Origin of the sequence: Mycobacterium sp. Aquia_213 (assembly GCF_026625985.1) — a bacterium.
Taxonomy (GTDB): domain Bacteria; phylum Actinomycetota; class Actinomycetes; order Mycobacteriales; family Mycobacteriaceae; genus Mycobacterium.
On sequence record NZ_CP113116.1, the window covers coordinates 2,397,344 to 2,512,686 of the forward strand.

The following is a 115,343-nucleotide window of genomic DNA, read 5'->3' on the forward strand; positions in this document are numbered from 1 at the left end:
GATCGCCCATGAGCTTGCCGTCCGACCCGTATGACGCGCTGCCCAAGCTGCCGTCATTCACCGTGACCTCGAACTCGATCACCGACGGTCAGCCGCTGGCCACATCGCAGGTCAGCGGAATCATGGGTGCCGGGGGAGAAGACGTGAGCCCGCAGCTGAGCTGGTCGGGATTCCCCGCCCAGACGCGCAGTTTCGCGGTCACCGTCTATGACCCCGACGCCCCGACGCTGTCCGGCTTCTGGCATTGGGCCGTGGCCAACCTGCCGGTCGACGTCACCGAGCTGCCCGAGGACGCGGGAGACGGCCGCGAGCTGCCCGGCGGCGCGCAGCAGTTGGTCAACGACGCCGGCATGCGGCGCTTCATCGGTGCCGCTCCGCCGCCCGGACACGGTCCGCATCGCTACTACGTCGCGGTGCATGCCGTCGACGTCGACAAGCTCGACCTCACCGAGGACGCGAGCCCCGCGTTTCTCGGCTTCAACCTGTTCCAGCACGCGATCGCGCGGGCCTACATCCACGGCACCTACGAACAGAAGTAGGTGAGAGCTCGCGCGTGCGTGCTGGTCCTGCCGGGTGGCAGGGTGCGCAGCGACGAGGCGTCGCGCTGGTGGCAGCTGGCCAACGTCCGGATGATGTTGGTGGCTGCCGCATTGCGGCGCCGGTTGGGTCGCGGCGTCGAGGTGCGCCGCGTTCAGTACCGCCTGCGTGGATGGAACAGTCCGCGCTTCGACGCGGTCGCCGATGCCAGCGCGGTACTTGGCGATATTCGTCGCCGGTTCGAGCCGAAAAGCATTGTGCTGGTTGGACATTCCATGGGCGGCCGGGTCGCGACACGGCTGGCAGCCGGTGGGCAGGTCGGCGCGGTGGTCGCACTGGCGCCGTACTGGCCGCGCGACGACGGCGACCTGATTGAGCCGCCGACCCGGCTATTGGTCGTGCACGGCACCGCCGATACCCGCACCGACCCGGAAAGCTCGCGCGTCCAGACGTTGCGGGCTCGGCAGCGTGGGCTGGACGCGCAGTGGGTGGGCATCGAAGGCGAGGGCCACTCCATGGTTCGGCGATATTTTGAATGGCACCGGCGCACAGTCGATTTCGTTGACGAATATCTGTCGGGTGCTGCTGAAATCACTTGAGTCACTTTGGTTTCAGCGGCCTCAAGGCAGGGTGTTCTGTCGGTGGCCCGCGATATCATTCGAACATGAGTTCGAGTGGCCGCGAGGAGATCGTCGAGGATTTCGACGCGCTGCGCAGCGCGGTGTCGCGCGTTGTGGGGCACTCCTACGACGTGTTGACCACCCCGGAACGGCTGTCGTTGTTGGAGCGGCTCGAGCAGGAGACGCGGCGGTTGCGGGTCCCGGGGCATGAGTTGATCAATCAGATCGCCGAGCAGGCCACGCCGGAAGAGTTGGGCGGCAAGGTTTCTCATGCCCTCGCCGACCGGCTGCGCATCTCTCGTGGGGAGGCCTGCCGGCGCATTGCCGAGGCCGCCGATTTGGGGCCGCGGCGCGCGATCACCGGCGAGCCGCTGCCGCCACTTCTGACTGCGTCGGCCGCGGCCCAGCGCGACGGCAAGATCGGCCCAGCCCACATCGCGGTGATCCGCCAGTTCTTCGACCGGTTGGCGCAGTCGGTGGACATTGGGACCCGGGAATGCGCCGAGAAAGATCTGGCCGAACACGCCACCCAATATCGGCCCGACCAGGTGGCCAAGCTCGCCAACCGGCTTGCCGATTGCCTCAACCCCGACGGCAATTACACGGACAACGACCGCGCCCGCCGACGCGGACTGATCCTGGGCAACCAGGGCATTGACGGCATGTCGCCGCTGCGCGGCTGGCTGACCCCGGAAGCCCGCGCCACCCTGGAGGCGGTGTTAGCGAAGCTCGCCGCACCGGGGATGTGCAACCCCGAGGACGACACGCCCGTCGTCGACGGCCCGCCCGCTGACGCACGACGCGACATCCGGTCGACGGCCCAGCGCAACCACGACGGACTCAACGCCGCGTTACGGGCACTGCTGGCCGGTGGAAAGCTGGGGCAGCACAACGGTTTACCCGCCACGATCATCGTGACGACCACGCTGAAAGATCTCCAAGCCGCGACTGGTAAGGGACTCACCGCTGGCGGCGCCCTACTGCCGATGACTGATGTGATCCGCCTGGCTCGCCACGCCCATCACTACCTGGCGATCTTCGACGAGGGCAATGCCATCGGCTTGTATCACACCAAACGATTGGCTTCGCCCGGTCAACGAATAGTGCTGTGCGCCAAGGATCGTGGTTGCACACACCCCGGCTGCGACGTGCCCGGCTATTTGTGCGAGGTCCACCACGTCGAAGACTGGGCCGACACGCACCGCACCGACATCGACCAGCTCACCTTCGCGTGCGGCACTCATCACAAACTTCTCGAGGCCGGCTGGACCACCCGAAAACGCAGAGACGGCTCGACGGAGTGGATCCCGCCGCCCCACCTCGAACGCGGTCGGTCGCGGGTGAACACCTTCCATCATCCCGAGAATCTTCTGGCAGACGACGAAGATGGTGCGGCTTAGGCCGGCGGGGTGCCGGGATTCTGCGCCGCCGACCCAACCGCCTCACTTAGCGAGGCGAAGCCCCCGTCGTGCAGCCGTCGGGCGATGCCGTCGTGAATGTGCTTGGGCCACAAGCCGCCTCCGTAGATGAAACCGGTATAGCCCTGCAGCAGTGAGGCGCCCGCGATGATGCGCTCCCACGCGTCGTCGGCGGTCTCGATGCCCCCGACGCTGATCAGCACCAGACGATCGCCGACCCGGCGGTAGAGCCGGCGCAGCACTTCGGCGGCGCGGTGTGCCACCGGCGGTCCGGAGATGCCGCCGGGGCCGAGCTCGTCGACCCCCGGCGTGCGCAGGCCGTCGCGCGACACGGTCGTGTTGGTTGCGACGATCCCGGCCAGCCCCAGCTCGACGGCCAGGTCCGCGATGTCGTCGACGTCGGAATCGGAGACGTCCGGGGCGATCTTGACCAGCACGGGCACCGACGTCTCGGCGAGGACGGCCGACAGGATGGGCCGCAGCGACTCCACCGCCTGCAGATCGCGCAGCCCCGGCGTGTTCGGCGAGCTGACATTGACCACCAGATACGACGCCAGCGGGGCGACCAGCCGGGCGCTGGCCCGGTAGTCCTCGACAGCCTCGGCGGCCGGTGTCACCTTGGTCTTGCCGATGTTCACCCCGATCGGCACGTCCGGCTGATGGCGGGCGAGACGGGCGGCCAGCGCCCCGGCCCCGTGATTGTTGAACCCCATCCGGTTCAGCAGCGCCCGATCCTCGGGCAGCCGGAACAGGCGCGGCGCCGGGTTGCCGGGCTGTGGGTGCGCGGTGACGGTCCCGACCTCCGCGTACCCGAAACCCAAGGCGCCCCAGGTACGCAGCCCCATGCCGTCCTTGTCGAAGCCGGCGGCCAGCCCCAGCGGCGCGGGGAAGCGCACCCCGAACACCGTGCTGGCCAACACCGGATCGACCGGGCCCAGCAGCCGGTGCAGCAGCCGACGCGGCACCGCGACGGCGGTCGCGGCGCGCAAGGCGGCGAAAACGATCGTGTGAATGCGTTCGGGCGGGATTACGAAAAACAGCCGGCGCAGCAGGGCGTACGGACCGCTATCCACCGTCACAGTTCCGGCTGATCGGGCCGTCGGTCACTGACACGAGACTTCTTGCGGCGCAACAACACCCGTCTGCTACCGTCGTTATACAGTCGCACCCGGGTGAGCTCCCAGCCACGGTATTCGGCCTCGATGGACAGCCGGATGGAGGCGGTGAGCCTGGTGACTTCCGGCGGCAGGCGCAGCGGCACCCACTCGTAGTCGTCCGACATGTCCGCGACCCAGCCCGCCGGCAGCCGACTCCACCGCGCCGCCGTCAACGCGTTCCCGCCGCGCGCTCGATGACCTGGACCCCTGCACCGGAGCCCGACACCACGTACAAGGTGTCCGAAGCTTCGTCAAAGGCCAGCGAGTTGGGTTGCTGCACAGTTGGGTAACGCACCTTTTCGACGGGAATTCCGGTTGATAAATCGTAACCAATAACCATATTCGATGCGGTTTGTGACACCCAGGCCAAATCGGGAGAGCCGGCCAATCCGTACGGGGCCTGCCGCACCGGGTAGGCCTGCCGCAGGATCAGCGGGTCGACCCCGTACACCAGCAGTTCGTCGCCGCGGGTGTCGGCCACCAGGACCCGGCCCACCGGATCGGCGGCCATGGTGGTTGCGCCGGCGCCGGCCCGCAGCGACTGAGCGACATGTCCGTCGGCGCCGATCGTCGTCACCGAAGTCTGACCGCGATCCAGCACCACTGTCGTATTGCCTTGTGTGACAAGCCAATCGACCCGGGCGAAGATCTTCGTCCGGTTCTCGACCGCGGGGCTCCCCGAGCCGCCGGGCGGGGCGAGGGTGTACACGGCGCCGTCGGCGCTGCCCAGCACCAGCTTGCCGTCGGCGCGGCGCGCGATCGCAGTGAAGTCCACGTTCGGCGCGGCATTCACCTGTGCGGTGTGGCCGCCGGCCAGATCCACCGCGAAGTAGCCGCCGTGGGTGGCCAGGTAGGCGGTGCCGTGACCGTCGCCGGTCACCGCGGTCGCCGGGCCCGGCAGCCCGATGACACGCGGCGCGACCTGCCCTGGACCGAACACCGCGAGGCTGGCGGGTGCTCCCGGATCGCTGCCGGGCGTCAGCACCGCCAGCTGGTGCGTGCCGTCGTCGAAGACCGTCGCCGCGGCGGGCCCGGCCAGCGGCCGCACCGTGCCGGACGGAGTCTGCGATGCCGGTGGCGACTGGGCGGGATGCGCCGCTTCGATGGTCGGCGGGGCGCTGGTGAGCGGATTCGATGAACAACCAGCGACCAACGTCAGCAAAGCTATCAGTCCAACAAAACATCGTTGAACTGCAAATGTCTCGTATCTAAGCCGTGATAGCAACAACCAACCTTGGTTCGGCGGACATTGAATACAAATTCTAAGGAACGGTTCCGCATCCAATAGGGCCATGTTGCCCACATCTGCCGTACTGGAGAGGTATGGTCGGATTATGACCGTCACCGCTGACCGGCATACCGCAGACAAGGAGTTTGCTGTCGAAGACATTTCGACAGGGATCTTTGCGAGCGGATATGGGCAAGTCGGTGACGGACGCAGTTTTTCGTTTCACATTGAGCATCGCTCGCTCGTCGTCGAAATTTACCGGCCACGCCTTTCCGGGCCCGTTCCGCAGGCCGAGGATGTGGTCGCGACCGCCGTGCGGGGCCTGGTTGACATCGACCTCACCGACGAGCGCAGTTTGACCGCGGCGGTGCGTGACTCGGTCGCGCGAGCAATCCCCGTGCCGCGCTAGTCGCCCTCGGTAGCCGCCACCCGCACCAGGTACGGTCGTCGTCGTGGCAGCGGTTTCGGCGATGTCGTGGTGGCAGGTCAGCGTGCTGTCGGTGGTGCAGGGTTTGACCGAGTTCCTGCCGGTCTCGTCGTCCGGGCACCTGGCGATCGTGTCGCGGGTCTTTTTCGCCGGGGACGCCGGCGCCTCGTTCACCGCGGTCAGCCAGTTGGGCACCGAAGCCGCCGTGCTCGTCTATTTCGCACGCGACATCTGGCGCATCCTCATTGCCTGGTTCAAAGGACTGGCCGCCAAGGCACGGCGCGATCTCGACTACTGGATGGGCTGGTACGTCATCATCGGCAGCATCCCGATCTGCGTGCTGGGCCTGTTGTTCAAGGACGAGATCCGCTCCGGGGTGCGCAACCTCTGGGTCGTTGCGACGGCGATGGTGGTCTTCTCGGCCGTCATCGCGCTGGCCGAGTACCTGGGCCGGCAGACCCGTCACGTCGAGGAGCTGAACTGGCGCGACGCACTGGCGGTCGGGGCCGCGCAATGCCTGGCGCTGATCCCGGGCGTGTCCCGATCCGGGTCGACGATCAGCGCGGGGCTGTTTCTGGGACTCGACCGCGAGCTGTCCGCCCGGTTCGGCTTCCTGCTGGCCATCCCCGCGGTGTTCGCCTCGGGGCTGTTCTCGCTCCCGGACGCCTTCCATCCGGTCACTTCGGGCATGAGCGCCACCGGCCCGCAGCTGCTGGTGTCCACCCTGATCGCGTTCGTCATCGGGCTGAGCGCGGTCGCTTGGTTCCTGCGGTTTCTGGTGCGGCACAGCATGTACTGGTTCGTGGGCTATCGAGTGGTGGCCGGCGCCGTCGTGCTGATCCTGCTGGCGACCGGAACGGTGGCCGCGACATGACCGTCATCCTGTTGCGTCACGGCCGCTCGACCTCGAACACCGCGGGCGTCCTGGCCGGCCGTTCCGAGGGCGTCGATCTCGACGACAAGGGCCGCGAGCAGGCCGTGGGGTTGATCGACCGCATCGGCGACCTGCCGATCCGCGCGGTGGTCACCTCGCCGCTGCTGCGTTGCCGGAACACGGTCGCGCCGCTGGCCGAGGCGTTGTGCCTGGAGCCGCTCGTTGAGGATCGGCTCGCCGAGGTGGACTACGGCGAGTGGACGGGCCGCAAGATCGGCGAGCTGGCCAATGAGCCGCTGTGGCGGGTGGTGCAGGCGCACGCCAGCGCGGCGGTGTTTCCCGGTGGCGAGGGGTTGGCGCAAGTGCAGTCGCGCGCGGTCGCCGCGGTGCGCGAACACGACCGGCGGCTGAGCGAGGAGCACGGCGGCGACGCGCTGTGGGTGGCTTGTACTCACGGTGATGTGATCAAGTCGTTGATCGCCGACGCGTATGGGATGCATCTGGACGGGTTCCAGCGCGTCACCGCCGACCCCGCGTCGGTGAGTGTGATCCGGTACACCACGCTGCGGCCGTTCGTGTTACACGTCAACCACACCGGTGGACGGCTGGCCGCGGCATTGCGGGCCGGACCCCCACCCAAGACTGACCCCGAAAGCGACAAACCCGAAGAGTCGCAACAACAACCGGCCGAGGCGGAGCCGTCGAGCGACGCGGTCGTCGGGGGATCCACTGACTAACTCGGTTGCAGCAACCGAATCGAATCGCCTTGCGACGGCAACAGCCGGTATTTTGGAGGTGCCATGGCTCGCGCAATCCATGTATTCCGCACACCCGACCGCTTCGTGGCCGGGACCGTCGGTCAGCCCGGAAATCGCACCTTCTACATCCAAGCGGTGGGCGACTCCCGGGTGGTGTCGGTGGTGCTGGAGAAGCAACAGGTCGCCGTGCTCGCCGAACGCATCGGTGCGCTGCTGCTCGAGGTGAACCGCCGATTCGGCACACCCGTCCCGCCGGAGCCGGCCGAGGTCGACGACCTCAACCCGCTCATCACACCGGTCGACGCTGAGTTCCGGGTCGGGACGATGGGCCTGGGCTGGGACTCGGAGGCCCAAACCGTGGTGGTCGAACTGCTGGCCGTCACCGACGCCGAGTTCGACGCCTCGGTGGTGCTCGACGACACCGACGAAGGCCCCGACGCGGTGCGGGTGTTTTTGACCCCGGAGTCGGCGCGGCAGTTCGCCACCCGATCCAATCGCGTGATCTCGGCGGGACGTCCGCCATGCCCCCTGTGCGACGAACCGCTGGACCCCGCGGGCCACATCTGCCCGCGCGCCAACGGTTATAACCGCAGTGCGCTACTGGGGTCCAACGATGAACCCGAGGAATGACGATCGAGAGGTCTTGCGGGACGGCGAGCTGACGATTCTCGGACGGATCCGCTCGGCCAGTAACGCCACCTTCCTGTGCGAGTCCACGCTCGGCGAGTCCAGCGTGCACTGCGTCTACAAGCCGGTCTCCGGTGAGCAGCCGCTCTGGGACTTCCCTGACGGGACGCTGGCCGGCCGCGAACTTGCCGCGTATCAGGTTTCGACGCAGCTGGGCTGGAACCTGGTGCCCTACACCATCATTCGCCACGGTCCGGCAGGGCCGGGCATGTTGCAGCTGTGGGTGCAGCAGCCCGGCGACGCGGTGGACAGCGATCCGCGGCCCGGGCCGGATCTGGTCGACCTGTTTCCCGCGGGCCGGCAGCAGCCGGGTTATCTGCCGGTGCTACGGGCCCACGACTACAGCGGCGACGAGGTCATCCTGATGCACGCCGACGACATTCGCTTGTGGCGGATGGCGGTTTTCGACGTGCTGATCAACAACGCCGACCGCAAGGGCGGGCACGTCCTGCGCGACCTCGAGGGCCACATCTACGGCGTCGATCACGGGGTCTGCCTGCACGTCGAGAACAAACTGCGCACGGTGCTGTGGGGATGGGCCGGCAAGCCGATCGACGATCCGACCCTGGCGTCCGTCGCCGGCCTGGCCGACGCGCTGGCCGGCGAGCTCGGCGATGCGCTGGCCGGGCAGATCACCCGGACGGAGATCGCGGCACTGGGCGCGCGGGCGCACGCGCTGCTGGACAACCCGGTGATGCCCGTCCCCAATCGGCATCGGCCCATTCCCTGGCCCGCGTTTTAGGGTCCGGTATTGCCGTCGGCGATACTGAAGCGGTGAGCCCGGCCGCCGATGAGATGACTGACGCCGAATTGGCCGCCGATCTCGCCGCCGACGCGGGGGAACTGCTGCTGAAAGTGCGCGAGGAGATCGGGTTCGGTCATCCCTGGATGCTCGGCGACGCGGGCGACAGCCTGGCCAACGAGCTGATCCTGCGGCGGCTGCGCGCCGAGCGTCCCGACGACGCGGTGCTCAGCGAGGAAGCCTATGACGATCTCAAGCGGCTCAAGCACGACCGGGTGTGGATCATCGACCCGGTGGACGGCACCCGCGAGTTCTCCACCCCGGGGCGTGACGACTGGGCGGTACACATCGCGCTGTGGCAGCGTCCCACCGATGGCCGACGCGAAATCACCGATGCGGCAGTCTCTTTGCCGGCCCGGGACAACATCGTGTATCGCAGTGACACGGTGACCGACAGCCAGGCGCGGGTCGGGATTCCACACACGTTGCGGATCGCCGTCAGTGCCACCCGGCCACCGGCCGTGCTGCATCGCATGCGGCAGTCGCTGGCGATCCAGCCGGTCGGCATCGGCTCGGCCGGCGCCAAGGCGATGGCCATCATCGACGGTGACGTCGACGCCTATCTGCACGCCGGCGGCCAATGGGAATGGGATTCGGCGGCGCCGGCGGGGGTGGTGATGGCCGCGGGTATGCACGCGTCGCGACTGGACGGCTCGCCGATGCGCTACAACCAGGAGGACCCGTACCTGCCGGACTTCGTGATGTGTCGCGCCGAAGTGGCGCCGATCCTGCTCGGCGCCATCCGCGACGCCTGGCGCTAGCGGGTCGTCAGCGGGCCGTATCGTCACCGGGCTTAAAGTCGACAGCATGCAGTCGTGGTCTCCCGCACAGGTTCCGGTGGTGCCCGGACGCGGCCCGGAGCTACGGCTGTACGACACCGCCGACCGCCAGGTCCGCCCGGTGGCGGCCGGGAGCCCTCCCGGTTCAGCCGCCACCATGTACGTCTGCGGGATCACGCCGTACGACGCCACGCATCTGGGCCACGCGGCCACCTACCTGGCGTTCGACCTGATTCACCGGCTGTGGCTGGACCTGGGGCACGACGTGCACTACGTGCAGAACGTCACCGACGTCGACGACCCGCTGTTCGAGCGGGCCGCGCGCGACGGCATCGGCTGGCGTGAGCTCGGCGATCGCGAGGTGGCGCTGTTCCGCGAGGACATGACCGCGCTGCGGGTGTTACCGCCGCGCGAGTACGTCGGAGCGACCGAAGCCATTCCCGAAGTCGTGGAGCTGGTCGAAAAGATGCTGGCGTCCGGCGCGGCGTACGTCGTCGACCCGGAAGTGGGGGAATATCCGGACGTCTACTACCGCGCGGATGCCACCCCGCAGTTCGGCTACGAGTCGGGCTACGACCGCGACACCATGCTGCGGCTGTTCGCCGAGCGCGGCGGCGACCCGGACCGCGCCGGCAAGACCGACCAACTCGACGCGCTGCTGTGGCGGGCCGAGCGACCCGGGGAGCCCAGCTGGCCGTCACCGTTCGGCCCGGGCCGGCCCGGCTGGCACGTCGAATGCGCGGCGATCGCGCTCAGCCGCATCGGCAGCGGCCTGGACATTCAGGGCGGCGGCACCGACTTGATCTTCCCGCATCACGAGTTCACCGCCGCACATGCCGAATGTGTAAGGAATGAAAGGCGATTCGCTCGCCACTACGTGCATGCCGGGATGATCGGCTGGGACGGGCACAAGATGTCGAAGAGCCGCGGCAACCTGGTATTGGTGTCGGGGCTGCGTGCGCAAGGCGCCCCGCCGTCGGCCATTCGGCTCGGTCTGCTGGCCGGGCACTACCGCGCGGACCGGTCGTGGAGCCAGCAGCTGCTCGACGAGTCGGCCGTGCGGCTGCAGCGCTGGCGCACCGCGACGACGCTGCCCGCCGGCCCGGATGCCACCGACGTCATCGCCCGGGTGCGCAAGTACCTGGCCGACGATCTCGATACGCCCAAAGCGATTGCCGCACTTGATGGTTGGACCACCGACGCACTCGAGTACGGCGGACACGACGAGGACGCGCCAAAGTTGGTGGCCTCCGCGATCGACGCGCTACTCGGCGTGGAACTGTAATCGCTGCGAAAGGTTGTTGACGGCCATGACATCGCTGCAGGGCAAAGTCGTTCTGATCACGGGAGGTGCCCGGGGAATCGGCGCCGAGGTCGCGCGCCGGTTGCACAACAGGGGCGCCAAACTCGTGCTGACGGACCTCGACAAAGCCGAGTTGGACACGCTGGCCGCCGAACTCGGTGGTGACGATCAGGTGCTGACGATGGTCGCCGACGTGCGCGATCTGCCCGCCATGCAGGCCGTCGTCGACAAGGCCGTGGAACGCTTCGGCGGTCTCGACGTCGCCGTGGCCAACGCCGGCATCGCCAGCTACGGGTCGGTGCTGCAGGTCGACCCGGAGGCTTTCCGGCGGGTGCTGGATGTCAACCTGCTCGGCGTCTTTCACACCGCGCGCGCCACGCTGCCCGCGCTGATCGACCGGCGCGGCTATCTGCTGATCGTCTCGTCCCTGGCCGCGTTCGCCGCGGCCCCGGGCATGGCGTCCTACGACATGTCGAAGGCCGGCAATGAGCATCTGGCCAACGCGCTGCGCCTGGAGGTCGGCCATCGCGGCGTCGGTGTCGGTGTGGCGCACATGTCCTGGATCGACACCGCGCTGGTCCGCGACACCAAGTCCGACCTGGCCTCGTTCGGCGACTTCCTCAAGCACCTGCCCTGGCCGTTGAGCAAGACCACCTCGGTGGACAAGTGCGCGACGGCCTTCGTCAAGGGCATCGAGGGCCGCAAGGACCGGGTCTACTGCCCGGGGTGGGTGGTCGCATTCCGCTGGCTCAAGCCGGTGCTGTCCAGCACCGTCGGTGAACTACCCGTTCGCAAGGCTTCCGCCGAACTGGTGACCCAGATGGATGCCGAGGTCGCCGCGCTCGGCCGCTCCACGAGCGCCTACAACGAGGAACTCGGCAAGGCGTAGCTCACCAGCGCGCGGCGGAGGCCGCCACTCGCTTGCGAACCAGGTACCAACCCCCGATCAGCGCCGGGATGATGACGATCAACGCTGCGACGCTCGAGGTGCCGGCCGGTTCGTCGAACGCCATCAACACCACAATGCCGACCAAGAACACCAACGTGATGTAGCCGCTGTACGGGGTGAACGGCATCCGGAAGGCGGGGCGCTCGAGGGTCCCCGCTTGTGTTTGCTTGTAGAACCGAAGCTGACACAACACGATCATGGCCCAGGACGCGATGATGCCCAGAGCGGCGTCGTGCAGCACGATTTCGAAGGCTTCACCGGGGTTGAAGGCGTTGAGTGCGATACCGCCAAGGCAGATGACGGCGGTCATGGCGATACCCCCGTAGGGCACGCCGCGTTTCGTCATGCGGCTGGCGAATTTGGGGCCGCTGCCGCTCATCGCCAGTGAGTGCATGACGCGACCGGTCGAATAGAGTCCGGCGTTCAGGCTGGACAGAGCGGCGGTGAGGACCACGATGTTCATCAGGTCACCGGCTCCGGCGAACCCGATCTTGGAGAAGAACGTGACGAACGGGCTCTCGCCGGCCTTGTAGGCGGTGTAGGGCAGCAGCAGCCCCAGCAGGGCGACCGATCCGACATAGAACACCGCGACGCGGAAGATCACCGAATTGATCGCGCGCGGCATGATCTTCTCCGGCTCGGCCGTCTCGCCGGCGGCGATACCCACCAATTCGACTCCGGCATAAGCGAATACCACTCCGGAGGCCGTCACCAGCAGTGGCACCACACCGGTCGGGAACAGCCCGCCGTGGTCGTCCCAGAGGCCGGGCCCGGTCTCATGCCCGTCGATGTGGAATCGCCCGGCCAGGAACACAATTCCGACGATCAGGAACGCGACGAGTGCGACAACCTTGATCAGCGCCGCCCAGAACTCGAACTCGCCGAACCATTCGACGGAGATCAAGTTCATCGACAACACCACCACCAGCGCGATGAGGGCAAGAACCCACTGTGGGATCGGCCCGAAGGCCCCCCAGTGATGCAAGTAGGTGGCGATCGCGGTGGTGTCGACGATCGACGTCATCGCCCAGTTCAGGAAGTACATCCAGCCGACGACGTAGGCGGCTTTCTCGCCGAAGAACTCGCGGGCGTAGGAGACAAACGAACCCGACGACGGACGGTGCAGCACCAGCTCGCCCAGCGCGCGCAGCATGAAGAACACGAAGATTCCGCAGAACGCGTACACCAGGAAAAGCCCGGGGCCGGCCTTGACGAGTCGCCCGCTGGCACCGAGGAAAAGCCCGGTGCCGATCGCTCCGCCGATCGCGATCATCTGAAGTTGTCGGGGCTTGAGCCCCTTGTGGTAGCCGGCCTCTTCGTTCAGAGGCCCCGAAGAGTGCGCATCGGGTTCAGGCGTGTCGGGCAGCGCGGTCATGGGGGTCCAATCGTCGTCGTTAGCCCAACCCGCGGGTCTCCCCGAAGTGCCAAGAACCGGGGTTTGTCAATCCGGTTGGTTTGTCAGCGATCTTTTCGTAGTCGGCCGAGGAGGGCAACAGGAGAAGCCGCTCGATTACCGCCCGAATCCCGGGCGGCGGCGGCGCAGGTAGCGCTCGAACTCGGCGGCCAGCGCGTCGCCGTCGATCTTGCCCAGGGCTTCGTTCACATCGACCTCGGCGTCGCCGCGTTGCTCCAGTGACTGCACGTATTCGGCGAGGTCCTCGTCTTCGGTGGCCATCTCAGTGACCGCCAGCTCCCACTCCTCGGCCTGGGCGGGCAAATCGGCCAGCGGAACCTCGATATCGAGCACGTCCTCGACGCGGCGCAGCAGTGCCACCGTCGCTTTCGGGTTCGGCGGGTGCGACACATAGTGCGGGACCGCGGCCCAGAACGTCACGGCCGGGATCCCGGCCGCCACGCAGGCGTCCTGGAATACCCCGGCGATCCCGGTCGGCCCCTCGTAGCGGGTCTCCTGCAGGCCGAAACGTTCGGCCGACTCGGGGGAGTAGGCCGCGCCGGAGACCGGTACGGGCCGTGTGTGGGGTGTGTCGGCCAGCAGCGCGCCGAGGATCACGACCGTGTCGACGTTGAGCTTGTCGGCGATGGCCAGCAGCTCGGCACAGAACGTGCGCCAGCGCATGTTGGGCTCCACCCCGTGCATCAATACGATGTCGCGGTCGCTGCCGGGTGGCCGGCAGTGGGTGATCCGCATCGCCGGCCACACCAGTTCGCGGGTCACCCCGTCGACCTGACGGATGACCGGGCGATTCACCTGGTAGTCGTAGTACGCCTCGTCGTCGATCTCCACGATCGGGTGGGCTTCCCAGATCGCGTCGAGGTGCTCCAGCGCATCGCTGGCCGCGTCGCCGGCGTCGTTCCAGCCCTCGAACGCCGCCACAACAATTGTGTTGTGGAGGTCGGGGAGCGCGAAGGCTTCCGGGCCACGATCCGGCGGGGTCACAGAATCAGCCTAAGGCCTGCCCGCTCGGCGGCGACTCCAGCCGCGCGGCGGGAAGCACAACCGGCCGGTACACCAGGGCATTTGCATAGCACGACTATGCTTGTGAGGTGATTGCCGCGAGCCAACACGACAAGCGGGCTGTGGTCGATCGCAGCGATGAGCTGGGCGTCCAGACGTCGATTGAACGGTGACGACGTAGACTTTTCTGGGTCGAGAGGCGTTGCAACGGTTCCGGGTTCCGCCGGTATCCGCCACGCTCGGCAGAGTCAAGGACGCCTTCCGTTACGGAAGGAATGTGTGTGAACGCCTTTGAGCCGAACATCCGCCCCGACTGCACCGACGAACTGACCGGTGCGCTGGGCCAGCGGATCATGGTGATCGACGGCGCGATGGGCACGGCGATACAGCGGGACCGGCCGGACGAGGCCGGCTACCGCGGCGATCGGTTCACGGAGTGGCCGACCGCTCTGCAGGGCAACAACGATCTGCTCACCCTGACGCAGCCGCAGATCATCGAGGGGATCCACCGCGAGTACCTCGAGGCGGGCGCCGACATCCTGGAGACCAACACGTTCAACGCGAACGCGATCTCGCTCTCCGACTACGACATGGCCGAGCTGGCCTACGAGCTGAACTACGCCGGCGCTGCCCTGGCGCGGGCGGCCGCCGATGAGTTCAGCACCCCGGAGAAGCCCCGCTACGTCGCCGGTGCCATCGGGCCGACGACACGGACCGCGTCGATCTCGCCGGACGTCAACGACCCCGGAGCCCGCAACGTCTCCTACGACCAACTGGTTGCCGCCTACCTCGAAGCCGCGAACGGCCTGGTCGATGGTGGTGCCGACCTCCTCATCGTCGAGACGATCTTCGATTCGCTGAATTCCAAGGCGGCGGTGTTCGCCCTCGAGACGCTGTTCGAGGACCGCGGACGCCGCTGGCCGGTGATCATCTCGGGCACCATCACCGATGCCTCCGGGCGGACGTTGTCCGGTCAGGTCACCGAGGCATTCTGGAACGCGATCAGACATGCGAAGCCGATCGCGGTGGGCCTCAACTGCGCCCTGGGCGCGCCGGAGATGAGGCCCTACATCGCCGAGATGGCCCGGATCGCCGACACCTTCGTCTCCTGCTACCCAAATGCCGGTCTGCCCAACGCCTTTGGCGAGTACGACGAGTCCCCGGAGCGTCAGGCCGGCTACATCGCCGAGTTCGCCCAGGCCGGCCTGGTGAACCTGGTCGGTGGTTGCTGCGGAACGGCGCCGCCGCACATCGCCGAGATCGCCAAGGTCGTCGAGGGCAAACCGCCGCGCGAGCTGCCGGAGATCGGGGTGGCCACCCGGCTCTCGGGCCTGGAACCGCTCAACATCACCGACGACTCCCTGTTCGTGAACATCGGTGAGCGCACCAACATCACCGGCTCCGCCCGGTTCCGCAACCTGATCAAGGCCGAGGACTACGACACCGCGCTGTCGGTCGCCCTGCAGCAGGTCGAGGTCGGCGCGCAGGTCATCGACATCAACATGGACGAGGGCATGATCGACGGCGTCGCCGCGATGGACCGGTTCACCAAGCTGATCGCGGCCGAGCCGGACATCAGCCGCGTCCCGGTGATGATCGACTCCTCCAAGTGGGAGGTCATCGAGGCGGGCCTGAAGAACGTGCAGGGCAAGCCGATCGTCAACTCGATCTCCATGAAGGAGGGCGAGGAGAAGTTCATCCGCGAGGCCCGGTTGTGCCGCAAGTACGGCGCCGCCGTCGTCGTGATGGCCTTCGACGAGCAGGGTCAGGCCGACAACCTGGAGCGCCGTAAGGAGATCTGCGGGCGTGCCTACCGGATCCTGACCGAAGAGGTCGGCTTCCCGGCCGAGGACATCATCTTCGACCCGAACTGCTTCGCGCTGGCGACCGGTATCGAAGAGCACGCGACGTACGGGATCGACTTCATCGAGGCCTGCGCCTGGATCAAGGAGAACCTTCCCGGGGTGCACATCTCCGGCGGCATCTCCAACGTGTCGTTCTCGTTCCGGGGCAACAACCCCGTCCGCGAGGCGATCCACGCCGTGTTCCTGTACCACGCCATCAAGGCCGGCCTGGACATGGGCATCGTCAACGCCGGTGCGCTGGTGCCCTACGACTCGATCGACCCCGAGCTGCGGGACCGCATCGAGGACGTCGTCCTGAACCGTCGCGAGGATGCGGCCGAAAGGCTGCTGGAGATCGCCGAACGGTTCAACAGCTCGGAAAAGGCCGACGACCCGGTGGCCGCCGAGTGGCGATCTCTCCCGGTTCGCGAGCGGATCACGCACGCCCTGGTCAAGGGCATCGACGCCCACGTCGATGCCGACACCGAGGAACTGCGGGCCGAGATCGAGGGCGCCGGTGGTCGCCCGATCGAGGTGATCGAGGGCCCGCTGATGGACGGGATGAACGTCGTCGGTGACCTCTTCGGCGCGGGCAAGATGTTCCTGCCTCAGGTGGTGAAGTCGGCCCGGGTGATGAAGAAGGCCGTCGCGTACCTGCTGCCGTTCATCGAGGCGGAAAAAGAGCAGAACGGCACCGCCGCCAGCAAGGACACCAACGGCACGATCATCATGGCGACGGTGAAGGGCGACGTCCACGACATCGGCAAGAACATCGTCGGAGTTGTGTTGCAGTGCAACAACTATGAAGTGATCGACCTCGGTGTGATGGTGCCCGCCCAGAAGATCCTGGACGCGGCCAAGGAGCACGACGCCGACATCATCGGCTTGTCCGGACTGATCACCCCGTCCTTGGACGAGATGGTCAACTTCGCCGTCGAGATGGAGCGCGAGGGGCTTCAGATCCCGTTGCTGATCGGTGGCGCGACCACCTCACGCGCCCACACCGCGGTCAAGGTGTCGCCGCGTCGCAGCGGTCCGGTGGTTTGGGTCAAGGACGCTTCCCGCTCGGTGCCGGTCGCTGCTGCGCTGCTCGACGACAAGCAGCGTCCCGCCCTGCTGGAGGCGACCGAGAAGGATTACGCATCGCTGCGCGAACGGCACGCCCAGAAGAACGAGCGGCCGATGCTGACGCTGGAGAAGGCCCGCGCCAACCGGACGCCGATCGAGTGGGACGGTTACACACCGCCGGTACCCGCGCAGGGCATCGGCGTGCGGGCGTTCGAGGAGTACGACCTCGCCGAGCTGCGCGAATACATCGACTGGCAGCCGTTCTTCAACGCCTGGGAGATGAAGGGTCGGTTCCCCGACATCCTCAACAACCCGGTCTCGGGCGAAACCGCCCGCAAGCTGTACGACGACGCCCAGGAGATGCTCGACACCCTGATCAAGGAGAAGTGGCTCACGGCCAACGGCGTGATCGGCTTCTTCCCGGCGAACGCGGTCGGCGACGACATCGAGGTCTACACCGACGAGACCCGCACCGAGGTGAGGACCCGGCTGCACAACCTGCGCCAGCAGGGCGAGCACCGCGACGGCATCCCGAACCGTTCGTTGGGCGACTTCGTCGCGCCCAAGGACACCGGTCTGGCCGACTACATCGGCGCTTTCGCCGTCACCGCGGGGCTGGGCGGCGGTGAGAAGATCGCCGAGTTCAAGAAGGCCAACGACGACTACAACGCGATCCTGCTGGAATCGCTCGCCGACCGGCTGGCGGAGGCGTTCGCCGAGCGGATGCACCAACGGGTCCGCAAGGAGTTCTGGGGATTTCAGCCCGACGAGCAGCTGGACAACGAGGCGCTCATCGCGGAGAAGTACCGGGGAATCCGCCCGGCCCCCGGCTACCCGGCCTGCCCGGAGCACACCGAGAAGGCGACGATCTGGGAGTTGATGGACGTCAAGGAGCGCACCGGTATCGAGCTGACCGAGTCGATGGCGATGTGGCCCGGTGCTGCCGTCAGTGGCTGGTACTTCTCGCATCCGCAGTCGCAGTACTTCGTGGTCGGCCGGATAGCACAGGACCAGGTCGCCGATTACGCGAAGCGCAAGGGCTGGACCCTCAAAGAAGCCGAGCGCTGGCTCGGCCCCAACCTCGGCTACAACCCGGAGGACTGAGCCCTACCATGTTCATGCTGGTGCGAGAGTTGAACCGCGTCGTCGATATCGCCGTGGAAGCCGTCAACGTCACGGTCCTGCATGTCCGACGCATCGTGGCGGCGCCGGCAGGCCAACTAAGGCGACTCGTTCAGCTCAGCACTGCCGACAGGTAGCCGGAGGAGCCACCGAACGAGGCCAGCTCGTCCTGCGGAAGTTGAAAACCGTTGGCGGAGAAGGCCTGCTCGGTCGTTCGGATGTCGACCCGCCAACCACGCTCGCTGAGGTAGTCGCCGGCGCTATTGCGATCACCGGTGTAGAACAACTCGGCCAGGTTGATCTTGGAGCCGATCCGCCGCGACCTCTCGGTCAGCTTTTCCGCCCAATCCGCGGGGATATTGCTGAAATCCATGTGCTCGCAGGCGATCCGGCTGCCCGGTGCCGACAGCGCGGCGACGTTGTCGAACAAGCGGTCCTGCGCCTCCGGCGGCAGATAGACGAGCAGGCCCTCCGCGCTCCACGCGGTCGGCTGTGCCGGATCGAGTCCGGCGTCGACGAGCGCCGCGGGCCAGTCGTCGCGCAGGTCGATCGCGACCGTGCGACGTTGCGCAGGCAGCTTTGCGCCCAGGTCGGCCAGCGTGCGGGTCTTGAAGTCGATCACGCCGGGTTGGTCGATTTCGTAGACCACGGTGTCCGCCGGCCACGGCAGTCGGTAGGCCCGGGTGTCCAGACCGGACGCCAGAATCACGGCCTGCCGCACACCGGCATCGGTGGCGTGGGCGAAGAAGTCGTCGAAGTACCGGGTGCGCACGGTGATCTGGTTGAGTACGGCCTGCCGGTTCATCACGGGATCGTCGGTGTCGCCGAGCTTTCCGTCGATCAGCTTGATGAATGTCTCACTGCCCACCGCGCGCACCAGGGGATCGGCCCACGGGTCGTTCAGCGGCGCATCCGGACCCTGCGAAGCCATCGCGCGCTGAGTCGCGACCGCGGTGGCGGTCGCGCCCACGCTGGACGCCAAATCCCAGGTGTCATTCTCGGTGCGCGCCATGCCGGTTCCCTTCCGCGTACGTCTGTGCGTTAGTTAGATGACTTAACCACCGCTACTGTACGCGGGGACCGGCGGGGCCGCCGACTAGATGCGCAGCACCGGGCCGAGCGCGGAAAGCGGAATGTGCGCCTGCACGGTGCCGCCGTCCATGTACCACTGCGGCAGGCCCGGTGAGAAGTTGATCGGCTCGTCGTGGCCGACGGGATAGTCCGGCATGTAGAGGATCAATTCGTCGGGTGTCAGCGCCCACGCCTTGTACGCGCCGGAGTAGACCTTGTCGGGAGTCCAGCGGTCGATGATGAACGGGTAGGTCCCCGGATCGTGCGGCGGCGGCGCCTGGTTGAGTGCTGTTTCGATGAACGGGTGCGCCAGCGGCGGGATGGCGGTCAGCGGGTTCGACGTCGTCACATCCGAGAGCTGCAGCCGTCTGCCGGTGGCCATGTCGAACGTGAAGGTCCGGTAGGCGTTGTTGGGCTTGGGTCCGTCGGCGTGGTAGTCCTCGTGGAACACCGCGCTGAGCAGGTTGCCGTGCTGGAAGATCTGGTAGTTCTCCTCGCCATAGCTGTCGGCGGCCATGTGCGCGTTGGCGTTGCGCCAGTTGTTGACCAGGGTGTGCAGGTAGTCGCGCACCACGCCGCTGGTGATGGGGTTGTCGATGAGTTCGCCGGGCACCGCGACCTTGATGTCGCGGACGGCGTTGCGTTCCGACGTCACCGTGGTGTGGCAGTACTGGCCGTCCCAGTCGCCGCCGAGCTCGCCGCAGAACGACGGCGCCGAGGCCCGCGCGATGGCCGCGTGCGGAATCGCCGTCGCGGCGAGCAAGAGAAGTGTTGCGCTCAGTCTCTTCAGCATGGCGTGACTCGTCGGCTCAGAGGAGCTGGACTTTGCTTGCCCGCCAGCGGCCGTCGACTTTTTCCATCGTCATCTTGATCCGGCTGCGGTCGATGCGTGGATCTGGCGACTGCGAATTGGCCACGGTCTGGTCGATAAAGACAAGCACCACAACCTTATTCGCGGATTCGGACTGAATCGCCGAGTCCACCACCACCCCGTGTGCGCTGGCCTTGTTGTCGATCAGCAGCTGCCGGAGCTGCACGCTGGACTGGGTGTACATGTCTTTGAACTCGCCGGTCGCACCGTCGAGCACCTGGCGGAAGTTCTCGTCGACCTTGGTGGAATCGATGCTCGTCAGCACCTGCGCGTAGGCAATCGCGGCCTGTTGAGCCTGCTGGCCCGCCTCTCTCACCTCGTGCTCTTGCCATAACTTCCAGCCGAGGAAGCCGTTAACCGCAAGCGAAGCAACCAGTAACAGCGGCAGCGCGCCGCGGCGCAGATAGCGCCCCCAGGGCCGCTCGCGCAGCGGGGTCTTGTCGCCCTTCTCCTTCTTGGCCCCACGCCCGAACGGAATATCCTCGTCGTCCGAATCGGTCGCTTGGGTGTCCTCGACGTCAACGTCGTCGTCTTCGGCGTCGGTGCCCTCGACGTCTTCGGGTTCGGCTTCTGCGCCTGGTACTTCGGGCATTTCGGCCTCGGCAACTCTCTCGGATGTGGCGGTCACAATCAACTCCTCTGTCAGAGTTTAGGTTGGTCCTAGTGCGGCGGTTCGATCGGCAGCGGGGGTCCGCCATAGGGCGTGGGAATCGTGAAGCGGCCCTTCGGTGTTGGATCGGTTCTGCGACCCAGGTCCGCTCCCAGCGGCGGGCCGGCCGTGTCGTCGCCGCCCGGGCGCGGCGCGTTCTTGGCCCCGCGGATCGACACGGCGGGGTCGGTGTCGCGGCAATAGGTGTACATGAACGGCTCGTAGTAGTCCGCGGCCGACGGCGGATGCGCGGGCGTCCCGTAGTCGCACACGTAGCGGGGGTAGAGGTCGGCGATCGCCCAGACTCCGTGGTCGTGAAAGGCGCTGGACACCGCATCGAGCACCGAGCCCCGGTAGTCGGGGAACAGCGCGTTGAGCGCCGGCACCCGCTGGTAGAGCAACTGCGACATGGTGGCCATGCTGCCCAGCAACTGCACCATCGTGTCGGAGTTGTCGGAGAACAAATTGTCGACCGCCGACAGGGTGCGCGGCGTCTGTGCCGTCAGCCTCCGGTAGCCGGCTTGCATTCGAGCGACCCCGGTCAGCGTGCGGTTGAGTTCGGTTGCGGTGGCGGCCAATCCGGCGTTCTTATCGCTCGCCAGGGTGAGCACCACCCGGCTGGCCTTGATGATGCTGGTCGTTTGGGGCAGCACCGAATCGAGCGTCGACAGCAGGAAGGTGCCGCCGTCGACGATGGCGGCCAGTTTCGCCGGGCCCTGGATGCTCAGGCTCAGTTCTTTCTTGATCAGCTCGACTTTGCGCGGGTCGACCTGGGCCAGCAGTCCGTCGGCGTCACCGAGCAACCGCGCCAGACTCACCGGAACGCTTGCGTGGGCCAACGTGATCAGGCTGCCGTCGTGGAGATACGGCCCGGCATCGGATTCGGCTTGGAAGTCGATGTACTGCTCGCCGGCCGGTGATAACGCCGACACGTGCACGACGCTGTTGGCCGGGACCCGCACCTTCGACGTGATGCTGGCGATGGCGTTGACCCCGGTGTCGGTGATCTGCAATGACTCGACGCGGCCAATCCGCACACCGCGCAGTGCGACATCCTGATTGGGCAGCAGGCCACCGGATTCCGGCAACTGCACGGTGACCCGGTAGGACGACGCCAGCGGTGCTACCCGCAATGCCCCAATCAGCAGGTAAGCGGTTCCGACCACCAGGGTGAGCACCAATCCGGCCACCGACAGCCAGACCTGTTGGCGGTGTGCGGCCCGCACCACGCGGACCACGACGTTGGCGACTTCGGCGATCACGGCGGCGGTCCCGGTGGCGGCGGCCCGGGCGCCGGCGGGGGAGGACCGGGGGCGATGTCGATTTGGCCAGGGATATTCGGGTCTGGCATGACAGGAACCTGCGGTGAGTTCGGACCCCGGCCGACCACGCGTTCTTGCAGACGCCACAGGGTGTACTTCAGGGTGCCGACGAGCAGGTTCATGTTGTAGTGGTGTGGTCCGTGCAGCCCGATGTCGCCGGGATAGCCGATGTCGGGCAGCGATCCGAGGATCAGTTTGTCGACGCCTACGTGCACCGAGATCGCGCTTCCCGAGGTCGATTTGACCATCGGGGGGATCATCCGGTTGATTGCGTAAAAGCTGGTATCCGGGCTGACCGCAACGTCGTTGGCGGCCCCGGCGATCGTGTTCAGGTCGCGGATGATGCTGCGGCCGCTGGTGTCGGTGCCGCCGATCGACGGGAACCTGGACAGCAACCGTGAGGTGTCGCCCACCTGCACGGCCAGGTTGGACAGCTCGGCGGTGTTGTCGGCCAGGGCCGCGGTGGCGGGTCTGGCCGCGGTCATCAGGTCGGTGATGGCCCCGTCTTTGGCATCGAGTTGCTCTGCCAGACGCGACAACTGGGTCAACGCGCTCGAGATCTGGTCGGACCTGGTGTCGAGCGTGCCGACCAGTTGGTTGGACTTGCGGATCAGCTCTCCGAACGCCTGGCCCTGGTCGCCGGTGGCCTTACCGAAACCGTTGATGATGTTGGTGAAGTTACGTACGGCTCCGCCGTTCACCAGAATCGCGGCCGAGCTGAGCACCGATTCGACCGTCGCTGCGGCCGCCGTCGAATCCAGCCCGATGGTGTCGCCGCCCCGCAGCACCGGATCGTCGGCGGGGTCATCGGCCGGCGGCTTCAGTGCCACGAACACGTCGCCCAGTGGTGTGGCGGTGCGTAATTCGGCGGTGCTGCCCCGCGGTAGCCGCACGTCGTTTCTGATCCGCAGCGTGGTGATCGCGGTGTAGTTGTACGCAACCATCGCTTCGACCTGCCCGACGTCGGCGCCGGCGAGTTTCACCTTGGCGTTCATCGGAAGGTTGAGCGCGTTGGAGAACACGGCGGTCAGGGTGTATCCGCCGGAACCCAGTCCGGGAGCCGGAAGTGGAAGGCTGGCAAGGCCATTCGTGCCGCAGCCCGAGGTGATCAACACCGCGGCCGCGATGGCGAGGCCGCGCCGCCCGGCTGTCATTTCTGCCCCATCGCGGCCATGCCGTCCAGCACATAGGTCAGCCCGAAATCCGGTCCGAAGTCCTGGATTGTCCCCGTGCTGCAGCCGAGCTGCCGAAGGCCCATCAGGTTGCAGATCTCTTTGGTGTACTGGCTGTCGAAGACCAATCGGTCGGTCAGGAAACGGGCGCGCACGGCGCCGTTCGCCCGGTCGATCATGTTGTACGCGTTGTCGGCCAGCATCGGCGCCACATCGAGGAGTTCGGCGAGGCCTCGCCGCTGGTCGGTCACCGTCTGCAATGTGGAGTTGCCGTTGAGCAGCGCCCGCTTGATCGTGTCGCGGTTGGTGTCGAGCAGGTCGCCGGCCCGCTGGATCAGCTGTTCGAATCTCTTTCCGGTAGTGCCGCTTCCGATGTCCTCGTCGGCCATGATCTGGCTGACTTGGTGGATGGTGGACGCGAATTCGCGTAGTTTGCCGTCATTGGCGGCCACCGCGTCGAACAGCGTGCTGATGTTCTTGACGATCGTGGTGATCTGCTCGCGGGTCTGGGCGCCGCCGTCGCTGGACAGGCGCAGCGCCGTGGACAGTTGGTCGAGCGCCGATTTGATCTGCCCGCCGTTGCCCTCGACCACCTTGGTCCCGTTGTTCAGCACGTCGGCGACGGGCCCGCCGCCATGGCCGTCGCCCCCGAGCGACTTGGTGACCTTGTCGAGAACGCTGAGCACACGGCTGAATTCGACGGGGGTCTTGGTCCGGGTCAAGCCGATCGTGTCGTGGTTCTGCAGCACCGGGCCGCCACGGTAGGGCGGCGTGAGCTCGATCTGCCGGTCGGTGAGGATCGAGGTCGACACCGTGACGGCTTGGGCGGTGGCGGGGACCTTGACGTGGCGATCGACGGTGAATTCGACTTCGACGTAACCACCCTTGGCATTGATCTTGGTGATCTTTCCCACCGGCATTCCCAATACCGCGACCACATTGCCCTCGTAAAGTCCTGAGGCGCTGTCGAATTGGGCCGTCACCGTGATGGCGTCCGCGTCAGGCGTCAGGTACCACCAGCCGATTCCGACGGCCGTGGCGAGCACCGCCAGGGTGGCGCAGATGGCGACCGCCCTGGACCGCAGCTTCGATGCCGTCACTTGCAGTCCTTGAAGTATTGGATCATGCCGAACTGCTTTGCGCGGCCGCTGATTGCGCACATCCACGAGTCGACGAGCGGGACGTTGTTGGCGTTGAAATTCACCGCATTGCCCTCGCCGGTGAGGTTGGCCGCCTCACGGAAGAAGATCGGACTGATCTGCAGCATGTTGGCCAGCAGGTCGTCGTGTTGCGCCATCATGCCGGTGAAGTCGCGCATGTCCGCGATCAGCGAGTCAAGACCTGACCGGTCGTTGACCACGATCTGGCTCATGGTGTCGACGAGGCTGGTCAGCGACTGCATCATCGCGTGGAAAACGGCTCGCCGCGCGACGAATTGGCCCAGCAGGTCCTGCCCCTGGTTGACGAGATTGCCGATGCCGGCTTGCTGGCGCCGCAAGGTGTTTGTCACCCGTTCGGTGCTTCCCAGCAGCTGGCCCAGTTGGTCGCGGCGCACCGCGATGATGGACGACAGCGATCCGATGTTCTTCATGGCCTGCGGCACCACCGCGGGCAGGCCCTCGAGCTGCTTGCCCAACACCGCAAGCGACTGGGCGAACCGGTCGGAATCGACCTGCTCGAACGTCGTGGTGGCGTCCTGCAATGCGGCTTGTAAGTCGTAGGGAACGTCGGTGTGGGCCAGATCAAAGGTATTGTGCGGCAGCGTGTTCGAGCCATTGGGCTGCACCGAGAGATAACGCGAGCCCAGGATGGTGGTGACCTTGATCGTGGCCCGGGAATCCTTGCCCAGCACGATGTTGTCGCGAATCTTCAGACCCGCCTCGACGTGGTCGCCGTCGAGTTTCATGCTGGTCACTTCGCCGACCGGGATGCCCGCGACGACGATCGGGTTGCCGGCCCGCAGCGAGGCGGCCTGCAGGAACTCCGCAGTGTAGTGCCGGTAGCCGGCGCCGAGCGCGTGCACCGCCAGCATGGCCCCGATGACTACCGCGACCACCGCGACGGCGATAAACCCAAGCCACGTCTTGTTGTAGCTCTCCAGCGGACGCTTCTTGTTCTCAGCCACCGGCAGTGCTCCTGCATCTCGGTGTGTGCCACATCTTGTTGCCGGGGGTGGCGGCGGCGACGATGATCGGCACGACGTCATTGAGGCCGGGGAAGAATCCCATGAAGTTGACGTCGCACACGTAGGCGTTACCGTAGGCGCCCTGGTTACCCACTCGGACAAGCCCTTTCAGTAGCAGCGGGATGTTGTCGCCGAAGAACGCCACCTGCGGCTCGACATCCATCAGGTGTCTGGCCGCACCGGGTTTGCGATCGATGAATTCGCGCAGCGCCGGATACACGTCGGTGGCCGAGGCCGAGAGCCGGCCCATCACCCGGGACAGCGAACCCGCCGAGGACACCAGCTCCGGACGCCGCCGGTCGAGCTGGCCAACCACCTCGCGCGTTTGGGTGATCACTCCGTCGAGATTGTCGTTCTGCCGAGCAAGGTTACCGACCACCTTGTTGAGGTTGGTGATCACGTCACCCAGGGCTTGATCTCGCCCGGCGAAAGTCTCTGTGAGGGTTGATGTTTGGCTGATCAGCGTGGTCAGCGACGCGGTGTCGCCCTGCAGCGACGCGATGATGCCCTTGGTGAGGTTGTCGGCATCCTGCGGGTTTAGCAGGCTGAACAGCGGTTCGTAGCCGTTGAGCAGCGCGGTGACATCAAAGGATGGTTCGGTGCGTTCCAGCGGCAGCACACTGCCCGGCGGGAGCAGGCTCTGACTGCCCTCCGGTCCCAAAGACAGCCCGAGGTAACGCTGTCCGACGATGTTTTGGTAAGTCACGGAGGCGACGGTGTTGCCGTACAGGTGCTGATCGGTTTGCACCACGAACGCGACTTTCGCGAGTTTCCCGTCGAGCTCGACGCTTTCCACCCGGCCCACCCGCACCCCGGCCATCCGGACGTCGTCGCCTTCGCGCAGCCCGTAGACATCGGTGAACAATGCCGAATACTTGGCCGTGTCGCCGGCAACGTCACGTCGCAGGCTCACGTACACCAGCCAGGTGAGCGTCAACGCGACGACCATGAACAGCGTGAGGCCGATCAGCGGTGCCCGGAATTTCATCTCGGCCCTCCGGGTGCGGGTTTCAGCGAGACCGTGGACCCGCGAGCCACCGGTCCCAGCAGTAGCTCGGTGGCCGGCGTGGCGGTCTGGCCGGTGATCACGCTCAGCATGTTGCGCTCGTACTGGCTGCCGACGGGGCCCACGTTGCCCCCGAAGGACGATTGCGGTATCCACGGCGCCTTCGGCGCCACCGGCGCGACCCACGGTGCGTTCGGCGACGGCGTCGCGGGCGCCCCGGGCGATGGGTTATCGGGGTTGGCGCTGCCCGGTACCGGCGGCGACGGTGGAAGCCAGGATGGCAGTGGGGGATTGGGATCGGTCAGGTTGGGGCTCGGATTGATCAACGGCGGTCCGACCGCGACGAGGTTTCCGTCCGGGCCGATGATCGTGCCCGGCGGCGGCGCGAGATCCTTGGGCGGCTGATAGTTCTGCGGCAGCAGCACCTCCGGCATATCGGGGCGCACCGGCACCAGCGGTGCGGTAAAGCAACTGGGCCCCTTCAGCTCTCCGTAATGCGGGCAGTCGGCGCGGGTGTAGGTAGACGAGGGGGTAAACGTCAACATCGCGCGCATATTGCCGACATCACGGCCCGGTACCCAGACCTCCTCCATGAACCTGTTGGCCAGGTTGTCCAACTTGGTGACCGCGGGCACGAAATTGCTCGACCGCATCGCCAACACGCCCAGCACCGGCGTGAAATCGGCGGTGATCCGAATGAGCTGGTCGATGTGGTTACCGAACGATTCGCGTGTGGTCCCGACCGTGTTCTCGGCGCCGGAGAGCAGCGCGGCCAACTGCCCGCGCGTCTCGGCAAAAGTCTGCAAAGGTTCGACGGCCTGGTGCAAGGCGTCGACAAGATCGGGTGCCGTCTGTGCGAGTCCATGCGCCGCGTCGACGAGTGCGGAGACGGTCGACGGCCCGGTGTCGGTGCTGACAATCGAATTGAGTTGGTCGAGAAGGCGATTCAATTGCGCCCCGGCATTCAGCAGGGGGACGCGGCGGTGGTCGGTGGCGGCACCCAGCGCGGCCAGGATCCCGATGGACCTGTCGTCGCGGCCGCGCCCGGTGGCGGCCAGCAGGTCGCGCAACTTGCTGACGGTGGTCTGAAACAGGACGGTCGGAAGCCGGGTGTCTTCGGGGATGTGCGCGCCCGGGTGGATCGCGGCGCCCGGGCCCTCCTGATTTGGGGAGCCCACCAGCTGCACCGACGACACCGCGAAGACGTTGCTGGGAACCACGCGAGCGGTGACCGCGGCCGGAATCGACTTGGCGAATGCAGGTTTGAGATCGATGTGGACGTAGTTGGGTTTTCCGTTGGACGCGGGAACCACATCGTCGACCATCCCGACGAGCACGCCGTGATACTTGACGTCCGACTTCTGCGGCAGCCCGTCGCCGACGTTGACCAGATCGGCGACCACCCGGACGTAGTCGTTGAGCCGGCCGGTGGACTTGAGCAACATCGCGACGGTAAGCAGGGCCGCGACCACCACCACCGCCGCACCGGTGGCAAGTAACTGACGGTCCGAGGGCCCGCGGCCGTCCGGCTCAAGAGAATTCGGCATCAACCACCGAACCTTGCGCCCGCGTCGACCCCCCACAACGCCATGGTGAGCAACATGTTCACGATGATCACGACGGTGATGCTGGCCCGCATGCCATGCCCGGCGGCCACGCCGACACCCTCGGGCCCGCCAGTCGCGTAATACCCGTAGTAGCACTGAATCGTGGACGCGATCCACACGAAGATGATGGCCTTGATCAACGAGTAGACGATGTCCTGGCCGGCCAGCATCAGCGTGAAGTAATGCAGGTAGGAGCCCGTCGAGCCGCCGCTGCTGATCCCCACCACAAGCTGCGTGGTCAGGTAGCCGATCGCCAGGCACGCCACATACAGCGGGACGATGGCCGCCACCGAGGCGATCAGCCGAGTCGTCACCAGATACGGAATCGGGCGAATCGCGATCGATTCCAACGCGTCGATTTCCTCGGCGATCCGCATCGACCCGAGCTGAGCGGTGAAGCGGCAGCCGGCTTGCATGGCGAAAGCCAGCGACGCCATCAGCGGTGCCAGCTCGCGCGTGTTGACCAACGAGGAGACGAACCCGGTGGCCGGCCCGAGACCCAGCAGGTCCAGGAAGTTGTAGCCCTCGATGCCGACCAGCGCGCCCACGGTCATCCCGAGCACGAGGGCCACGCCGGCGGTTCCGCCACCAACCACGATCGAGCCGTTGCCCCAGGTGATGTTGGACAGCAGTCGCAGGAATTCGCCGCGGTACTGTCGCAACGCGAGTGGCACGGCGACCAGCGCCCGGATGAAAAAGACCAACAGATGGCCGAGCCGAATGATCGGAACCGTGCCCCTGCGATACAGCCGGATAACCGGGACGGTGATCGGCGCAAAGGGCCGATAGGCAGAAACCGTCATGTCACAGGCCCGTCCTGGGCACCAGCATGATGTAAAGCTGGCTGATCGCGACGTTGACGATCATCAGCAGCAGGATCGCCTCGACGACGGCCGCGTTGACCGAGTTCGCGACGCCGGTCGGGCCACCGACGGTGGACAGGCCCTTCTGCGCCGACACGACGGCCACGATGGCGCCGAAGATGACCGCCTTCACCAACGCCAAGATCATGTCGTCTGGCGTCGCGAACGAAGCGAAGGTCGAGACGAAACTGCCCGGGGCCCCGTTCTGAAAGTACACGTTGAACATGTAGCTCGCGAAGAATCCGACGAAGCACACGACACCGGTGAGCGCGACGCCGATCATGATCGCCGCGGCGAACCGCGGCACCACCAGCCGACGGATCACCGAGACGCCCATCACCTCCATCGCGTCGGTTTCTTCGCGCATGGTCCGCGAACCCAGATCTGCGGTGATCGCCGACCCGACGGCCGAGGCCATCAGCACGGCGGCGACCAGCGATGCGCCCTGCCGGATGACCGCCAGTCCGCTGGCCGCGCCGGCCAGCGAGGTGGCGCCCACCTGCCCGGCGAGCAGGGCGAACTGAATGGACAACGTGACGCTGATCGGCAATGACACCAGAATCGTCGGCAAGACGGCGGTGCCGGCCATAAACGCGCCCTGGCGAACAAATTCCTGCCATTGAAATCGGCCGGTCACCAGGTCGAAAAAGAAGTATTGAATGGTGCGCACACCAAGGACGAACTGTTCGCCCACTGTTGTCAGCGAGGCAAGCGGATGACGTTTGACGTATCCGGCAGACCAGTCCTGGATGGCGGTAAGGCCGTCTTGTTGTGCCGTCATTCAAGCGCAGCCGGAAGTCCGTCTAGCAAACCTAAGCTATCGGTCATCGCGCACCAGCTATCGCCACCATTGGCGCTCCCCCCACCAACAAATGCACGAGTGCAGAACGCGGGGAGTCGGGTGCCGTGCAGCGCATTGTCATAACGGTAATGTCACCAGGCTCCGTGAACTGCGGTTCTCGGTGTGTGCTGTATCACAGTAGCCCACTTGATAGGCGCTTTCAATAGTGTAGAGTCACTCACCTGAGATCGTCACTGGACGGTACCGACGCGTTGGAATGTCAGCTCGACGAAGGTAATGGCATGCCCTCAGCAAACACCGGATCACTACGGGATCGGCGCCGCGCGGAGTTACTCTCTCAGATCCAGAACACTGCATATCAGCTTTTCGCCGAACGCGGATTCGATACGGTGACGACGGAGGACATTGCCGCGGCTGCCGGAATTTCCATCAGTACCTATTTCCGGCACGCACCCACCAAAGAAGGCCTGCTGGCTGATCCCGTCCGCGAGGCGATCGGTGAGATCGTGGGTTCGTACAACGCGCGACCCCAGGACGAATCGGCCGTCGAAGCATTGCTTCACGTGTTTGTCACGCGCGCCCGAGACGCCGACGAACTCGACAATCTCGATACCTGGCGCCACGCGATCGCCACCGCGCCGCACCTGTTGAGCAAAACGGTGCTGGTCAGCGAAACCGACCACGATATGTTCATCGAGCAGGTCGCCGCCCGGATGGGTGTTGATGCGACCGCGGACCTTCGCCCGGCGCTGTTGGTTGATACAAGTTTGGCCACAGTCAAATTCGTCCTCGATCGCTGGCTGACCTCGGATATGTTCGCGGGCCAGCCATTTCACCTTCAGCTGGAGGCCGCGCTGCGCACCACGCTGGCTGGATTCGACTAACGGTTCTCGGCGCCGCGAAACAGGCTGTGGGGCTTGCGGATCGCCCGTGCGAGTGGTCACCAGCGGAAACCGAGGTGACTTTGCTCGTTGCCTCGTGAAACAATCGCTGGCCGTGAAGACATTCGAGGATCTGTTCGCCGAACTCGGCGATCGTGCCCGCACCCGACCGGCCGGCAGCGCCACGGTCGCCGCGCTCGACGGCGGGATTCATGGGCTGGGCAAGAAGATCCTGGAGGAGGCCGGCGAGGTGTGGCTGGCCGCCGAGCACGAATCCGACGACGCATTGGCCGAGGAGATCAGTCAGTTGCTGTACTGGGCGCAGGTGCTGATGATCGCGCGCGGACTGTCCCTCGACGACGTCTATCGGAAGCTGTGAGCATGTTGCGGGTTGCGGTACCGAACAAGGGCACGCTGAGCGAGCCGGCCAGCGAGATCCTTTCGGAGGCGGGCTATCGGCGGCGCACCGATTCCAAAGACCTCACCGTCATCGACCGCGTCAACCACGTCGAGTTCTTCTTCCTGCGGCCCAAAGACATTGCCATCTATGTCGGTTCGGGACAGCTCGATTTCGGCATCACCGGGCGAGACCTGGTGCTCGACTCGGATGCGCCGGTGCGCGAATGCCTGGCGCTGGGTTTCGGGTCATCCAGCTTCCGTTATGCGGGACCGGCCGGGCTGGACTGGACGACGGCCGATCTGGCCGGTAAGCGAATCGCCACTGCATACCCGAATCTGGTGCGAAAAGACCTGGCGAACAAGGGAATTGAAGCAACCGTCATCAGGCTCGACGGCGCCGTGGAGATTTCGGTTCAACTCGGGGTGGCCGACGCGATTGCCGACGTGGTGGGATCCGGCCGCACCCTGAGCCTGCACGACCTGGTGGCCTTCGGTGAGCCGCTCTGTGATTCGGAGGCGGTGCTGATCGAGCGCGCCGGCTCCGACGGCGACGGCGCAGCGCGAGCGGCGCGCGATCAGCTGGTTGCCCGGATTCAGGGTGTGGTGTTCGGGCAGCAGTATTTGATGCTCGACTACGACTGCCCGCGCTCGGTACTCGACAAGGCCACGTTGATCACGCCGGGGCTGGAGTCGCCGACCATCGCCCCGCTGGCCGACCCGGACTGGGTGGCCATCCGGGCGCTGGTCCCGCGTCGGGGCGTCAACGAGATCATGGACGAGCTCGCGGCCATCGGCGCCAAAGCGATTCTGGCTTCCGATATCAGGTTCTGCCGATTCTGACTGATCCTGCCCGCCCGGCCCCGGCTGTGTTAGCGTCCGGCTAGGGGGAGGGGGCCCGCTGGGCCGCCCCCTCTTACCGTTGCCGCGCTGTTCGTTCCCAGGAGGGGTCGCCGTGACACATGTCCTTGTTCTGTTGCTGGCTTTGCTGATTGGCGTCGTCGCCGGGTTGCGCTCCCTGACGGCTCCCGCCGTGGTCGCGTGGGCGGCCTATCTCGGTTGGATCGACTTGCACGGCACCTGGGCCTCCTGGATGGCGAACATCATCACCGTCGTCGTATTCAGCGTTCTCGCCGTCGGCGAATTGGTCAACGACAAGCTGCCCAAGACGCCACCCCGCACGGCGCCACCGGTGTTCGCTGCCCGGCTCGTCATGGGCGGGCTGGCGGGCGCGGCACTTGGCGCCTGGCCGCACTGGACCTTTTCCGCGCTCGGGGCCGGTGTCATCGGCGCGGTGCTCGGCACCCTCGGTGGCTATCAGGCCCGCAAGCGGCTGGTGGCGGTCAGCGGCGGGCGGGACCTGCCGATCGCGCTGCTCGAGGATGCGGTCGCGGTCTTGGGCGGGTTCGCCATCGCTGCGCTGACGGGGCACGAGCTGGCCGAGTACCTCGTCTCGGCCGTTAAGTGACCGCGCATTTCGATGCGATCATCGTCGGTGCCGGCCAGGCCGGCCCTCCGCTTGCCGGGCGGCTGACCGCCGCCGGCCAGCGCGTCGCGATCGTCGAGCGCAAGCTGATCGGCGGCACCTGTGTCAACAATGGGTGTATTCCGAGCAAGACGCTGGTCGCCAGTGCGCACGTCGCCCAGCTGGCTCGTCGCAGCGCCGAATTCGGTGTCGCGACCGGATGGATCAGCGTGGACATGGCGAAAGTCAAGGCCCGCAAAGACGGCATCGTGCTGGCCGACCGTAAGGGCGTCGAGGACTGGCTGGACGGCATGGACGGCTGCACCGTCTTTCGCGGCCACGCCCGTTTCACCGATCCGCACACCCTGAGTGTCGACGGCGAGGAGCTGCACGCCGACCGGATCTTCCTCAATGTCGGTGGCCGCGCGGTGGCCCCCGACATCCCGGGCCTGGACGAGGTCGACTACCTCACCAACGTGTCCGTCTTCGAACTCGACACGCTGCCAACACGTTTCGTCATCATCGGCGGCAGCTACATCGCGCTGGAGTTCGCCCAGATGTACCGGCGCTTCGGGTCAGCGGTCACCGTCGTGGAGCGGGGTCCGCGGCTGGCCTCCCGCGAAGACGAGGACGTCTCGGCCACCATCAAGGAGATCCTGGAGGCCGAAGGCATCGACATCGTCCTCAATGCCGACGACGTGCGGGTCAGCAAGAGCGACAACGGATTCGAACTCACGCCTCGCGCCGGTGCCGACCCGATACCCGGAAGTCATCTGCTGGTGGCGGTGGGGCGCCGGCCCAACACCGACGACCTCGGCCTGGACGCCGCCGGTGTGCAGACCGACGCGCGCGGCTACATCGTCGTCGACGATGCACTCAAGACCAACGTCGATCACATTTGGGCGATGGGCGATTGCAACGGCAAGGGCGCATTCACCCACACCTCGTACAACGATTTCGAGATCGTGGCCGCCAACCTGCTCGACGACGATCCGCGCCGGGTCAGCGACCGCATCACCACCTATGCGCTCTACATCGATCCGCCGCTGGGGCGCGCCGGGATGACCGTCAGCGAGGTCCGAGCGTCGGGCCGCAAGGCGCTGCTCGGGAGGCGGCCGATGACCAGGGTCGGCCGAGCCGTGGAAAAGGGTGAGACGCAAGGCTTTATGCAGGTCGTCGTCGATGCCGAAACCGGTCAGATCCTCGGAGCGGCCATCCTTGGGGTCGGCGGCGACGAGGCGATTCACGCCATCCTGGACGTCATGTCGGCCAAGGCGCCGTACACCACGCTGTCGCGCACGATGCACATCCATCCCACCGTCAGCGAGCTGATTCCCACCATGCTGCAGGAGATGTCACCGCTCGACTAGCGGGCCGCGATTATGCCGCCGGTTCGGTTGGATGTGAAATAGCTTGCGCCCGCACGTTATCCGGCCAGCCGGGATAGGGCGGCGGGGTGCCGCCGAAAACCGGACAGTACTCGTGGTGCGGACACCAATCGCACAACCGTGACTTGCTCGGACGGAAATCGCCTGTCGCACCAGCGGATTGGATGGCGCGCCAGATCGCCATCAGGGTCTTCTCGAAGCGCAGCAGCTCGTCGAGCTCGGGTGAGTAGTCCAGCACCTGGCCGTCGGCGAGGTAGATGAGGCGCAGCCGGGTGGGCGGCACACCGCGGGTACGCAGCAGCGCCACCGCATAGAACTTCATCTGGAACATCGCCTTGAATTCGGCCAGCGCTCGCGCCTCCGGTGGCGCCTTGCCGGTCTTGTAGTCGACCACCCGCAGCTCGCCGGTGGCGGCGACGTCGATCCGGTCGATGAACCCGCGCAGCAGTGTGCCGTCGGCAAGCTCCACCTCCACCCGCTGTTCGCAACACTGCGGATCGAACCGGGTCGGGTCTTCCAGCCGGTAATAACCGAACAGCAGCGCGCGGGCTTCCTCCAGTACCTGGGTCCGCTGGGCGGAGTCCAGCTCGGCGAACCGGTCGGGCTCGGCGGCCATCACCTGCTCCCAGGCGGGCTCCACCAGCGAAACCGCGGTCTCAAGGCCACGTGCTGCCGCGGGCAGGCCGTAGAGCTGCTCGAGTGCGGCGTGCACCACCGAGCCGCGGATCTGTGCCGTCGACGGCGGCTCGGGCAGCCGGTCGATCGCCCGGAACCGGTACAGCAACGGGCACTGCTTGAAATCCGCCGCTCGCGACGGCGACAGTGCCGGTCTCGAAGCCGGTCTCGAAGCCGCCCCCGCCTGGTCTTGCGGCTGGTCGGTCATATTCGCAGCCTAGGACGCACTGCCGACAACCCCGAGCATCGCCAACGGCGAGTCGGCTGGCACGCTGAACGGCGTGTCCAACACCGGTCCATTCGTCGTCGGCGAGCGCGTCCAGCTCACCGACGCCAAGGGCCGGCACTACACGATGGAGCTCACGGAAGGCGCCGAGTTCCACACCCATCGCGGCGCGATTCCGCACGACACGATCATCGGGCTGCAACAGGGCAGCGTGGTCAAATCCAGCAACGGCACCCCATACCTGGTGCTGCGCCCCCTGCTGGTCGACTACATCATGTCGATGCCGCGGGGGCCGCAGGTCATCTATCCCAAGGACGCCGCTCAGATCGTCCACGAGGGCGACATTTTCCCGGGTGCCCGCGTGCTCGAGGCCGGAGCCGGATCCGGTGCGCTGACCTGTTCGCTGTTGCGCGCGGTGGGGCCCGACGGGCAAGTGGTCTCCTACGAAGTGCGCGCGGATCACGCCGAACATGCGCGGCGCAACGTGGACGTCTTTTTCGGTCGGGCGCCCGCCAACTGGGAGCTGATCATCGGCGACGTCGTCGATTCCGGGCTGCCCGACGACTCGTTCGACCGGGCCGTGCTGGACATGCTCTCGCCGTGGGAGGTGCTGGACGCCGTGTCGCGGCTCGTCGTCGCCGGCGGGGTACTGGTGATCTACGTCGCCACGGTCACCCAACTGTCGAAGGTGGTGGAGGCGCTGCGGGCTCAGGAGTGCTGGACCGAGCCGCGCGCCTGGGAGACGATGCAGCGCGGTTGGCATGCTGTCGGCCTGGCGGTCCGGCCCCAGCACACGATGCGCGGGCACACCGCGTTCCTGGTGGCATCCCGACGGCTGGCGCCGGGAACAGTGGCCCCGATGCCGTTGGGCCGCAAGCGTCCGGGCCGGGACGGCTAGCCCTAGTCCTCGCTGTCCTCGCTGCGCATCAGTGAGCGTCGCACCGACAGCAGCTCGAACTCGGGATGCGCGGCGACCAGACGTTCGGCAGCGTCCAGGACTTCGACCGCGTGGGCACGGTCACCGGACACGACGGCCACCCCGATGCCCGCTCGCCGATGCAGATCCTGCGAACCCGTCTCGGCGGCCGACACGCCGAACTTGCGGCGCAGTTCGGCGACAACGGGACGGATCACCGAGCGTTTTTCCTTGAGCGATCGCACGTCGCCCAGCAATACGTCGAATTCGAGCCAGGCGATCCACATCAGGGCGACGGAGGCGGGGCAGGCGGAGGCGGGGCCGGCGGCTGGACGGGTTCCGGCGGCGGAGGCAGGGGAAGTGTCAGGCTGAGTGGGGGAGGCGTCGGGGTCGGCGAGTTGCCCAGTGCCAACAGCATTTCCGCGGTCCGGCGGGAAAGCTGCCAGCCGCCCTGAAAGGGCGCGAACTCCATCGGAAAGGCGAACGCGCCGCTGCTTCCCTTGGCGGTGTTGACGCTGACGAGGGACACCACGTTGGCCGGATTCTTGTCCGACCACGCGATGTTGTTGGCCACGAAACTCATCGGCAGGTAGCCGTTGTCGCGCAGCGCGTTGATGAACTTGTCCAGCGTGGCCGCGCTCTCCGGCGTTGCGCCTTCGACGAGGGTGACCTTGTTGATGCCCGGAACGTTCGGGTCGACAAGCCGGTTCAGCACTTCGACGAGAGCCTCGGGCACCGGCAGGGGAGCGGTCGGGGGAGCCGTGACGATCAACGGACTGGACGTCGGCGCGGTCACCGCCGAACGAGTCGACGGCAGCACCTTGGGCTCGCTGTGCGTGCACGCCGCGAGCCCCACAGCCGCCACGGCGGTGGCGGTGCTCAGTGCTACGGACAGGTGTCGCTGCATCCCTCGAACCGGCCGGGCTATTCGGCCACGCCTGATTCTTGGAGGGTGGCGGTTGCTGCGATCGGGCCAACTGGTGCAATGGAAGTCACAGTTGGAAACATTGCGTTGATGACCGCGACCACGGCAAGGCCTGTGGTGAGGGGTTTTGCGGTCAAGGGGTGTCCTTCCGGTGGTCCCAAATCGACGCCGAGGTTACCAGCGGGAGTAAAGACGCGACTTTTGATGGCTTTTGAGTTCACGCATGAACGGCCAATCGCCGGTAGCGTTATAAGGATCCACCGCATCAATTCGGGGCGGGAAAGGAGCGCAACATGGGTGAATCAGAGCGTTCTGAAGCATTCGGGGTCGATGACGAAACCGGTATGTCCAGCAGCGATGCCGCCGAGCTTGAACAGTTACGTCGCGAAGCAGCGGCACTGCGCGAGCAACTCGAGCAAGCCGCCGGGTCGGCAGGCAGCACGCGCTCCGCGCGCGATGTGCATCAGCTCGAAGCCCGCATCGACTCGCTCGCCGCGCGCAATTCCAAATTAATGGAAACTCTTAAAGAGGCGCGGCAGCAGTTACTTGCGTTGCGCGAAGAGGTCGATCGTCTCGGGCAGCCGCCCAGCGGCTACGGCGTCTTGCTCTCGTCCCACGAGGACGAAACGGTGGACGTGTTCACCTCGGGTCGCAAGATGCGATTGACCTGCTCGCCCAACATCGACGTGGCGTCCTTGCGCAAGGGCCAGACGGTCCGGCTCAACGAAGCCCTGACCGTCGTCGAGGCCGGCACGTACGAATCCGTCGGCGAGATCTCGACTTTGCGCGAGGTGCTCAACGACGGCCACCGCGCATTGGTCGTGGGCCACGCCGACGAGGAACGGATCGTGTGGCTGGCCGACCCACTGGTGGCCGAGGACTTGCCCGACGGCGTTCCCGACGCACTCAACGATGACACCAGGCCGCGCAAGTTGCGGCCTGGCGATTCTCTACTGGTCGACACCAAGGCCGGCTACGCCTTCGAGCGCATCCCGAAGGCCGAGGTCGAGGACCTGGTGCTCGAAGAGGTGCCCGACGTCAGCTACCAGGACATCGGTGGTCTGACCCGCCAGATCGAGCAGATCCGCGACGCCGTGGAGCTGCCGTTCCTGCACAAGGACCTGTACCGGGAGTACGCGCTGCGTCCGCCCAAGGGTGTGTTGCTGTATGGCCCGCCCGGTTGCGGTAAGACGCTGATCGCCAAGGCGGTCGCCAACTCGCTGGCCAAGAAGATGGCGGAGGTGCGCGGCGACGACGCCCGCGAGGCCAAGTCGTACTTCTTGAACATCAAGGGCCCCGAGCTGCTGAACAAGTTCGTCGGTGAGACCGAGCGCCACATCCGGCTGATCTTCCAGCGCGCCCGCGAGAAGGCGTCCGAGGGAACACCGGTGATCGTCTTCTTCGACGAGATGGATTCGATCTTCCGCACCCGCGGTACCGGCGTCTCCTCCGACGTCGAGACCACGGTGGTCCCGCAGCTGCTGTCCGAGATCGACGGCGTCGAAGGGCTGGAGAACGTCATCGTGATCGGCGCCTCCAACCGTGAGGACATGATCGACCCCGCGATCCTGCGGCCGGGACGTCTCGACGTGAAGATCAAGATCGAGAGGCCCGATGCCGAAGCGGCACAAGACATCTTCTCGAAGTACCTGGTCGAGACGCTGCCGGTGCACGCCGACGACATCGCCGAGTTCGACGGCGACCGTGGCGCGTGCATCGCGGCGATGATCGAAAAGGTCGTCGAGCGGATGTACGCCGAGATCGACGACAACCGGTTCCTGGAGGTCACCTACGCCAACGGTGACAAAGAAGTCATGTACTTCAAGGACTTCAACTCCGGGGCGATGATCCAGAACGTCGTCGACCGCGCGAAGAAGAACGCGATCAAGGCGGTGCTGGAGACCGGCCAATCGGGCCTGCGGATCCAGCATCTGCTCGACTCGATCGTCGACGAGTTCGCCGAGAACGAGGACCTGCCCAACACCACCAACCCCGACGACTGGGCGCGGATCTCGGGCAAGAAGGGCGAGCGGATCGTGTACATCCGCACCCTGGTCACCGGCAAGTCGTCGAGCGCGTCGCGCGCCATCGACACCGAATCGAACCTCGGCCAGTACCTCTAGGGACTCAATCCCTAAGCGGTTCAGTCGAATTCGAACGAGTAGCTGTTCGTCAGGTCATCCTGCGTCACGCGGGCGGGGCGAGTCGTGGTGTCCACCCGCAGCGTCTCGGTGAGCACGCGCGGCACATAACTCCACCCCTCGGGCAGCGTCAGCCGGTCGGCCAGCCCGGCCAGCTCGGCCCGCGACAGGTTGGGGTCGGCGACCTGGCTCCAGGTCTGCATGACCCAGCGCTTGCCGTCGGGATCGATCAGCTCGTAGATCTGTTCGCCGGCGTTGAAGACGAAGACCGTATTGCGGGTCACTTCGTTGACGGTGTACGGCGCGGGGTTCATCGACGACAGCTGCACGGTGGCCTGCTTGATCATCTCTATCCCGCCGAACGTCATCCGCTGCTGCGGACCGTCGGCCTGCTTCTCGATGGCGTTCATCAGCCAGTAACGCGGGCCGTTCAGCAAGGCCGCTGCGGCGCCGTGTTCTTGCGCGATCGCCTGGGGGTCGAGCTTGGACCACAACTCGGCCGGACAGTCGTTGAGTCCGAAGCTGTTGTAGACGGTGGCTTGTGGGCCGGATTCCCCGACCTCGACGAGAAGTACTTCGCCGTAACGCTTCCCGGACAGGTCGGACACCAGGCTGAAGTTAATCGGGGACCCTGGCGGCGTCAACAACGTCCGCGCTGTCGGACTCGTCGGCGACGTTGCCGAGGTAACGGTTGCGCGCCGCGAGCGCGGTGTGCAGGTCGTCGATCAGGGGGTCGAGGAACATCCCCCGGTACTCGTCGTCGTCGACCGCTCGCGCGCTGATGTACATGAACGTCAGCGCGCCCAGGAAAAGGCACATGTGGATCAGCGAGTCCGGCGCCGGAAAGGTCATGCCCAACACCGTCGTGGTCATGTCCTGATGGTGTGTCCACTCCTTGAGCAGCGGTGGCGTGAGAATGATGACGCCCAGAATCAGGTACATGGTGGCGCCGACGCCGGCCACCACCAGAATCTCGATCAGTTGCGAGGTCGCGAGCAAGAAGACGGCATTGAGGCGCTCCGACGGCTTGAGAGGTGAGCCCGCCGCGGGGCCGTGCATGGTGGCGAAGGGGGTGTTGACGAGGCTCTGGCTGCCTTCGGGCAGCGACGCCGTCGACCTCAGCAGCGGGCGCACCCGCTCGACGGTCTTGGACACCACGAACGCCGCCGCGATGCCCATCAGAAAAACGATGGCCAGCGTCAGCCGCTCCCCGTTGATGTTCGCGGCCATCAGCCAGACGTAGGTGTTGAAGAACACCAACGCGGTCAGCAGCACGATCGGCAGGGCCCGGATTGCCAGCGTGCCGACCGTCGAGAGGTGCTCGAACGTCATCCGCACCGCCCAGGCCAGCACCGACCCGACGCCGCAGCCGGTCAGCAACAGCACCACGACCAGGATGACGGCGTCGCGGGTCAATTGGATCGGGCCGGATTCGAAGATCCCGCACCCGACCGCGACGGCCAGCGCCGCGGTCGCGACGGCCGCGCGGGTGCGCCCGCTCGAGATCCGCGACACCAGCCAGCCGAGCAGGGCGGCCAGCGGGAGCGCGACTGCCAGCAGCGCGAGGATCGCCCACTGGCGGGTGGTCGGTGTCCCGTTGATGAAGACCTCGTTGCCGTCGCTGATCAGATAGACGCCCAGCAGGCAAACTTCGACCGCCGCCCACGCGGCCAGCATCGGAGCGCACCGCGGCCAGAGTCGTCGCCAACGGCCCCGCCGGGTCAGCACCGACGGTAGGCCGCGCTCCAGGAACCATCGTTCGGCCGCTGCCTTCTGGCCGTCCGGTGTGCGGCGCTGAGTTAAACCCACACCGGGTCACCCTAGTGGCGCAGCAACCGGTGCGCTGGTCGTTTTCGCGCAGGTCAGAATTTGTCCGGTGGCGCGCTCGGCAATCCCTTCGAATTGTCTTTGGGCCTTGGGTATTTCAACAATCCGCGGCCCGTCGTCGGCGGCGGTCGCCTTGCCCCGGCGTGGGACGCATCGTCGGGGGCCTACCCTTGACGCATGCAACGGATTATCGGGACGGAGGTCGAGTACGGCATTTCGTCGCCGTCCGACCCGACCGCCAACCCGATTCTTACTTCGACTCAGGCGGTGTTGGCCTACGCGGCCGCCGCCGGCATTCAACGCGCGAAGCGCACCCGCTGGGACTACGAGGTGGAGTCGCCGCTGCGCGACGCCCGCGGTTTCGACCTGAGCCGCTCGGCCGGGCCGCCGCCGGTGGTCGACGCCGACGAGGTCGGCGCGGCAAACATGATCCTGACCAACGGGGCGCGGCTCTACGTCGACCATGCGCACCCCGAATACTCCGCGCCCGAGTGCACCGACCCGCTGGACGCGGTGATCTGGGACAAGGCCGGTGAGCGGGTGATGGAGGCCGCCGCGCGCCACGTCGCCAGCGTGCCCGGGGCCGCCAAGCTGCAGCTCTACAAGAACAACGTCGACGGCAAGGGCGCCTCGTACGGATCGCACGAGAACTACCTGATGGCGCGGCAGACGCCGTTTTCGGCCATCATCGCCGGTCTGACGCCGTTTTTGGTGTCCCGGCAGGTCGTCACCGGCTCCGGTCGCGTCGGTATCGGCCCCTCCGGTGACGAGCCCGGATTCCAGCTCTCCCAGCGCTCCGACTACATCGAGGTCGAGGTCGGGCTGGAGACCACGCTGAAGCGCGGCATCATCAACACCCGCGACGAACCGCACGCCGACGCCGACCGGTATCGCCGGCTGCACGTGATCATCGGCGACGCGAACCTCGCCGAGACGTCGACCTACCTGAAGCTGGGCACCACGGCGCTGGTTTTGGACCTGATCGAAGACGGCCCCCAACACGGGATCGACCTGAGCGACCTGGCGCTGGCCCGGCCGGTGCACGCCGTGCATGCGATCAGCCGCGATCCGTCGCTGCGCGTCGCGGTGGCCATGGCGGATGGCCGGGAGCTGACCGCCCTTGCGCTGCAACGGCTTTACCTCGACCGGGTGGCCAAGCTGGTCGACGGTCGCGACCCGGACCCGCGGGCGCTCGACGTCGTGGAAACCTGGGCGCACGTGCTCGACCTGCTCGAGCGCGACCCCATGGAATGCGCTGAGCTGCTGGACTGGCCGGCCAAGCTGCGGCTGCTCGAGGGTTTCCGGCAGCGGGAGAACCTGAGCTGGTCGGCGCCCCGGCTGCACCTCGTCGACCTGCAATATTCCGATGTCCGGCTGGACAAGGGCCTGTACAACCGGCTGGTCGCGCGCGGCTCGATGAAACGTCTGGTCAGCGAACACCAGGTGATCGAGGCGGTGGACAACCCGCCGACCGACACGCGCGCCTATTTCCGCGGCGAATGCCTGCGTAGGTTCGGGGCCGATATCGCCGCCGCCAGTTGGGACTCGGTGATTTTCGATCTTGGTGGTGATTCGCTGGTGCGCATCCCGACGCTGGAGCCGCTGCGGGGCAGCAAGGCGCACGTAGGAGCGCTGCTGGACTCCGTGAACAGCGCCGTCGAACTCGTGGAACAACTGACGAGCTGAGCCTGGTTAACCGAAGAACGTCGGGTAGGACCGGTAGGGTAGAGATACCAGCGGGCATGCTTACGCGGCTAGTAAGCGAGCCCAGACGAAGCAGGAGGCGGCGATGGCGCAGGAGCAAACAAAACGCGGCGGTGGCGGCGGCGACGACGATGACGTCGTTGGCACCACGGCCGCGGGCCAGGAGCGTCGCGAGAAACTCACCGAGGAAACCGACGATCTGCTCGACGAGATTGACGACGTCCTAGAGGAAAACGCGGAGGACTTCGTCCGCGCGTATGTCCAAAAGGGCGGACAGTGACCTGGCCTTTTCCCGACCGCCTGCCCACTACCTCGGCTCTACCCGGATTCTCTTCGGTAAATACGTCCTCATTCGCTGACTTGTTGCGCCGTCAGGCGCCGGAATTGCTTCCGGCGGTCCTGGGTGGCGGCGGTGGCCACTCCGGTGGTGATGCCGGGAATCTGCCGCACGGCACCACGATCGTGGCCCTGAAATACCCAGGCGGTGTCCTGATCGCCGGTGACCGGCGTTCGACCCAGGGCAACATGATCGCCGGGCGGGACGTCAAGAAGGTGTACATCACCGACGACTACACCGCGACCGGCATCGCCGGCACGGCCGCGATCGCCGTCGAATTCGCCCGCCTCTATGCCGTGGAACTGGAGCACTACGAGAAGCTGGAAGGCGTTCCGCTCACGTTCGCCGGCAAGGTCAACCGGCTCGCGATCATGGTGCGCGGCAACCTGGCCGCCGCGATGCAGGGGCTGGTGGCCCTGCCGCTGCTGGCGGGTTACGACATCCACGCGGCCGACTCGGAAAGCGCCGGACGCATAGTCTCGTTCGACGCCGCGGGCGGCTGGAACATCGAAGAAGAGGGTTACCAGTCGGTGGGTTCGGGGTCGATCTTCGCCAAGTCCTCGATCAAGAAACTGTATGCCCAAGTCACCGATGTCGATTCGGCGCTGCGGGTAGCCGTGGAGTCGCTGTACGACGCCGCCGACGACGATTCCGCCACCGGTGGCCCGGATCTGGTTCGCGGTATCTTCCCGACGGCGGTCGCCATCGGCCCCGAAGGGGCGGCCGATGTGCCCGAGCGGCGCATCGCCGAATTGGCCCGCGAGGTCATCCAAAGTCGCTCGCGCGCGGACACTTTCGGCCCGGATGGCGGTGAGAAGTGAGCTTCCCGTATTTCATCTCGCCTGAGCAGGCGATGCGTGAGCGCAGCGAGCTCGCGCGCAAGGGCATCGCTCGGGGCCGCAGCGTGGTGGCACTGGCCTACGCCGGCGGCGTGCTGTTTGTTGCGGAGAACCCGTCGCGGTCCTTGCAGAAGATCAGCGAACTGTATGACCGCGTGGGCTTTGCGGCCGCGGGCAAGTTCAACGAGTTCGACAATCTGCGGCGCGGCGGGATCCAGTTCGCCGACACCCGCGGCTACGCCTACGACCGCCGTGACGTCACCGGCCGGCAGCTGGCCAACGTCTACGCGCAGACCCTTGGCACCATCTTCACCGAGCAGGCCAAGCCGTACGAGGTGGAGTTGTGCGTCGCCGAGGTCGCACACTACGGCGAAACCAAAGCGCCTGAGATGTACCGGATCACTTACGACGGTTCCATCAATGACGAGCCGCATTTCGTGGTGATGGGCGGCACCACCGAGCCGATCGCAACCGCGCTCAAGGACTCGTACGCCGAAAACGCGGACCTGCGCGACGCTTTGGGGATCGCGGTCGACGCGCTGCGGGCCGGGAGTACCAACGGCGGCGACGAGCCCAGCCTGGAGGTGGCCAGCCTCGAGGTCGCCATCCTAGATGCCAGCCGGCCGCGCCGGGCGTTCCGCCGGATCGGCCGGTCCACCCTGGAAAACCTCCTGCAGGAAGCGGATCCGAAGGGTTCGAAATCGGATTCGGAGCCGTCGGATTCCGACGGCGAATCTTCGGATTAGACCCGCGGGCGCGGCTTGCTGACCGTCGCCCTGACACAACAAGTACCCTCGATGTTGTGCAGCGACGAATCATGGGCATCGAGACCGAGTTCGGTGTCACCTGCACGTTCCACGGCCATCGCCGCCTGTCCCCGGACGAGGTAGCCCGCTACCTGTTCCGCCGGGTGGTGTCGTGGGGCCGCAGCTCCAATGTCTTCTTGCGTAACGGCGCTCGCCTGTACCTCGACGTCGGCAGCCATCCCGAGTACGCCACCGCCGAGTGCGACAGCCTGGTGCAGCTGGTCACCCACGACCGGGCCGGGGAATGGGTGCTGGAAGACCTGCTGGTAGACGCCGAGCAGCGACTTGCCGACGAGGGCATCGGCGGCGACATCTACCTGTTCAAAAACAACACCGACTCGGCGGGCAACTCCTACGGCTGCCACGAGAATTACCTGATCGTGCGGGCCGGTGAGTTCTCCCGGATCTCCGATGTGCTGCTGCCCTTCCTCGTCACCCGGCAGCTGATCTGCGGGGCCGGGAAGGTGCTGCAAACCCCCAAGGCCGCGACGTTCTGCCTATCGCAGCGTGCCGAGCACATCTGGGAAGGCGTTTCGTCGGCCACCACCCGTAGCCGGCCGATCATCAACACCCGCGACGAGCCGCACGCCGACGCCGAGAAGTACCGGCGGCTGCACGTCATCGTCGGCGACTCGAACATGTGCGAGACCACCACGATGCTCAAGGTGGGCACCGCCGCGCTTGTGCTGGAGATGATCGAATCGGGCGTGCCGTTCCGCGACTTCTCGCTGGACAACCCGATCCGCGCCATCCGCGAGGTCAGCCACGACGTCACCGGCCGCCGCCCGGTGCGCCTGGCCGGTGGGCGTCAGGCCAGCGCGCTGGACATCCAGCGCGAGTACTACACCCGCGCTGTCGAGCACCTGCAGACCCGCGAGCCCAACGCGCAGATCGAGCAGGTCGTCGACCTGTGGGGCCGGCAACTGGACGCCGTCGAAAGCCAGGACTTCGCCAAGGTCGACACCGAGATCGACTGGGTGATCAAGCGCAAGTTGTTCCAGCGCTACCAGGACCGCTACAACATGGAGCTGTCCGACCCGAAGATCGCCCAGCTGGACTTGGCGTACCACGACATCAAGCGTGGTCGCGGCGTCTTCGACCTGCTGCAGCGCAAGGGCCTGGCGACGCGGGTCACCACCGACGAGGACATCGCCGAGGCCGTCGACAACCCGCCGCAGACCACCCGCGCCAGGCTGCGCGGCGAGTTCATCAGCGCCGCTCAGGCGGCGGGCCGCGACTTCACCGTCGACTGGGTCCACCTCAAACTCAACGATCAGGCGCAGCGCACCGTGCTGTGCAAGGACCCATTCCGGGCGGTCGACGAGCGAGTCAAACGCCTGATCGCGAGTATGTAGGCCAGATCAGTTTCGGGCGCTCTCCTGCGCTTTGACCGCGACCAGCTGGTTGTTGATTGCGGTGGACGCCCCGGCACGGTCTTTGTGGTTCTGCTCGTAGCGCAGTAGGGCGGCCAATGCGCCGGAGTCGGTGAGTCCTTGGACCTCGGACTCCACCTCGTCCACGGTGAGGTCGTCGTAGTTGGCGATGGGCAACTCGTCTTCGCTGAGGCCGCCGGCGAATACGCGGGTTCGATGCAGCGCGGACGCGATGCTGCTTGCTCCCCGTCGGGTGGCGATCTGCTCTGCTTGCTGAAGTCCGGCGTCGCGGCCGGTGGTCAAGGAATCCACGGCGGCGTCGGTGACGGTGGCGACGCGCGAGCGGGTGCGGGCAACGGCCTCGGCGGCTGCGTTGATCCGCGCGGCAGTCCAGCGGCTCGGGTAATTGGCGGCCCTGGTGATTCGACCCACCGCCGTCTGAACCGGCGTGGGGCGCACGGCAGTGACCTTTCCAGCGGCTTCTTGGGCAAGCACCGAGTTGATCCACTCGATGGTTTCGTGATGCGCAGCCTGCAGTCGTCGCGCAAGCAATTGGGTATCGACATCCTCGGTCGCATGGGCGAGCACCTCGAGATAGGTTGCGCGGTCAAGCAGTTGATGTTCCAGGGCGAGATCGCCGAATAGTGCCGCCGCTATTGGCTGCCCTTGTTCGAATACGGCCTTGGCCAGCGCGGCAGCCCGGCCCAGCGCTGGGGTGACCACGTCGGGAACACCGCCGAGTTCACGCAGCGCCGCCGCGATCAATCCCGCGCGTTCTTGCGCGTTCGCCGCGTTCGTCGTGAATTGTTGGCGCACTGTGTCGTTGCGGGCCTGTGCCAACCGGGTTTGCGCGATCTGAATCTCGGTGTTGGTCAGTTGATGCAGTATGCGAAGTTGGCCGACGAGCTTCGCGGTGTTGGTGTCAGTCATGCTTTCTCCTGAAGAGTTCGGGCGTGGTAGCGCGAAACATATTGTCGCGCTTAAATTTCGAAAAATTCATGGCGAGCGAAGTGATGTGGCCCGCCGAGTTGATCAACGGCGGGCCACACCAAGAACGCTTACTTGAATATGTCCTTGACGTTCTCGCCGGCCTTCTTCACGCTGGACTTGGCCTGGTCCTTCTTGCCTTCGCCTTCTGTGTCCTTGTCGCCGGTGATCTTGCCGGCCTGCTCCTTGGCTTTACCCGCAACGTCCTCAGCGGCATTCTTGATCTTGTCGGTCATTCCCATGGGTGTTTCCCTTCTGTGGTGATCGGCCGCGAAAGCGGACGACCGTCAAACGACCCCGAGGGTCGCCCTGGACTGGCTACCCGGATCAGCCCAGGCGGCAGATACTGTGTTATTCCCTTGTGCTGCAAGCATTACCCAGGCGTCCGATCGATCTGATTGGACGCGCACCGCGGCGTCGTAATCGCGAAAGCCCTTGGCAGTAATGTCGTTTCGAGATGGGATTTAAGAACGGGTCGGTTCAGCAGCGCAGCATAGCTGCGCCCAGTCACGTCGGAGGCACGGTAACGGGGCCACCGGAATCGACTGGCTTGTTAGAAGTCCGGCCTGAACAGATGCTTGCGGCTCATACTTAACCGCTCCGGACTGGGAAGTACCAACTAGCGCAACGCTACGCGCTGCTGGGCCATTTGGCCACTCCGGCAATTGGATACGGCTTCGCCGGTTCGGGCGTGGAAAACCGGGTACCCTTCGACTCAGTCGACACGCCGACCAGCCCGCACGCTTCACCGGCAGCTGCGACGGCAAACTCGAGAGCCCGGGTGTATCGCCACTAGGTGGTCAGAGAATGGTGGACCGATGATCCCGGGAACGAAATCTCAGGTCAGTTGCGCTGACTCGGCCGATGCGTGTCCGGATCACCGTGACAATCCGTGAGCAACTGCTGGCCGCGGTCGGTGGCGAGCGGCGGCTAGAAGCAGGAGACCGGTTGTGCCACGCCTGCGTGAACCTCCTCGAGGTCGATGCCGCGGCAATCTCGCTGGTCTTCGATGGTGCCAACGCCGCAACGCTGGGGTCGAGCGGGTCGCTGGCGCGGGCTTATGACGAGCTGCAGTTCACTCTGGGTGAGGGGCCGTGCTTGGAATCGGTAGCCCTTCGGGCTCCTGTCCTGGTAGTCGACCTGGCCGACCCGGACGAAGTGCGGTGGCCGGCGTATGGGGCCGCGATGCTGGGCTACCAGATCCGAGGCGTGTACGCGATGCCGGTTCTGGTTGCGGGCGAATATGTCGGAGCACTGGATCTGTTTCGCGCCCACCCGGATCCGTTGGGCGCCGAGCAACTGGCCGGTGCGGTGGCGGCCGCCGAGTTGGCAGCCATCCCGGTACTCGATCTGATGAATGCAGACCTGCAGGCCGCAATGTCCGATCCGAGCAGCGACGCATGGGTCGAACTGAACACGCTGTCGCGCGCGGAGGTCAGCCAGGCCACCGGCATGCTGATGGCGCAGCTCGAGATCGACGCAACAGAGGCCCTGGTCCGGCTGCGGGCACACGCGTACGCGACAGACCGCAGCGCCGTCGACGTCGCCCGCGACATTCTGGACCGACGGCTGACGCTGGAGGAGGATTGATGTCGTCATCGTCTGAAGTGTCAGGGCCCGTCGGGACGTCATGCGGGAGCATCCGAGAAGGAGCCGAAGATGACCGACGCTAGCCGGGAGACTCGAGTTCTGGACGCTGTCGTGACGCTCGTCGACAGCCTGCTGGACGACTTTGATGTGGTCGAGCTGTTGACCGAACTCACCGAACGTTGCGCGGAGCTACTCGATGTTGCCGCCGCCGGGTTCCTGCTGGCTGATCCGTTGCAGAGCCTGCATCTGTTGGCGGCGACTTCGGAGAAGGCGCGCGATTTGGAGCTCTTCCAACTGCAGGCCGACGAAGGACCCTGTCTGGACTGTTATGCGAGCGGGCAACCGATTTCGGTGGCGGATCTGGCCGCACAAACGGCGCGCTGGCCGCGGTTCGTTCCGGCGGCTGTCGAGGCCGGCTTCGCCTCGGTGCATGCGGTGCCGATGCGCGCGGCCGGCATCGTTTTGGGCGCCTTGGGCTTGTTCGGCACACGTCCGGGCGAACTTAGTGCAGCGGACCTGCTGGTCGGGCAAAGCCTGGCACACATCGCGTGTGTGGCGATCGTGCAGGAACACGCCCCAACTTCGTCCGTGGTGGAGCCACGACTACGCAACGCGATAACGGCTCGCATCGTGATCGAGCAGGCTAAGGGATTTGTCCGCGAAAGACTCGACGTATCAGTGGAAGACGCGTTCACATTGCTACGTCGCTACGCGCGCGCAAACGACGATCATCTGACGGACGTCGCTCGTCGGCTGATTGCTGAGCCCGAGTCTCGTCCGGCAATGCTCGCCGCCATGGCGACGATGAATTCCTCACTGCCGTAGATACTTTCAGGAGAAATTGTGGCGGGCGCGGGCCCGCCGCACAGATAGCTCGACCAGTCGCTCGGCGACCAGATGCAGCTTGACGTTCTCCTCCTGGCTGATCTTGATCAGCCGATCGAAGGCTTCCTCCTCGCTGGCCCCGGATCGGCCGCGAATGATTCCGACGGCCTGGTCGATGACCGACCGGCTACCCAGCGCCCGCTGCAACTGCTCGGCCCGCTGCTGGGCCGCCATCAGCAATCGCGCGTTGTGGACCGTCACAGCCGCCGGCCCCGCGAACTTTGTGCCTATGGCCACCGCGTGTTCGGCGAATGCGTCGAGGGTGTAGGCGTAGGCGTTGATGACGCCGATCACCCGCTCGCGGAGTAGCAGCGGCAGCGATAACGCCGAATTCACGCCCAGGCGCACCACCGCGCTGCCCAGGCGCGGCCAACGTGGGTCATCACTCATGGACCCACTGACGCAAGGACGTGCGGTGTGCATCGAACTAACGCACGGGCCCTCCCCGTGACGCTCGTACTGAAGTGTGTCGACCTTGCGGACGAACTCGGCGGTCACGGCCCACGACTGGGCACGCAGTGGCACCGCAGACGGGTGGGCCACCGTCACACCGGCGCCGTCAGCGCCAGGGATTGCATGGGCCGCGAATTCGGCTATCTGGGTGAGCGACTCGTCCAGCGTCGACGCGTCGACGACGATCGCGGCCAATCCGCTCAGCCCCGCCTGCAAATCCTCTTCGTCGGCGCTATATTGCTCTTGCGTGAGCTCAGCCTCGGGCGGGGGCATCCGACCCGGCTGGCTGTCGTACTCGGCCAACACCGCCCTCCTTCCTCAGCTGCGCGAGCGAGCTCCTCGATAACGCCGACAGAGTTTCCTGCGCCCGAGTTAATGAAACTCCACCGCACCCCTAAGCTGCTATGGGTGGCGACCTCGAAAGTCGAACGACTGGTAAATCTCGTCATCGCCCTGCTGTCCACTCGCGGCTACATCACCGCCGAAAAGATCCGGTCCAGCGTGGCGGGTTATTCGGAAAGCCCCAGCCTCGAGGCGTTTTCCCGGATGTTCGAGCGCGACAAGAATGAACTGCGCGACCTCGGCATCCCGCTCGAGGTCGGCCGGGTGTCGGCGCTGGACCCCAGCGAGGGTTACCGCATCAACCGGGATGCGTACTCGCTGCCGCCGGTCGAGCTGACCGCGGACGAGGCGGCCGCGGTCGCCGTTGCCACCCAGCTCTGGGAGTCACCCGAACTGATCACCGCGACCCAGGGCGCGCTGCTAAAGCTGCGCGCCGCCGGCGTCGACGTCGACCCCGACGCTCCGGTGGCTATCGCCTCCCCGGAAGGTGTGCCGGGTCTGCGCGGGTCGGAGGAAATTCTCGGAATCCTGTTGTCCGCCATCGATTCCCGACAGGCCGTGCAGTTTCCGCACCGGCCATCGCGCGCCGAGCCGTACACGATGCGCACCGTCGAGCCGTGGGGCGTGGTCACCGAGAAGGGCCGCTGGTATCTCGTCGGCCACGATCGTGATCGCGACGCCACTCGCACTTTCCGGCTCTCCCGCATCGGCGCCGAGGTCGAGCCGATCGGCCCGGCCGACGCCGTCACCGTCCCCGACGGTGTCGACCTGCGCAAGATCGTCGCGCAGACGGTGGCCGAGACACCGACCGGCGGGCAGGCACTGGTGTGGGTCGCCGACGGTCGGGCCACCGCGCTGCGTCGTGCCGGACGGTCCACCGGCGCCCGGCAACTGGGTGGCCGCGACGGCGAGGCGATCGAGCTCGAGATCAGCTCCACGGACCGGCTGGCCCGCGAGATCGCCGGATACGGGGCTGACGCGGTCGTGCTCGAGCCGCAGCCGCTGCGTGACGACGTGTTGGCCCGGTTGCGCGCCCAAGCTGAGGTTCCGGCATGACACCGGTATCCACCCGCCTGGTCCGGCTGCTCAACATGGTGCCGTATTTCCAGGCCAATCCGCGGATCACCCGCGCCGAAGCCGCCGCGAAGCTGGGGGTGTCGGAAAAGCAGCTGGAAGAGGACCTCAACCAGCTGTGGATGTGCGGCCTGCCCGGTTACTTCCCCGGTGATCTGATCGACTTCGAGTTCTCCGGCGACACCATTGAGGTGACGTTCTCGGCGGGCATTGATCGCCCGCTGAAGCTCACGTCGCCCGAGGCCACCGGCCTGCTGGTCGCACTGCGGGCGCTCGCCGACATTCCGGGCGTCGTCGATCCGGAGGCGGCGCGCAGCGCGATCGCCAAGATCGCCGCCGCGGCCGGGGCCGTCGGGCAGGACGCGACGAGTGCGGTGACCGCAATCGACGAGCCGGCGCCCATCGAGAACCGGGCCGCGGCCGCCGTGCGCACGGCCGTGCAGTACAAACACGCGCTGGCCATCGACTACTACTCGGCCTCGCACGACACCCTGACCAGCCGGATCGTCGATCCCATCCGGGTGTTGCTGATCGGCGGGCACAGCTATCTGGAGGCGTGGTCGCGCGAAGCCGAGGGCGTGCGGCTGTTCCGATTCGACCGGATCGTCGAGGCCACCGAGCTGGGCGAGCCGGCCGCCCCACCCCAGCCGGCGCTGCAGGCGCCGCCCGACACGTCGCTGTTCGACGGCGATCCGTCCCTGCCGTCGGCCAAGCTGCGGGTGTCGCCGTCGGCGTCGTGGATGTTCGAGTACTACCCGATGCGCGAGGTACGCGAGTTGCCCGACGGATCCTGCGAGGCGGTCATGACCTACGCCTCCGAGGGCTGGATGACCCGCCTGGTGCTGGGCTTCGGCCCGGACGTGCGGGTGGTTGAACCGCAATCACTTGCGCAGCGGGTACGGGATGCCGCGGCGGCGGCCTTGGAGTCTTACCAGGCAGTGACGTCCTGACCCCTCGGCGCGGGCACACCGGCAGAGGGCTGCGCTGCGGTAGCATCGGGTGGACGTCTGGAGGTAATAAAAGTGGGCAGTCTCAGTCCCTGGCACTGGGCGATCCTCGCGGTCGTCGTGATCCTGCTGTTCGGTGCCAAGAAGCTCCCGGATGCAGCGCGCTCGCTGGGCAAGTCAATGCGCATCTTCAAGTCCGAGCTGAAGGAAATGCAGTCGGAAAACAAGCCCGACGCGCCTTCCATCGAAACCCCTGCGGCGGCTCCCCAGCCCGTGCAGTCGCAACGGGTCGACCCGTCGGCGGCTTCCGAGCAGGGCCACACCGAAGCGCGCCCCGCCTAGCGGGACATCGGCCGCGGTGCCTGAGCGCCATTGACCGAGCGTCGTGAAAGCATTCAAGACTCCAGCGCGCACTGCTGCGTTCCTGAAGCATCTCAACCCGCGCAATAGGCGCAGTCGGACCAATCCCGACGCGACGATGTCGCTGGTCGACCACCTGACCGAGCTGCGCACCCGGCTGCTGATTTCGTTGGCCGCGATCATGGTCACCACGATTTTCGGGTTTATCTGGTATTCGCATCCGCTGTTCGGGGTGGAGAGCCTGGGCGAATGGTTGCGCCATCCCTATTGCTCGCTGCCGCAGTCGGCGCGCGCGGACATCAGCGCCGACGGGCAGTGCCGACTGCTGGCGACCGCGCCGTTCGACCAATTCATGCTGCGGCTCAAGGTCGGCATGACGGCGGGGATCGTGATGGCCTGCCCGGTGTGGTTCTACGAGCTGTGGGCGTTCATCACACCCGGGCTGTATCAAAAGGAACGCCGCTTCGCGATCGGGTTTGTGATCCCCGCCGCGCTGCTGTTCGTCGGCGGTGCGGTGCTGGCCTACTTCGTGCTGTCTCAGGCGCTGGGCTTCCTGCTGACCGTCGGCAGCGACGTGCAGGTGACGGCGCTGTCCGGCGACCGCTATTTCGGCTTCCTGATCAATTTGCTGCTGGTGTTCGGATTCAGCTTCGAATTCCCGCTGCTGATCGTCATGCTCAACATGGTCGGGGTGCTGCCCTACGAAAAGCTCAAGGCGTGGCGGCGCGGCCTGATCTTCGGGATGTTCGTGTTCGCGGCGGTGTTCACGCCCGGCTCCGACCCGTTTTCGATGACCGCGCTGGGGGTCGCGCTGTCCGTGTTGCAGGAGCTGGCCATTCAGATCACCCGCATCCACGACAAGCGAAAAGCCAAGCGCGAAGCCCAAACCGCGATCCCCGACGACGAAGCGTCGGTCATCGAGCCGGCCCAGCCGATATCCGAGCCGGCGCCCGAACCGTCGTTCATCGCCGGGCAACATGACGACGTCACGTAAATGACAGCAGCACCGAACGGTGGCGTGACCGAACTGACCGAGCTGCCTCGGTTCGCCGCGGAACTGCCGTTTGCGCTCGACGATTTCCAGAAACGGGCCTGTGCGGCGCTCGAACGGGGCCACGGCGTATTGGTTTGCGCGCCAACGGGTGCCGGCAAAACGGTGGTCGGCGAATTCGCCGTGCACCTGGCGCTGGCCGCCGGCGGCAAGTGCTTCTACACCACCCCGCTCAAGGCGCTGAGCAACCAGAAACACACCGACCTGACCGCGCGCTATGGCCGCGACCGGATCGGGCTGTTGACCGGCGACGTGTCCCTCAATGCCGATGCGCCCGTGGTGGTGATGACCACCGAAGTGCTGCGCAACATGCTCTACGCCGATTCGTCTGCGCTGCAAGGACTTTCCCATGTGGTGATGGACGAGGTGCATTTCCTTGCCGACCGGATGCGGGGTCCGGTGTGGGAGGAGGTGATCCTGCATCTGCCCGACGAGGTGCGACTGGTCAGCCTGTCGGCGACGGTGAGCAACGCCGAGGAGTTCGGTGGCTGGATCCAGACCGTGCGTGGGGACACGACCGTCGTGGTCGACGAGCACCGGCCGGTGCCGCTGTGGCAACACGTTCTGGTCGGCCGGCGCCTGCTCGACCTCTTCGACTACGAGAACGAGAAACCGGCCGCCGATCGTCACCCGAAGGTGAATCCCGAACTGCTGCGCCATATTGCGCACCGCCGCGAGGCGGACCGGATGGGGGACTGGCGTGGTCCTCGCCGGCAGTCGGGACGGGGCAGGCCGGAGCGGCCGCGTTTTTACCGGCCGCCCGCGCGGCCCGACGTCATCGCGACGCTGGACGCCGAAGGGCTTTTGCCGGCGATCACGTTCGTGTTCTCCCGCGCCGGCTGCGACGCCGCGGTGCAGCAGTGTCTGCGCTCGCCACTGCGGCTCACCAGCGAGGAGGACCGCGCCCAGATCGCCGAGGTGATCGACCACCGGTGCGGAGACCTCGCGGAAGGCGACCTCGCGGTGCTCGGCTATTACGAGTGGCGGGAGGGGCTGCTGCGCGGTCTGGCCGCCCACCATGCCGGGATGTTGCCGGCCTTCCGGCACACGGTCGAGGAACTGTTCACCGCCGGCCTGGTCAAGGCGGTGTTCGCCACCGAAACCCTGGCGCTGGGCATCAATATGCCGGCCCGCACGGTGGTGCTCGAACGGCTGGTGAAGTTCAACGGCGAGGCGCATGTGCCGTTGACGCCGGGGGAGTACACGCAGCTGACGGGGCGGGCCGGCCGGCGCGGCATCGACGTCGAGGGCCACGCGGTGGTGCTTTGGCACCCCGCCGAGGAGACCTCCGAACCCTCCGCGGTAGCCGGGCTGGCGTCCACCCGGACCTTCCCGCTGAAGAGCTCGTTCGCGCCGTCGTACAACATGACGATCAACCTGGTCCAGCACATGGGCCCGGAACAGGCGCATCAGCTGCTGGAGCAGTCGTTCGCGCAGTACCAGGCCGATCGCTCCGTCGTCGGATTGGTGAAAGGCATCGACCGCGGCAAGCGGTTGCAAGACGAGATCGCCGCCGAGCTCGGCGGAAGCGACGCCCCGATCCTGGAATACGCCCGGATGCGCGCGCGGATCACCGAGATGGAACGCGCGCAGTCCCGGGCGTCGCGCCTGCATCGGCGACAGGCGGCCAACGAGGCACTGTCCGGGCTGCGCCGCGGCGACATCATCACCATCACCAACGGCCGGCACAGCGGCCTGGCGGTGGTGCTGGAATCGGCACGCGTCGGCGACGACCCCCGGCCGCTGGTGCTCACCGAACACCGTTGGGCGGGGCGGATTTCGTCGGCCGACTACTCGGGTGCGTCGGCGCCGTTGGGCTCGATGTCGTTGCCCAAGCGGGTCGAACACCGCCAGCCCCGGGTGCGGCGCGATCTGGCTTCGGCGCTACGGTCGGCCGCCACTCCGCTGGACGTTCCGTCGCGCCGTCGCGCCGCGGATCCCGACGGCGGCTTCCACGACCCGGAGCTGGCGTCGTTGCGCGACGAGCTGCGCCGCCACCCGGCGCACAACAGCCCCGGCGTCGAAGCGCAGGTCCGCGATGCCGAGCGTTTCCTGCGCATCGAACGCGACAACGCGCAGCTGGAAAAGAAGGTGGCCGCCGCCACCAACTCGCTGGCTCGCACGTTCGACCGGATCGTCGGGCTGCTCACCGAGCGCGAGTTCATTCAAGGCTCCGCGGGTGATCCGCGCGTCACCGACGACGGCCGGCTGTTGGCCCGGATCTACAGCGAGAGCGACTTGCTGGTCGCCGAATGCCTGCGCACCGGCGCGTGGGCGGAGTTGAAGCCGGCGGAGCTGGCCGCCGTCGTCTCGTCTGTGCTCTATGAAACCCGCGGCAGTGACGGCCCCAGCGCTCCCTTCGCCGCCGAGGCGCCCACGCCGCGATTACGGCAGGCTCTGCAGCAGACGGCGAAGTTGTCGTTCGCGCTGCGGGCTGACGAGCAAACTCACCGCATCGCGCCGAGCCGCGAACCCGACGATGGATTCGTCACCGTCATCTACCGGTGGGCGCGGACCGGCGACCTGGCCGGCTCGCTGGCGGCGGTCGACGCGACCGGCAGCGGTTCGCCGTTGTTGGCAGGGGATTTCGTACGGTGGTGTCGCCAGGTGCTCGATCTGTTGGACCAGGTTCGCAATTCGGCGCCGGACGCTGAGGTGCGGGCGACGGCAAAGCGCGCGATCAACGATGTTCGGCGCGGCGTCGTCGCAGTTGATGCCGGGTAGGCTGGCTCCGGGCTACCGTTTACAGGGCCAGGACACAAGGTGATTGAGGAGAAATGATGAGCGGACCACAGGGATCGGACCCGGGCCAGCAGTGGCAACCGCCCGGCGAGGGTGGCGATCGCTCCCAGGAACCGACTCAGGTGGGTCAGGTGGGCACGCCCTGGCAACAGCAGCAACCGCCGACCCAGGAGGGGACCTGGCAGGCGCCGGCGTACACGCCGCCCGCCGAGTACCCGCAGTACCAGCAGCCGACTGAGCACGCCTACCAGCAGCCGTACCCCCAGCAACCGCAGCCGGGATACGGGCAACCCGAGCAGCAGCAGTACGGCCAGTACGGTCAGCCGGGCCAATATGGCCAGCCCGGCCAGTACGCCCAGCCGGGTCAGTACGGTCAGCAGCCCGGCCAGTATGGCCAGCCGGGCCAGTACGGCCAGCCCGGGCAATACGGTCAGCCCGGCCAGTACCCGCAGCAGTACCCCGGTCAACCGCAGAAGAAGCGCTCGATGGGGCTGATCGCCGGCGTGGGCGGGGCGATCGCCTTTCTGCTGATCGCGGTCGTGCTGGTGCTCGGTTTCTGGGAACCCGGCTTTTTCGTCACCACCAAGCTGGACGTCAACAAGGCGCAGACCGGCGTGCAGCAGGTCCTGACCGACGAAACCAACGGGTACGGCGCCAAGAACGTCAAGGACGTCAAGTGCAACAACGGCGCCGACCCGACGGTGACGAAGGGCGCGACGTTCGACTGCGCGGTGAGCATCGACGGCGCTCAGAAGAAGGTGACCGTGACCTTCCAGGACGACAAGGGCACCTACGAGGTCGGCCGGCCGCAGTAGCGCGTCACTGCGGCAACGAGTCGAGCGCTTTCTGCAGGCGGGCAATCGAGGACCCCACGCCGAATTCCGTCGCCAGGGCCGCGGTGCGCTGCGGGTCGGCGGCCACCAGCGGTAGCTCGTCGGTCTGCGTCGACAACGCGATCGGTGCGTCGGTGGCCACTCGCACCACCTGACCTGCGGCTTCGATGTAGTCGGTCGCGCCCAGCAGTTTGGCCCGCACGCCCTTGGCGATGTTGGACTTCGGGTCGTGGGCGGCGGCCAGGATCTGATCCAGCGAGCCGTGCTGAGCCAGCAGGGTGGCGGCCGTCTTCTCGCCGACGCCCGGGACGCCCGGCAGGCCGTCGGACGGGTCGCCGCGCAACAGCGCGAGTTCGGCGTAGGCCGGCCCGGCCCTGTCGATTGGCACTCCGTATTGCTCGGCGACTTCGGGCGGGCCGAACAGGGTGGCCTTGGCCAGGCCGCGGCCCAGGTAGAGCACCCGGACCGGGACCGGATCGTCGGCCACCACCTGCAACAGGTCGCGGTCCCCGCTGACCACGACGACCGGGTCGTGGCGTTCCTTGGCGGCCAGCGTGCCCAGCACGTCGTCGGCCTCGAAACCCTCGGAGCCGGCCGTTGAAATCCCGAACGCGTCCAGGAGCGCCATGATCATGTCGACCTGGGGCGACAGCTCGTCGGGCACCTCCTCGATGTCGGGTGTGCCTTCGGGTTCGGGTTCGGCCACCCGATGCGCCTTGTACGACGGAATCAGGTCCACCCGGAATTGCGGGCGCCAATCCAGGTCGAGGCAGACCGCCAGCCGATGGGGCCGCTGCTGGGTGATGACTGTGGCCATCGAATCGATGAAGCCGCGGACGGCGTTGACCGGCCGGCCGTCGGGGGCGGTGATCGACGACGGCACCCCGAAGAACGAGCGGAACCACATGCTGGCGCCGTCGAGCAGCAACACAGGTGCAGGCATGCGGCTATCCTGCCAGCGCGGTTAGCCTGGCTGCCATGGACTCTCACCGATTCGACGCCGAGGTGTATGCCCGTCGCCTGGCCGCGGCCGCCGCGGCGACCGCCGACGCCGGACTCGACGGCCTGGTGATCACCCCGGGATATGACCTGCGCTACCTCAGCGGCTCGCGCGCCCAGACGTTCGAGCGGCTGACCGCGCTGGTGGTACCGGCTTCTGGTGATGCGACCATCGTGGTGCCGCGGCTGGAGCTGGCTTCGTTGAAGGGGTCGGCCATTTCGGAACTGGGCTTGGCGGTGCGCGATTGGGTCGACGGCGACGACCCCTACCAGTTGGTTCTCGGGGCGTTGGGCGGTGGCCCTTCGGCGACGGCTGTCACCGATTCGATGCCGGCGCTGCATCTGTTGCCGTTGGCCGGGGTGCTCGGCGTGTCACCGGTGCTGGCCACCGACATCCTGCGCACGCTGCGGATGGTCAAGGAGGAGTGTGAGATCGACGCGCTGCGCAAGGCCGGTTCGGCCATCGACCGGGTACACGCGCGGGTGCCGGAGTTTTTGATCCCGGGCCGTACCGAGGCCGATGTTGCCGCCGACATCGCCGAAGCCATTGTCGGCGAAGGGCATTCGGACGTGTCGTTCATCATCGTCGGCTCCGGCCCGCACGGCGCCGATCCGCACCACAGTTATTCGGACCGCGAACTGCAGGCCGGTGACATCGTCGTCGTAGACATCGGGGGAGCCTACGAGCCCGGTTATCATTCCGACTCGACGCGCACCTACAGCATCGGCGAGCCTGATGCCGAAGTCGCACAACAGTATTCGCTGCTGCAGAGGGCCCAGCGGGCGGCTTATGAGGCGGTTCGTCCGGGGGTGACTGCCGAGCAGGTCGATGCCGCTGCTCGCGGGGTGCTGGCCGAGGCCGGACTCGCGGAGTTTTTCGTGCACCGCACCGGTCACGGCATCGGGCTCTCGGTGCACGAGGAGCCCTATATCGTCAGCGGCAATGACCTGCCTTTGACTGCGGGGATGGCTTTTTCGATCGAACCGGGCATCTACTTTCCGGGCCGCTGGGGGGCCCGCATCGAAGACATCGTCGTCGTGACCGAAGACGGCGCGCTGCCGGTCAACAACCGGCCGCACGAGCTCGTCGTGGTGCCGGTGTCTTAGCTGGAGTGGCTGGGTCGCACGGCCCGCAGGTCCCCGGAGTTGTGCGCCTCCATGTCGGTGAAGCTCGCGGCGGCTTTGTAGGCTTTGCCGCCGACATCGGTCAGCGTTTCCCCGTGGGCCTGAAGGCTTTTCACGTGCTTACCGTGGGCCACGCTCACCGCTTCGTGAAACTCCTCTGCCGCGGAAAAGTCGCCGAACATGCCCGACATGAGCGGCCCTCGCGACAGGCGATCAGCCGCGTCCTGGGCGTGCCCGCCGGCGCGGTGGGACTGACTTCCACCCGAGTGCAGTAATCCCGTGTCGACGTACATGGCGGCCCCTTCCGTCAGTGCTGAGCTTGCCCAATTGTCTTGCTGCAGGCCTGGAACCAGGCCAGGTGATAGTTGGCATCGGACTTGTTGCCCACCACAAGCGCTTCGATGGCGGCCAGCAGCTGCCAGTTGCCGACGTCGTGGAAATCGACGTTTTCGGGGTAGCTATCCAGCACGCGGGTGCTGACCTCGCGCAGATGCGCCTGCAGGAGTTCAACCTCTTTGTCCAGCACGCCGGTGCCGCTGGTAGCGGCTTTGGCCAGGGTGTGGGCCAGTCGCGGCAGGCCGTCGCGCCACTGGGTTGCTTGGTTGAGTTCCCAACCGAGTTCGTTGATGTCGGGCAGGCGTCGAGGGCGTGTCGATGTGGGGACCGGCTCGTCTTCCTCGGCAATGTGGTGGATCGGGGTGTAGCCGGCGGCGAGAGTTACTTCGCCGAGCAGGGTTTCGATGGCGCCGCGCCGGCGTTCGGGAGATAGCAGCGTGACCGCGGCCGGGAGCTCGATGCCCGGCGGGATCCAGCCGCTGGCGAGATCGGTTGTGAGGACTGTGGTTTCGTCGGGGCGATCGCCGGCTGCCCAGGCCAGCCGGGGTTGCTGACGGGCGACCGCGGCGACCAGTCGTTCCAGCCGGGCCCGCTCGGCGGCGTTGGCGGATGCGGCGCCGGCGACTGCGCCGGTGGCGGTCGCCGCGACGGCCTCGGTGCCCAGACTCGACGGCGACGAAGGAGTTGCGGGAGGGGGAGTTTGGCGGACCATTGTTGGCCCGGCGGGGCTACTTTGGCCGGCTGAGGGGTGGACCGGCGCGGAGCTTGCCATCGCCGACGGCGGTGGGCTCGATGGGATAACAGGCGCTGAGGCCGCGGGGATCGTCGGCCTTATGTCGGAGGCGTACGCAGGCAGTGGGCCCGCGGGTGCGGCCGGGGCAGCTGGTGCCGATGGTCCCGCGACGACCTGCGGTGCCGGGGTTGCGTCGGGGGCTGCTGCATGTGCGATCGGCGCGGGGGAGTCGTATGTCGGCGCGTTGACCGGGACACTTCCCATGCCAGCGGTTGGCGTCGTCGGCGTGCCCTGCGGTTCCGGGGGTTGAGGTGGCGGCATTGCGCCGGCGGTCGCCGAAAGTGGTGTTCCTGCTTGCATTCCCTTGTCGAAACTGTGCATCAAGTCGGACGGGGTCACCGGTTGGACCGGGCTTGCAGGCGCCGCTGGTGCACCGGTTAGGGGTGTTGGGCCGGCTGCGTGAAGGCTCGGGCTCGGCCCGCTCATCATTGGCGATCCCGGTACGGAAGCGCCGCCCGGGGCTGATGCAGACGGCATAGGGCCCGCGGACGGTGCAGGTGCTACGGGTCCTGGCGATGAAGCCGGGAGGGGGGACCCTTTCAGGCCTCGTGTAAGTCCGGTCGGATTGCTTGAGGAGACGGGAACAACCTGTCCTTCGGGGGGTTTCAGACCTGGCGTGAGATTCGTTGGACCGCGGGCAACGGCGGGGGAAATCTGCCCTGAGGGGGACGGGGTCGATTTCAGACCTTCCGTGAGGTCAGTGGGATTACGGGAGACGATAGGTGCAATCTGCGTTCCAGGACCGGGAGGTGATTCTCCTTGAGGGCCCTCGATGCCAGGGGTGGGGCCAGTCGGGGACCCATGGCCTTGGAGTACGCCTCTCACCTGCTCCTCGAGGTCCTTTTGGTCATCGGGTGCTCTGAACATCCGACCGACGTCAAGGCCGTGGTTTTGGGCGAACTGGCGGGCTGACTGGCCAGATCCTTCGGCATCGAGGATTTGTTGCATCGCGTCAAAGACGTTCCCGGAGTATTTCGCTGCAGCGATGTTGGCAAGCGCCCGATACTGCTGTACTGCGGCGACGATCTGGGGCACTTTGGCTTCCACAGGCTCTTTGGAGTCTTCTATCTCTTTGATTCGCTGATTGCCTTCTGCGGCAATATTGGTCAGGTCGTGCTGGAGGCTGACCATACTGTCGTAGGCGCTGCCGTAGGCGTTCTCCTTGGCGCCGTTCTTTTGAGCAACCTGTCGCGCTTGATCTTCGCCCTGACGGTAAGCATTGCGAAGATCGTCGGCTGTATGCCCCCGCTGGTCGGCGAGGGGACCGGATTGGGCATGACGCAGCGTATCCGCAAAATTCGAAAACCCTGTCTTGATACTTCCCCGATTGGTTCTGCCATGTGAAAGTGCCATCAGATCTTGGTCATCTACCCATTGATCACCAACGATGGGAATTGAGTATTTTCCGGGAGGGAAAATCACTTGCAAAGTCTTTCAACTGTCAACGTAGCCTCATCGGCGGCGCGCACCGTCGGCTCCATTTCTGAATCAGGAGCGCTATTCAGATAGTCAATCGTGAGTTCTGGAAAAAGATCTGTTAGTTTCCGGATGGCCGTTGCGAGCTCGCTTGGTGTTGCCGGTTGGGCGGAAAGCACCGTCCGAAGATGTGTACTTCCTGCGAGAAGCGCTTGTCGACCAGTCAGCGCGTAAACCTGTTGCGCCGTGGGGTCGCTACCCATATCTCGGCCCGTGCTTACCTTGATCGCGCTGTGTACTTTCTCGTAGGCCGCGCACACCTTGGCCTTCGCATCGGCGGTTTGTTGGGCTGTGTAGGTCGGAGGCGATGGAGGTTTGGGTTGCACAGGTCGGAACCAGCCGACGATTGCAATTGCGAGCGTCACCAAGAGAGCGACTATCAGAAATGCGAACATCGGCCACTGTCGCGTGCGTGGCGCTGGCAACGATGGTGGCCAAGATGGCGGGGGCGGCGGCATTGGTGGAGGCGGAGTGAAGTGCGACACGGCCTGATCCTATCGCTCGTCGACGATTGCCAAAGCAATTTGCATACCAGCGCCGTTGCAACGGGAGTACGTTATCCGACCGTATCGCAAGGGATCTGGTGCTGAACTAATCGCACGCGCCGTTCCTCTACCGGCTTGAGTCTGGATCATCGTCATCGCGCTTTTGGTCGGGCAAGATAATGCGTCGACTCGTAACTGGTTTTCCTTCAACACGTTTGACGACCTCGGGAGTCGGCGGCGGAGTTGTGATGCGACCTTGGACGGGAGCACCGTTCTTAACCGAAGGCGCGACAATGCGTTTGGTGTCGGGCTTCTCGTCTTTCCCGCCGCCACCCGCTCCGTGCATGGCGCCCGGCGGCATCATCGGCATCGCGCCCATCCCACCCCTTGGGGCGGAAGTCGGTGCCGACGCACTGGGCGGCGGGACCGAGCCGGTACGCGATGACGCAGGCTCGGTGCCGGCGGACGGAGCGGGAAGCGGATTGAGACTCCCCGTCGGCGTGGTGGCGCCAAGCCCGCCGCCGCCCAAACCGCCACCGCCTGCACCGGCGCCGCTCGTGGAACCCGTCAATTCACCGGGAATTGCCGCGCCGGCTGCAGCCGCTTCTCCGCTGTGCTGCATCGCGCCCATGCCGGCTTGCATCATCTGCTGCCCGATCTGTGCAGCCTGCTGCGGAAGTTGGCTCAACGGCTGCAGCAAACCTTGCATGGCACCTGAGATACCGCCCGCGACGCCAGAGATCATCTGCGGAATCTGCTGCGCCATCTCGGCGGGGCTGCCGACCTTCGCGGCCGACTCTGCTTCATTTGCAGGGAACTTGGCCATGGCGTCACCGATTTTCGCGTCGCGTTCGGCATATCCGGTTTGAGCGTCGCCCATGTCGCGGGGATCGCCGCCATTAGCTGCAAGACCTAGCGCTCTCAGCAGCTGGCTCAAGGGGACCTGACCCGTGGCCAGTTGATCGGGCGTGATCCCCGGTGGCAGCGGACCGCCACTCAACTTGGCCAGGTGCTCGAGAATTATGCGAATTTCATCGTCACCACTCATCGCATCCTCCCGAGCGCCGTCCAGTGGAACTAGGCGCTGCCTTGGTTGGATTGGGGCGCAACGGTGCCCGCGCAGCACGGCTGGACCGCTTCAGTAGCGAACCCGTGCCGGTCAACATGTTCAACCATCCCCAGTTTCAAACTTTCCCATGTCGTCACGATCGCGAAACCGAATCCGTTGCCCGAATGCCGCAGATCCGTCAACTTAACGTGCCCCCATGCCCTGATGGCGAGGCTAATCATGGCATCGTTGCCGGTCAATTCACTGTTACAAGCAACTGCCCGAAACTGGTAGGTAGTACCCACACGCATGGGGGTGTTGACGAACGAGTTGTGGCCAACGCCCGGCCACGGCTAGCGTCGTCCCGCAATCCTTGGGTGAAGTGCGGCGCCCGAACGCACGGGCGACAATCCCGCGCATGCCCATCCTCGCGGTAGACCCGGATGCGCTGTTCGCTGCGGGCAGCGCTGCCGTCGCTACCGGCGATGGTTTGGCAGCCGCAATGGCGGTATTGACGGCTGGTTTCGGAGCCAACACGGGTCTGGATGTCGCCGGTGAGGTATTCGGGCTGTCGTATCAAGGGACAGCGGAGTCGTTGTTAAATGCCGCCGCGGCAGCAATCAATGCGTGCCGGCGCAACGGAGTGATGATCCAAGTCGACGCGTCAAACTGGTCGAAGGCGGAAGCCGCCTCGCGGCTGGGTGGTGGTGCCAGTGTGTTGCAGGCGCCAGCGGAACCGGCGAAGGTCGGCGCGCCAGGGCCGCCGGGAACATTGGGGCCAGGAGAGCCCCCTCCGCTGCTTTGGGCGGTGGTGCAGTCCTTCGTCGACGATGTGTGGCCCGACGGCGATGTGGCGGCGATTCATGCCGCGGCCGGGTGTTGGCGCGCGTTCAGCTCGGCGGTCAGCGGAATGCAAGGAGCGCTCAATGGATCGAGGACGCTGGTCGGTACGCAGCAGATCCCCGAGGGCGAAAAAATTGATCACGTTTTGTCGCAAATCGGCGTCGCGATGGACAAGTTGGGGGCGGGGTGCGTGGCGATGGCCTTCACCCTCGACGATTTCGCCAACCAAGTCGCCAAAGCCCAAAACGATATCCGAAATCTGTTGCACCGCTTGGAGTCGCTGACTGACATCTGGCATGACGTGGTCTCGGTACTCGATGGCGACGCGTTCGAAGAAATCAAAAAGATCGCGCGGGACGTCAACGCCGTATTGCATGACTTGGGCCGGGAAGCAAGGGCTTTCGAGCAGGGGATCAAGCTGCTGATGCAGATGGCCGACGGCCTTGTCGTCGACATGGAAAAGCACATGCGCGGCCAGTTCACCCACTTTCTAGGTGACGCGGTAGGAAACCAGGTCGCCACTGTTTTCGACACTTTCGTGAACGCAAATGAGGGAGTTGTCAAAGGAGCCGCCCAAGCGGCCCTAGGCCTGGGCGATTTAGCAGCGCCGTGGTTGCTCCTCGATCCCAAGGGAGCGGAGACCACGTGGAAGGACATGGTGCAGAGCCAGTTCAAAGCAGGCACGCTCAACCTCATTCTGCATCCACAGGAAGGCGGGGCGGCTAACTTCCAGATGTGGAAATCCCTTCTGCACCTGGATGATTGGAGTACCGCTCGCCCGGGGTTGGGATTCGGGGAGAACCTCTTCGATGGCGCCACGCTTTTTCTTCCTGGAGTCGGAGAGGCCGGTGCGGGGGCGAAAGCAGGATCTGCGGCTGCGCGTGGCGCCGAAGATGCCGCAGAAGGCGCAGGCGCGGCGGGGCGGGTCGGCGAGGTCGGGGAGTTTGCGTCGACGACCGGTGCGCTAGGCGACATTGGCAAGGCCAGCACCAACCTGACGAGAGACCTCGACAACCTCAAACTCGATCTGCCCAAGACAGATCTTCCGGCCGGCGGCCGTCCGGTCAGCGCGCCACCGGTCGAGGCTCCACAGGCGCCGCCACCGCGGCCCGTGGAACCCGCGCCGCCGGGCACGCCAGCACCTCATTCGCCAACGGCGCCGGGCGGATCGGCCCCGGGTCGCCCAGAGTCGCCAGTCGGTCCGCACGAACCAGCGTCAGCACTTGCGGGCGGCCCACGAGAGCCCGCATCGGTGTCGGCCGCACCCACCGAGCACTTACCGCCACGCAATCCGCAGCTCGAAGAACCCAATCCGTCTCGCGTCCCGCTGGCGGCCGATGGTGCTCCGCTTGAAACATCGCCAGCCGCCGCGCCATCAGCGCAGCAGACACCGGCGCTCCCATCTGCGGCACCCAACGGATCGCCGTCACATTTGACGCCTTCCAGTGCGCCATCCGCCGAGCTACCTGCGCCAGGTCGCGGCGGATGGCGCGGGCTCGGCGAGGACGGCTCCTCAGGCGGCCCGCACGTTGCGCCACCAGGCGAAGGAACCCCTCACGGACGTGGCGACGGCCGCAGCGACGCACCAGCATCCCCGCACGACGGAGAGCGGAACGACGGGAAATCGGACGATGGGCGGCTACACGACGGCGAGTCAAACGATGAGGTCGAAGGCGAGGCGCATCAAAGCGAAGGGGATCCGTACGCGCTTCCGCCTCCTGAGCTTGTCTCTCCGCCCCCAAACGGCGCCTTTTTCTGGTCCGGACGAACCTCTGAGGGACTCGGTATTGGGCCTGTATCTGCAGGGGGTAACGGCGCCGCGGATCTGTACGCGGGCTCGCATGAGGGGACCACCTTGGAAGGGCTATTGGAGCGAAATGGTGTAGTGCCGCCCAGGTGGAGCTTTGACGACCCGGCTGCACAAGATTGGTGGTCGCGAGTTTCTGGAATGTTCGCCGAGAACGTCGTAGGCCAGGTTCACGCCGTTATCGGATCGAATCTTCGTACCGGTAGCGTCTGGGAAACAGTCGAACTACCAAGGCTTATGGATAACCCGAATGTGACTAGAATTGTGATCATTGACCCTGAGAACGGTTCTGTGACGATTATCTTCGAGCGCTGAGGAGCTGAACCTTGAACCCAGACACCCTTAACTCCGCGATCGTCGTCGCTGTGAAAGACACCGCTGTTCCAGGGGTAGACAAAACTAAGCTGCTCCGAGTGTTTGGATCAGCCGAGGCAGAAATACTGGGTGTGCAGATTTCCGATCTCATTCGCGAGGCTGTCAGTATGCCCATCGAATGGGGCAACATGACGTTGGAAGAAGGGGTTAACGATATCTTAAGGCGATTTCACGAGCGGCATCCGGCGCTATCGGCGGAAGCGCTTCACGAGATAGGGCGATGCGTTGGGTGGAATCTTCGGTAATCACGACATGATCGAATATTAGATCTGGAGCGATCGGTCGGCGTACGAAGAGGGGAGCATCACGTGAGTAAGAAAATTGGTGGGAAGACTTTTACCACACCCGAAGAACTGGGCCGCAAGCCGCCGACAGAGGATGAGTTAGCGCGCGCCCGCGAGATCTTCGCTGAATTCCGGCGACAAAGAGATGCCGTCCCGCCAGAAGATCGAGTGACCGAGTTGTCACCCAAGTTCTGGGACGAGACTTCAGGCACAGAGTTTGAGCGCCGCGACCCCGAATCGCCTTAGCTATTCGCCGCGGTCGAGCAGATCTGACGACCCGAGCACCCGCTCCACCTGAACTTCGATGACCACGCGCCGGGGATTGGGCCGGGGAGTGCGGTAACGCTGCGCATACCGCAGCTCCGCATCGCGCACGGCATCGGCATCGTTGTTGACCTTGGCGCGGCCCTCAAGCGAAAGCCAGCGCGCGCCGTCGACCTGGCTGAGCACGGCCATCCCCGCCCGATCGGCGTTGACGGCCTTCTGCGAGCCCCCAGTCGTGATCACCCGCGCGATGTGAGTCACGGGGTCGAAGGTGAAACCGACGGCCACCACATGCGGCGAGCTGTCCGCGCGGAGCGTGGTCAGCATCGCCAGATGACGTTCGGACAGAAAGGCCAAAGCGTCGTTGGTGAGCCGTGTCGTGGTGTTCGCCATCACCGCTCACGCTAGCGCAGGTCATAATCGCAGCCGTGGACGACACGGGCGCAGGTCCAGTTCTAATTCTGGGCGGCCGCAGCGAGATCGGCATTGAGCTCGCGCGACGGCTGGCTCAAGGGTCGACGGTGGTGCTGGCCGCACGCCGAGCCGATCAGCTCGACGAGCAGGTCGCCGCGGTCAAAGCAGCCGGCGCGACAGCAGTGCACACCAGGGAGTTCGACGCCGACGACCTGGCCTCGCATGGCCCGTTGATCGCAGAAGTCATCGCCGAGCACGGACCCATCGGCACCGCGGTGCTGGCCTTCGGAATCCTCGGCGATCAGGCTCGCGCCGAGGCCGACGCCGCCCATGCCGTCGCCGTTGTGCACACCGACTACGTCGCTCAGGTCAACATGCTGACCCTGATCGCGAAAGCCATGCGCGCGGCCGACCGTGGATCCCTGGTGGTGTTCTCGTCGATCGCCGGCGCACGCGTGCGTCGGGCCAACTACGTCTACGGCTCGGCGAAGGCCGGCCTGGACGGCTTCGCCAGCGGCCTGGCCGACGCGCTGCACGGCACCGGGGTGCACTTGCTCATCTCGCGGCCCGGATTCGTGATCGGGCGTATGACAGAGGGCATGACGCCGGCGCCGCTGTCCAGCACTCCCGAGCAGGTCGCCGCCGCGACCGCGCGGGCGTTGGCCAAAGGTCGGCGCACGGTGTGGATCCCATGGGCGTTGGGGCCCGCGGCGGCCGTGATGCGGATGCTGCCGCAATTCATCTGGCGCAGGATGCCGCGATGATCGTCGTGGTCGGCATCGGCGCCGACGGCATGCCAGGACTATCGAACGCGGCCCGCATCCAATTGCAAACGGCCACGGTCATTTACGGTGCCGAAAGGCAACTCGGATTGCTCGACGACACGGTGACCGCCGAGCGCAGGGAGTGGCCGTCGCCGATGCTGCCCGCCCTGCAAACACTTCCCATCGACGACGACATTCACATCGTCGCCAGCGGCGATCCCCTCATGCACGGCATCGGCGGCACCCTGATCCGCCTCTACGGCGCCGAAAAAGTGACAGTGCTCCCACACGTGTCGGCGGTGACGCTGGCCTGCGCCCGGATGGGGTGGAACGTCCAGGACACCGAGGTGATCAGCCTGGTCGCCGCACCGCCGAGCACCGCGGTGCGCCGCGGCGGCCAGGCGATCGTGCTGTCGCAAAGCGGCTCCACGCCCAATGTCGTGGCCGAGCTGCTCACCGTGCACGGCCGTGGCGATTCCGCGTTCAGCGTGCTCGAACAACTCGGCGGCCCAGCCGAATGCCGCCGCGACAGCACCGCACGCCAGTGGGCCGACACACCAACCGGCGTCGACGACCTCAACGTGATCGCCATTCGCTACCTGCCCGACGAGCGCATCGCACCCCTGCCCGACGATGCGTTCGCCCACGACGGCCAGATCACCAAACACGGCGTCCGGGCGGTCACCCTGGCGGCACTAGCGCCGCGGCCCGGCGAGCGGTTGTGGGACGTCGGCGCCGGCTCGGGCAGCATCGCCGTCGAATGGTGTCGCAGCTGGCGGGGCTGCAGCGCCGTGGCTTTCGAGCACGACGAGCAGCGTCGCATCAATATCGAATTCAATGCCGCGGCCTTCGGCGTCGCCGTCGACGTGCGCGGCGAAGCACCCGACCAGTTCGACGGCGCCCCAGCGCCTGACGCCATCTTCATCGGCGGCGGCCTGACCCGTCCCGATCTGCTCGACTCCTGCCTTGAACAGCTGCCAAAGGGAGGGCGCCTGGTCGCCAACGCCGTCACCATTGAATCCGAATCGCTTCTGATACAGGCATATTCACGCCTCGGCGGCGAATTGCGACGTTTTCAGCTTTACCAGGGCAGCCCGCTGGGAGCCTTCACCGGCTGGCGTCCGCAATACCCGGTCACCCAGTGGACGGTGACGAAGTGACGGTGTACTTCATCGGCGCCGGCCCCGGCGCCGCCGACCTGATCACGGTCCGCGGCCAACGACTGCTGCAGCGATGCAAAACATGCCTGTACGCGGGTTCGATCATGCCCGACGACCTGCTGGCCCTCTGCCCGCCCGGCGCGAAAGTCGTTGACACCGGCCCGTTGACGCTCGAGCAGATCGTCGCCGAACTCGCCGACGCCGACGCCGCCGGCCACGATGTCGCCCGGCTGCATTCCGGTGATCCGTCGTTGTATAGCGCGCTGGCCGAGCAATGCCGCCGACTCGACGCGCTGCGCATCGGCTACGAAATCGTGCCTGGCGTACCGGCTTTCGCCGCGGCAGCGGCGGCCTTGAAGAGAGAGCTCACCGTCCCGGGAGTGGCGCAGACGGTCACCCTGACCCGGGTATCGACGCTGTCGACAGCGATGCCGGCGGGTGAAGACCTACAAACCCTTGCGCAATCCGGCGGCACCCTGGTGCTGCACCTCGCCGCCGCTCAGATCGACACCATCGTTGCGCAACTGCTCACCAGTGGGTGCCGGACCGAAACACCCGCAGCAGTAGTGGCTTTCGCCAGCTGGCCGCAGCAGACAGTGCTGCGCGGCACGCTCGAAACCATCGCCGGCCAAATGCGCGAGACCGGCATCACCAAGACCGCCGTCATCATCGTCGGCGATGTGCTGGCCGCCGAGGGCTTCACCGACAGCTACCTGTACTCGACCGCGCGCCGCGCCAAAGGCCAACACTGATGCGGGTGCTGCTGCTCGGCGGCACCGGCGAGGGGCGCGCGCTCGCCAAAGCCCTGCACCCCGGCGTCGACGTGATCAGCTCGCTGGCCGGCCGGGTGCCGGATCCGGTGCTTCCCGTCGGTCCGGTGCGCGTCGGCGGATTCGGCGGCGTGGCGGGCTTGCAAAAATGGCTACAAGAAGAAAACATCGACGCCGTCGTCGACGCGACCCACCCGTTTGCGGCCACCATGACCGCCCACGCCGCAGAGGCATGTGAGCGGGCCACAATCCCGCACCTGGTGCTGGCCCGCCCGGCCTGGGATCCAGGCACGGCAGAAGTCGTCGAATCGGACAAAGAAGCCGCGAAAGCCATTGCGCAAAACCAATATTCGCGGATATTTCTCACCACCGGCCGCTCCGGAACAAAAGCGTTCCAAGGCAGCGATGCGTGGTTTTTGATTCGTGCGGTCACCGAACCGGACGTCGACTCGTTGCCGCGCCACCGCCAGCTGCTGTTGTCGCGCGGGCCGTATCGCTACGACGACGAAATCGCCATCATGCGCGATCACCGGATTGACGCCCTGGTGTCCAAGAACAGCGGCGGCGACATGACCCGGGCAAAGCTGGATGCGGCTGCGGCGCTGGACATTCCGGTGGTGATGGTGGACCGCCCACCACTGCCAGATGGAATCAACGCGGTGGGAACCGTCCGGGAGGCCGCGGATTGGGTTGCCGGACTGGGCTAACCGGTCCGGTCGTCGCGTTCCGCGTCGGCCAGCAGGGCATCGCGGGCACGGGCGACGCGGGACCGGATGGTGCCCACGGGGCAGCCACACACGGCGGCGGCGTCGGCGTAGGGCAGCCCGAGCAGCTGGGTCAGCAACAGGGCTTCGCGCTGTTCGCGGGTGAGGTTGGCGATCATCGTCGTCACCTCGACCAGGTCCTCGAAACCGCGCGCGTGCCGGTCGCCGTTGTGCACCTGCTCGGGGTTGGCACCCGCGGCGGAGCGCGGCCGCGACTGGACGTGGCGAATGTGATCGGCGACCACGCGGCGCGCGATCGAGAGCAGCCAGGTGCGGGCGCTGGAGCGCCCGGAGAACCGCTCGATCGCGCCGATCGCCCGCAGGAAGGTTTCCTGAGTCAGATCGTCGGCGCTGCCCGCGTCGGATAGGTAAGTGACGAATCGCCACACGTCTTGCTGAGTGGCTTTGATGAACGCCTCGAGTGCTCGCTCGTTCCCGCGTGCGGCGGCCAAGGCCAGGTCGGTAACGGCCTGGTCGTCGCTGGACGCGGTCATGGCCAACCACCTTAGTTGCGCGGGTTCGGTCAGTCTACGACGGACTGTCGTAGAGTTCGCGCTGGGGTCTGAAGACCGGTTGATCGGCCGCAGGTGGCCGCGCCGCCGACCGACGAAACTGGCGGGCAGCTCGCCATCGAAAGCGTCGAAATCGGATTCGCGTGGTCGGCGCCCGCCCGTCCGCTCGCGCGCCACCAGCACCGCGAACGCCAGGCCCAGCAGCACGGGCACGTGGCTGGCAACGCGCGTCGCGGTGACCTGTCCGTCGAGCGCGTCGGCGGCCACGTAACCGATCAGCCCAAGCGAATAGGCACCGGCAATCGCGGCGACCCCGGTCGCCATCACGGGCCAGATACCGGCGGCAACCATCGCCGCGCCCAGCGCGAGCGACCACGCGGTGGATTCGTGCAGCAAATGTTCGCCGGACATCGCCCCGTGCATGTGGTGCGACACCATGCCGAAGTTGACTCCGCCGATTTGGGCAGCCGCGATCGCCACCTGGAATACACCCACAGCGATAAGTCCCCATCGCGCGTAACGCGCTCGCACCGCCCGCATCCAGCCGTGACGCGCTTCGGGGTCCTCGTCGATACTCGCCATGATTCGGGCGACCAGGTCCGGTCCGTCTCCGGGCTCGATCGAGGCGAGCCGTCGAGTCTGCGTGGCCGCGCCGATCAGCCAGGTGCGGCACCCGCGACACGTCTCCAGGTGGGCGTCGACCTGCTGCGCGAGCACTTCGGGACGCTCGCCGTCCAATCGGGCGGAAAGCGCCTCACGCGCAACGTCACACCGCATCCCTGCATCGTTGCGCATGCGTGCGCCGGGCGCAAAGAAGAAACCGGGTGGAACTAAAACGCGTCGGGCAACGACCACTGAAGACAAGCATCGCCAGCCCCCATCGCCATCAGGCCCACCGAAGAGGTACTCGTGCCGCCGCTCGCCCTGGAAGGCCCGCTTCAATGACCGCCCCGATCTGGCTCGCGTTTCCACCCGAGGTGCACTCCACCCTGCTGAGCAGTGGGCCCGGACCTGGGCCGTTGTTGGCGGCTGCTGGTGCGTGGTCGGCGCTGAGCACCGAATACGCCGACGCCGCCGACGAACTCACCGGGCTGCTGGGTGCGGTGCAGGCCGGCGAGTGGCAGGGCCCGAGCGCTGAGCAGTACGTCGCTGCCCACGCCCCGTATTTGACCTGGCTGCTCGCCAGCTCCGCGGACAGCACGGCTGCGGCCGCGTTGCACGAGACAGCCGCCGGCGCCTACACGGCCGCGCTGGCCGCCATGCCCACGCTGGGCGAGCTGGCGGCGAATCACGCCATCCACGGCGCCCTGGTCGCCACCAACTTCTTCGGCCTCAACACGATCCCGATCGCGGTGAACGAGGCCGACTACGCGCGGATGTGGGTGCAGGCCGCGACGACGATGAGCGCCTATGAGGCCGTCAGCGAATCCGCACTCGCCGCGGTTCCGCCGTCGACGCCCGCGCCGCAGATCATGATGGCGGCCGCGGATACGTCGACCACCCAGCAGCAAGCCACCACCGCGGCGCAGCAGTATCCGTCCTGGATGGATCAGCTCGAGGCGTGGCTCCGGCAGTACACGACCAGTTTCGCGTGGCCCGTGTCCAAGGACCTCAACCCCGGCGGCTGGCCCTTCCCGCCGGTGCCTTGGGTCAACAGCCTCGCCTCATTTTTCACGCAGCTGGGACTGTCGCCCACTCTCGCAAGTGCCATGGGCTGGGCCATCTTTCACACCCTGATGATCTTCTGGCCGTTCATCCAGGTCGCGGTTCAGCTGGCCGTCGTCGCCATCCCGGCGATGATGGTTATTGCCGCTGCGGGAGCCGCCGGTGCGGCGGCGGGCGCGGCGGCGATCGCGGTGAGCACCGCGGTTCCCCTGGCGATTCAGCCGCAGCTGCCCGCGATGGCACCCACGCCGATGCCCACCGCGCCGGCCCCGGCGGGATTCGGCAATGTGCCGAGCACCTCAAGCGCCAGCGCACCCGCGCCCGCCCCCGCTTCTGCGACGGCCGCCCCCTCGCCCGGAGCCCCACCGGCCGGTGCCCCACCCGGAGTTAGCTTCGGTCCGACCAGCACTACCGGACTCGGGGCGGGCCTGTCCGACGCGCTCTGGGCCGTCGGCCTGTCGGGCTTGTCGGGGAGCAGTAGTGCGAAGAATCGCTCACGCCGCAAGTCCGAGGAGCCCGCGTCGGACGACGCCGACGCGCCGGGTGCGGCCGCGGCGGCATCCGCCAAGGAGAAGTTGAAGGCCCGGCGGCGTCGGGCGCAAGACGCCAAGGACAAGGCCTACCGCTACGAATACATGGACCTGGAGGACGCGCCTGCCGGGCCGGACGACGAGCCCGTCACCTCGGTAGGGGAGTCCGGCGCGGGGCCGCTCGGATTTGCCGGGGCCGCAGTCAAATCCGGTGCCGGCCACGCCGCGGGGCTCACGACGCTGGGCGGCGACGGGCTGAACGACGGACCGTCGGTGCCGATGCTGCCGAGCAGCTGGGGCCACGACGGCAAGTGACCGGCTTCAGGTCGGATAACGCCGGGGCGTGAACACCTTGTCGCCGGAATCGCCTGTGTACCACTGGGTTTGAGACGATCCGACGATCAGCAGGCAGCGCATGTCGACGTCGGCGGCATCCAGGTCGGCCAACCGCACCACCCGGACGCTTTCGTCGGGCCCGGATACGTTGCGCCCGATCACAACCGGCGTTCCCGGTTCGCGCTGGGTCAGCAAGACGTCGCGCATGGCGCCGACCTGCCAGGTCCGGCTCTTGGACGCCGGGTTGTAGATGGCCAGCACCAAATCGGCGGCGGCCGCGGCGGCCAGGCGCGTCTCGATCACGTCCCACGGCTTGAGCCGGTCCGACAACGAAATCACCGCGTAGTCGTGCCCCAGCGGCGCACCGACCCGGCTGGCGACGGCCTGCGCGGCGGTCATCGCCGGGATCACGCGGACCTCTACTCCGGGCCATTGTTTGGCCTCTTCCAGGACGGCGGTGGCCATCGCGAACACTCCCGGATCGCCCGACGACACCACTGCCACGGCACGGCCCTGTTCGGCCAGCGCGCAGGCCAGGCGGGCCCGCGCCGGTTCGTCGGTGTTGTCGCTGGGATGGCGCTGCTGACCGTCGCGCACCGGGACGCGATCCAGGTAGTTGCCGTAGCCGATCAGGTCGGTCGCGGCGGCCAGCTCGCGTCGGCTTTGCGGTGTCATCCAGTCGTTGTCGCCGGGACCCAGTCCCACGACCGCGACGGCCCCGACCGGCGACCGTTCGAACCGCCGCCCGCCCGGCAGCATGGCCAATGAGAAGTACGGCACGCTGGCCTCGTCGACGTCCGCGGCCGGCGAAATACGTTGCGCGGCGGTGCTGGCCCGCTCCACATAGAACGCCTCGTCCAGCCGTCCGGACGCCGAAAGTGCTTCCCGGACAGCGTGATACGAGCGGCCGAGCTTGAGCACCACCGCAGCGTCCGCGTCGGCGAGCCGCCGGGTCAGCTCGGCGACCGGCAGGGTGCCCGGCAGTATCGACAGCACCTCGTCGCCGGCCACCAGCGGCGTAGCGACGGCGGCCGAGGCGGCGCTCACCGACGTCACCCCCGGCACGATGACGGCGTCGAACCGCTGGGTCAGCCGGGTGTGCAAATGCATATAGGAGCTGTAGAACAGCGGATCGCCCTCGGCCAGCAGCGCCACATTGCGTCCGGCGGCGAGGTGCGCGGCGATGCGCTGGGTGGCTTCGACATAGAAGTCCTCGATCGCACCGGCATAGCCGCCGGGATGATCGGTCGTCTCGGTGGTCACCGGATAGACGAGGTGCTCCTCGATCTGGCCCGGCCGGAGATACGGTTCGGCGATGCCGCGGGCGATACTGCGGCCGTGCCGGGCGCTGTGGTAAGCGACCACGTCGGCCTCGCCGATCACCCGGGCGGCCTTGACCGTGACCAACTCCGGGTCGCCGGGTCCCAGCCCAACGCCCCAGAGTGTGCCGCGACTTGTCATTCGGCGTCGCTCGCGATCGCGTTGACGGCTGCGGCGGCCATCGCGCTGCCACCGCGACGACCTCGCACCACCAGATACGACATTCCGCGCGGGTTGTCGATCAGCTCCTGCTTGGACTGGGCCGAGCCGACGAATCCCACCGGCCCGCCCAGCACCGCCACCGGCGCCGCGGCTCCCTCGTCGACGAGTTCGAGCAGCCGGAACAGGGCAGTGGGCGCATTGCCGATCGCCAGCACCGCGCCGTCGAGTCGGTCAGCCCACAGTTCCACGCCCGCCGCCGAGCGGGTGATGTGCCCTCGCTTGGCCAGCTCGGGTGCGCGGGGGTCGGCCACCAACGACACGACCTCGTTGCCGGCAGGCAGCCGTGCCTTGGTGATCCCGGCGGCCACCATCGACGAATCGCACAGCACGGGGGCGCCATCTCGCAGCGCGGTCCTGGTCCGCGCCACCACGGAGGCCGTGAAGGCGACATGCTCGGCGACGTCAACCTGCCCGCAGGTGTGGATCAACCGGACCACGACCTGCGCTATGTCGGCGGGAAAACGTGCCAGGTCGGCCTCGGCGCGGATAGTCGCGAACGACTGGCGATAGATCTCCGCCGCATCGCGGATGTAGTCGAGCACGTGCTCACCCTAGCTACGCAGCAGCCGGTATCCGTCCCCGGTGGCGACCAGCACCTGGCCGGTCGGCGGGCTGCCGCACGCGCGCTCGCAGCCGACGAAGTGCCGATGCACCGCGGAATCAGTCCCGACGAGGTGCGCCGCGTCCGCCCGCACGTCGGCGGCCGAGCGTGCGCAGCCGGGGCTTCCGGTGCAGGCGCTGACGTCCAGCCAGGGGGAGTGCTCGTCGAACACCAAGCCCAGCGGCGCCAGCACCCGCAGCGCGGCGTCGGCGACACCTTCGTCCAGGTCGCAGACCAGCACCGAGCGCCACGGCGTGATCACCATCGGGGCCTCGATCACCGCTAGATACTCCGCGACCTGCGCGGGCAGCACACCCAGTGGTACCGCGGCACCCAACGCAACCCGGCCTTCCTGACCGGGCCAGCCCTGGACTATCCAGCCCACCGGCGGCTTGGTGACGGGCGCAAAGGGGGCGGCGCTGAGCTCGGCGCCGGGCAGCAGATCGTCGATGTCATCCAATTCATGGATTCGCCAAGCATTTTCGCGTATCTCGGTGAACCGGACGGCGACCCCGACCAGTGTCGCGACCACATCGTCGGCGGCCATTCGCAGACCGGTGTCGCGTCCCATCAGCAACAGTGCGTAACCGTCTTCGCAAACGTGCACCCCGACGTCGGCGCCCAGTCCGGACACGTCGGCGCGGCCGTCGTCGATGCTGAACCAGAACCGGCCGCCCAGGTCCACCAGCTTGGGCTCGGCGCAGATCGCCGTATCCAGCGCGCTCACCCAGGCTCGCACGTCCGCGCGTCCGCCGGCGCGCCCGGACAGCGGTGAGGCGACGATGTTGCGCACGCGTTCGTGTGTCGCAGACGGCAACAACCCGGCGTCGGCGATGCCCTGGGCGACCGCCGCCACATCGGTGATCGCGCGCAACTGCACATTGCCGCGGACGGTCAGCTCCAAGGTGCCCGAGCCGAAGCCACTTGCCAGGCCGGCCAGCGCCGCCAGTTGCGGGGCGGTGATCATCCCGCCAGGCAGGCGCACGCGGACCAGCGCGCCGTCGGCGGCCTGATGCACCTGCAGCGCACCAGGGCAGGCGTCGGTGTCGCGATTTCGGGCCACGTCTCCACGGTAAGGCAGAGCGTAGGGGTGAAAACACCAATTGTCTGGCCCGTTCTCGACCCCACAGCCGGGCGCCGCGTCACTACCGTCGGCCTCATACGGGGGAAGTTGGTGATGATCATGACGCAGCAGCGTCGGGTGAAAGTCGCGGTAATCGGCGCCGGGGTGTCGGGCCTGTGCATGGCGGCCAAGCTGCAGGACGCCGGAATCGAGTCGTTCACCGTCTTCGAGAAGGCCGACGAGGTCGGAGGTACCTGGCGCGACAACACGTATCCGGGTCTTACCTGTGACGTTCCGTCGCGGTTTTACTCCTACTCGTTTGCGCCCAACCCGAATTGGTCGCGGTTGCTGTCGCCGGGGCCGGAACTACAGGCCTACTTCCGGCGGGTTGCCGACGAACGTGGCATCCGGCGCCACATCCGTTTCGGCTGCGACGTCACCCGCGCCGAATACGAGGACGGGACATGGCATCTCACCACAACGTTCGGCGAAGAGACGTTTGACGTGGTCGTCGCGGCGACCGGCATATTGCGCATACCTAACTATCCCGACATTCCGGGTCGCGAGACGTTCGCCGGGGTGGCATTCCACTCGTCACGCTGGGATCACTCGGTTACTCTGCCGGACAAGCGAATCGGCGTGATCGGGAACGGCTCGAGCGGTGTGCAGATCATGGCGGAGCTGGGCGACGGCAAGGTGCGCCACTTGACGCTGTTCCAGCGCACCGCGCAGTGGGTCTTGCCGCTACCCAACGCGCGGTACTCGCGGCTGACCCGGCAGCTACTGACCCGCGTGCCGGCGTTCAATGTGCTGGGGCACTGGTTTTGGGGCAACTTCTCGCGGCGTGTGTTGGGCCGCGCTCCGATCCGTCCGGGATTGCGTCGCAGTCTGGTCCAGGCCAGCTGTCGATGGAACCTGCGCTCGGTGCGCGACCCGGAACTGCGGGCCAAACTCACCCCGTCGTACCAGCCGATGTGCAAGCGGCTGGCGATGTCGGGGCGCTTCTACCGGTCGGTGCAGCACCCCACCGTCGACGTGGTCACCGATCGGATCGACCACATCGAGCCCCGAGGCATCGTGACCGTGGACGGCACCCTGCACGAACTCGATCTGCTGGTCTACGCCACCGGGTTTGACGCCCGCGCCTATGTGCGTCCGCTGCAGCTGATCGGGGAGGGCGGGATCACCCTGGACGAGGCATGGGCCGACGGGCCGGTCGCGTATCGGTCGGTCGCGGTGCCGCGGTTTCCCAACCTCTTCATGCTGATCGGTCCGCATTCGCCGATCGGCCACCAGTCTTATATGGCCATCGCTGAGGACCAAGCCGACTACGCGATCTGGTGGATCAAACAGCTGCGCACCGGTTTGGTGCATTCCGCCGCGCCGACGGAAGTTGCGACCAAGGAATACAACGAGCGCCTGAAAGCCGCTATACCGCAGACTATTTGGGCTTCAGGGTGCAACAGTTGGTACGTGGGCAAGGATGGCCTGCCCGAGGTGTTCCCCTGGACACCGGAGACCCATACCCAACTCCTGCGTCGACCCGAGCTTGCCGACTTCGACGTGCGCACCAGCTGATTTCAGAACGGCGGCGGTTGATTTCGTTCGGCGACATGAGCTGCGTTGAGCGCACGTTCGGCGTTGATGCGGTAGATGCGATCTTGTTCCCGCGTATGTCGTCGTCTGGGCATCATCACGCCATGAGTGGCGCGCGGATGATCAACCCTTGGCGCCGTGGGTAATTCACCGGTCGACGTGCACAGCGTGGGGAAGAGTAGTCGGCTACCGGCCCGGGTGGTGTAGGTGTGGCCACTGGGCGACGTCCAGACAACGGTGCCGTCGGGCCGCTGCTCGTCGCGCCAGGCTGTCCAGAAAGTCTTGAGCAGATGATGTTTTCGGCACAGACACTTGAGATTTGACGGATGGGTGGGGCCGAACGGATACGGGATCGTATGGTCGATGTCGCAGATCTCGGCGGGGCGATCGCAGTTGGGGAATCGGCAAGTCAGGTCGCGGCATCGCACAAACGCGTCTAGCGCCGCCGAAGGGCGATAGCCCGGCTCCGCCGGCTTGTCATTGCCGGGATGACGCACCGGCCGCACCTTCGCACCGTTCCGAATCAAGTCAGCGAGCCGTGGCGAGGGAACCGTTCCGCCGCCCGTGATCAACGCCGAAGGCCGGTTGTCGCCTTCGGTCGCCGCCTGTGACGGCATTTCGCCCGACATATGCACGTCGGGCTCATCCCCGAGTGCCGACGCCTCGGCGACGACGTGGACGACGACACCCGCCGCCCGCTCGTCGCGCTGCACACCCGCCCCGCATTCGGCGTTATCGCAGCCGCAGGCGAGCCGCTGGCCTCCCGCGGCCAGGACACCCAACGCGTCCGCACGGCGCTGCGCAAGCGTCCGTGGGTCGTCGTCGCAGACCTCGTGCGCCATCTGCAGCAGCCGCCGGTCCAAAGCGGCCGCGTCGCTGGAGTACAGCCGGCCCCAGAACGCGGCGGTTCCCGACTCGTCATTGGCCAGGTCGATCACCACATCGCGGCTCCGCGCGGCGGCGCGAATGCGCCGCAACGCCCCGGGGTCATGGCGGTCGACTATCGCATCGATGGCTTGTGCCGTCTTGTCGATCGACAGCGGCCCATATCGGACCGCATCTTTGGCCAGCGCTGCATCGACAAGCTGCAGCGTGTCCGCGTCTTTGATCAGATCCGTGTGCCACACGATGGCAGCGGCCAGCCGCGCGCTGATCGCACCGTCGGCGAAGACTGCCGACACCCGAGGAAGGCGATCGCGCAGCGCGATGGCCAAATACATCTGACCAGAAGCCATGCCATGGCTAATTCCTTGTGCAGCAGAGATTTCGGCGGCCATCGCATCCCAGTTATCGCACGACCAATCGACATGGTCGACGGGGCCCGCCGCGCGGCGGCGCACCAGTTCGGCGATAGCGGCGAGTCGGCGCGACGAAGCGGCGGCTTCGGCACGCGCCCACCCCGCGATGGCCGCGACCAAAGTCTCGTCGTCGGCGCGCACCAGCGCGTCTGCACCTTGCAATTCATCGAACATACTTTCGAATATTAGCTGCGGGCACCGACAAGTCCGGTCGCCACGGCGACACCGTCGTGGCGCTCAAAATCCGGCATCGAACATGCGCGCTCCGGTGCGGTTTGTGGCAAAGTTTGCTGAGGGGGACAACTCGGCCACGGAGAGCTGTGATGTTCGGCATAGCGAATCGTTTAGCACCCGTCGTCCCGGCCGCCCTCGCGTTGGCCGTTGTCGCGACCACGCTGTCGCCGGCAGTAAGTAGAGCAGCCCAATGTGGCGAAGGGACCCGGTACGACGCGCCGTCCAACACCTGCGTCGTCGCCGCGCAGGCTGCACCGCAAGCTCTGCCGCCCCCGCAGGCTCCGCCGCCTCCGCCGCCTCCGCCGCCTCCGCCGCACGTCTGGGTCAGCATCTGCGCGCCCATCCGATTCATCAGCATCTGCACCGGGACCTGAACGGGCGCTGTGCCCCCGGTGGTCGCCTTGCGGTACGAATGACGGGTGGCTGAGCCGACGATCGTCCTGCTGTCGACGTCCGATACCGACCTGATCAGCGCTCGTTCCAGCGGGAAAAACTATCGGTGGGCCAACCCCGCGCGACTGTCCGACGATGAGCTGCCCGATCTCTTAGCCGACGCGGAGATCGTGGTGGTCCGGATCCTCGGCGGCTACCGCGCCTGGCAAAGCGGCATCGACACCGTGATCGCCAGCGGGATTCCGACGATTCTGGTCAGCGGCGAGCAGGCCGCCGACGCCGAGTTGACCGGACTGTCCACGTTGGCCGCCGGCATCGCGGTGCAGGCGCACATCTACCTGGCGCACGGCGGCGTGGAAAACCTGCGCCAGTTGCACGCTTTCCTGTCCGACACCGTGCTGATGACCGGCGTCGGCTTCACCGAGCCGGTGGTTACCCCGACCTGGGGTGAGCTGGAGCGGCCGCAATCGCGGCCCACCGATGGTCCGACGATCGCGGTGCTGTACTACCGCGCGCAGCATCTGGCCGGCAACACCTCCTACATCGAATCGCTGTGCGCGGCGATCGAAGATGCCGGTGGGCGACCGCTGCCCGTCTATTGCGCGTCGCTGCGCACCGCCGAACCCGAACTACTGCAACGGCTCGGCGATGCCGACGCCATGGTGGTCACGGTGCTGGCCGCCGGGGGACTGAAGCCCGCGACCGTGTCGGCCGGCGGCGATGACGACAGCTGGAACGTCGAACACCTTGCCGCCCTGGATGTTCCGATCTTGCAGGGCCTGTGCCTGACAAGCTCACGCGATCAGTGGAATGAGAATGACGACGGCCTGTCCCCGCTGGATGTCGCCAGTCAGGTGGCGGTGCCCGAGTTCGACGGGCGCATCATCACCGTCCCGTTCTCGTTCAAAGAGATCGACGACGACGGGCTGATCTCGTATGTGGCCGACCCGGAACGGTGCGCACGGGTCGCGGGCCTGGCCATCCGGCACGCGCAGCTGCGGTATGTCGCCCCTGCCGACAAGCGCGTGGCCCTGGTGTTCTCGGCGTATCCCACCAAGCACGCCCGCATCGGCAACGCGGTCGGACTGGATACCCCGGCCAGCGCGGTAGCCCTGGTGCGGGCCATGCGTGACCGCGGTTATCGGGTCGGCGATCTGCCCGGGATCGATGCCAACGATGGCGATGCACTGATCCACGCGCTGATCGAACGCGGCGGGCAGGACCCCGACTGGCTCACCCAGGAGCAACTGGCGGGCAACCCGATCAGGGTTTCTGCCAAGGACTACCGGGACTGGTTCGCCACGCTGCCCGAAGAATTCCGCGAGGTGGTCGAGACCCATTGGGGGCCGGCGCCTGGCGAACTGTTCGTCGATCGCGCTAATGACCCCGACGGCGAGATCGTGGTCGCCGCAATGCAATCCGAGAACCTGGTGCTGCTGGTGCAGCCGCCCCGCGGCTTCGGCGAGAACCCCGTTGCCATCTACCACGATCCGGACCTGCCGCCCAGCCACCACTACCTGGCCGCCTACCACTGGCTGGACGCTAGATTCGGATCGCACGCCGTGGTGCACCTGGGCAAGCACGGCAACCTGGAGTGGCTGCCGGGCAAGACGCTGGGCATGTCGGCGGCCTGCGGATCCGACGCGGCGCTGGGCAACCTGCCGCTGATCTACCCGTTCCTGGTCAACGACCCCGGCGAGGGCACTCAGGCCAAGCGACGGGCCCACGCGGTGCTCGTCGACCATCTGATCCCGCCGATGGCCCGCGCCGAAAGCTACGGCGACATCGCACGTTTGGAGCAGCTGCTCGACGAGCACGCCAACGTTGCCGCCCTTGATCCCGGCAAGCTGCCCGCCATCCGTCAGCAGATCTGGACGCTGATCCGGGCCGCCAAGATGGACCATGACCTCGGCCTGACCGAGCAGCCCGAAGAAGACACGTTCGACGACATGATCCTGCACGTCGACGGCTGGCTGTGCGAGATCAAGGATGTCCAGATCCGTGACGGCCTGCATATTCTTGGGCAAAAGCCCACGGGCGAAGCGGAACTCGACCTGGTGCTGGCCATCCTGCGGGCCCGCCAGCTGTTCGCGGGCGAGCATGCACTGCCGGGTTTGCGACAAGCACTCGGTCTCGCCGAAGACGGCACCGACGACCGGACCACCGTCGATCAAACCGAGGCGGTGGCACGCGGCCTGGTCGCGGCGCTGCAAGCCAGCGGCTGGGATCCCGAGGCCGTCGATGGGATTACCGACAATGCCGAGGTGGCCGCGGTGCTGCGGTTCGCGGCCACGGAGGTGGTGCCCCGGCTGGCCGGTACCGACGCCGAAATCGACCAGGTGCTGCGGGCGTTGGACGGCCGATTCATTCCGGCCGGCCCGTCCGGGTCGCCGCTGCGCGGCCTGGTCAACGTGCTGCCCACCGGCCGCAACTTCTACTCCGTCGATCCCAAGGCGATACCGTCCCGGCTGGCCTGGGAAGCCGGTGTCGCGCTTGCCGATTCACTGCTGGCTCGATATCACGGCGACCATGGGGAGTGGCCGCAATCGGTCGGGCTGTCGGTGTGGGGCACCTCGGCGATGCGCACCGCCGGCGACGACATCGCCGAAGTCCTTGCGCTGCTGGGTGTTCGGCCCGTGTGGGACGACGCGTCGCGCCGCGTGGTCGGCTTGACGCCGATCCCGCTGGCCGAGCTGGGGCGCCCGCGCATCGACGTGACCGTGCGGATCTCGGGATTCTTCCGCGACGCGTTCCCACATGTCGTCACGATGCTCGACGATGCGGTGCGCCTGGTCGCCGAACTCGACGAGCCCGCCGACGGCAACTTCGTCCGCGCGCACGCGCAGGCCGACCTGGCCCAGCATGGCGACCAAAGGCGGTCCACTACAAGGATTTTCGGGTCGAAACCGGGAACCTACGGCGCCGGGCTGCTGCAGCTGATCGACAGCCGGAACTGGCGCGACGACGCCGACCTCGCGCAGGTGTACACCGCCTGGGGTGGGTTCGCTTACGGACGCGACCTCGACGGCCGCGAGGCGGTCGACGATATGAACCGCCAGTACCGGCGAATTGCGGTGGCCGCCAAGAACACTGACACCCGCGAGCATGACATCGCCGACTCCGACGACTACTTCCAATACCACGGTGGCATGGTCGCGACGGTGCGAGCGCTGACCGGTAAGGCGCCGGCCGCCTATATCGGCGACAACACCCGGCCCGACGCGATCCGCACCCGCACCCTGTCCGAGGAGACCGCGCGGGTGTTTCGGGCCCGGGTGGTCAATCCCCGCTGGATGGCCGCGATGCGCCGGCACGGCTACAAGGGCGCGTTCGAGATGGCGGCCACCGTCGACTACCTCTTCGGCTACGACGCCACCGCAGGCGTGATGGCCGACTGGATGTATGAACAGCTCACCGAGCGCTACGTGCTGGATCCGGAGAACCGCAAGTTCATGACGGAATCCAACCCTTGGGCATTGCACGGCATGGCCGAACGCCTGCTGGAGGCGGCCGGGCGCGGCATGTGGGCCGAGCCGCAACCGGAAACCCTTGACGGTCTGCGCCAGGCGCTACTGGAATCCGAGGGCGACCTCGAAGGCTGACCTAGCTCGTCGACCAGTTCGTTGGCCGTTGCGGCGGCGAGATCGACGCGATTACGGTTCGCCGGGTCCGATTGGACGAGCTGTGCCGCGTCGCGCAGCCGACTGCTGAGAATGTCAACGTTCCCGAGTAGGTTGAGACCGTGACGCCCACCTTCGCCGACCTCGCCAAGGCGCAATACATCCTGCTGACCACCTTCACCAAGGACGGGCGACCCAAGCCGACCCCGATCTGGACCGCCGTAGACGGCGACCGGCTGCTGGTGATCACCCAGGAAACCTCGTGGAAGGTCAAGCGGATTCGCAATACGCCCCGCGTGACGATGGCGACCTGCACGATGCGCGGTCGCCCGACGAGCGAGGCGGTCGAAGGCACCGCGGCCCTGCTCGACAAGTCGAACACGGGCACCGTCTACGACGCGATCGGCAAGCGTTACGGCATCGTTGGCAGGGTCTTCAACTTCTTCAGCAAGCTGCGCGGCGGCATGGAAAACAACATCGGCCTCGAACTCCGAGTGGCCCAAGGCTAAAGCCCTCCATGGGTACGGTGCTGATCCCGATCCCGGACCGCGACTTCGACCCGACCGAGGTCGCCGTCAGCTGGCGGGTCTTGACCGACAACGGTCACCGGGTGATCTTTGCGACCGAAAGCGGCACGGCCGCGGTGGCCGACGACATCATGGTCACCGGTCGGGGTTTGGATATCTGGTCCGCGCTACCGGTTTTGGGTTCCTTACCGCTCGTCGGGCTGGTGCTGCGCGCCGACACGAACGGCCGCGACGCGTACGCCGCCATGGTGCGATCGCCGGAGTACCGCCATCCCGGCCGCTGGAGAAATGCCACGCTGGACGGCGTCGATGCGGTGCTGCTACCGGGCGGTCACCGCGCCCGTGGAATGCGCAGCTACGTCGACAGCGGCATCCTGCAGCGCCTGGTGATCGAAGCCTTCGGCCGAGAACTGATCGTGGCCGCGATTTGTCACGGTGTGCTGCTGGCCGCGCGCAGTGTCGATCCCGGCACGGGTCGCTCGGTGCTCTACGGACGCAAGACCACCGCGCTCACCTGGGCGATGGAGGGGCTGGCCTGGCGGCTGACCCGGATCACCCGATTCTGGGATCCGGACTACTACCGGACCTACCCCGAGCAGCCCGGTCAACCCGGTGGCTACATGTCCGTGCAGTCGGAAGTCACTCGCGCGCTTGAAGATCCGACGGATTTCCGCGACGTCGAGCGTGGCACGCCGCACTGGCGGCGGAAGTCCTCCGGGATGGCGCGGGACACCGCGACCGACTCGCGACCCGCATTCGTCGTCGACGACGGCAACTACATCTCGGCGCGCTGGCCCGGTGACACGCATACCTTCGCTGGTGTCGTGTCGGACAAGTTGAAAACGTAGCGCTACCGCAGGTGCTCACCGAAGAACGAGAACACCCGGCTCCACGCGTCTTCGGTCGCGTCGTCGTCGTAGCCGAAGCCCGCGATCCTCAACAGTGGTTGGGCGGGAAGGGTATTCGCGAAGCTGTGCCCGACGCCGGGATAGACCTTGACGTCGTTGGTGATGTGTTTGGCGGCAATCACTTCGCGCAACTTCTCGGGCGCGCCCTTGCCCAACGGGTCACGCGCGCCGAAGCTTGCCACGATCGGGCACGCCCCCTCCAGCGTGTCGTTCAGGTGACGCGGCAGGGGAGCGCCGTAGAACGGCGCCGAAGCACCAAAACCCCTGGGCGACATGACGAGTGCAAATTGACCGCCCATACAGAAGCCGGCGATTCCCACCTGTCCGGAGCAGTCCGGCCGGGCTTGCAAGTAGTCGCGGGCAGCAAGAATGTCGTCAAGCGCGCGGCCACGCTGTGTCATCAGTTCACGCATGACCCGGGTGATGCAGCGGACGCGCCCGCCCCGTGCGTACATATTCGGAGTCACCGTCACAAAGCCCGCCTGGGCGATTCGGTCGTTGGTCGACTCCTTGTCCCGGCCATAGCCGAAGGCGTCATGGATCACCACCACCCCCGGCCAGGGGCCATTTCCGGGTGGAATGCTCAGCAGCGCATCGATCGGTCCGTCAGGGGTATCGATCTCAATCGTGGTCATATCGTCATCTAACTGCAGCCGCGTCACCGATCACTAGGGGAACTCGAGTGCGACCCGCGGACGTTGGGATCACATGGTGAGCCGGTTGTTACTCCTCTATGCCGTCGTTGAGCTGGCGGCGATCTTCGCGCTGGTCTGGGCCGTCGGGTGGGGCTGGACCCTGCTGAGTCTGCTGGTCACGTTCGTTCTCGGCTGGGGGCTGCTGGCCCCGATCGCGGGGTCGCAGCTGATTCGCGACATCGGGCAGATGCGCTCCGGTCTAAAGGAACCACGCACCACCCTGGGCGACGGCGCGCTGGTGACCGTGGCGACGGCGCTGGTCCTCGTTCCCGGATTGGTCACCACGGTTTTGGGGACGTTGCTGCTGCTTCCGCCGGTGCGTGCGGTCGCCGGGCCCGGATTGACCGGGCTAGCGCTGCGGGGTCTGCAGCGACGCGCACCGCTGGTCAGCTACGCGTCGACCTTCACCGAGACCTTCACCGGTTTCCGTCCCGACTCCGCGGGCGACGGCCGCGACTACATCGACGGCGAGGTCATCGACGTACACGACTTCGAGTCGACCGCGTTGCCGAAGGACCGGCCCGCCGACGAACACTGGGGCGGCCCCCGATACGCCGCCGGCCCGAACTGATTGCCTCGGGCGCTGCTGCCCGTATTTTTGCGATGTGACCGCGCTTCCGACCACCCTGCTGCTGAACGGGCGGGTGCACAGCCCTACCCATCCCGATGCGACCGCGATGGCGGTGCGCGGCGACGTCGTTGCGTGGCTGGGCAGCGATGACGTCGGTCGCAGGCAGTTTCCCGACGCCGAGGTGGTGGACCTCGAGGGCGGCTTCGTGGCTCCGGCATTCGTGGACAGCCATATTCATGTGACCGCGACCGGCCTCACGCTGAGCGGGCTGGACTTGCGGGGGGCCACCTCGCGCGCGCGGTGCGTGCAGCTGGTCGCCGAGTATGCCGCCGCGCACCCCGGCGAGGCGATATGGGGACATGGCTGGGACGAGTCGTCGTGGCCCGACAACAGCCCGCCGTCCACCGCCGATCTGGACGCGGTGCTCGGCGACCGACCGGCCTACCTGGCGCGTGTCGACGTCCATTCCGCGCTGGCCTCGACGGGGCTCCGCAGGCTGGTGCCGGACCTCGCGGCAGCGCGCGGTTTCGCCGCTGACGGGCCGCTGGCCGGCGCCGCGCACCACCTGGTCCGCCGCGTCGCCCGTGGCCTGCTGACGGCCGCGCAGGTGGAAGATGCCAGGTCCGCCGCGCTGGGCGCCGCGGCGGCGTCCGGCATCGTCGCCGTACACGAATGCGCGGGACCCGAGATCGGTGGCCTGGACGACTGGCTGCAACTGCGCGCCTTCGATCACGGTGTCGAAGTGATCGGCTATTGGGGTGAAGCGGTGACCACCGCCGGGCAGGTCCGCGCGCTGATGGAGCAGACCGGTGCCCGCGGGCTGGCCGGTGACCTGTTCGTCGACGGGGCCCTGGGGTCGCACACCGCCTGGCTGCACCAGCCCTACACCGACGCCCCGGAGCGGGTCGGCACCTGTTACCTCGACGCCGACGTCATCGAAGCGCATGTCCGGGCATGCACCGAGGCGCAGGTGACGGCCGGTTTCCACGTCATCGGCGACGCCGCGGTCTCGGCGGCGGTCGACGCCTTTGAACGAGTCGTGGCCGACCTCGGCGTGGTTGCCGTCGCCCGCTGCGGGCACCGGCTGGAGCACCTCGAGATGGTGACCGCCCACCAAGCCGCCAAACTGGGCGCGTGGGGCGTTATTGCCAGCGTGCAGCCCAATTTTGATGCGCTCTGGGGAGGTCGCGACGGCATGTATGCGGATCGTCTCGGCCCGGAACGAGGCAGCGGGCTCAATCCACTTGCGCTGTTAGCATCCCAAGGCGTGCCACTCGCGCTAGGTTCCGACGCCCCCGTGACGGGACTCGACCCCTGGGGAAGCGTGCGCGCGGCGGTCCATCACCACACCGCGGGCAGTGGCGTCTCGGCCCGGGCAGCGTTCGCCGGCGCCACGCGCGGCGGTTGGCGCGCGTGCGGTGTCCGGGACGAGAACATGGGCGCCCTGGTGCCCGGTGCTCCCGCCTCCTACGCCGTGTGGGACGCCGGCGAACTCGACGTCCACGCCCCGGACGACAGCGTCCAGCGGTGGTCCACCGACCCGCGGTCGCGCGTTCCCGCGTTGCCCCGGCTAGACCCGGCCGATGACCTGCCGCGATGCCGGCAAACCGTCCACCGGGGTGCTGTCATCCATGGCTGACGAAAGGCCCGGTTGGGACGACCCACGCGAGGTCGAGCCGGATGGTCCGGGCCTGGCGGGTCGAATGGCCGCCGCAACGGGCCATGGAATAACACGGCTGGGCAAGGGGGCGATCGCGCGACTCCCCGGCATCGGGGCCGCGCTGCTACCCCGGCTCACGCGGCTGGTGGCCACCGTCGGGGGCGGAGCGCTGCTCTGCGCCAGCTTCCCGTCGGTGAACTGGTGGTGGGCCGCCGTCGTTGCTGCCGCGCTGCTGGCGTGGGTGCTCAAACACCCCGCCACCACGCTCGTGGGTGGATTCGGCTACGGATTTCTGTTCGGGCTCGCGTTCTATGTGCCCCTGCTGCCGTGGATCAGCTTGCTGGTGGGCGCCGTGCCGTGGCTGGCGTTGGCCACGATGTGTGCGCTGTTCCCCGGCCTCTTCGGCTTGTTCGCGGTCGTGGTGCGTCGACTGCCCGGCTGGCCACTTTGGTTCGCATTGCTGTGGACGGCCCAGGAGTGGCTGAAGTCGATCTTCCCGTTCGGCGGCTTTCCGTGGGGCTCGGTGGCCTATGGCCAGGCCGACGGCCCGCTACTGCCGTTGGTCCAGCTCGGCGGGGTGGCGTTGCTGTCCATGGGCGTCGTCCTGCTGGGCTTCAGCGTGACCGCGATCGCGTTGGAAATCGCCAACTGGTGGCGAACCGGCCGGGCACGTGGTGGCGCCTCGGCCGAGGCCGCGGGCGAGGAAGGCGAGCAAGCCGCGGATGCCGCACCACCGCCGCCCGCCGTGGTGCTTCCCGGTGTTTGCTTCTGTCTGGTGTTGTTCGCCGCGGTCATCGTCTGGCCGCAGGTGCGGCACTCCGGTGCCGGATCGGGTGGCGAGCCGACGGTCACCGTAGCGGCCGTGCAGGGCAACGTGCCGCGGCTCGGCCTCGGCTTCAACGAGCAACGTCGAGCCGTACTGGACAACCACGTCGACGAGACGCTGCGGCTGGCCGAGGACGTCCGGGCCGGGGCCGCCCCGCAACCGCAGTTCGTCATCTGGCCCGAGGATTCCTCCGACATCGATCCCTTCGTCAACCCCGACGCCGCCCAACGGATCGCGGCCGCAGCCCATTCGATCAACGCGCCGATCCTGATCGGTTCGGTGCTCGCGGTGCCGGGCCACGACGAAGGACCCGGACCCGTCCAGTACACCAACACCGCCATCGTCTGGAATCCGGTGACCGGCCCCGCTGACCGCCACGACAAAGAGATCGTGCAGCCGTTCGGCGAATACCTGCCGATGCGGTGGCTTTTCGAGCATCTGTCGAGCCAGGCCGGCCTGGCCGGCAATTTCATCCCCGGAAAAGGCAGCGATGTGGTGCAGATCGCCGGCGTGCCCGTCGGCGTGGCCACCTGCTGGGAGGTGATTTTCGACCGGGTGCCGCGCAAGGCGGTGCTCAACGGCGCCCAGCTGCTGGCGGTGCCCGCCAACAACGCCACCTTCAACAAGCGCATGAGTGAGCAACAGCTGGCATTCGCCAAGGTCCGGGCCGTCGAGCACGACCGCTACGTCGTGGTGGCCGGCACCACCGGGATCAGTGCGGTGATCGCGCCCGACGGCGCCGAGCTGGTCCGCACCGACTTCTTCCAGCCCGCTTACCTGGACATCCAGGTGCGCCTCAAGACGAAGCTGACGCCGGCAACACAATGGGCCCCGATTGTGCAGTGGGTCCTAGTTGCGGCGGCCGGAGCGGTCATTCTGGCCGGAATACGGCACAATAGGAGCTTCCCGCGTTCGATTCGCCTCAGGTCCAGGCCTCCGGCTGAATCGGCAGACGACGGGGCAGCCCCGGACGAACCCCGGTCCGACGAGGAAGCCCCGACGACCGCGCACGACGCCCCGCCGGACACAGACGGCGACTACACTCCGCTCCACCAGAAGGGCGGCCGACCACCGCGTTATCTCGGGCGACACAGAGGAGATAAATGACCACCGGCGAGCAGGCGACCCGGGTCCCGGGCAATCGTCCCAGCCAGCGTGTCCTGGTTATCATCCCGACCTTCAACGAGCGGGAGAACCTACCGCTGATCCATCGGCGGCTGACGGATGCCTGCCCCGATGTGCACGTGCTGATCGTCGACGACGGCAGCCCCGACGGGACCGGCGAGCTCGCCGACGAGCTGGCCGCGGCCGACGGCGGCCGCACCCACGTCATGCACCGCACGGCCAAGGATGGCCTAGGCGCCGCCTACCTCGCGGGTTTCGGCTGGGGTTTGAGTCGGGAGTACGCGGTGCTCGTCGAGATGGACGCCGACGGCAGCCACGCGCCCGAGCAGCTGCGCCGGCTGCTGGATGCCGTCGACTCCGGAGCCGACCTGGCCATCGGTTCGCGCTATGTCGACGGGGGAGCGGTGCGAAATTGGCCGAAGCGGCGCTGGGCCCTGTCCTGGACCGCCAACACCTACGCGCGGCTGGCGCTCGACATCGACATCCATGACATCACCGCCGGCTACCGGGCCTACCGCCGCGAGGTGCTCGAGGCGATCGATCTCGACGGTGTGGACTCCAAGGGCTACTGCTTCCAGATCGATCTGACCCGGCGCAGCCTGGACAACGGATTCATCGTCGTGGAGGTGCCGATCACCTTCACCGAACGCGAACTCGGCGTCTCCAAAATGAGCGGATCCAACATTCGCGAAGCGCTGGTGAAGGTCGCGAAATGGGGCATTGAGAGTCGCAGGAACGGCGCTCGCGCCGCCCGCGCTGAAGACCGCAGCTAGTCGATCGGGTGCGACGCCCCGGTCAGCCGCGTCGCTTCGACCGGATCAGATCGAGGCGCTCCTTGAGCAGCTCTTCGAGTTCTTCGACGGTGCGGCGCTCCAGCAGCATGTCCCAGTGCGTGCGCGGCGGCTTGACCTTCTTCGGCTCGGGCAGATCACCCTCGATCAGGGTGCCTTCCATGCCGTTGCGGCACAGCCAGGTGCCGGGAATGTCGGCGTCGTCGGCGAACGGAACCTCGAATTCCTCGCCGTTCTCGGTGCGGTACTTCGCGAGCTGACGCGGAGCCAGGTCGTGGTTGCGGTCCGTCTCGTAGCTCACGGCTCCGAGGCGACTGCCCCTCAGTACACGATCAGCCATGGCTGCTACTCCTTTTAATTCCTCTGAGCTCTAATAGCTCCGGTGCCGCGATTCTATTCGCATAGCAAACGTTAGGACGTTCTGCGTAGTTCCCGAGCCGACACGCGGCGTACGCGACTCGACCGTCAATGATACCGGGATCACGGAGTGCGGCCGACTAAAGTCGGCATGCGTGAGCCGCCGTTCCCACCCACAACCATGCCGCTGGTGCGGTCGAGACGTGACGGAAGTCGGGATGGGTCGCCGCCGTCAATACTGTCGCCAGTCTTGCCGGCAGCGGGCCTACGAGCAGCGGGCTTCGATCAACCGGGGTGAGGTGATGGCCCTTCCCGTCGATGCCGTGGTGCTGTCGGCGGACGACGCATCCGACCTGTCAGATCGCGTCTACCAGGTCCGATGCGCCGCGGAGGATGTCGCCACAGCGTTGGACGAGGGCGCCGCGGCGACCGAACTGCGCGAGCTGTGCAAGGTGCTGATTCGTGCGGCCCAGGCCGCCGACGGCTGGCGTCGAGCAGTCGTCTGACCGCGCTGACCACGACTGATGGTTAGCCGGGTACAGTCGCGCCATGGACTGGGTGCCAGGCGTATGGCGCGGTCAGCGGGACCGCAGCCCAACCGGCAGCGCACAATTCCCCTTGGACACGGCGTTCCGCACGTCGAATCCGATCCTCCTTTAGCGACCGGGAGTATCGGACGTTTTGAAATCCCGTCGGAGTTGGCCATACTCACCAGCGACATTCTTGGGTCGGAATGCAGCGCGACGTCGCGCCGCGCAGCAACTGCCGTGACTCGGCATCCGGTGGTTGGCAATCCCATGTTTGGGAACGGCCAAATGGTAGGCAAGGGGTACTGAGGTGGATCAACTCCAGCATGCGACCGAGGCGCTGCGGAAAGCGCTGGTCCAGGTTGAACGCCTGAAGCGCACCAACCGTGCGCTGCTGGAGCGCTCCAGCGAGCCGATCGCGATCGTCGGCATGTCCTGCCGCTTCCCGGGCGGGGTGGATACGCCCGAGAGCCTGTGGCAAATGGTGGCCGACGGTCGCGACGTGATCTCGGACTTTCCGGCCGATCGGGGCTGGGAGTTGGCCGGCCTGTTTGACCCCGATCCCGACGCGCGTCACAAGACCTACGCCCGCACCGGCGGCTTCGTCGACGACGTCGCGGACTTCGACCCCGCGTTCTTCGGCATCGCACCCACCGAGGCGCTCGCGATGGATCCCCAGCATCGGATGCTGCTGGAGCTGTCGTGGGAGGCACTGGAGCGCGGTGGAATCGATCCCAGCGGGCTGCGCGGCAGCGCCACCGGAGTGTTCGCGGGACTTATCGTCCAGGGCTACGGCATGCTCGCCGAGGAGATCGAGGGCTACCGGCTGACCGGCATGACCTCCAGCGTCGCCTCCGGGCGGGTGTCGTACGTGCTGGGCTTGGAGGGCCCGGCGGTATCGGTGGACACCGCGTGCTCGTCGTCCTTGGTGGCGCTACACATGGCGGTCCAGTCGCTGCGGTCCGGCGAATGCGACCTCGCCCTGGCCGGTGGCGCCACCGTCAACGCGACGCCGACCGTCTTCATCGAGTTCAGCCGCCACCGCGGGCTGGCGCCCGACGGCCGGTGCAAGGCCTACGCCGGGGCGGCCGACGGAGTCGGCTGGTCCGAGGGCGGCGCCATGCTGGTCGTGGAGCGGTTGTCGGATGCGCGTCGGCTGGGCCATCCGGTGCTGGCGGTGGTGCGCGGCTCGGCGGTCAATCAGGACGGTGCTTCCAACGGGCTGACCGCGCCCAACGGTCCGTCGCAGCAGCGGGTGGTGCGCGCGGCGTTGGCCAATGCCGGGTTGTCGGCCGCCGAGGTCGATGTCGTCGAGGGCCACGGCACGGGCACCACCTTGGGCGATCCCATTGAGGCGCAAGCGTTGTTGGCGACCTACGGCCAGGATCGCAGTGAGCCGCTGTGGCTGGGCTCGATCAAGTCGAACATGGGTCACACCCAGGCCGCCGCCGGGGTGGCCGGTGTGATCAAGATGGTGCAGGCGATGCACCACGAAATGCTGCCCGCGACTTTGCACGTGGATCAGCCCAGCCCGCATGTGGATTGGTCGGCGGGCGCGGTGTCGTTGTTGAGCGAGGCGCGGCCCTGGCCGGTGGCCGAACATGCACGCCGCGCGGGGATCTCGTCGTTCGGGATCAGCGGCACCAATGCCCACGTGATCGTCGAATCGGCCCCGGCACAAGAGCCGCGGGAGCCTGTCCCGACGCCCGTCGTAGTGCCGTGGGTGCTGTCGGCAAAGTCATTGCGGGCCTTGTCATCTCAGGCGGCTCGGTTGGCTGCGCACGTAGCAGCCGATGACGATCTCGACGTCGCCGACGTGGCGTGGTCGTTGGCGGGCCGGGCGACCTTCGAGCACCGGGCCGTGGTCGTCAGCGGTGACCGCGACCAGCTGTTGGCCGGACTCCAGCAGTTGGCCGGCGACGACCCGGCAGGCACGATCATCCGCGGCGCCGCACAGCCCGCGGGCAAGCACGTCTTCGTCTTTCCCGGCCAAGGCTCCCAATGGGTGGGCATGGGTATCGAATTGCTCGATACCGCACCGGTATTCGCTCAGCACATCGGCGCATGCGCGCAGGTATTCTCCGAATTCGTCGACTGGTCGTTGATCGACGTCCTGCGTGGCGGGCCCGACGCTCCGGGCATGGACCGCGTCGACGTCGTGCAGCCGGTGCTCTTCGCGGTGATGGTGTCGCTGGCCGAGCTGTGGAAGTCGGTGGGAGTCAATCCGGATGCGGTGATCGGCCACTCGCAGGGCGAGATCGCCGCGGCGTACGTCGCCGGTGCGCTGTCGTTGCGAGATGCCGCGCAAGTGGTGACGCTGCGCAGCAAACTGCTGCGCTCGCTGGCCCACTCCGGCGGCATGGTTTCCATCGCGTGCAGCACCGAGCGAGCGCGGGAATTGCTGGCGCCCTACGGCAATCGGATCAGCATCGCCGCCGTCAATGGCCCGTCCGCGGTCGTGGTGTCGGGTGAGGTCGCCGCACTGGACGAACTCATCGGTTTCTGCGCGGACCTGGATCTGCGGACCCGCCGCATCGATGTGGACTATGCCTCGCATTCGGTTGAGGTCGAGGCGATTCGTGACGAGCTGACCACAGTGCTGGCCGGCATCGAGCCGCGTTCTGCGCGGGTCGCCTTCTTTTCCACCGTCTCCGGAAGTCGTTTGGATACAGCCGGTTTGGATGCCGCTTACTGGTATCGCAACATCCGGCAGACGGTGCAGTTCGACCAGGCGGTGCGTACCGCCTGCGAGCACGGGTACCGGACCTTCATCGAATCCAGCCCGCATCCCGCGTTGATCGCCGGCATCGAAGACACCTTCAACGACAGCAGCGCCGCCGGCGACACCGAGGCCATCGTCATTCCCACCCTGGGCCGCGACGACGGTGGGCTCCAGCGGTTCCTGACGTCGGCGGCCGCAGCCTTCACGGCGGGTGTGACCGTGAATTGGCGCGGGGTATTGGGCGGCGCGGGCTTTGTCGAGCTCCCGACGTATGCCTTTGACCGACGCAGGTTTTGGCTGTCCGGCGAGGGCATCGGGGCGGACGTCGCAAGCTTGGGACTGGGAACCAGTGAGCATGCGCTGCTCAGCGCGGTCGTCGAGCTGCCTGCCTCGGGCGGGGTGGTGCTGACGGGCCGCTTGTCGCCCAGCTCGCAGGGTTGGCTGGCCGATCACGCCGTGTCCGGCACGGTGGTGTTCCCGGGTGCGGGGTTTGTGGAGTTGGCCATCCGCGCCGGCGACGAAGTCGGCTGTTCGACGGTCGACGAGCTGACGCTGCAGGCGCCGCTGATGCTGCCGGTCGCCGATTCCGGATTCGGCTCGGTAGCAGTGCAAGTCGTGGTGGGCGCGGCAGAAGAATCGGGTCAGCGCAGTGTGGCGATTTTCTCGCGCGTGGACGCCGACTCCGGGTGGGTGTGCCACGCCGAGGGGGCATTGAGCTCCGCTGCCGTCGAGCCGAGTGCCGATCTGTCGGTATGGCCACCGGCGGGTGCGGTCGCGGTGAACGCGGCCGACGGCTATGAGCAGCTGGCCGCCCGCGGGTACGGCTACGGCCCGGCGTTCCGGGGATTGACCGCCACCTGGGTCCGCGGCGATGAGGTGTTCGCCGAGGTGCGGCTGCCGGACGCGGCCGGTGGGGTCAGCGGGTTCGGGGTGCACCCGGCATTGCTCGATGCGGCAATGCATTCCATGGTCATGGCGCAGGCGGCTGACAACCAGGCCACCGACGTGGTGTTGCCCTTCGCCTGGCAGCGTATTTCGTTGCATGCCGCGGGCGCGTCCGCGGTGCGTGCGCGCATCGCACCGGCGGGTCCTGCTGCGGTGTCGATCGAGCTAGCCGACGGGCTGGGGTTGCCGGTGCTCTCGGTGGGCACCATGGTGGCCCGCCCGGTCAACGAGCAGCAACTGCGCGCCGCGCTCTCCAGCTCGGGCCCCGACCGGCTGTTCGAGGTGGTGTGGTCACCTGTGTCGGCGACCGCCGCTAGCAGTCCGGTTTTGCCCCACCAGCTGCTTGAATCCGTTGCAGGCGAAGATGATCCGGTGTCGGCTACCTACCAGCGCACCCACCAGGTGCTGGCGGCGGTGCAGTCGTGGTTGACCGAACACGACTCGGGTGTCCTGGTCGTGGCCACCCGCGGCGCGATGGGGCTGCCGGGGGAGAACGTCACCGATTTGGCGGGCGCCGCGGTATGGGGACTGGTGCGTTCGGCGCAGACCGAGCATCCCGGCCGGATCGTGCTGGTGGATTCCGATGCGCCCCTAGACGACGACACGACGGCCGCCGTCCTCGCGGCCGGTGAGCCTCAGGTATTGCTGCGCGGCGCGACGCTTTACGGCGCACGGGTAACCGGCAGCCGCGCGGTCGACGGCATCTTGGTGCCGCCCGCCGACGGACCCTGGCGGCTGGGCATCAGTAGCGCGGGCACCTTCGAAAACCTGCGCCTGGAGCCGGTTCCCAACGCTGGAGCCCCGCTGGAGCCGGGCCAGGTTCGGGTCGCGCTGCGCGCCATCGCCACCAATTTCCGAGACGTCATGATCACGCTGGGCATGTTCACCCACGATGCGCTGCTCGGCGGTGAGGGCGCGGGCGTGGTGGTCGAAGTCGGGCCTGGCGTCACCGAATTCGCGGTCGGCGATTCGGTCTACGGATTCTTCCCCGACGGCAGCGGCACGGTGGTGCCCGGCGATGTACGGCTGCTGCTTCCGAAGCCCGCCGACTGGTCCTACCCCGAAGCCGCCGCCATCTCGGCGGTTTTCACCACCGCGTACATGGCGTTCATCCATCTGGCCGACGTCAAGCCGGGTCAGCGGGTGTTGGTGCATGCCGCCGCCGGTGGCGTGGGTATGGCTGCCGTGCAGCTGGCCCGGCACTTGGGCCTCGAAGTGTTCGGGACCGCCAGCCGTGGCAAGTGGGACACGTTGCGGGCCATGGGCTTTGACGACGACCACATCGGTGACTCGCGCACCCTGGAATTCGAAGAGAAGTTCCGCGCGGTCACCGGCGGGCGCGGCATGGACGTGGTGTTGGACTCGCTGGCCGGTGAATTCGTCGATGCCTCGTTGCGCCTGGTCGCCCCGGGCGGCGTGTTCTTGGAGATGGGTAAGACCGACATCCGCGACCCCGGCGTCGTCGCCCGGGAATACCCGGGCGTCCGCTACCGCGCCTTCGACCTGTTCGAACCGGGCCGTCCCCGCATGCACCAGTGGATGCTCGAGCTCGCCGAACTGTTCGAGACCGGTGCGCTGCGGCCGCTGCCGGTGACGACTTTCGATGTGCGACGCGCCCGTACGGCGTTGCGGTACCTGAGTCAGGCCCGCCACGTCGGCAAGGTCGTGATGACTCTGCCCGCCGCTTGGGCGGCGGGGACCGTGTTGGTCACCGGCGGGACCGGGATGGCGGGTTCGACGCTGGCGCGCCACCTGGTGACGCACCACGGCGTGCGGCACCTGGTGCTGTTGAGTCGCCGCGGCCCGGAAGCGGCCGGATCTGCCGAACTGGTCGCCGAATTGGAGGCGGCCGGGGCCCGGGTGCAGGTGGCGGCATGCGATGCGGCCGACCGGCCCGCCTTGGCCGCGGTGCTCGCCGAGATTCCGGCGCAGCACCCGCTCTCGGGAGTGATTCACGCCGCGGGTGTGCTCGACGACGCCGTGGTCACCTCGCTGACGCCCGAGCGGGTGGATCCGGTGTTGCGGGCCAAGGTGGACGCGGCCTGGAACCTGCACGAGCTCACCCGCGATCTGGATGTGTCTGCGTTCGTGATGTTTTCGTCGATGGCCGGCCTGGTGGGTTCGTCGGGTCAAGCCAACTACGCGGCGGGCAACACGTTCCTCGACGGGTTGGCCGCACATCGGCGGGCCCTACGGCTGCCGGCGATCTCGCTGGGGTGGGGCCTGTGGGACCAAGCCAGTGCGATGACCGGCGGCCTCGACGCCGCCGACCTCGCCCGACTGAGCCGCGATGGAATCTTGGCGTTGTCGTCGGACGAGGCGATGGAATTGTTCGACACCGCTTTGATTGTCGACGAACCGTTCATCGCGCCCGCTCGCATCGACCTGGCTGCGCTGCGCGCGCATGCCACCGCGGTGCCGCCGATGTTCGCTGACCTGCTCAATGCGCCGGCCCGGCGTCAGGTCGACGACTCACTGGCCGCCGCGAAATCGAAATCGGCTCTGGCGCATCGTCTGCACGGGCTTGCCGAGCCCGAACAGCACGCCGTGCTGCTGGATCTGGTCCGTTCGCATATCGCGACGGTGTTGGGCAACACGGCCGTCGAGGCGATCGACCCGGACAAGGCGTTCCAGGACCTCGGCTTCGACTCGCTGACCGCGGTCGAAATGCGCAACCGGCTGAAAACCGCTACCGGACTGGCGCTTTCTCCCACGCTGATCTTCGATTACCCGACGCCGAACGGACTGGCCGGCTACATCCGTAAGGAGCTCGCCGGGGTTCCGCAGGAAATCACGCATGCGCCGGTTGCCGCGGTCACCGGCGATGACCCGATCGTGATCGTCGGCATGTCGTGCCGCTATCCGGGCGGGGTGACGTCTCCCGAGGACTTGTGGGAGATGCTGACCGAGGGCCGGGACGTGCTCACCGAATTCCCGAGCGACCGCGGCTGGGACCTGTCCGGCGTGTACAACCCGGACCCGGATGTTCCGGGCACCTGCTACACCCGCACCGGCGGGTTCGTGGACGGCGTCGCGGACTTCGATCCCGCCTTCTTCGGCATCGCGCCCAGCGAGGCGCTTGCGATGGATCCGCAGCAGCGAATGTTCCTCGAACTGTCCTGGGAAGCCTTGGAGCGGGCCGGGATTGAACCCGGCGCGTTGCGCGGAAGTGCCACCGGCATGTTCGCCGGGGTGTACACCCAGGGGTACGGCATCGGCGCCGCACCCACCGCAGAGGGTTTCCGGCTGACCGGTCAGTCCTCGAGCGTGGCGTCGGGCCGGGTGTCGTATGTGCTGGGGCTGGAGGGCCCCGCGGTGTCGGTGGACACCGCGTGCTCGTCGTCCTTGGTCGCGCTGCATATGGCTGCGCAGTCGCTGCGTTCGGGCGAGTGCGATCTCGCCCTCGCCGGCGGCGTCACCGTCAACGCCACGCCCGACATCTTCGTGGAGTTCAGCCGGATGCGCGGCTTGTCGGTGGATGGCCGGTGCAAGGCGTACGCGGGAGCCGCCGACGGCACCGGATTCTCCGAAGGCGGCGGCATGCTCGTCGTCGAGCGACTGTCGGATGCGCGTCGGCTGGGCCATCCGGTGCTGGCGATCGTCCGCGGTTCGGCGATCAATCAGGACGGTGCCTCCAACGGGTTGACCGCTCCCAACGGACCGTCGCAGCAGCGAGTGGTCCGCGCGGCATTGGCCAGCGCCGGGTTGTCCGCGGCCGAGGTCGACGTGGTGGAAGGCCATGGCACGGGAACCAACTTGGGCGATCCCATTGAGGCCCAGGCATTGTTGGCGACCTACGGGCAACACCGCGCCGAGCCGCTGCTGCTGGGATCGATCAAGTCGAACATGGGTCACACCCAGGCCGCCGCGGGCGTGGCCGGTGTGATCAAGATGGTGCTCGCGATGCGTCACGAGCTGCTGCCGGCGACCTTGCACGTGGATCAGCCCAGCCCGCACGTGGATTGGTCGGCGGGCGCGGTGTCGTTGCTGACCGAGGCGCGGCAGTGGCCGGCGGATCACCCACGCCGCGCGGGCGTGTCATCGTTCGGCATCAGCGGCACCAACGCGCACGTCATCATCGAGGCTGCTCCCGCGGGCGTCGACCAGGTCGTCGATCGGCCCGCCGTGCCGGTGCTCCCGTGGGTGGTGTCGGCAAAGTCCTTGTCGGCGTTGGGTTTACACGCGTCTCGGCTGGCCGCACACCTGCGCTCCCACGGTGAACTCGAAGCCGCCGATGTGGCATGGTCCCTGGCGGGCCGGTCGAACTTCGAGCACCGGGCGGTCGTCGCCGGCGCCGGTCGCGACCAGTTGCTCGCCGGCCTCGACGAACTGGCCGGCGGTGAGGTCGGTTCGGTCATCCAGGGCAGCGCGGCCCCAGGCGGCAAGACCGTCTTCGTCTTCCCCGGGCAGGGCTCCCAGACTCTGGGCATGGGAATGGGTTTGCACGCCGGGTACCCGGTGTTCGCCGAGGCGTTCAACAGCGTGGTGGCCGAACTGGACCGGCACCTACTGCGGCCCTTGCGCGACGTCATCTGGGGCCAGGACGAAGGCCTGTTGAACACCACCGAATTCGCCCAACCGGCGTTGTTCGCGGTGGAAGTCGCGCTGTTCCGGCTGCTCGAATCCTGGGGTGTGCGTCCCGACTTCGTGCTGGGTCACTCGATCGGCGAGTTGGCGGCCGCGCACGTCGCCGGTGTCTTGTCCCTGGAGAACGCCGCCGTACTGGTGGCCGCCCGGGGCCGCTTCATGCAGGCACTGCCGGCCGGCGGGGCGATGATAGCTGTGCAGGCCACCGAATCCGAGGTGCGCCCGCTGCTGGTTCCCGAGGTCGGTATCGCGGCCGTCAACGGGCCGGGTTCCGTGGTGATTTCGGGCGACGAAGACAAGGTGACCGCGATCGCCGAGCGGCTCCGTGCCGACGGCCGCCGCGTGCACCGACTGGCCGTCTCGCACGCCTTCCACTCTCCGTTGATGGATCCGATGGTCGACGAATTCGGCACCGTCGCGGCCGGACTCGCGATCGGCAAGCCCACCATCCCGATCGTGTCGAACGTGACCGGGCAACTGGCCGGAGACGACTTCGCCACGGTGACCTACTGGAAGCGGCACGTGCGCGAGGCGGTGCGATTCGCCGACAGTGTGCGCGTCGCACACACAGCCGGCGCAACCCGTTTCGTCGAGGTCGGACCCAGCAGCGGCCTGACGGCATCGATCGAAGAATCGCTGCCCGATGCACCGATCTTCACGATGTCCGTGCTGCGCAAGGACCGTCCGGAGCCGGAAACCCTGACCAGTGCGATCGCACAGGGGTACGTCGCCGGGATGGACGTGGACTGGCGCGCCGCAATCGGCCAGGCCAATTTCGTCGAGCTACCCACCTATACCTTTGAGCGACGGCGGTTTTGGCTGGCCGGCGACGGCGCCCCGGCCGACGCGGCCGGTCTGGGCCTGGCGGCCGGCGAACACCCGTTGCTGGGCGCGGTGGTCGAGCTGCCGGCGTCGGGCGGGGTGGTGCTGACGGGCCGGTTATCGTCGAGCGTGCAGACCTGGTTGAACGATCACGCCGTCGGTGGCGTCGTGCTGTTCCCCGGAGCCGGATTCGTCGAGCTGGCGATCCGCGCCGGCGACGAAGTGGGCTGCGGAGTCGTCGACGAACTGAATCTTGCGGCGCCCCTGGTGTTGCCGGCCGGCGGGTCGGTCGCGGTCCAAGTGGTGGTCGGCGGCCCCGATGACGCGGGAACCCGTGCGGTGTCGGTCTTCTCCCGCGCCGAGGCGGGCTCGGGCTGGTCGTTGCACGCCGAGGGCATGCTGCGCGTGGGTTCGGCCGAGCCGAGCGCGGACCTGTCGGCGTGGCCACCGGTCGGTGCGGTTGCGGTCGACATCGGCGACGGCTATGAGCGGCTGGCCGAGCGCGGATACGGATACGGGCCCGCGTTCCGCGGCTTGACCTCGATGTGGCGCCGCGGCGACGAAGTGTTCGCCGAGGTGACACTGCCCACGGATGCCGGAGTGTCGGTGGCCGGGTTCGGGGTCCACCCGGTGATGCTCGACGCCGCATTGCACGCGGTGATCCTGGCCTCTGAGGGCGACGAACTTGCCGAAGGCTCGATGATGGTGCCGTTCTCCTGGCAGCAGGTGTCCCTGCACGCCGCGGGTGCGGCGGCGGTGCGGGCGCGGATCGTGCCGGTGGGAGATCACGCGGTTTCGATCGAACTCGCGGATGGCCTTGGACTGCCGGTGCTTTCGGTGGCGTCCATGGTGGCCAGGCCCGTGACCGATCAGCAATTGCTGGCCGCGGTCTCCAACTCGGGCCCGGATCGGCTCTTCGAAGTCGTCTGGTCCGTGCAGCCGTCGTCCTCGGTGCAACCCATCTCGGTGTCCGCCTGGGGCGCAACGGAATTGGAGGCCGCCGAAGGCCAGCGCTCGGCGGTGGTGTTCGAGTCGGTGCCGGTCGCCGACGACATCCTGGCCGGGGTGTACGCGGCCACCCGCGCGGTGCTGCCGGTGCTGCAGACGTGGCTGGCCCGCGAGGGGGCAGGGACGCTGGTGGTGGCGACCCGGGGCGCGATGACGTTGCCGGGGGAGGACATCACCGATCTGGCGGGCGCCGCGGTGTGGGGCCTGGTGCGTTCGGCGCAGACCGAGCATCCTGGCCGGATCGTGCTCGTCGATACCGACGGACCGCTCGACGACGAGGCGGTGGCCGCGGTTCTGGCCGCCGGTGAGCCGCAGGTGTTGTTGCGTGGCGCAAAGCTTTACATCGCCCGCGTGCACGGCAGTCGCGCCGTCGGAAGTCTCTTGGTGCCCCCGGGCGATGGCCCGTGGCGGCTGGGCATGAGCAGTCGCGGCACATTCGAGAACCTGCGACTGGAGCGGATCCCCGACGCCGACGCGCCGCTGGGGCCCGGGCAGGTTCGGGTAGCGCTGTCGGCCATTGCGGCCAACTTCCGCGACGTGATGATCGCGCTCGGCCTCTACCCCGACCCGGACGCGGTCATGGGCATCGAGGCGTCCGGCGTCGTGGTCGAAACTGCTTCGCCGGATGACCGTTTCGCGATCGGCGACCGGGTGATGGGCCTGTTCCCCGATGGAACCGGGACCATTGCCGTCACCGATCAGCGACTGCTGGCCAGGGTGCCGGCCGGATGGTCGCACACCGCCGCCGCGACCACCACAGTGGTTTTCGCCACCGCCTACTACGCGCTGACCGATCTGGCCGCGGCCAAGCCCGGCCAGCGGGTGTTGGTGCACGCGGCCGCCGGCGGCGTCGGAATGGCCGCCGTTCAGCTGGCCCGGCATCTGGGTCTGGAGGTTTTCGCGACCGCCAGCCGCGGTAAATGGGAAGCGTTGCGGGCCATGGGCTTTGACGACGACCACATCTCCGACTCGCGCAGCCTGGAGTTCGAGGACAAGTTCCGGGCGGTCACCGGCGGGCGCGGCATGGACGTGGTGCTGGATTCGCTGGCCGGCGACTTCGTCGACGCTTCGCTGCGGCTGGTCGCCCCCGGCGGGATCTTCCTGGAGATGGGCAAGACCGATATCCGCGAGCCCGGCGAGATCGCCCAGGAACACCCGAGTGTGCGGTACCGGGCCTTTGATCTCTTCGAGGCGGGACCCGAGCGCATTCAGCAGCTGCTGGACGAGCTGGCCGCGCTGTTCGGCGAGGAAGTGCTACGTCCGTTGCCGGTCACCAGGTTTGACGTGCGACGCGCCCCGGCGGCGTTGCGGTATTTGAGTCAGGCCCGACATGTCGGCAAGGTCGTGATGACGCTGCCGTTCGGGCCCGGTAGTGGGCTGGGTGCGGGAACCGTGCTGATCACCGGTGGGACCGGGATGGCCGGCTCGGCCTTGGCCCGCCACGTGGTGTCTCGGCATGGTGCGCGCAACGTGGTGTTGGTGAGCCGGCGGGGACTGGATGCCCCCGGGGCCGCGGAGCTGCTGACCGAGCTCAGCGCGACCGGTGCCCAGGTGCAAGTGGTGGCCTGTGATGTCGCCGATCGCGAGGCGTTGGCCAAGGTGATCGCCGATATCCCGGTGCAGCGACCACTGTCCGGCGTGATTCACGCGGCCGGCATGCTCGATGACGCCGTCATCGCCTCGTTGACCCCGGAGCGGGTGGATGCGGTGTTGCGGGCGAAGGTCGATGGGGCCTGGAACCTGCACGAGTTGACCCGTGACCTGGATGTCTCTGCATTCGTTCTGTTTTCGTCGATGGCCGGGCTGGCGGGAGCGTCGGGCCAGGCCAACTACGCGGCCGCCAACTCGTTCCTGGACGGGTTGGCCCTGCACCGGCGCGCGCGCGGGTTGCCGGCGATGTCGCTCGGCTGGGGCCTGTGGGATCAGACCAGTGCCATGACCGGGGCGCTGGGCGCCGCCGATCGTGCCCGGTTCGGCCGGGACGGCATTGTCGCGATGTCTTCCGACCAGGCACTGGAATTGATGGACACCGCCCTGATTGTCGACGAGCCGTTCCTGATGCCTGCCCACATCGACCTTGCGGCGCTGCGGGTGAAGTTCGACGGGGGAACACTGCCGCCCATGTTCGTCGATCTGATCAACGCGCCGACCCGGCGCCAGGTCGATGATTCGCTGGCCGCGGCCAAGTCGAAATCGGCTCTGCTGCAACGCCTCGAGGGTCTGCCCGAGGACGAGCAGTATGCCGTGCTGCTGGATCTGGTGCGCTCCAACATCGCCACGGTGCTGGGCAACTCCAGCCCCGAGTCCATCGATCCGGACCGAGCGTTCCAGGAGCTCGGCTTCGACTCGCTGACCGCCGTTGAGATGCGCAACCGGTTGAAGTCCGCTACCGGCCTGGCACTTTCGCCGACGCTGATCTTCGATTACCCGAACTGCGCCGCGCTGGCCAGCTACATGCACTCCGAGCTCATCGGGACATCGGAGGAAAGCACTCCGGCCGCCGCGCCCGGGGAAGCCGACATTCAGCGGGTGGTGGGGTCGATTCCGGTGAAGCGACTCCGGCAGGCGGGTGTGCTGGAGTTGTTGCTCGCCCTGGCAACCGAAGACGGCACCGCGCAGGGGGCGCCCGCGGGCGTGAGCACCGAAAAGGACATCGCAGAAATGGACCTCGAGGCCCTGGTCAATGCGGCATTGATGGACGACGACGAATAGCCATGAAAATCGGTAGTCAGTGAGAATCGCGGTCACCGGGGCCAGTGGTGTGCTCGGCCGCGGTCTCACCGCCCGATTGCTCAGCCAGGGTCACCAGGTTGTAGGAATTGCCCGGCACCGGCCGGAAAGCTGGTCGAGTGCAGCCGATTTCATCGAGGCAGACATCCGGGACGCGGGCGCGGTCACCCGCGGCGTCGCCGGCGCGGACGTCGTCGCGCATTTCGCGTGGGCACGCTGCCCCGGACCTGACGAACGTATCGGCCATGAGGTCAATGTCGGCGGCACGCTCAACGTTCTGCAGGCAATGGCCGAGACCGGTTCCAGGCGTATCGTTTTCGCATCGTCGGCACATGTTTATGGCTGTGCCGACGCGCCGAAAGCCGAACGGGAGCCGATGGTTCCGGTGCTGGCCGACGGCGTGCACCAGGCGCGGGTCGAGGACCTGCTCGGCGAATCGGATGCCGAATGGGTCGCGATCCGCTCCGCGCTGATTGTCGGCCGCAACGTCGACAATTGGGTGCGCGGGCTGCTGGCGTCGCCGGCGTTCCCCGAGGGGTCCAACGATCGCCGCATGCAAGTCGTCCACCTCGACGATGCGCTTCGGTTATTCGCCCGCGCCGTCCTGGACACCGGCATCGCCAATGGCCCAATCAATCTCGCCGCCCCGGGTGAGCAGACGTTCCGTCAGATCGCCGCCGTACTGAGGCGCCCGATCATCCGGCTCGGCGGCCCGTTGCGGTCCTTGGGACGACACGGCGAACTGGAGCTGGTGCGAAGCGCCCCGCTGATGGATACCGCACGATTGCGCGAGCAGTGGGGATTCCAGCCGGCATGGAACTGCGACGAATGCATCGACGACTTCGCGCTGGCGGTACGTGGCCGCCTCACGCTGGGCAAACGGGTTGTGTCGCTGCCGTGGCGGTTGGCCAATGTTGCGGACCTGCCTGCCGTCGATGCGGCAGCCGATGACGGTGCGGTCCCCAAATTAGCTGGCCCACAGGGGGATAACGGCGAGTTCGATACCCCGATCGACCCGCGTTTCCCCACCTTTCTGGCCACCAATTTGTCCGAGGCGCTGCCGGGCCCGTTTTCGCCCGCCTCGGCATCGGTGACCGTGCGCGGATTGCGTGCGGGCGGTGCCATCATTGCCGAGCGGCTGCGGCCGGGCGGAATGGTCCAGCGCGAAATCGCCATGCGCACCGTCGCGGTGTTCGCCCACCGGCTGTACGGGGCGATCACGTCGGCGCACTTCATGGCCGAAACCGTGCCGTTCGCCAAGCCGTCGATGATCGTCAGCAATAGCGGGTTCTTCGGCCCCAGCATGGCCTCGCTGCCGATCTTCGGTGAGCGGCGTCCTGACGAAATCGGCTGGGCTCGAAAGCAACTGCGAAATACCCGCAATATCGGGGTGTTCGGCGTCAATCTGGTGGGCCTGAGCTCCGGTGCGTCGCGCGATACCCACGACTTCATCGCCGATGTCGATCGACTGGAACGGCTGGCCGACGATGTCACCCACCTCGACGATCGCCGGCTGCTGAGCCTGATCGTGTTGGCGCGCGACCACGTTGTGCACGGATGGGTGCTGGCCTCGGCGTCGTTCATGCTGTGCGCCGCGTTCAATGTGTTGTTGCGCGGCTTGTGCGGTCGCGACACCTCCCCGTCCGCAGGCCCCGAACTCGTCAGTGCGCGATCGGTCGAGGCCATGCAACGCCTGGTGGTCGCGGCACAGCGTGATCCGAACGTGGCTCGACTGCTGGCCGAACCGGGGGAGCGGCTGGACAAGCTGGCCGTTGACGCCCCGGAATTCCACGCCGCGGTGTTCGAGGAGCTGGAGCTGATCGGCCATCGTGGTCCGGCAGAGCTCGAGATGCTGTCGACGAGTTACGCCGACGACCCGGAGTTGCTGGTCCGGATGGTAGCCAGGGCAATGAGTGCACCACCGACGCCACCGCCGCAGCACCCGCGGATTCCGTTGCGGGCCAGGCCGGTAGCGCTGCTGGCGGCAAGCCAACTCCGCGACCGGGAAGCGCGTCGCGACAAAGTGGTGCGGGCCAACTGGGTGCTGCGTGCTCTGCTGCGCGAGTACGGGCGCCGGAAGGTGGAGGCCGGGATCTTCCACACCGCCGACGATGTGTTCTACCTGCTGGTTGACGAACTCGACGCGCTGCCCGCCGACGTCGCGAGCGTGGTGGCCCACCGCCGGGCCGAACACCGCCGGCTGGCGACCGTCGCTCCGCCGACGGTATTCAGCGGGAACTGGGAGCCGTCCATCACGTCGACGCCGGCCCTTGTCAGCGGAGACACCCTGCGCGGTGTCGGCGTGTGCGGGGGACGGGTGCGCGGCCGGGTGCGGATCGTGCGGCCCGAGACGATCGACGACCTGCAACCCGGCGAAATCCTCGTCGCGGAGGTCACCGACGTCGGCTACACCGCAGCATTCTGCTACGCCGCGGCCGTGGTGACCGAACTCGGCGGCCCGATGTCACACGCCGCGGTGGTGGCTCGCGAATTCGGCTTCCCCTGTGTGGTCGACGTCCACGGCGCAACCAAGTCGTTGCCGCCGGGCGCACTCATCGAGGTCGACGGCACGTCGGGCGAAATTCATCTGCTTTAACCAGCCTTGGCATTCATTAGGCCGCGGGGAAGCGTCAGCGGCAAGTCGTTGTAAGTTGCGATGCCTGGCGGTGCCGCGACTACTGCTGCAATCGCATTGACAGCGCTTGCCGACGCTCCCGGTGGTCCACTGAACAACTCGATGGGGGGACTGCTCGCCGTACCTTGACGTCACGGTCGGGTCTCCCTTGTGAGAATGCGCACCGGCAGCCGGGGCAGGGTGCTGGTCGGGGAGGGCCAGATGATTTCGGGCCGGTACCCCGGCGCGAGTTCGAAATGGGGTATGCGCTTCAGCCATTCGGTCACGACGACGTTCATTTCCATTCGCGCCAGGTGGGAGCCGACGCAGCGGTGCGGACCGCCACCGAAGCCCCAGTGCTTGTGCACCTTGCCGTCCAGTACCAAGTCGTCACCGGAGATCGCATCGCTGCCGTCCCGGTTGATCGCGCCCAGGCACAGCCGCACCCGAGAACCCGCCGGCAAGGTGACGCCGGCGATGGTGACGTCCTCGGTCGTCACCCGGGGGACGACCGGGGCCGAGGATTCCAATCGGACCATCTCCTCGACGAAAACACCGATCGTATCCGGGTTTTCGCAAAGGCGGGCGCGCACGCCGGGACGCCGGGCCAGCTCCAGCATGGCCGCCCCGATGGCCGACGTGACGGTGTCCAGACCCGCAAGCACGAAGAAGAAAGCCATGCCGAGGGCCTCGTCGTCGGTCAGTGCGTCCTCGCCCACCAGCACCTGAGAGAGGACATCGTCGCCCGGATGCCGGCGATGCTCGGCGACGGCCTCGGTGAGGTAGGCAAACAGCTCCAGAGCTGGTGTCAGATCAGGGGATTCGCCAGCCGCATTCGGGATGCTCAATTCGATGATGGCGTCTTTCCACCGGATCAGCCGCTCGCGATCCCGCAGCGGCAAGCCGAACAACGTCAGAAATACCTGCGACGGATAGGGAGTCGCCAGCTCGGACATCACCTCGCACTCGTCGCGCTGCGCGATCGAGTCGACGATGTCGATCGCTTGGGCCTGGATCGACGGCAGGATCGCGGCGAGCGCATGCGGACTGAAGAACGGCTGCAGAATCCGACGAAACCGGGTGTGCTCCGGGGGATCAAAGGCCGCCGGCACCAGCGGCAACGGACTCCCGACCACCTCGAATGCTTTCTTGGAGGAAAACACATTCGGATTGCGCAGTGCGGCAAGCACATCCGCGCGTCGGGTCAGTGCGTACCAGCCGTCACTCAGCACCACCGGGCCGGCGTCCCGCAATGCGGCCCAGCCTGCGCCCCGGTCGAGCGACATCGGCAGATCGGTCAAATCGACTACCGGGATACCCTCGGTCATGCCTCGTTCCTTTCGATGCTCACGGCAGGTTGGTAGACAGGAAAGTCAGCGGTAAGCCGACCACCGACAGATCGACTTCCTCGAGATAGTTACCGTCGCCGGAGAAGCCTTGCCGGAAGCGGGTGGTCGAGCCGTACCGTTGGGCAATGCTCTCGGCTTCCGACGCTCCGGGAACCTGGACCACTACCGTGTAAACACCGTCACCATGTCTCGCCAGGAATTCGCGCACCGAAGTCGCCACCGTCGCAGTGGATTCCGTGTTCGGACTGATCAGCTCGATGCCCCGATTCCAGTCCAGCAGTACCCGAAGCCCGAGTTCGTCCAAGGCGATGTCCTCGAAGCTAAAGCCCAGCTCCCGGAACAGGTCTCCCACGGTGTCGTGCCGTTCACGCGCGACCGCGAAGACGACGTGATGCAACCGCGATGAGTCGCTCATCGTCGCGGGCCGAACTCTATTGGCAGACTTGTCGGTCCGCTCATGCCAAGCATCGGTTTCCACGGGGCAGGTCCGACGCGGCGGGCGTCGGGCATGCGCCGCGCCAAGATCTTCAGCCCTTCGGCCAGCTCGAGTCTGGCCAGGTTCGCGCCGAGGCAGTAGTGCACGCCACCGCCGAAGGTCAACACCGCCGGCGCACCCTCGCGGGTGATGTCGAAGCGATCGGGATCCTGGTAGATTGCGGGATCGCGGTTTGCCGCAAAGGAATTCACAAAGATATACGTGCCACTCGGGAAGCTGAATCCGCCCAACTCGACGTCCTCGGTCACGGTGCGGACGGTGTTGCACACGGCGGGCGAGTGGCGCATGCTTTCCTCGACCGCCGACATGGCCAGTTCCGGGTGATCGCGTAGCAACGCCCATTGCTCCGGGTGGTCGAGCAACACCTGCGTGGATGCGGCCAGCTGATTGCGGGTGGTATCCGTTCCCGCGAGCAGCAAACCGGCCACCGTCAACCGCAGTTCGTCGGCGTTGAGCCGGTCGCCGTCGTCCTCGGCCCTAATGAGATTGGAGAGCAGGTCGTCGGTCAAATGGTGGCGTCGGTCGGCGACCATCTCATCGACGTAGGCGTCCATTTCGGCCCAGCCGCGAAGGACGGCCGGCATTTCGTCGACGAGATTGACCGAGAAGTTGACCATCTTGAAGATCTCTTCGGCCCATCGGTCGAAATGCGTCCAATCCGCGCGCGGGGCACCGAGAAGGGCGCAGATGACGGGAATGGGATAGTGCCGGGCGATATCGGTGACGATGTCACAGCGGCCCGCGGCGGCAACGTCGTCGATCAGCTCGTTGATCACTTCGCCGATCGTTTCGTCCAGGCCCGCGATGGCCCGCGGCGTGAATGCCCGTGATACCAGGCTTCGCAGCCGATGGTGTTCGGCGCCTTCCGCGCAGATGATGCTCCCGACGACCCTGTCCCAGAGCGGCCCCGACGTCACGCCTTGTGCGCTCAGGTGAAGACCCGGCGGGATGATGAATCGGGTGTCGCGCAGAATATTTCGGGCGAGATCGTAAGAGAGCACTTCGGGACCGAACGGCCCGATGGCGATCGGCGCCCGTTGCTGTGCCGCCCGAATCCGGTCGCAGACCGCGTGCGGCGATTCGGTGACGTCATACTCGAGCGCCGGAAGTCCTGCCTCGAAGATGCTGGGCGCACCGGTGGTGGCGGTCATGTGCACGTCCTTTCAGTTGCGCGCCAGCACTCCGCGCGGAAGCAGCAGGGGCAGGTCGTTGTAGGTGGCGATGCCGGGCGGCGCGGCGACGACAGCCGGTATCGCGGTGATGGCCGGCATGGCGGTGATGGTCAAGCCGAGCATGATGTAGTCGTCGATCGATTCGCCGTGAAAGTCCGGCGGGGGCTCGAAACTCAGCGTGCTCTTGATCGTTGGGCGGCCCTGGACCGTGACGGTGTAACCGAAACTCGTCGACCAGGCCGGGTCCAGGGATTGGCCTTTGGTCCACACGCCGCGAACCTCGACCACCTCACGCCCGGCGAAAATTCCCTTCCACCGGACGTCGATGCCCGCGACGCAGCCCTGCTTGATGGTCCAGTCACCGGGCAACAGCAGATCCTCTGTGGTGTGCGCATATTCGGATTCGCACCGGATGTCGTCGAGTTGGACTCCGAGAGCATCGGCGATCACGAGGACCGCCTCGCGGAAGATGCCCGATCCCTTCTCGGTGATCGTGTGCAGGTCGGGCTGGTCGATCGGATAGCCGAAACCCATCGGTATCTCCGTCGCCGGGGAGTTGTAGATGGTGGTGTCGAAGGATTCGACGATGGAGATTCGGTCCACCCGATCGGAGATGCCGGCCGTGACGATCGCGAAGAGCTGGATGAAACCCGGGTTGATGCCGCTACCGAAGATGGTCGAACCGCCGCGCGCACACGCTTCGGTGATCCGTTCCCGGTCAGGGCCCAGTTGGTGCCCGGTGATGAACTCCGATGTGGTCACGATGTTGATCCCCGCTCCGAGAATGCGGGTCACTTCATCGACATCGGCGAACATCGGGTTGTAGACAGCACAATCGGGCTTCAGGTTCAGCAGCGCCTCGACGTCGTCGGTTGCCCGCACCCCCATGGGTTCGATGCCGCACAGCTCACCGACGTCACGGCCGACCTTGTCCGGAGACCACGCGTAGCAGCCGACGAGCTCCAACAACGAATTCTCGGTGATCGCGTGCACCGACTTCTTGCCGACATTGCCTGTCGTCCACTGAACGACGCGGTACGTCAAGGGTGCGACCCGGCCTGCTGTTGAGCGGCCTGGCGAGCCAGCCGATCGTTGTGGATCCTGACGAGTTCGCGGAATCCGAGCCGGTGGTACTTGGGTATCGGCTGAATACCCCACACGTCCTGAGCGGTGGCCTTACCCTCGGCGCCCTCGGGCGGTCCGAACGGCGGGTAGGGGTACTTGCACTCCAGACTGTCGTTGGAGTAGCGAATCTTCAGCAGCTCGCTGCAGATCTCGGTCAGGCTCAGCGTCGGGTAGCCGTAGTACACCGCCATGAACGGCAATGTGAAGGCGCCTTCGATCACGAGTGCCACCAGGCAGACCAAGACGGCCCGCTTGATCCATTTGTGCATGCGTGCGTAGTAGGGCGTGGTGCCCGGCTCGAGATTCTCGGAATCTTTGGTCGGTTCTTTTTCGTCGGTAGCTGACTCTGCGGTCATGACAATGCTCCTTAAACCTGTTCAGTCGGAGAAGATTTCGCGGTTGACCGTGTGCAGGTACGGAATCGCGAGGAATGGAGTGATGTAGAAGATGTCATAGAGCCACCAGCCGATGACCGGAAACACGACGCCCGCGTAGCGCACGTCGGCGAACATCGTCATGTTGAACACGTAGGCGGACCAGATCACCACGCCCATCCAGCAGGTGACGACCATCCACTGATGGCCCCACCGCTTCATCTGCAGGAATCCGATCGCCGCGGCCACCCGCATCGAGAACACCGTGAGGATAAGCCCTGCCACATAAGCCTTTTCGCCCGGACCCGCGGCCCCACCGATCCAGAGCTCGTTGTAATGCCAGAAGTAGCCGGCGTCGAACATGTTGCCCCAGCCGACCATCAACACCCGGTTGATCAACGTGTGGTTGGCAACCAGGTCCAGGGCCCAGCCCAGGCTGTTGAGCATGCCGTCGATCAGGGTCAGATAGCCGATCAGGGTCACGATCATCGGCCGAACCGACAGGCCGGCGCGCAGGGCCTGGCGCTGCAGCCACACGCCGCGCATGAAGATGGGAAACCCGATCAGGCCCGGAGCCCACATGCCCATCAAGGCGGCGCCGACGATCATCCACTTGTCGGCACGACGCTGAGCCAGCCGGGATTCGTCGTGGTGATCCTCCAGGCTGACCGAGCTGCCCGTCGGAGCAGCGACGGATCCGTTGTCCGAAAGACGATTGCGCAGCGGCAGATTCACAGGTCCCACCACCCGCGCGCAAAGGACATGTACAGCTGGACTCCGAACATCACCAGGAGGTAGCCGTATATGACGATTTGGAAGACGATCAGCGCCCTCTTGCGCTTCTGCTCCTGCTGGTTCATGGCGAGTTATTCCTTTCTCGGGGCTTCACGGGCCGTGCTAAGGCGAGGTGTTCGAAGTGGCCAGCCTGGCTGCCGCAACTTCGCGGAGCCCGTCATTGATGGCGCCATCGCTGCTCAGCGGGGCCAGGATGCAGGCTTGGGCGGCTTCCAATTCGCCTGCGCCCGCGGCGATCAACTGCGCCGCGGTCACCAACACCCGGGTGGACGGCGGCTCGAAGTGAAACGCCTCGTCCGCGGTGCGGATAGCGAGAGCGCACTGCACCAGCCGCATGGCCGTCGCCATTTCTACGCCGGCCTCGGCGACGATCACCTCCGCCTCGCGGTCGGCGGGCAGATAATTCATGCCCAGCGTGACGAATCGCTGCCGGAAAGAGGGTTTGAGTTCCTTGAGCGAGCTGCGGTATGCGGGGTTGTAGGAGCACACCAGCATGAATGTCTCTGGCGCCCTGACTACTTCGTCGGCCCGGTCGAGATACAGGGCGCGCCGGTGATCGGTCAGCGAATGAAGGATCGCCAACGAGTCGTGGCGGGCCTCCACGACCTCGTCCAGGTAGCAGATCGCGCCGGCTTTCACCGCTCGGGTGAGCGGCCCGTCGGTCCACACGACGTCACCACCGGTCACCATGAATCGGCCGACGAGATCCGAGCTGGTGAGGTCGTCGTGGCAGCTGATGGTGACCACTGGCCGTCGCAACAGCACGCCCATGTGCTCAACGAACCTGGTCTTGCCGCACCCCGTCGGACCGGTGAGCATCACCGGCAAGCGCCGCTGAAATGCCAATTCGAAAAGCTGAATCTCGTTGCCGTTCGCGAAATACGTGTCGGTGCTCATCGGTTCTCCTCTCGTGGGGCGCTGGCTGGGATCATGCGGCGACCAGCTCACGATGCACGTGGGCCAGCACCCGAGGGAGTTCCTCGATTCGTCGAATGCGCTGGGACCGGCGAGGTCCGAAGACTTCCGGGAGGGGGTCGACCCGCGTAGGTCCGACGCCGACGTAGTACATCGACACGCCCGCGTCGTTCGCCTCCTCGACGGCGTGCGCGGCATCCGCCCAGGCGTAGCGGCCCTCGTAACCTTCATCGGAGATCAGCCCGTCACCGATGACGATCAGCAGCCGCCGCTCGGACGGCTGCGCGAGGAGCCGGCTGGTCAGATGGCGAAGTGGGGCACCCAGCCGCGTGTACCCGCCGGTCTGAAGCCCGAGCGCACTCGGCCGCACAAAGCGACGGTCTTCGAAGTCCTTGAGGCAGCGGACTTCGACTCGGTGACGGGTGTTTCCGGTGAACACGAAGATGCCATGGCGCTCGCGGGCGCGGTTCATCGCGCGCGAAAGTGCATCGGCACAATCCAATTCCAGCCGGAAGATGCGGCCGCCGTGCACTCCCAGCGAGGAACTCCCGTCCAGCAGCAGGGCGGTGGTGACGTCTCGGCTGCCGGGCAGCAGGTCACGGAAAATACGTGGTTGGCGCGCCTGGCCGGTCACGGTATCGATGTAGTGCCGGACGTATTGTTCGACATCGAGATCGGAGCCGTCTTCGAGGCGATTCTTCATCGCGCGATGAGTGTGTTCTTCAAACCATTTCCGAAGGTCGGCGGGGATGGAGCCGGGTTGGCGAGCGTGGCCGGTGTGTGCACGCTCCAGAACCGCGACGTGGTCTCGCAGGAAACTCTTTGTCCACGAGTTCCATTCGGGATACGGAATTCCGGGCCGGTGATCCGGTGTGATGTCGAGGTCGTTGTCCTGCGGGCGGCTCGGCGGCGGCAGGTTCGGATTGCGGACGCCGCCGTCGCCGCCGACGGCGACCGAGTACGGCCGCGGAAGACGCTTTTGCGTTGTGGTCCAGGGCATCCGGCCGAAGCTGCGTCGCAATTTGTCGGTCAACCCCTGCGGCACGGTGTAGGCCAGCGGCAAGTCGCCCAGCAGCGCAGGAACGGTCAACGCCTGCCCCGTGGCCGCCAACGCAAGTGCGCGGTTGAGCATCTCCTGGGCAGCCATGTCACCGTCTTCGGCATGCATCTGCGGTAGTGCGCGGCGCATCTCGGGCAGCAGCCCCGGCCAACGCGACGCCATCCAGCCCAGGGCGACATTGGCTTCGACGAGGGTGAGTGCGCACAGTTCGCGGGTGGACAGCTCGTTCAGCCGATACTCGGTAATGCGCTCTTTGGATGGCGAACATTGCAGGGCCACGCCGCATGTCAGTGTCCTGCGGGTCCAATCGGGCAGTGCGGGGTAGGGGACGTGAACGAAGGTAAGCGCCGCATTGAGCCCAAACCCGCGCCGGCTACCCGTAACGAGCCGGGCGCCTTCGCGGCGTTGCTCACTGAGCGCGACCGCCGTCACGGCGCAACTTTTCTCCAGCGCCATGGTGTGGGCATCGGGGCTGTCAGTCATCGGCGCAACCCCACGAATTTCGGGCCCGCGGGCGCGCTCAGAACGTGCCGATGTTGGAGAAGAGCCAGTACCAGAACCAGATGATCAGGCCGGTGCCGCCCCACGCGGCGACGTAGCGCAGGATCTCCCAGACATAACCCATGATTTAACCTCCTCGGTGATGCATTCCGACCCGACTGATGCGTGAATTCGACTGGCGGTGAAGACATCCGGTTTGCAGCCCCCGGAAGGTGCACGGTGATGGCGGTCATCAGAGGCTTTCAGTCGGAGAAGAGCTCGCGGTTGACGGTGTGCAGATAGGGGATCGCCAAGAAGGGCGTGATGTAGAAGATGTCGTAGAGCCACCAGCCGACCACCGGCAA

Annotated in this window: 98 protein-coding genes and 2 pseudogenes (1 of these 100 cut by a window edge); 52 read left to right on the top strand and 48 right to left on the bottom strand. The window is 66.7% G+C overall.

Annotated elements, in window-relative coordinates; all coding sequences use genetic code 11:
- The first annotated feature begins 8 nt into the window (after nt 1-8).
- The 3 genes from LMQ14_RS11250 (at nt 9) to LMQ14_RS11260 (ending at nt 2,557) form a co-directional block, all read left to right on the top strand.
- Nucleotides 9-539, top strand: coding sequence for a YbhB/YbcL family Raf kinase inhibitor-like protein (locus LMQ14_RS11250; RefSeq protein WP_267734803.1), 531 nt, complete (start codon nt 9-11; stop codon nt 537-539).
- On the top strand, nt 540-1,136 hold the full coding sequence (locus LMQ14_RS11255) for an alpha/beta hydrolase family protein (RefSeq protein ID WP_267734804.1): 597 nt from the start codon (nt 540-542) through the stop codon (nt 1,134-1,136).
- 65 nt (nt 1,137-1,201) lie between these two features.
- Nucleotides 1,202-2,557 (top strand): HNH endonuclease signature motif containing protein, encoded by a 1,356-nt coding sequence (locus tag LMQ14_RS11260; RefSeq protein ID WP_267734805.1) that lies wholly within the window; start codon nt 1,202-1,204, stop codon nt 2,555-2,557.
- On the opposite strand, the gene LMQ14_RS11265 is transcribed toward LMQ14_RS11260, so the two are convergent.
- The 3 genes from LMQ14_RS11265 to LMQ14_RS11275 are packed head-to-tail and all read right to left on the bottom strand — an operon-like array spanning nt 2,554 to nt 4,957.
- A complete protein-coding gene (locus tag LMQ14_RS11265) occupies nt 2,554-3,648 on the bottom strand; it encodes a quinone-dependent dihydroorotate dehydrogenase (RefSeq protein WP_267734806.1) in 1,095 nt (364 codons plus the stop codon). The two genes, LMQ14_RS11260 and LMQ14_RS11265, sit on opposite strands and share 4 nt — an antisense overlap.
- A gap of 2 nt (nt 3,649-3,650) precedes the next feature.
- Nucleotides 3,651-3,905: a DUF5703 family protein gene (locus tag LMQ14_RS11270; RefSeq protein ID WP_267734807.1), complete on the bottom strand. Its 255-nt coding sequence runs from the start codon at nt 3,903-3,905 to the stop codon at nt 3,651-3,653.
- Entirely contained in the window at nt 3,902-4,957 is a 1,056-nt protein-coding gene (locus tag LMQ14_RS11275) for a YncE family protein (RefSeq protein ID WP_267734808.1), read from the bottom strand. Before LMQ14_RS11275 ends, LMQ14_RS11270 begins: the two co-directional genes overlap by 4 nt.
- Before the next feature lie 109 nt (nt 4,958-5,066).
- Here LMQ14_RS11275 and LMQ14_RS11280 point away from each other — a divergent pair, with 109 nt between their 5' ends.
- The 8 genes from LMQ14_RS11280 to LMQ14_RS11315 all read left to right on the top strand — a co-directional run bounded on the left by LMQ14_RS11280 (nt 5,067) and on the right by LMQ14_RS11315 (nt 11,479).
- Entirely contained in the window at nt 5,067-5,369 is a 303-nt protein-coding gene (locus LMQ14_RS11280; RefSeq protein WP_267734809.1) for a hypothetical protein, read from the top strand.
- A gap of 61 nt (nt 5,370-5,430) precedes the next feature.
- Complete coding sequence (locus LMQ14_RS11285) at nt 5,431-6,261, top strand: undecaprenyl-diphosphate phosphatase (RefSeq protein WP_267735454.1); 831 nt, start codon at nt 5,431-5,433, stop codon at nt 6,259-6,261.
- Nucleotides 6,258-6,998 carry a histidine phosphatase family protein gene (locus tag LMQ14_RS11290; RefSeq protein ID WP_267734810.1) on the top strand — a complete coding sequence of 247 codons (741 nt, stop codon included), beginning with the start codon at nt 6,258-6,260 and terminating at the stop codon, nt 6,996-6,998. The genes LMQ14_RS11285 and LMQ14_RS11290 overlap by 4 nt, the downstream gene beginning before the upstream one ends.
- Before the next feature lie 63 nt (nt 6,999-7,061).
- Nucleotides 7,062-7,649: a DUF3090 domain-containing protein gene (locus LMQ14_RS11295; protein WP_267734811.1), complete on the top strand. Its 588-nt coding sequence runs from the start codon at nt 7,062-7,064 to the stop codon at nt 7,647-7,649.
- Nucleotides 7,633-8,448 (top strand): SCO1664 family protein, encoded by an 816-nt coding sequence (locus tag LMQ14_RS11300; protein WP_267734812.1) that lies wholly within the window; start codon nt 7,633-7,635, stop codon nt 8,446-8,448. The genes LMQ14_RS11295 and LMQ14_RS11300 overlap by 17 nt, the downstream gene beginning before the upstream one ends.
- Nucleotides 8,449-8,501: 53 nt before the next feature.
- Nucleotides 8,502-9,269: a 3'(2'),5'-bisphosphate nucleotidase CysQ gene (locus LMQ14_RS11305; RefSeq protein ID WP_267735455.1), complete on the top strand. Its 768-nt coding sequence runs from the start codon at nt 8,502-8,504 to the stop codon at nt 9,267-9,269.
- A 46-nt stretch (nt 9,270-9,315) separates the two neighbouring features.
- Nucleotides 9,316-10,572, top strand: coding sequence for a cysteine--1-D-myo-inosityl 2-amino-2-deoxy-alpha-D-glucopyranoside ligase (mshC, locus tag LMQ14_RS11310; RefSeq protein ID WP_267734813.1), 1,257 nt, complete (start codon nt 9,316-9,318; stop codon nt 10,570-10,572).
- A gap of 25 nt (nt 10,573-10,597) precedes the next feature.
- Nucleotides 10,598-11,479 (top strand): SDR family oxidoreductase, encoded by an 882-nt coding sequence (locus LMQ14_RS11315; RefSeq protein ID WP_267734814.1) that lies wholly within the window; start codon nt 10,598-10,600, stop codon nt 11,477-11,479.
- A 1-nt stretch (nt 11,480) separates the two neighbouring features.
- Here LMQ14_RS11315 and LMQ14_RS11320 read toward each other — a convergent pair whose 3' ends face one another.
- On the bottom strand, nt 11,481-12,914 hold the full coding sequence (locus tag LMQ14_RS11320; protein WP_267734815.1) for an amino acid permease: 1,434 nt from the start codon (nt 12,912-12,914) through the stop codon (nt 11,481-11,483).
- Nucleotides 12,915-13,049: 135 nt separating this feature from the next.
- Entirely contained in the window at nt 13,050-13,937 is an 888-nt protein-coding gene (locus LMQ14_RS11325; RefSeq protein WP_267734816.1) for a PAC2 family protein, read from the bottom strand.
- A 293-nt stretch (nt 13,938-14,230) separates the two neighbouring features.
- On the opposite strand from LMQ14_RS11325, the gene metH reads away from it, so the two are divergent.
- Complete coding sequence (gene metH, locus LMQ14_RS11330) at nt 14,231-17,971, top strand: methionine synthase (RefSeq protein ID WP_267734817.1); 3,741 nt, start codon at nt 14,231-14,233, stop codon at nt 17,969-17,971.
- Nucleotides 17,972-18,101: 130 nt separating this feature from the next.
- Here the strand turns inward: metH and LMQ14_RS11335 are convergent, their stop codons facing one another.
- From LMQ14_RS11335 to LMQ14_RS11385, 11 genes are all read right to left on the bottom strand, one after another.
- Nucleotides 18,102-19,001: a class I SAM-dependent methyltransferase gene (locus LMQ14_RS11335; protein WP_267734818.1), complete on the bottom strand. Its 900-nt coding sequence runs from the start codon at nt 18,999-19,001 to the stop codon at nt 18,102-18,104.
- An 84-nt stretch (nt 19,002-19,085) separates the two neighbouring features.
- Nucleotides 19,086-19,853 carry a mannan-binding family protein gene (locus LMQ14_RS11340; RefSeq protein WP_267734819.1) on the bottom strand — a complete coding sequence of 256 codons (768 nt, stop codon included), beginning with the start codon at nt 19,851-19,853 and terminating at the stop codon, nt 19,086-19,088.
- 16 nt (nt 19,854-19,869) lie between these two features.
- On the bottom strand, nt 19,870-20,523 hold the full coding sequence (locus LMQ14_RS11345) for a DUF3329 domain-containing protein (RefSeq protein WP_267735456.1): 654 nt from the start codon (nt 20,521-20,523) through the stop codon (nt 19,870-19,872).
- A 68-nt stretch (nt 20,524-20,591) separates the two neighbouring features.
- Entirely contained in the window at nt 20,592-21,842 is a 1,251-nt protein-coding gene (locus tag LMQ14_RS11350; RefSeq protein WP_267734820.1) for an MlaD family protein, read from the bottom strand.
- Nucleotides 21,839-23,056: an MCE family protein gene (locus LMQ14_RS11355; protein WP_267734821.1), complete on the bottom strand. Its 1,218-nt coding sequence runs from the start codon at nt 23,054-23,056 to the stop codon at nt 21,839-21,841. Before LMQ14_RS11355 ends, LMQ14_RS11350 begins: the two co-directional genes overlap by 4 nt.
- Nucleotides 23,053-24,174 (bottom strand): MCE family protein, encoded by a 1,122-nt coding sequence (locus tag LMQ14_RS11360; protein WP_267734822.1) that lies wholly within the window; start codon nt 24,172-24,174, stop codon nt 23,053-23,055. The genes LMQ14_RS11355 and LMQ14_RS11360 overlap by 4 nt, the downstream gene beginning before the upstream one ends.
- On the bottom strand, nt 24,171-25,199 hold the full coding sequence (locus LMQ14_RS11365) for an MCE family protein (RefSeq protein ID WP_267734823.1): 1,029 nt from the start codon (nt 25,197-25,199) through the stop codon (nt 24,171-24,173). The genes LMQ14_RS11360 and LMQ14_RS11365 overlap by 4 nt, the downstream gene beginning before the upstream one ends.
- Nucleotides 25,192-26,247 (bottom strand): MlaD family protein, encoded by a 1,056-nt coding sequence (locus LMQ14_RS11370; protein WP_267734824.1) that lies wholly within the window; start codon nt 26,245-26,247, stop codon nt 25,192-25,194. The genes LMQ14_RS11365 and LMQ14_RS11370 overlap by 8 nt, the downstream gene beginning before the upstream one ends.
- The gene (locus tag LMQ14_RS11375) at nt 26,244-27,812 is read right to left on the bottom strand and encodes an MlaD family protein (RefSeq protein WP_267734825.1); all 1,569 of its coding nucleotides are present in this window, start codon (nt 27,810-27,812) and stop codon (nt 26,244-26,246) included. The genes LMQ14_RS11370 and LMQ14_RS11375 overlap by 4 nt, the downstream gene beginning before the upstream one ends.
- Nucleotides 27,812-28,675 (bottom strand): ABC transporter permease, encoded by an 864-nt coding sequence (locus tag LMQ14_RS11380; RefSeq protein WP_267734826.1) that lies wholly within the window; start codon nt 28,673-28,675, stop codon nt 27,812-27,814. Before LMQ14_RS11380 ends, LMQ14_RS11375 begins: the two co-directional genes overlap by 1 nt.
- Before the next feature lies 1 nt (nt 28,676).
- A complete protein-coding gene (locus tag LMQ14_RS11385; protein ID WP_267734827.1) occupies nt 28,677-29,516 on the bottom strand; it encodes an MlaE family ABC transporter permease in 840 nt (279 codons plus the stop codon).
- Between the two features lie 302 nt (nt 29,517-29,818).
- On the opposite strand from LMQ14_RS11385, the gene LMQ14_RS11390 reads away from it, so the two are divergent.
- The 5 genes from LMQ14_RS11390 to LMQ14_RS11410 all read left to right on the top strand — a co-directional run bounded on the left by LMQ14_RS11390 (nt 29,819) and on the right by LMQ14_RS11410 (nt 33,649).
- Entirely contained in the window at nt 29,819-30,421 is a 603-nt protein-coding gene (locus LMQ14_RS11390) for a TetR/AcrR family transcriptional regulator (protein ID WP_267734828.1), read from the top strand.
- A 94-nt stretch (nt 30,422-30,515) separates the two neighbouring features.
- Nucleotides 30,516-30,797 (top strand): phosphoribosyl-ATP diphosphatase, encoded by a 282-nt coding sequence (locus LMQ14_RS11395; RefSeq protein ID WP_085220407.1) that lies wholly within the window; start codon nt 30,516-30,518, stop codon nt 30,795-30,797.
- Between the two features lie 2 nt (nt 30,798-30,799).
- Nucleotides 30,800-31,657: an ATP phosphoribosyltransferase gene (hisG, locus tag LMQ14_RS11400; RefSeq protein WP_267734829.1), complete on the top strand. Its 858-nt coding sequence runs from the start codon at nt 30,800-30,802 to the stop codon at nt 31,655-31,657.
- A gap of 112 nt (nt 31,658-31,769) precedes the next feature.
- The gene (locus tag LMQ14_RS11405) at nt 31,770-32,282 is read left to right on the top strand and encodes a DUF4126 domain-containing protein (protein ID WP_267734830.1); all 513 of its coding nucleotides are present in this window, start codon (nt 31,770-31,772) and stop codon (nt 32,280-32,282) included.
- Nucleotides 32,279-33,649, top strand: coding sequence for an FAD-containing oxidoreductase (locus LMQ14_RS11410; RefSeq protein ID WP_267734831.1), 1,371 nt, complete (start codon nt 32,279-32,281; stop codon nt 33,647-33,649). The genes LMQ14_RS11405 and LMQ14_RS11410 overlap by 4 nt, the downstream gene beginning before the upstream one ends.
- Nucleotides 33,650-33,659: 10 nt before the next feature.
- Here the strand turns inward: LMQ14_RS11410 and LMQ14_RS11415 are convergent, their stop codons facing one another.
- Nucleotides 33,660-34,550, bottom strand: coding sequence for a RecB family exonuclease (locus LMQ14_RS11415; protein ID WP_267734832.1), 891 nt, complete (start codon nt 34,548-34,550; stop codon nt 33,660-33,662).
- A 73-nt stretch (nt 34,551-34,623) separates the two neighbouring features.
- Between LMQ14_RS11415 and trmI the strand changes: the two genes are divergently transcribed.
- Complete coding sequence (trmI, locus tag LMQ14_RS11420; RefSeq protein WP_267734833.1) at nt 34,624-35,466, top strand: tRNA (adenine(58)-N(1))-methyltransferase TrmI; 843 nt, start codon at nt 34,624-34,626, stop codon at nt 35,464-35,466.
- A gap of 2 nt (nt 35,467-35,468) precedes the next feature.
- On the opposite strand, the gene LMQ14_RS11425 is transcribed toward trmI, so the two are convergent.
- Nucleotides 35,469-35,771 (bottom strand): DUF503 domain-containing protein, encoded by a 303-nt coding sequence (locus LMQ14_RS11425; RefSeq protein ID WP_267734834.1) that lies wholly within the window; start codon nt 35,769-35,771, stop codon nt 35,469-35,471.
- Nucleotides 35,771-36,391 carry a hypothetical protein gene (locus LMQ14_RS11430; RefSeq protein ID WP_267734835.1) on the bottom strand — a complete coding sequence of 207 codons (621 nt, stop codon included), beginning with the start codon at nt 36,389-36,391 and terminating at the stop codon, nt 35,771-35,773. Before LMQ14_RS11430 ends, LMQ14_RS11425 begins: the two co-directional genes overlap by 1 nt.
- 311 nt (nt 36,392-36,702) lie before the next feature.
- On the opposite strand from LMQ14_RS11430, the gene arc reads away from it, so the two are divergent.
- Nucleotides 36,703-38,532 carry a proteasome ATPase gene (gene arc, locus LMQ14_RS11435; RefSeq protein ID WP_267734836.1) on the top strand — a complete coding sequence of 610 codons (1,830 nt, stop codon included), beginning with the start codon at nt 36,703-36,705 and terminating at the stop codon, nt 38,530-38,532.
- 20 nt (nt 38,533-38,552) lie between these two features.
- Here the strand turns inward: arc and LMQ14_RS11440 are convergent, their stop codons facing one another.
- Nucleotides 38,553-39,173, bottom strand: coding sequence for a hypothetical protein (locus LMQ14_RS11440; protein ID WP_267735457.1), 621 nt, complete (start codon nt 39,171-39,173; stop codon nt 38,553-38,555).
- Nucleotides 39,169-40,359: a hypothetical protein gene (locus LMQ14_RS11445; protein WP_267734837.1), complete on the bottom strand. Its 1,191-nt coding sequence runs from the start codon at nt 40,357-40,359 to the stop codon at nt 39,169-39,171. The genes LMQ14_RS11440 and LMQ14_RS11445 overlap by 5 nt, the downstream gene beginning before the upstream one ends.
- A 195-nt stretch (nt 40,360-40,554) precedes the next feature.
- Here LMQ14_RS11445 and dop point away from each other — a divergent pair, with 195 nt between their 5' ends.
- The 5 genes from dop to pafA all read left to right on the top strand — a co-directional run bounded on the left by dop (nt 40,555) and on the right by pafA (nt 45,418).
- Nucleotides 40,555-42,063: a pup deamidase/depupylase gene (gene dop, locus LMQ14_RS11450; RefSeq protein WP_267734838.1), complete on the top strand. Its 1,509-nt coding sequence runs from the start codon at nt 40,555-40,557 to the stop codon at nt 42,061-42,063.
- Nucleotides 42,064-42,166: 103 nt separating this feature from the next.
- Nucleotides 42,167-42,361, top strand: a complete 195-nt coding sequence (locus tag LMQ14_RS11455; RefSeq protein WP_066814536.1) for a ubiquitin-like protein Pup — start codon at nt 42,167-42,169, stop codon at nt 42,359-42,361.
- On the top strand, nt 42,358-43,239 hold the full coding sequence (gene prcB / locus LMQ14_RS11460; RefSeq protein WP_267734839.1) for a proteasome subunit beta: 882 nt from the start codon (nt 42,358-42,360) through the stop codon (nt 43,237-43,239). Before LMQ14_RS11455 ends, prcB begins: the two co-directional genes overlap by 4 nt.
- A complete protein-coding gene (prcA, locus tag LMQ14_RS11465; RefSeq protein WP_267734840.1) occupies nt 43,236-44,003 on the top strand; it encodes a proteasome subunit alpha in 768 nt (255 codons plus the stop codon). Before prcB ends, prcA begins: the two co-directional genes overlap by 4 nt.
- Nucleotides 44,004-44,059: 56 nt before the next feature.
- Entirely contained in the window at nt 44,060-45,418 is a 1,359-nt protein-coding gene (pafA, locus tag LMQ14_RS11470; protein ID WP_267734841.1) for a Pup--protein ligase, read from the top strand.
- A 6-nt stretch (nt 45,419-45,424) separates the two neighbouring features.
- Here the strand turns inward: pafA and LMQ14_RS11475 are convergent, their stop codons facing one another.
- Together LMQ14_RS11475 and LMQ14_RS11480 are read right to left on the bottom strand one after the other, a co-directional pair.
- On the bottom strand, nt 45,425-46,366 hold the full coding sequence (locus LMQ14_RS11475; RefSeq protein ID WP_267734842.1) for a ferritin-like domain-containing protein: 942 nt from the start codon (nt 46,364-46,366) through the stop codon (nt 45,425-45,427).
- A 128-nt stretch (nt 46,367-46,494) separates the two neighbouring features.
- Nucleotides 46,495-46,665, bottom strand: coding sequence for a CsbD family protein (locus tag LMQ14_RS11480; protein ID WP_267734843.1), 171 nt, complete (start codon nt 46,663-46,665; stop codon nt 46,495-46,497).
- 640 nt (nt 46,666-47,305) lie between these two features.
- Here LMQ14_RS11480 and LMQ14_RS11485 point away from each other — a divergent pair.
- Together LMQ14_RS11485 and LMQ14_RS11490 are read left to right on the top strand one after the other, a co-directional pair.
- Nucleotides 47,306-48,013: a GAF and ANTAR domain-containing protein gene (locus tag LMQ14_RS11485; protein ID WP_267735458.1), complete on the top strand. Its 708-nt coding sequence runs from the start codon at nt 47,306-47,308 to the stop codon at nt 48,011-48,013.
- 69 nt (nt 48,014-48,082) lie between these two features.
- Entirely contained in the window at nt 48,083-48,838 is a 756-nt protein-coding gene (locus LMQ14_RS11490) for a GAF and ANTAR domain-containing protein (RefSeq protein ID WP_267734844.1), read from the top strand.
- Between the two features lie 6 nt (nt 48,839-48,844).
- Here the strand turns inward: LMQ14_RS11490 and LMQ14_RS11495 are convergent, their stop codons facing one another.
- Complete coding sequence (locus tag LMQ14_RS11495) at nt 48,845-49,657, bottom strand: GAF and ANTAR domain-containing protein (protein WP_324291116.1); 813 nt, start codon at nt 49,655-49,657, stop codon at nt 48,845-48,847.
- A 102-nt stretch (nt 49,658-49,759) separates the two neighbouring features.
- On the opposite strand from LMQ14_RS11495, the gene LMQ14_RS11500 reads away from it, so the two are divergent.
- From LMQ14_RS11500 to LMQ14_RS11525, 6 genes are all read left to right on the top strand, one after another.
- Nucleotides 49,760-50,749: a helix-turn-helix transcriptional regulator gene (locus tag LMQ14_RS11500; protein WP_267734846.1), complete on the top strand. Its 990-nt coding sequence runs from the start codon at nt 49,760-49,762 to the stop codon at nt 50,747-50,749.
- Nucleotides 50,746-51,717: a helix-turn-helix transcriptional regulator gene (locus tag LMQ14_RS11505; protein WP_267734847.1), complete on the top strand. Its 972-nt coding sequence runs from the start codon at nt 50,746-50,748 to the stop codon at nt 51,715-51,717. The genes LMQ14_RS11500 and LMQ14_RS11505 overlap by 4 nt, the downstream gene beginning before the upstream one ends.
- Before the next feature lie 72 nt (nt 51,718-51,789).
- Complete coding sequence (gene tatA, locus LMQ14_RS11510; RefSeq protein WP_267734848.1) at nt 51,790-52,056, top strand: Sec-independent protein translocase subunit TatA; 267 nt, start codon at nt 51,790-51,792, stop codon at nt 52,054-52,056.
- A gap of 43 nt (nt 52,057-52,099) precedes the next feature.
- Entirely contained in the window at nt 52,100-53,068 is a 969-nt protein-coding gene (gene tatC, locus LMQ14_RS11515) for a twin-arginine translocase subunit TatC (protein WP_420714636.1), read from the top strand.
- A 24-nt stretch (nt 53,069-53,092) separates the two neighbouring features.
- A complete protein-coding gene (locus LMQ14_RS11520) occupies nt 53,093-55,849 on the top strand; it encodes a DEAD/DEAH box helicase (protein WP_267735460.1) in 2,757 nt (918 codons plus the stop codon).
- A 56-nt stretch (nt 55,850-55,905) separates the two neighbouring features.
- On the top strand, nt 55,906-56,682 hold the full coding sequence (locus LMQ14_RS11525; RefSeq protein WP_267734849.1) for a DUF4333 domain-containing protein: 777 nt from the start codon (nt 55,906-55,908) through the stop codon (nt 56,680-56,682).
- A 4-nt stretch (nt 56,683-56,686) separates the two neighbouring features.
- On the opposite strand, the gene LMQ14_RS11530 is transcribed toward LMQ14_RS11525, so the two are convergent.
- Nucleotides 56,687-57,643, bottom strand: coding sequence for a 5'-3' exonuclease (locus tag LMQ14_RS11530; RefSeq protein ID WP_267734850.1), 957 nt, complete (start codon nt 57,641-57,643; stop codon nt 56,687-56,689).
- 35 nt (nt 57,644-57,678) lie between these two features.
- Between LMQ14_RS11530 and LMQ14_RS11535 the strand changes: the two genes are divergently transcribed.
- On the top strand, nt 57,679-58,806 hold the full coding sequence (locus LMQ14_RS11535; protein WP_267734851.1) for a M24 family metallopeptidase: 1,128 nt from the start codon (nt 57,679-57,681) through the stop codon (nt 58,804-58,806).
- Here LMQ14_RS11535 and LMQ14_RS11540 read toward each other — a convergent pair.
- On the bottom strand, nt 58,803-59,117 hold the full coding sequence (locus LMQ14_RS11540) for a DUF2563 family protein (RefSeq protein WP_267734852.1): 315 nt from the start codon (nt 59,115-59,117) through the stop codon (nt 58,803-58,805). The genes LMQ14_RS11535 and LMQ14_RS11540 overlap by 4 nt on opposite strands.
- A gap of 14 nt (nt 59,118-59,131) precedes the next feature.
- Entirely contained in the window at nt 59,132-59,872 is a 741-nt protein-coding gene (locus LMQ14_RS11545) for a DUF5631 domain-containing protein (protein WP_267734853.1), read from the bottom strand.
- Between the two features lie 1,023 nt (nt 59,873-60,895).
- Between LMQ14_RS11545 and LMQ14_RS11550 the strand changes: the two genes are divergently transcribed.
- The gene (locus LMQ14_RS11550) at nt 60,896-61,297 is read left to right on the top strand and encodes a hypothetical protein (RefSeq protein WP_267734854.1); all 402 of its coding nucleotides are present in this window, start codon (nt 60,896-60,898) and stop codon (nt 61,295-61,297) included.
- A gap of 74 nt (nt 61,298-61,371) precedes the next feature.
- Here the strand turns inward: LMQ14_RS11550 and LMQ14_RS11555 are convergent, their stop codons facing one another.
- Nucleotides 61,372-61,824 carry a hypothetical protein gene (locus tag LMQ14_RS11555; protein WP_267734855.1) on the bottom strand — a complete coding sequence of 151 codons (453 nt, stop codon included), beginning with the start codon at nt 61,822-61,824 and terminating at the stop codon, nt 61,372-61,374.
- A 217-nt stretch (nt 61,825-62,041) separates the two neighbouring features.
- Nucleotides 62,042-62,851, bottom strand: coding sequence for a hypothetical protein (locus tag LMQ14_RS11560; protein ID WP_267734856.1), 810 nt, complete (start codon nt 62,849-62,851; stop codon nt 62,042-62,044).
- Between the two features lie 529 nt (nt 62,852-63,380).
- On the opposite strand from LMQ14_RS11560, the gene LMQ14_RS11565 reads away from it, so the two are divergent.
- The gene (locus LMQ14_RS11565) at nt 63,381-65,927 is read left to right on the top strand and encodes a hypothetical protein (RefSeq protein ID WP_267734857.1); all 2,547 of its coding nucleotides are present in this window, start codon (nt 63,381-63,383) and stop codon (nt 65,925-65,927) included.
- 368 nt (nt 65,928-66,295) lie between these two features.
- On the top strand, nt 66,296-66,517 hold the full coding sequence (locus LMQ14_RS11570; RefSeq protein WP_267734858.1) for a hypothetical protein: 222 nt from the start codon (nt 66,296-66,298) through the stop codon (nt 66,515-66,517).
- Here LMQ14_RS11570 and LMQ14_RS11575 read toward each other — a convergent pair whose 3' ends face one another.
- Nucleotides 66,518-66,928, bottom strand: coding sequence for a F420-dependent biliverdin reductase (locus tag LMQ14_RS11575; protein WP_267734859.1), 411 nt, complete (start codon nt 66,926-66,928; stop codon nt 66,518-66,520).
- 35 nt (nt 66,929-66,963) lie between these two features.
- Here LMQ14_RS11575 and LMQ14_RS11580 point away from each other — a divergent pair, with 35 nt between their 5' ends.
- From LMQ14_RS11580 to LMQ14_RS11595, 4 genes are read left to right on the top strand one after another with little or no spacing between them, the layout of a single operon-like run.
- A complete protein-coding gene (locus LMQ14_RS11580) occupies nt 66,964-67,713 on the top strand; it encodes an SDR family NAD(P)-dependent oxidoreductase (protein WP_267734860.1) in 750 nt (249 codons plus the stop codon).
- Nucleotides 67,710-68,873, top strand: coding sequence for a precorrin-6y C5,15-methyltransferase (decarboxylating) subunit CbiE (cbiE, locus tag LMQ14_RS11585; RefSeq protein WP_267735461.1), 1,164 nt, complete (start codon nt 67,710-67,712; stop codon nt 68,871-68,873). Before LMQ14_RS11580 ends, cbiE begins: the two co-directional genes overlap by 4 nt.
- On the top strand, nt 68,870-69,625 hold the full coding sequence (gene cobM, locus LMQ14_RS11590; RefSeq protein WP_267735462.1) for a precorrin-4 C(11)-methyltransferase: 756 nt from the start codon (nt 68,870-68,872) through the stop codon (nt 69,623-69,625). Before cbiE ends, cobM begins: the two co-directional genes overlap by 4 nt.
- On the top strand, nt 69,625-70,350 hold the full coding sequence (locus LMQ14_RS11595) for a cobalt-precorrin-6A reductase (RefSeq protein WP_267734861.1): 726 nt from the start codon (nt 69,625-69,627) through the stop codon (nt 70,348-70,350). The genes cobM and LMQ14_RS11595 overlap by 1 nt, the downstream gene beginning before the upstream one ends.
- On the opposite strand, the gene sigC is transcribed toward LMQ14_RS11595, so the two are convergent.
- Nucleotides 70,347-70,901 (bottom strand): RNA polymerase sigma factor SigC, encoded by a 555-nt coding sequence (gene sigC, locus LMQ14_RS11600; protein ID WP_267735463.1) that lies wholly within the window; start codon nt 70,899-70,901, stop codon nt 70,347-70,349. The genes LMQ14_RS11595 and sigC overlap by 4 nt on opposite strands.
- 177 nt (nt 70,902-71,078) lie before the next feature.
- Nucleotides 71,079-71,714, bottom strand: a pseudogene (locus LMQ14_RS11605) (DUF2275 domain-containing protein); the annotation flags it as partial.
- Nucleotides 71,715-71,860: 146 nt separating this feature from the next.
- Here LMQ14_RS11605 and LMQ14_RS11610 point away from each other — a divergent pair.
- Nucleotides 71,861-73,429 (top strand): PPE family protein, encoded by a 1,569-nt coding sequence (locus tag LMQ14_RS11610; protein WP_267734862.1) that lies wholly within the window; start codon nt 71,861-71,863, stop codon nt 73,427-73,429.
- Nucleotides 73,430-73,435: 6 nt separating this feature from the next.
- Here LMQ14_RS11610 and LMQ14_RS11615 read toward each other — a convergent pair whose 3' ends face one another.
- From LMQ14_RS11615 to cobG, 3 genes are read right to left on the bottom strand one after another with little or no spacing between them, the layout of a single operon-like run.
- A complete protein-coding gene (locus tag LMQ14_RS11615) occupies nt 73,436-74,911 on the bottom strand; it encodes a precorrin-2 C(20)-methyltransferase (protein WP_267734863.1) in 1,476 nt (491 codons plus the stop codon).
- On the bottom strand, nt 74,908-75,534 hold the full coding sequence (locus LMQ14_RS11620) for a precorrin-8X methylmutase (RefSeq protein WP_267734864.1): 627 nt from the start codon (nt 75,532-75,534) through the stop codon (nt 74,908-74,910). Before LMQ14_RS11620 ends, LMQ14_RS11615 begins: the two co-directional genes overlap by 4 nt.
- Before the next feature lie 9 nt (nt 75,535-75,543).
- Nucleotides 75,544-76,656 carry a precorrin-3B synthase gene (gene cobG, locus LMQ14_RS11625; protein ID WP_267734865.1) on the bottom strand — a complete coding sequence of 371 codons (1,113 nt, stop codon included), beginning with the start codon at nt 76,654-76,656 and terminating at the stop codon, nt 75,544-75,546.
- Nucleotides 76,657-76,776: 120 nt separating this feature from the next.
- On the opposite strand from cobG, the gene LMQ14_RS11630 reads away from it, so the two are divergent.
- Nucleotides 76,777-78,234 carry a flavin-containing monooxygenase gene (locus LMQ14_RS11630; RefSeq protein WP_267734866.1) on the top strand — a complete coding sequence of 486 codons (1,458 nt, stop codon included), beginning with the start codon at nt 76,777-76,779 and terminating at the stop codon, nt 78,232-78,234.
- A gap of 2 nt (nt 78,235-78,236) precedes the next feature.
- On the opposite strand, the gene LMQ14_RS11635 is transcribed toward LMQ14_RS11630, so the two are convergent.
- A complete protein-coding gene (locus tag LMQ14_RS11635; RefSeq protein ID WP_267734867.1) occupies nt 78,237-79,724 on the bottom strand; it encodes an HNH endonuclease signature motif containing protein in 1,488 nt (495 codons plus the stop codon).
- Nucleotides 79,725-79,873: 149 nt separating this feature from the next.
- Here LMQ14_RS11635 and LMQ14_RS11640 point away from each other — a divergent pair, with 149 nt between their 5' ends.
- The 4 genes from LMQ14_RS11640 to LMQ14_RS11655 all read left to right on the top strand — a co-directional run bounded on the left by LMQ14_RS11640 (nt 79,874) and on the right by LMQ14_RS11655 (nt 85,172).
- Nucleotides 79,874-80,158, top strand: coding sequence for a hypothetical protein (locus tag LMQ14_RS11640; protein WP_267734868.1), 285 nt, complete (start codon nt 79,874-79,876; stop codon nt 80,156-80,158).
- A gap of 45 nt (nt 80,159-80,203) precedes the next feature.
- Nucleotides 80,204-83,779 (top strand): cobaltochelatase subunit CobN, encoded by a 3,576-nt coding sequence (gene cobN, locus LMQ14_RS11645; protein ID WP_267734869.1) that lies wholly within the window; start codon nt 80,204-80,206, stop codon nt 83,777-83,779.
- A gap of 140 nt (nt 83,780-83,919) precedes the next feature.
- Nucleotides 83,920-84,306, top strand: coding sequence for a PPOX class F420-dependent oxidoreductase (locus LMQ14_RS11650; protein WP_267734870.1), 387 nt, complete (start codon nt 83,920-83,922; stop codon nt 84,304-84,306).
- An 8-nt stretch (nt 84,307-84,314) separates the two neighbouring features.
- A complete protein-coding gene (locus tag LMQ14_RS11655; protein WP_267734871.1) occupies nt 84,315-85,172 on the top strand; it encodes a type 1 glutamine amidotransferase domain-containing protein in 858 nt (285 codons plus the stop codon).
- Nucleotides 85,173-85,174: 2 nt separating this feature from the next.
- On the opposite strand, the gene LMQ14_RS11660 is transcribed toward LMQ14_RS11655, so the two are convergent.
- Nucleotides 85,175-85,867 (bottom strand): dienelactone hydrolase family protein, encoded by a 693-nt coding sequence (locus LMQ14_RS11660; RefSeq protein ID WP_267735464.1) that lies wholly within the window; start codon nt 85,865-85,867, stop codon nt 85,175-85,177.
- Between the two features lie 73 nt (nt 85,868-85,940).
- Here LMQ14_RS11660 and LMQ14_RS11665 point away from each other — a divergent pair, with 73 nt between their 5' ends.
- The 3 genes and pseudogenes from LMQ14_RS11665 to lnt all read left to right on the top strand — a co-directional run bounded on the left by LMQ14_RS11665 (nt 85,941) and on the right by lnt (nt 90,882).
- Nucleotides 85,941-86,498, top strand: coding sequence for an FxsA family protein (locus LMQ14_RS11665; protein ID WP_267734872.1), 558 nt, complete (start codon nt 85,941-85,943; stop codon nt 86,496-86,498).
- Between the two features lie 106 nt (nt 86,499-86,604).
- Nucleotides 86,605-88,137, top strand: coding sequence for an amidohydrolase (locus tag LMQ14_RS11670; RefSeq protein WP_420714675.1), 1,533 nt, complete (start codon nt 86,605-86,607; stop codon nt 88,135-88,137).
- A 64-nt stretch (nt 88,138-88,201) separates the two neighbouring features.
- Nucleotides 88,202-90,882 (top strand): annotated as a pseudogene (gene lnt / locus LMQ14_RS11675) (apolipoprotein N-acyltransferase).
- Nucleotides 90,883-90,904: 22 nt separating this feature from the next.
- Here the strand turns inward: lnt and LMQ14_RS11680 are convergent.
- On the bottom strand, nt 90,905-91,240 hold the full coding sequence (locus LMQ14_RS11680; protein ID WP_085220360.1) for an RNA polymerase-binding protein RbpA: 336 nt from the start codon (nt 91,238-91,240) through the stop codon (nt 90,905-90,907).
- A gap of 172 nt (nt 91,241-91,412) precedes the next feature.
- Here LMQ14_RS11680 and LMQ14_RS11685 point away from each other — a divergent pair, with 172 nt between their 5' ends.
- The 3 genes from LMQ14_RS11685 to LMQ14_RS11695 all read left to right on the top strand — a co-directional run bounded on the left by LMQ14_RS11685 (nt 91,413) and on the right by LMQ14_RS11695 (nt 107,194).
- Nucleotides 91,413-91,763, top strand: coding sequence for a hypothetical protein (locus tag LMQ14_RS11685; protein ID WP_267734874.1), 351 nt, complete (start codon nt 91,413-91,415; stop codon nt 91,761-91,763).
- A gap of 331 nt (nt 91,764-92,094) precedes the next feature.
- Entirely contained in the window at nt 92,095-104,580 is a 12,486-nt protein-coding gene (locus LMQ14_RS11690; RefSeq protein ID WP_267734875.1) for a type I polyketide synthase, read from the top strand.
- Nucleotides 104,581-104,599: 19 nt separating this feature from the next.
- Entirely contained in the window at nt 104,600-107,194 is a 2,595-nt protein-coding gene (locus LMQ14_RS11695) for a sugar epimerase family protein (RefSeq protein WP_267734876.1), read from the top strand.
- Between the two features lie 170 nt (nt 107,195-107,364).
- On the opposite strand, the gene LMQ14_RS11700 is transcribed toward LMQ14_RS11695, so the two are convergent.
- The 10 genes from LMQ14_RS11700 to LMQ14_RS11745 all read right to left on the bottom strand — a co-directional run.
- Nucleotides 107,365-108,540 carry a cytochrome P450 gene (locus LMQ14_RS11700; RefSeq protein ID WP_267734877.1) on the bottom strand — a complete coding sequence of 392 codons (1,176 nt, stop codon included), beginning with the start codon at nt 108,538-108,540 and terminating at the stop codon, nt 107,365-107,367.
- Nucleotides 108,541-108,559: 19 nt separating this feature from the next.
- Nucleotides 108,560-108,976: a hypothetical protein gene (locus LMQ14_RS11705; protein ID WP_267734878.1), complete on the bottom strand. Its 417-nt coding sequence runs from the start codon at nt 108,974-108,976 to the stop codon at nt 108,560-108,562.
- Nucleotides 108,973-110,208 carry a cytochrome P450 gene (locus tag LMQ14_RS11710; RefSeq protein WP_267734879.1) on the bottom strand — a complete coding sequence of 412 codons (1,236 nt, stop codon included), beginning with the start codon at nt 110,206-110,208 and terminating at the stop codon, nt 108,973-108,975. The genes LMQ14_RS11705 and LMQ14_RS11710 overlap by 4 nt, the downstream gene beginning before the upstream one ends.
- 12 nt (nt 110,209-110,220) lie before the next feature.
- Entirely contained in the window at nt 110,221-111,273 is a 1,053-nt protein-coding gene (locus LMQ14_RS11715) for a dihydrodipicolinate reductase (RefSeq protein ID WP_267734880.1), read from the bottom strand.
- Entirely contained in the window at nt 111,270-111,710 is a 441-nt protein-coding gene (locus tag LMQ14_RS11720; RefSeq protein WP_267734881.1) for a hypothetical protein, read from the bottom strand. Before LMQ14_RS11720 ends, LMQ14_RS11715 begins: the two co-directional genes overlap by 4 nt.
- 21 nt (nt 111,711-111,731) lie before the next feature.
- On the bottom strand, nt 111,732-112,463 hold the full coding sequence (locus tag LMQ14_RS11725) for a hypothetical protein (protein ID WP_420714637.1): 732 nt from the start codon (nt 112,461-112,463) through the stop codon (nt 111,732-111,734).
- Nucleotides 112,460-112,588 carry a hypothetical protein gene (locus LMQ14_RS11730; RefSeq protein ID WP_267734882.1) on the bottom strand — a complete coding sequence of 43 codons (129 nt, stop codon included), beginning with the start codon at nt 112,586-112,588 and terminating at the stop codon, nt 112,460-112,462. Before LMQ14_RS11730 ends, LMQ14_RS11725 begins: the two co-directional genes overlap by 4 nt.
- Before the next feature lie 37 nt (nt 112,589-112,625).
- Nucleotides 112,626-113,420, bottom strand: coding sequence for a CbbQ/NirQ/NorQ/GpvN family protein (locus LMQ14_RS11735; protein WP_267734883.1), 795 nt, complete (start codon nt 113,418-113,420; stop codon nt 112,626-112,628).
- 31 nt (nt 113,421-113,451) lie between these two features.
- The gene (locus LMQ14_RS11740) at nt 113,452-114,981 is read right to left on the bottom strand and encodes a nitric oxide reductase activation protein NorD (protein WP_267734884.1); all 1,530 of its coding nucleotides are present in this window, start codon (nt 114,979-114,981) and stop codon (nt 113,452-113,454) included.
- Between the two features lie 260 nt (nt 114,982-115,241).
- Nucleotides 115,242-115,343: the final stretch of a hypothetical protein gene (locus LMQ14_RS11745; RefSeq protein ID WP_420714638.1), read on the bottom strand. It continues 645 nt past the right edge of the window; the window shows 102 of its 747 coding nt (coding positions 646-747); its start codon lies off the right edge, out of view — the gene reads right to left on this strand; it ends in the stop codon at nt 115,242-115,244.

Bases quoted from the DNA above. Each gene is read 5' to 3' on its own strand.
- arc (WP_267734836.1), top strand. From the start codon at position 36,703: ATGGGTGAATCAGAGCGTTCTGAAGCATTCGGGGTCGATGACGAAACC.
- LMQ14_RS11290 (WP_267734810.1), top strand. From the start codon at position 6,258: ATGACCGTCATCCTGTTGCGTCACGGCCGCTCGACCTCGAACACCGCG.
- LMQ14_RS11390 (WP_267734828.1), top strand. From the start codon at position 29,819: ATGCCCTCAGCAAACACCGGATCACTACGGGATCGGCGCCGCGCGGAG.
- LMQ14_RS11305 (WP_267735455.1), top strand. From the start codon at position 8,502: ATGACTGACGCCGAATTGGCCGCCGATCTCGCCGCCGACGCGGGGGAA.
- LMQ14_RS11530 (WP_267734850.1), bottom strand. From the start codon at position 57,643: ATGCCTGCACCTGTGTTGCTGCTCGACGGCGCCAGCATGTGGTTCCGC.
- sigC (WP_267735463.1), bottom strand. From the start codon at position 70,901: ATGACCGCGTCCAGCGACGACCAGGCCGTTACCGACCTGGCCTTGGCC.
- LMQ14_RS11640 (WP_267734868.1), top strand. From the start codon at position 79,874: ATGTTCGGCATAGCGAATCGTTTAGCACCCGTCGTCCCGGCCGCCCTC.
- LMQ14_RS11705 (WP_267734878.1), bottom strand. From the start codon at position 108,976: ATGAGCGACTCATCGCGGTTGCATCACGTCGTCTTCGCGGTCGCGCGT.
- LMQ14_RS11635 (WP_267734867.1), bottom strand. From the start codon at position 79,724: ATGTTCGATGAATTGCAAGGTGCAGACGCGCTGGTGCGCGCCGACGAC.
- LMQ14_RS11540 (WP_267734852.1), bottom strand. From the start codon at position 59,117: ATGTACGTCGACACGGGATTACTGCACTCGGGTGGAAGTCAGTCCCAC.
- LMQ14_RS11615 (WP_267734863.1), bottom strand. From the start codon at position 74,911: ATGACAAGTCGCGGCACACTCTGGGGCGTTGGGCTGGGACCCGGCGAC.
- LMQ14_RS11345 (WP_267735456.1), bottom strand. From the start codon at position 20,523: ATGCCCGAAGTACCAGGCGCAGAAGCCGAACCCGAAGACGTCGAGGGC.
- LMQ14_RS11425 (WP_267734834.1), bottom strand. From the start codon at position 35,771: ATGTGGATCGCCTGGCTCGAATTCGACGTATTGCTGGGCGACGTGCGA.
- LMQ14_RS11370 (WP_267734824.1), bottom strand. From the start codon at position 26,247: ATGAAATTCCGGGCACCGCTGATCGGCCTCACGCTGTTCATGGTCGTC.
- LMQ14_RS11730 (WP_267734882.1), bottom strand. From the start codon at position 112,588: ATGAACCAGCAGGAGCAGAAGCGCAAGAGGGCGCTGATCGTCTTCCAA.
- LMQ14_RS11380 (WP_267734826.1), bottom strand. From the start codon at position 28,675: ATGACGGTTTCTGCCTATCGGCCCTTTGCGCCGATCACCGTCCCGGTT.
- metH (WP_267734817.1), top strand. From the start codon at position 14,231: ATGTGTGTGAACGCCTTTGAGCCGAACATCCGCCCCGACTGCACCGAC.
- LMQ14_RS11315 (WP_267734814.1), top strand. From the start codon at position 10,598: ATGACATCGCTGCAGGGCAAAGTCGTTCTGATCACGGGAGGTGCCCGG.
- LMQ14_RS11740 (WP_267734884.1), bottom strand. From the start codon at position 114,981: ATGACTGACAGCCCCGATGCCCACACCATGGCGCTGGAGAAAAGTTGC.
- LMQ14_RS11565 (WP_267734857.1), top strand. From the start codon at position 63,381: ATGCCCATCCTCGCGGTAGACCCGGATGCGCTGTTCGCTGCGGGCAGC.
- dop (WP_267734838.1), top strand. From the start codon at position 40,555: ATGCAACGGATTATCGGGACGGAGGTCGAGTACGGCATTTCGTCGCCG.
- LMQ14_RS11280 (WP_267734809.1), top strand. From the start codon at position 5,067: ATGACCGTCACCGCTGACCGGCATACCGCAGACAAGGAGTTTGCTGTC.
- LMQ14_RS11430 (WP_267734835.1), bottom strand. From the start codon at position 36,391: ATGCAGCGACACCTGTCCGTAGCACTGAGCACCGCCACCGCCGTGGCG.
- LMQ14_RS11535 (WP_267734851.1), top strand. From the start codon at position 57,679: ATGGACTCTCACCGATTCGACGCCGAGGTGTATGCCCGTCGCCTGGCC.
- LMQ14_RS11655 (WP_267734871.1), top strand. From the start codon at position 84,315: ATGGGTACGGTGCTGATCCCGATCCCGGACCGCGACTTCGACCCGACC.
- LMQ14_RS11505 (WP_267734847.1), top strand. From the start codon at position 50,746: ATGACACCGGTATCCACCCGCCTGGTCCGGCTGCTCAACATGGTGCCG.
- LMQ14_RS11720 (WP_267734881.1), bottom strand. From the start codon at position 111,710: ATGACCGCAGAGTCAGCTACCGACGAAAAAGAACCGACCAAAGATTCC.
- LMQ14_RS11355 (WP_267734821.1), bottom strand. From the start codon at position 23,056: ATGACAGCCGGGCGGCGCGGCCTCGCCATCGCGGCCGCGGTGTTGATC.
- hisG (WP_267734829.1), top strand. From the start codon at position 30,800: ATGTTGCGGGTTGCGGTACCGAACAAGGGCACGCTGAGCGAGCCGGCC.
- LMQ14_RS11260 (WP_267734805.1), top strand. From the start codon at position 1,202: ATGAGTTCGAGTGGCCGCGAGGAGATCGTCGAGGATTTCGACGCGCTG.
- LMQ14_RS11575 (WP_267734859.1), bottom strand. From the start codon at position 66,928: ATGGCGAACACCACGACACGGCTCACCAACGACGCTTTGGCCTTTCTG.
- LMQ14_RS11660 (WP_267735464.1), bottom strand. From the start codon at position 85,867: ATGACCACGATTGAGATCGATACCCCTGACGGACCGATCGATGCGCTG.
- LMQ14_RS11665 (WP_267734872.1), top strand. From the start codon at position 85,941: ATGGTGAGCCGGTTGTTACTCCTCTATGCCGTCGTTGAGCTGGCGGCG.
- LMQ14_RS11610 (WP_267734862.1), top strand. From the start codon at position 71,861: ATGACCGCCCCGATCTGGCTCGCGTTTCCACCCGAGGTGCACTCCACC.
- LMQ14_RS11545 (WP_267734853.1), bottom strand. From the start codon at position 59,872: ATGGTCCGCCAAACTCCCCCTCCCGCAACTCCTTCGTCGCCGTCGAGT.
- LMQ14_RS11295 (WP_267734811.1), top strand. From the start codon at position 7,062: ATGGCTCGCGCAATCCATGTATTCCGCACACCCGACCGCTTCGTGGCC.
- LMQ14_RS11340 (WP_267734819.1), bottom strand. From the start codon at position 19,853: ATGCTGAAGAGACTGAGCGCAACACTTCTCTTGCTCGCCGCGACGGCG.
- LMQ14_RS11525 (WP_267734849.1), top strand. From the start codon at position 55,906: ATGAGCGGACCACAGGGATCGGACCCGGGCCAGCAGTGGCAACCGCCC.
- LMQ14_RS11670 (WP_420714675.1), top strand. From the start codon at position 86,605: ATGGCGGTGCGCGGCGACGTCGTTGCGTGGCTGGGCAGCGATGACGTC.
- LMQ14_RS11735 (WP_267734883.1), bottom strand. From the start codon at position 113,420: ATGAGCACCGACACGTATTTCGCGAACGGCAACGAGATTCAGCTTTTC.
- LMQ14_RS11320 (WP_267734815.1), bottom strand. From the start codon at position 12,914: ATGACCGCGCTGCCCGACACGCCTGAACCCGATGCGCACTCTTCGGGG.
- LMQ14_RS11700 (WP_267734877.1), bottom strand. From the start codon at position 108,540: ATGACCGAGGGTATCCCGGTAGTCGATTTGACCGATCTGCCGATGTCG.
- LMQ14_RS11630 (WP_267734866.1), top strand. From the start codon at position 76,777: ATGACGCAGCAGCGTCGGGTGAAAGTCGCGGTAATCGGCGCCGGGGTG.
- mshC (WP_267734813.1), top strand. From the start codon at position 9,316: ATGCAGTCGTGGTCTCCCGCACAGGTTCCGGTGGTGCCCGGACGCGGC.
- cbiE (WP_267735461.1), top strand. From the start codon at position 67,710: ATGATCGTCGTGGTCGGCATCGGCGCCGACGGCATGCCAGGACTATCG.
- LMQ14_RS11555 (WP_267734855.1), bottom strand. From the start codon at position 61,824: ATGTTCGCATTTCTGATAGTCGCTCTCTTGGTGACGCTCGCAATTGCA.
- LMQ14_RS11250 (WP_267734803.1), top strand. From the start codon at position 9: ATGAGCTTGCCGTCCGACCCGTATGACGCGCTGCCCAAGCTGCCGTCA.
- LMQ14_RS11680 (WP_085220360.1), bottom strand. From the start codon at position 91,240: ATGGCTGATCGTGTACTGAGGGGCAGTCGCCTCGGAGCCGTGAGCTAC.
- LMQ14_RS11455 (WP_066814536.1), top strand. From the start codon at position 42,167: ATGGCGCAGGAGCAAACAAAACGCGGCGGTGGCGGCGGCGACGACGAT.
- LMQ14_RS11375 (WP_267734825.1), bottom strand. From the start codon at position 27,812: ATGCCGAATTCTCTTGAGCCGGACGGCCGCGGGCCCTCGGACCGTCAG.
- LMQ14_RS11595 (WP_267734861.1), top strand. From the start codon at position 69,625: ATGCGGGTGCTGCTGCTCGGCGGCACCGGCGAGGGGCGCGCGCTCGCC.
- LMQ14_RS11300 (WP_267734812.1), top strand. From the start codon at position 7,633: ATGAACCCGAGGAATGACGATCGAGAGGTCTTGCGGGACGGCGAGCTG.
- LMQ14_RS11480 (WP_267734843.1), bottom strand. From the start codon at position 46,665: ATGGGAATGACCGACAAGATCAAGAATGCCGCTGAGGACGTTGCGGGT.
- LMQ14_RS11475 (WP_267734842.1), bottom strand. From the start codon at position 46,366: ATGACTGACACCAACACCGCGAAGCTCGTCGGCCAACTTCGCATACTG.
- LMQ14_RS11710 (WP_267734879.1), bottom strand. From the start codon at position 110,208: ATGACCGCCACCACCGGTGCGCCCAGCATCTTCGAGGCAGGACTTCCG.
- LMQ14_RS11415 (WP_267734832.1), bottom strand. From the start codon at position 34,550: ATGACCGACCAGCCGCAAGACCAGGCGGGGGCGGCTTCGAGACCGGCT.
- LMQ14_RS11335 (WP_267734818.1), bottom strand. From the start codon at position 19,001: ATGGCGCGCACCGAGAATGACACCTGGGATTTGGCGTCCAGCGTGGGC.
- LMQ14_RS11385 (WP_267734827.1), bottom strand. From the start codon at position 29,516: ATGACGGCACAACAAGACGGCCTTACCGCCATCCAGGACTGGTCTGCC.
- LMQ14_RS11490 (WP_267734844.1), top strand. From the start codon at position 48,083: ATGACCGACGCTAGCCGGGAGACTCGAGTTCTGGACGCTGTCGTGACG.
- LMQ14_RS11285 (WP_267735454.1), top strand. From the start codon at position 5,431: ATGTCGTGGTGGCAGGTCAGCGTGCTGTCGGTGGTGCAGGGTTTGACC.